This is a genomic window from Streptomyces sp. RG80 (genome assembly GCF_040446465.1).
GTDB lineage: Bacteria > Actinomycetota > Actinomycetes > Streptomycetales > Streptomycetaceae > Streptomyces.
Window position 1 is genome coordinate 1 of the sequence record NZ_JBEAAJ010000011.1, and the last position, 115,343, is coordinate 115,343.

At 70.3% G+C, this 115,343-nt stretch carries 89 protein-coding genes (1 of these 89 running past the window's edge); 39 read left to right on the plus strand and 50 right to left on the minus strand.

The annotated features are described in order from the left end of the window. The first annotated feature begins 179 nt into the window (after nt 1–179). Entirely contained in the window at nt 180–1,145 is a 966-nt protein-coding gene (locus ABKA17_RS34735; RefSeq protein ID WP_353696320.1) for a GNAT family N-acetyltransferase, read from the plus strand. A 249-nt stretch (nt 1,146–1,394) separates the two neighbouring features. On the opposite strand, the gene ABKA17_RS34740 is transcribed toward ABKA17_RS34735, so the two are convergent. After that, complete coding sequence (locus tag ABKA17_RS34740; protein ID WP_353696321.1) at nt 1,395–2,072, minus strand: DUF6308 family protein; 678 nt, start codon at nt 2,070–2,072, stop codon at nt 1,395–1,397. Nucleotides 2,073–2,215: 143 nt separating this feature from the next. Between ABKA17_RS34740 and ABKA17_RS34745 the strand changes: the two genes are divergently transcribed. From ABKA17_RS34745 to ABKA17_RS34755, 3 genes are all read left to right on the plus strand, one after another. After that, on the plus strand, nt 2,216–3,238 hold the full coding sequence (locus tag ABKA17_RS34745) for an LLM class flavin-dependent oxidoreductase (protein ID WP_353696322.1): 1,023 nt from the start codon (nt 2,216–2,218) through the stop codon (nt 3,236–3,238). A gap of 203 nt (nt 3,239–3,441) precedes the next feature. Next, nucleotides 3,442–4,086 (plus strand): hypothetical protein, encoded by a 645-nt coding sequence (locus tag ABKA17_RS34750; protein WP_353696323.1) that lies wholly within the window; start codon nt 3,442–3,444, stop codon nt 4,084–4,086. A gap of 432 nt (nt 4,087–4,518) precedes the next feature. Beyond that, complete coding sequence (locus ABKA17_RS34755) at nt 4,519–6,015, plus strand: HEAT repeat domain-containing protein (RefSeq protein WP_353696324.1); 1,497 nt, start codon at nt 4,519–4,521, stop codon at nt 6,013–6,015. A gap of 137 nt (nt 6,016–6,152) precedes the next feature. On the opposite strand, the gene ABKA17_RS34760 is transcribed toward ABKA17_RS34755, so the two are convergent. From ABKA17_RS34760 to ABKA17_RS34780, 5 genes are all read right to left on the minus strand, one after another. Continuing rightward, nucleotides 6,153–7,907: a DUF5605 domain-containing protein gene (locus ABKA17_RS34760; protein WP_353696325.1), complete on the minus strand. Its 1,755-nt coding sequence runs from the start codon at nt 7,905–7,907 to the stop codon at nt 6,153–6,155. A gap of 48 nt (nt 7,908–7,955) precedes the next feature. Beyond that, the gene (locus tag ABKA17_RS34765; protein WP_353696326.1) at nt 7,956–9,497 is read right to left on the minus strand and encodes a glycoside hydrolase family 43 protein; all 1,542 of its coding nucleotides are present in this window, start codon (nt 9,495–9,497) and stop codon (nt 7,956–7,958) included. Beyond that, a complete protein-coding gene (locus tag ABKA17_RS34770; protein WP_353696327.1) occupies nt 9,481–10,695 on the minus strand; it encodes an MFS transporter in 1,215 nt (404 codons plus the stop codon). Before ABKA17_RS34770 ends, ABKA17_RS34765 begins: the two co-directional genes overlap by 17 nt. Before the next feature lie 33 nt (nt 10,696–10,728). Beyond that, nucleotides 10,729–13,134 (minus strand): glycoside hydrolase family 3 N-terminal domain-containing protein, encoded by a 2,406-nt coding sequence (locus ABKA17_RS34775; RefSeq protein ID WP_353696328.1) that lies wholly within the window; start codon nt 13,132–13,134, stop codon nt 10,729–10,731. Nucleotides 13,135–13,238: 104 nt separating this feature from the next. Beyond that, nucleotides 13,239–16,061 carry a family 78 glycoside hydrolase catalytic domain gene (locus ABKA17_RS34780; protein ID WP_353696329.1) on the minus strand — a complete coding sequence of 941 codons (2,823 nt, stop codon included), beginning with the start codon at nt 16,059–16,061 and terminating at the stop codon, nt 13,239–13,241. Between the two features lie 169 nt (nt 16,062–16,230). On the opposite strand from ABKA17_RS34780, the gene ABKA17_RS34785 reads away from it, so the two are divergent. The 12 genes from ABKA17_RS34785 (at nt 16,231) to ABKA17_RS34840 (ending at nt 31,407) form a co-directional block, all read left to right on the plus strand. Next, nucleotides 16,231–17,313, plus strand: coding sequence for a LacI family DNA-binding transcriptional regulator (locus ABKA17_RS34785; RefSeq protein WP_353696330.1), 1,083 nt, complete (start codon nt 16,231–16,233; stop codon nt 17,311–17,313). A gap of 251 nt (nt 17,314–17,564) precedes the next feature. Then, the gene (locus ABKA17_RS34790; protein ID WP_353696331.1) at nt 17,565–19,106 is read left to right on the plus strand and encodes an ABC transporter substrate-binding protein; all 1,542 of its coding nucleotides are present in this window, start codon (nt 17,565–17,567) and stop codon (nt 19,104–19,106) included. Between the two features lie 45 nt (nt 19,107–19,151). Continuing rightward, complete coding sequence (locus ABKA17_RS34795) at nt 19,152–20,093, plus strand: ABC transporter permease (RefSeq protein WP_353696332.1); 942 nt, start codon at nt 19,152–19,154, stop codon at nt 20,091–20,093. Continuing rightward, complete coding sequence (locus ABKA17_RS34800) at nt 20,090–21,871, plus strand: dipeptide/oligopeptide/nickel ABC transporter permease/ATP-binding protein (RefSeq protein ID WP_353696333.1); 1,782 nt, start codon at nt 20,090–20,092, stop codon at nt 21,869–21,871. Before ABKA17_RS34795 ends, ABKA17_RS34800 begins: the two co-directional genes overlap by 4 nt. Before the next feature lie 19 nt (nt 21,872–21,890). After that, complete coding sequence (locus ABKA17_RS34805) at nt 21,891–22,766, plus strand: ABC transporter ATP-binding protein (RefSeq protein WP_502994487.1); 876 nt, start codon at nt 21,891–21,893, stop codon at nt 22,764–22,766. Then, nucleotides 22,763–24,835 (plus strand): PKD domain-containing protein, encoded by a 2,073-nt coding sequence (locus tag ABKA17_RS34810; protein ID WP_353696335.1) that lies wholly within the window; start codon nt 22,763–22,765, stop codon nt 24,833–24,835. Before ABKA17_RS34805 ends, ABKA17_RS34810 begins: the two co-directional genes overlap by 4 nt. Before the next feature lie 96 nt (nt 24,836–24,931). Next, a complete protein-coding gene (locus ABKA17_RS34815; RefSeq protein ID WP_353696336.1) occupies nt 24,932–25,951 on the plus strand; it encodes a LacI family DNA-binding transcriptional regulator in 1,020 nt (339 codons plus the stop codon). A 31-nt stretch (nt 25,952–25,982) separates the two neighbouring features. Beyond that, nucleotides 25,983–27,017 carry a TIM barrel protein gene (locus ABKA17_RS34820; protein WP_353696337.1) on the plus strand — a complete coding sequence of 345 codons (1,035 nt, stop codon included), beginning with the start codon at nt 25,983–25,985 and terminating at the stop codon, nt 27,015–27,017. Beyond that, on the plus strand, nt 27,014–27,922 hold the full coding sequence (locus ABKA17_RS34825) for a transketolase (protein WP_353696338.1): 909 nt from the start codon (nt 27,014–27,016) through the stop codon (nt 27,920–27,922). The genes ABKA17_RS34820 and ABKA17_RS34825 overlap by 4 nt, the downstream gene beginning before the upstream one ends. Beyond that, nucleotides 27,919–28,875, plus strand: a complete 957-nt coding sequence (locus tag ABKA17_RS34830; protein ID WP_353696339.1) for a transketolase family protein — start codon at nt 27,919–27,921, stop codon at nt 28,873–28,875. The genes ABKA17_RS34825 and ABKA17_RS34830 overlap by 4 nt, the downstream gene beginning before the upstream one ends. After that, nucleotides 28,872–30,347 carry an FGGY family carbohydrate kinase gene (locus ABKA17_RS34835; RefSeq protein WP_353696340.1) on the plus strand — a complete coding sequence of 492 codons (1,476 nt, stop codon included), beginning with the start codon at nt 28,872–28,874 and terminating at the stop codon, nt 30,345–30,347. Before ABKA17_RS34830 ends, ABKA17_RS34835 begins: the two co-directional genes overlap by 4 nt. Nucleotides 30,348–30,438: 91 nt before the next feature. Further along, nucleotides 30,439–31,407 carry a sugar-binding transcriptional regulator gene (locus tag ABKA17_RS34840; protein ID WP_353696341.1) on the plus strand — a complete coding sequence of 323 codons (969 nt, stop codon included), beginning with the start codon at nt 30,439–30,441 and terminating at the stop codon, nt 31,405–31,407. 166 nt (nt 31,408–31,573) lie between these two features. On the opposite strand, the gene ABKA17_RS34845 is transcribed toward ABKA17_RS34840, so the two are convergent. From ABKA17_RS34845 to ABKA17_RS34855, 3 genes are all read right to left on the minus strand, one after another. Beyond that, nucleotides 31,574–34,507 carry a hypothetical protein gene (locus tag ABKA17_RS34845; RefSeq protein ID WP_353696342.1) on the minus strand — a complete coding sequence of 978 codons (2,934 nt, stop codon included), beginning with the start codon at nt 34,505–34,507 and terminating at the stop codon, nt 31,574–31,576. 2 nt (nt 34,508–34,509) lie between these two features. Then, complete coding sequence (locus tag ABKA17_RS34850; protein WP_353696343.1) at nt 34,510–36,348, minus strand: HSP90 family protein; 1,839 nt, start codon at nt 36,346–36,348, stop codon at nt 34,510–34,512. 105 nt (nt 36,349–36,453) lie between these two features. Further along, on the minus strand, nt 36,454–37,446 hold the full coding sequence (locus ABKA17_RS34855) for a hypothetical protein (RefSeq protein ID WP_353696344.1): 993 nt from the start codon (nt 37,444–37,446) through the stop codon (nt 36,454–36,456). A 317-nt stretch (nt 37,447–37,763) separates the two neighbouring features. On the opposite strand from ABKA17_RS34855, the gene ABKA17_RS34860 reads away from it, so the two are divergent. Next, nucleotides 37,764–38,756: a helix-turn-helix transcriptional regulator gene (locus tag ABKA17_RS34860; RefSeq protein WP_353696345.1), complete on the plus strand. Its 993-nt coding sequence runs from the start codon at nt 37,764–37,766 to the stop codon at nt 38,754–38,756. A 21-nt stretch (nt 38,757–38,777) separates the two neighbouring features. On the opposite strand, the gene ABKA17_RS34865 is transcribed toward ABKA17_RS34860, so the two are convergent. Then, nucleotides 38,778–39,038, minus strand: coding sequence for a hypothetical protein (locus tag ABKA17_RS34865; RefSeq protein WP_353696346.1), 261 nt, complete (start codon nt 39,036–39,038; stop codon nt 38,778–38,780). Beyond that, nucleotides 39,032–40,282 (minus strand): amidohydrolase, encoded by a 1,251-nt coding sequence (locus ABKA17_RS34870; RefSeq protein ID WP_353696347.1) that lies wholly within the window; start codon nt 40,280–40,282, stop codon nt 39,032–39,034. The genes ABKA17_RS34865 and ABKA17_RS34870 overlap by 7 nt, the downstream gene beginning before the upstream one ends. A gap of 234 nt (nt 40,283–40,516) precedes the next feature. Between ABKA17_RS34870 and ABKA17_RS34875 the strand changes: the two genes are divergently transcribed. Then, nucleotides 40,517–40,693, plus strand: coding sequence for a thiazolylpeptide-type bacteriocin (locus ABKA17_RS34875; RefSeq protein ID WP_018515646.1), 177 nt, complete (start codon nt 40,517–40,519; stop codon nt 40,691–40,693). Between the two features lie 148 nt (nt 40,694–40,841). Here ABKA17_RS34875 and ABKA17_RS34880 read toward each other — a convergent pair whose 3' ends face one another. The 14 genes from ABKA17_RS34880 to ABKA17_RS34945 form a co-directional block, all read right to left on the minus strand. Next, on the minus strand, nt 40,842–42,932 hold the full coding sequence (locus ABKA17_RS34880) for a TOMM precursor leader peptide-binding protein (protein WP_502994467.1): 2,091 nt from the start codon (nt 42,930–42,932) through the stop codon (nt 40,842–40,844). Further along, nucleotides 42,929–43,684, minus strand: coding sequence for an ABC transporter permease (locus ABKA17_RS34885; protein WP_353696348.1), 756 nt, complete (start codon nt 43,682–43,684; stop codon nt 42,929–42,931). Before ABKA17_RS34885 ends, ABKA17_RS34880 begins: the two co-directional genes overlap by 4 nt. A gap of 73 nt (nt 43,685–43,757) precedes the next feature. After that, nucleotides 43,758–44,687, minus strand: coding sequence for an ABC transporter ATP-binding protein (locus ABKA17_RS34890; RefSeq protein ID WP_353696349.1), 930 nt, complete (start codon nt 44,685–44,687; stop codon nt 43,758–43,760). A gap of 50 nt (nt 44,688–44,737) precedes the next feature. Next, complete coding sequence (locus ABKA17_RS34895) at nt 44,738–45,895, minus strand: site-2 protease family protein (protein ID WP_353696350.1); 1,158 nt, start codon at nt 45,893–45,895, stop codon at nt 44,738–44,740. Further along, nucleotides 45,892–46,941, minus strand: coding sequence for a lantibiotic dehydratase C-terminal domain-containing protein (locus tag ABKA17_RS34900; protein WP_353696351.1), 1,050 nt, complete (start codon nt 46,939–46,941; stop codon nt 45,892–45,894). The genes ABKA17_RS34895 and ABKA17_RS34900 overlap by 4 nt, the downstream gene beginning before the upstream one ends. Beyond that, a complete protein-coding gene (locus ABKA17_RS34905) occupies nt 46,938–49,634 on the minus strand; it encodes a lantibiotic dehydratase (protein WP_502994488.1) in 2,697 nt (898 codons plus the stop codon). Before ABKA17_RS34905 ends, ABKA17_RS34900 begins: the two co-directional genes overlap by 4 nt. A 39-nt stretch (nt 49,635–49,673) precedes the next feature. Next, nucleotides 49,674–51,254, minus strand: coding sequence for a SagB family peptide dehydrogenase (locus tag ABKA17_RS34910; protein WP_353696353.1), 1,581 nt, complete (start codon nt 51,252–51,254; stop codon nt 49,674–49,676). A 14-nt stretch (nt 51,255–51,268) separates the two neighbouring features. Next, entirely contained in the window at nt 51,269–53,215 is a 1,947-nt protein-coding gene (locus ABKA17_RS34915) for a TOMM precursor leader peptide-binding protein (protein ID WP_353696354.1), read from the minus strand. Further along, a complete protein-coding gene (locus ABKA17_RS34920) occupies nt 53,205–55,442 on the minus strand; it encodes a TOMM precursor leader peptide-binding protein (RefSeq protein WP_353696355.1) in 2,238 nt (745 codons plus the stop codon). The genes ABKA17_RS34915 and ABKA17_RS34920 overlap by 11 nt, the downstream gene beginning before the upstream one ends. A 6-nt stretch (nt 55,443–55,448) precedes the next feature. Beyond that, entirely contained in the window at nt 55,449–57,263 is a 1,815-nt protein-coding gene (locus tag ABKA17_RS34925) for an AfsR/SARP family transcriptional regulator (protein ID WP_353696356.1), read from the minus strand. A gap of 7 nt (nt 57,264–57,270) precedes the next feature. Beyond that, on the minus strand, nt 57,271–57,447 hold the full coding sequence (locus tag ABKA17_RS34930; protein ID WP_353696357.1) for a hypothetical protein: 177 nt from the start codon (nt 57,445–57,447) through the stop codon (nt 57,271–57,273). A 226-nt stretch (nt 57,448–57,673) separates the two neighbouring features. Then, nucleotides 57,674–59,911, minus strand: coding sequence for a protein translocase subunit SecD (secD, locus tag ABKA17_RS34935; RefSeq protein ID WP_353696358.1), 2,238 nt, complete (start codon nt 59,909–59,911; stop codon nt 57,674–57,676). Between the two features lie 527 nt (nt 59,912–60,438). Further along, the gene (locus ABKA17_RS34940; RefSeq protein ID WP_353696359.1) at nt 60,439–61,104 is read right to left on the minus strand and encodes a response regulator; all 666 of its coding nucleotides are present in this window, start codon (nt 61,102–61,104) and stop codon (nt 60,439–60,441) included. A gap of 124 nt (nt 61,105–61,228) precedes the next feature. Beyond that, nucleotides 61,229–62,182 (minus strand): HAMP domain-containing sensor histidine kinase, encoded by a 954-nt coding sequence (locus ABKA17_RS34945; RefSeq protein WP_353696360.1) that lies wholly within the window; start codon nt 62,180–62,182, stop codon nt 61,229–61,231. Between the two features lie 364 nt (nt 62,183–62,546). Here ABKA17_RS34945 and ABKA17_RS34950 point away from each other — a divergent pair, with 364 nt between their 5' ends. From ABKA17_RS34950 to ABKA17_RS34960, 3 genes are read left to right on the plus strand one after another with little or no spacing between them, the layout of a single operon-like run. Continuing rightward, on the plus strand, nt 62,547–62,873 hold the full coding sequence (locus ABKA17_RS34950) for a TraR/DksA family transcriptional regulator (RefSeq protein ID WP_353696361.1): 327 nt from the start codon (nt 62,547–62,549) through the stop codon (nt 62,871–62,873). 45 nt (nt 62,874–62,918) lie between these two features. After that, nucleotides 62,919–63,293, plus strand: a complete 375-nt coding sequence (locus ABKA17_RS34955; RefSeq protein WP_502994468.1) for a TraR/DksA family transcriptional regulator — start codon at nt 62,919–62,921, stop codon at nt 63,291–63,293. 26 nt (nt 63,294–63,319) lie between these two features. Then, nucleotides 63,320–64,102 (plus strand): rod shape-determining protein, encoded by a 783-nt coding sequence (locus ABKA17_RS34960; RefSeq protein ID WP_353696635.1) that lies wholly within the window; start codon nt 63,320–63,322, stop codon nt 64,100–64,102. Nucleotides 64,103–64,213: 111 nt separating this feature from the next. On the opposite strand, the gene xynC is transcribed toward ABKA17_RS34960, so the two are convergent. Beyond that, nucleotides 64,214–65,521 carry a glucuronoarabinoxylan endo-1,4-beta-xylanase XynC gene (xynC, locus tag ABKA17_RS34965; protein ID WP_353696363.1) on the minus strand — a complete coding sequence of 436 codons (1,308 nt, stop codon included), beginning with the start codon at nt 65,519–65,521 and terminating at the stop codon, nt 64,214–64,216. A gap of 549 nt (nt 65,522–66,070) precedes the next feature. Here xynC and ABKA17_RS34970 point away from each other — a divergent pair. The 3 genes from ABKA17_RS34970 (at nt 66,071) to ABKA17_RS34980 (ending at nt 71,057) form a co-directional block, all read left to right on the plus strand. Then, nucleotides 66,071–66,832 (plus strand): GNAT family N-acetyltransferase, encoded by a 762-nt coding sequence (locus ABKA17_RS34970; RefSeq protein ID WP_353696364.1) that lies wholly within the window; start codon nt 66,071–66,073, stop codon nt 66,830–66,832. Nucleotides 66,833–67,387: 555 nt separating this feature from the next. Then, nucleotides 67,388–68,854: a non-reducing end alpha-L-arabinofuranosidase family hydrolase gene (locus tag ABKA17_RS34975; RefSeq protein ID WP_353696365.1), complete on the plus strand. Its 1,467-nt coding sequence runs from the start codon at nt 67,388–67,390 to the stop codon at nt 68,852–68,854. A 205-nt stretch (nt 68,855–69,059) separates the two neighbouring features. Next, nucleotides 69,060–71,057 carry a GDSL-type esterase/lipase family protein gene (locus ABKA17_RS34980; RefSeq protein WP_353696366.1) on the plus strand — a complete coding sequence of 666 codons (1,998 nt, stop codon included), beginning with the start codon at nt 69,060–69,062 and terminating at the stop codon, nt 71,055–71,057. Between the two features lie 88 nt (nt 71,058–71,145). Here the strand turns inward: ABKA17_RS34980 and ABKA17_RS34985 are convergent, their stop codons facing one another. Both ABKA17_RS34985 and ABKA17_RS34990 read right to left on the minus strand, forming a co-directional pair. Further along, complete coding sequence (locus ABKA17_RS34985) at nt 71,146–71,652, minus strand: hypothetical protein (protein WP_353696367.1); 507 nt, start codon at nt 71,650–71,652, stop codon at nt 71,146–71,148. A 621-nt stretch (nt 71,653–72,273) separates the two neighbouring features. Continuing rightward, nucleotides 72,274–73,557 carry an ankyrin repeat domain-containing protein gene (locus ABKA17_RS34990; protein WP_353696368.1) on the minus strand — a complete coding sequence of 428 codons (1,284 nt, stop codon included), beginning with the start codon at nt 73,555–73,557 and terminating at the stop codon, nt 72,274–72,276. 628 nt (nt 73,558–74,185) lie between these two features. On the opposite strand from ABKA17_RS34990, the gene ABKA17_RS34995 reads away from it, so the two are divergent. Continuing rightward, nucleotides 74,186–74,638 carry a DUF5707 domain-containing protein gene (locus ABKA17_RS34995; protein WP_353696369.1) on the plus strand — a complete coding sequence of 151 codons (453 nt, stop codon included), beginning with the start codon at nt 74,186–74,188 and terminating at the stop codon, nt 74,636–74,638. 135 nt (nt 74,639–74,773) lie between these two features. On the opposite strand, the gene ABKA17_RS35000 is transcribed toward ABKA17_RS34995, so the two are convergent. After that, nucleotides 74,774–75,103: a GNAT family N-acetyltransferase gene (locus ABKA17_RS35000; protein WP_353696370.1), complete on the minus strand. Its 330-nt coding sequence runs from the start codon at nt 75,101–75,103 to the stop codon at nt 74,774–74,776. Nucleotides 75,104–75,231: 128 nt separating this feature from the next. On the opposite strand from ABKA17_RS35000, the gene ABKA17_RS35005 reads away from it, so the two are divergent. Further along, nucleotides 75,232–75,579: a PRC-barrel domain containing protein gene (locus ABKA17_RS35005; RefSeq protein ID WP_353696371.1), complete on the plus strand. Its 348-nt coding sequence runs from the start codon at nt 75,232–75,234 to the stop codon at nt 75,577–75,579. Nucleotides 75,580–75,737: 158 nt separating this feature from the next. Here the strand turns inward: ABKA17_RS35005 and ABKA17_RS35010 are convergent, their stop codons facing one another. Beyond that, entirely contained in the window at nt 75,738–76,337 is a 600-nt protein-coding gene (locus ABKA17_RS35010; protein ID WP_353696372.1) for a TetR/AcrR family transcriptional regulator, read from the minus strand. Between the two features lie 148 nt (nt 76,338–76,485). On the opposite strand from ABKA17_RS35010, the gene ABKA17_RS35015 reads away from it, so the two are divergent. Together ABKA17_RS35015 and ABKA17_RS35020 are read left to right on the plus strand one after the other, a co-directional pair. Then, nucleotides 76,486–77,058, plus strand: coding sequence for a hypothetical protein (locus ABKA17_RS35015; RefSeq protein WP_353696373.1), 573 nt, complete (start codon nt 76,486–76,488; stop codon nt 77,056–77,058). Between the two features lie 249 nt (nt 77,059–77,307). Further along, nucleotides 77,308–77,946 carry a LysE family translocator gene (locus ABKA17_RS35020; RefSeq protein ID WP_353696374.1) on the plus strand — a complete coding sequence of 213 codons (639 nt, stop codon included), beginning with the start codon at nt 77,308–77,310 and terminating at the stop codon, nt 77,944–77,946. A gap of 187 nt (nt 77,947–78,133) precedes the next feature. Here ABKA17_RS35020 and ABKA17_RS35025 read toward each other — a convergent pair whose 3' ends face one another. From ABKA17_RS35025 to ABKA17_RS35040, 4 genes are all read right to left on the minus strand, one after another. Beyond that, a complete protein-coding gene (locus tag ABKA17_RS35025; RefSeq protein WP_353696375.1) occupies nt 78,134–79,618 on the minus strand; it encodes a ricin-type beta-trefoil lectin domain protein in 1,485 nt (494 codons plus the stop codon). Nucleotides 79,619–79,988: 370 nt separating this feature from the next. Next, a complete protein-coding gene (locus tag ABKA17_RS35030; protein WP_353696376.1) occupies nt 79,989–81,458 on the minus strand; it encodes an FG-GAP-like repeat-containing protein in 1,470 nt (489 codons plus the stop codon). Between the two features lie 263 nt (nt 81,459–81,721). Further along, nucleotides 81,722–82,555 (minus strand): SDR family oxidoreductase, encoded by an 834-nt coding sequence (locus ABKA17_RS35035; RefSeq protein WP_353696377.1) that lies wholly within the window; start codon nt 82,553–82,555, stop codon nt 81,722–81,724. Nucleotides 82,556–82,749: 194 nt separating this feature from the next. Beyond that, the gene (locus ABKA17_RS35040; protein ID WP_353696378.1) at nt 82,750–83,568 is read right to left on the minus strand and encodes an NPP1 family protein; all 819 of its coding nucleotides are present in this window, start codon (nt 83,566–83,568) and stop codon (nt 82,750–82,752) included. Between the two features lie 268 nt (nt 83,569–83,836). Between ABKA17_RS35040 and ABKA17_RS35045 the strand changes: the two genes are divergently transcribed. Further along, nucleotides 83,837–87,682 (plus strand): nSTAND1 domain-containing NTPase, encoded by a 3,846-nt coding sequence (locus ABKA17_RS35045; RefSeq protein WP_353696379.1) that lies wholly within the window; start codon nt 83,837–83,839, stop codon nt 87,680–87,682. A 19-nt stretch (nt 87,683–87,701) separates the two neighbouring features. Here the strand turns inward: ABKA17_RS35045 and ABKA17_RS35050 are convergent, their stop codons facing one another. Further along, nucleotides 87,702–88,580, minus strand: coding sequence for a shikimate dehydrogenase (locus ABKA17_RS35050; RefSeq protein WP_353696380.1), 879 nt, complete (start codon nt 88,578–88,580; stop codon nt 87,702–87,704). 86 nt (nt 88,581–88,666) lie between these two features. Here ABKA17_RS35050 and ABKA17_RS35055 point away from each other — a divergent pair, with 86 nt between their 5' ends. Beyond that, nucleotides 88,667–89,329, plus strand: a complete 663-nt coding sequence (locus tag ABKA17_RS35055) for a TetR/AcrR family transcriptional regulator (protein ID WP_353696381.1) — start codon at nt 88,667–88,669, stop codon at nt 89,327–89,329. Here ABKA17_RS35055 and ABKA17_RS35060 read toward each other — a convergent pair. The 6 genes from ABKA17_RS35060 to ABKA17_RS35085 all read right to left on the minus strand — a co-directional run bounded on the left by ABKA17_RS35060 (nt 89,304) and on the right by ABKA17_RS35085 (nt 97,197). Beyond that, the gene (locus tag ABKA17_RS35060) at nt 89,304–90,038 is read right to left on the minus strand and encodes an ABC transporter ATP-binding protein (RefSeq protein ID WP_353696382.1); all 735 of its coding nucleotides are present in this window, start codon (nt 90,036–90,038) and stop codon (nt 89,304–89,306) included. The genes ABKA17_RS35055 and ABKA17_RS35060 overlap by 26 nt on opposite strands. Further along, the gene (locus ABKA17_RS35065; protein WP_353696383.1) at nt 90,035–91,861 is read right to left on the minus strand and encodes a branched-chain amino acid ABC transporter ATP-binding protein/permease; all 1,827 of its coding nucleotides are present in this window, start codon (nt 91,859–91,861) and stop codon (nt 90,035–90,037) included. Before ABKA17_RS35065 ends, ABKA17_RS35060 begins: the two co-directional genes overlap by 4 nt. Continuing rightward, on the minus strand, nt 91,858–92,727 hold the full coding sequence (locus ABKA17_RS35070) for a branched-chain amino acid ABC transporter permease (protein ID WP_353696384.1): 870 nt from the start codon (nt 92,725–92,727) through the stop codon (nt 91,858–91,860). Before ABKA17_RS35070 ends, ABKA17_RS35065 begins: the two co-directional genes overlap by 4 nt. 7 nt (nt 92,728–92,734) lie before the next feature. After that, a complete protein-coding gene (locus tag ABKA17_RS35075) occupies nt 92,735–93,880 on the minus strand; it encodes an ABC transporter substrate-binding protein (protein WP_353696385.1) in 1,146 nt (381 codons plus the stop codon). Between the two features lie 72 nt (nt 93,881–93,952). Next, the gene (locus ABKA17_RS35080; RefSeq protein ID WP_353696386.1) at nt 93,953–95,698 is read right to left on the minus strand and encodes a thiamine pyrophosphate-binding protein; all 1,746 of its coding nucleotides are present in this window, start codon (nt 95,696–95,698) and stop codon (nt 93,953–93,955) included. After that, nucleotides 95,695–97,197: an aldehyde dehydrogenase family protein gene (locus ABKA17_RS35085; protein WP_353696387.1), complete on the minus strand. Its 1,503-nt coding sequence runs from the start codon at nt 97,195–97,197 to the stop codon at nt 95,695–95,697. The genes ABKA17_RS35080 and ABKA17_RS35085 overlap by 4 nt, the downstream gene beginning before the upstream one ends. A gap of 220 nt (nt 97,198–97,417) precedes the next feature. On the opposite strand from ABKA17_RS35085, the gene ABKA17_RS35090 reads away from it, so the two are divergent. From ABKA17_RS35090 to ABKA17_RS35120, 7 genes are all read left to right on the plus strand, one after another. Continuing rightward, nucleotides 97,418–98,185 (plus strand): IclR family transcriptional regulator, encoded by a 768-nt coding sequence (locus tag ABKA17_RS35090; RefSeq protein ID WP_353696388.1) that lies wholly within the window; start codon nt 97,418–97,420, stop codon nt 98,183–98,185. Between the two features lie 45 nt (nt 98,186–98,230). Next, complete coding sequence (locus ABKA17_RS35095) at nt 98,231–99,433, plus strand: CaiB/BaiF CoA transferase family protein (protein ID WP_353696389.1); 1,203 nt, start codon at nt 98,231–98,233, stop codon at nt 99,431–99,433. Beyond that, the gene (locus ABKA17_RS35100; RefSeq protein ID WP_353696390.1) at nt 99,430–100,251 is read left to right on the plus strand and encodes a citryl-CoA lyase; all 822 of its coding nucleotides are present in this window, start codon (nt 99,430–99,432) and stop codon (nt 100,249–100,251) included. Before ABKA17_RS35095 ends, ABKA17_RS35100 begins: the two co-directional genes overlap by 4 nt. 228 nt (nt 100,252–100,479) lie before the next feature. Then, nucleotides 100,480–102,324 (plus strand): pyrroloquinoline quinone-dependent dehydrogenase, encoded by a 1,845-nt coding sequence (locus ABKA17_RS35105; protein WP_353696391.1) that lies wholly within the window; start codon nt 100,480–100,482, stop codon nt 102,322–102,324. Beyond that, a complete protein-coding gene (locus ABKA17_RS35110) occupies nt 102,321–102,620 on the plus strand; it encodes a cupredoxin domain-containing protein (protein WP_353696392.1) in 300 nt (99 codons plus the stop codon). The genes ABKA17_RS35105 and ABKA17_RS35110 overlap by 4 nt, the downstream gene beginning before the upstream one ends. Nucleotides 102,621–102,637: 17 nt before the next feature. Then, on the plus strand, nt 102,638–103,597 hold the full coding sequence (locus ABKA17_RS35115) for a ThuA domain-containing protein (RefSeq protein ID WP_353696393.1): 960 nt from the start codon (nt 102,638–102,640) through the stop codon (nt 103,595–103,597). Nucleotides 103,598–103,743: 146 nt separating this feature from the next. Then, nucleotides 103,744–105,243, plus strand: a complete 1,500-nt coding sequence (locus ABKA17_RS35120; protein ID WP_353696394.1) for an MFS transporter — start codon at nt 103,744–103,746, stop codon at nt 105,241–105,243. A 104-nt stretch (nt 105,244–105,347) separates the two neighbouring features. Here ABKA17_RS35120 and ABKA17_RS35125 read toward each other — a convergent pair whose 3' ends face one another. From ABKA17_RS35125 to ABKA17_RS35135, 3 genes are read right to left on the minus strand one after another with little or no spacing between them, the layout of a single operon-like run. Next, the gene (locus ABKA17_RS35125) at nt 105,348–105,995 is read right to left on the minus strand and encodes a 3-oxoacid CoA-transferase subunit B (RefSeq protein WP_353696395.1); all 648 of its coding nucleotides are present in this window, start codon (nt 105,993–105,995) and stop codon (nt 105,348–105,350) included. After that, on the minus strand, nt 105,992–106,687 hold the full coding sequence (locus tag ABKA17_RS35130; protein WP_353696396.1) for a 3-oxoacid CoA-transferase subunit A: 696 nt from the start codon (nt 106,685–106,687) through the stop codon (nt 105,992–105,994). The genes ABKA17_RS35125 and ABKA17_RS35130 overlap by 4 nt, the downstream gene beginning before the upstream one ends. After that, nucleotides 106,684–107,889: a thiolase family protein gene (locus ABKA17_RS35135; RefSeq protein WP_353696397.1), complete on the minus strand. Its 1,206-nt coding sequence runs from the start codon at nt 107,887–107,889 to the stop codon at nt 106,684–106,686. Before ABKA17_RS35135 ends, ABKA17_RS35130 begins: the two co-directional genes overlap by 4 nt. A 71-nt stretch (nt 107,890–107,960) precedes the next feature. On the opposite strand from ABKA17_RS35135, the gene ABKA17_RS35140 reads away from it, so the two are divergent. Then, nucleotides 107,961–108,842, plus strand: coding sequence for a LysR substrate-binding domain-containing protein (locus ABKA17_RS35140; protein ID WP_353696398.1), 882 nt, complete (start codon nt 107,961–107,963; stop codon nt 108,840–108,842). A gap of 124 nt (nt 108,843–108,966) precedes the next feature. Then, on the plus strand, nt 108,967–109,341 hold the full coding sequence (locus ABKA17_RS35145; protein WP_353696399.1) for a hypothetical protein: 375 nt from the start codon (nt 108,967–108,969) through the stop codon (nt 109,339–109,341). Between the two features lie 2 nt (nt 109,342–109,343). Here the strand turns inward: ABKA17_RS35145 and ABKA17_RS35150 are convergent, their stop codons facing one another. The 6 genes from ABKA17_RS35150 to ABKA17_RS35175 form a co-directional block, all read right to left on the minus strand. Next, entirely contained in the window at nt 109,344–110,630 is a 1,287-nt protein-coding gene (locus ABKA17_RS35150) for a glycoside hydrolase family 27 protein (RefSeq protein ID WP_353696400.1), read from the minus strand. 57 nt (nt 110,631–110,687) lie between these two features. Next, on the minus strand, nt 110,688–110,918 hold the full coding sequence (locus tag ABKA17_RS35155; protein ID WP_353696401.1) for a hypothetical protein: 231 nt from the start codon (nt 110,916–110,918) through the stop codon (nt 110,688–110,690). Nucleotides 110,919–110,979: 61 nt separating this feature from the next. Continuing rightward, nucleotides 110,980–111,933: a glycoside hydrolase family protein gene (locus ABKA17_RS35160; RefSeq protein ID WP_353696402.1), complete on the minus strand. Its 954-nt coding sequence runs from the start codon at nt 111,931–111,933 to the stop codon at nt 110,980–110,982. Nucleotides 111,934–111,980: 47 nt separating this feature from the next. Then, entirely contained in the window at nt 111,981–113,504 is a 1,524-nt protein-coding gene (gene arfA, locus ABKA17_RS35165; RefSeq protein WP_353696403.1) for an arabinosylfuranosidase ArfA, read from the minus strand. A 53-nt stretch (nt 113,505–113,557) separates the two neighbouring features. Then, entirely contained in the window at nt 113,558–114,379 is an 822-nt protein-coding gene (locus tag ABKA17_RS35170) for a carbohydrate ABC transporter permease (protein WP_353696404.1), read from the minus strand. After that, nucleotides 114,379–115,343: the 3' portion of a carbohydrate ABC transporter permease gene (locus ABKA17_RS35175; RefSeq protein WP_353696405.1), read on the minus strand. 70 nt of this gene lie beyond the right edge of the window; 965 of the gene's 1,035 nt are visible here — the last part of the coding sequence; its start codon lies off the right edge, out of view; its stop codon occupies nt 114,379–114,381. The genes ABKA17_RS35170 and ABKA17_RS35175 overlap by 1 nt, the downstream gene beginning before the upstream one ends.

Sequence of the window (115,343 nt, forward strand, 5' to 3'; positions counted from 1 at the left end):
CTGCGCTGCTCGGCGGTCAGCCCGCCGCCGTCCGGATACCGCATGCCTCCGGCGTAGCAACCCTGGCGGACCGTGTCACCGGTCCCGACATAAATCCAGACCCCGAAACGCAGAAGTCAGTAATCGCGTAAACGGAAAATGCGGTGCGTGCCGTCTCGGCACCCCCTAGCCTGCCGACCATGCCTACGACGCCGGCCTGGCGGCCGCTCACGCGTGAAGACGCCCCCGCCCTGGCCGAGTTGTTCGCCGTGGTGGAGGCGACCGACGCCACCGACGAGCACTACGACGTCGAGGACCTGGCCGAAGAGCTGTCCGCTCCGCATGTCGATCTGCCTCACGACACGGTGGGGGTGTGGTCCGACGGGAAGCTGATCGCCTACGCCAGAGCCACGGCACTGCCCGAAGCGACCTCTGTGCACCTCGTCTACGTGGAAGGGGCGGTGCGTCCCGCCGAACGCGGCCGAGGTGTGGGCGCGGAGTTGGTGAGCTGGCAGCTGACCCGGGCGGCACAGCAGCATCGGGAGCGGTTTCCCGACCTTGCGGGCGAGGCGCACGTCCAGTTGCATGCCTCGAACACCGCCAAGCACGCCCTGTACGAACGAGCCGGATTCCAGGCCCGGCGTTGGTTCTTCGACATGCGCCGACCGCTGAACGACGGCTCACTCCCGGTGCCCGCCCTCGCGGACGGACTGCGCGTCGTGCCCTTCAGCACGGCGTACGACGAGGCGACCCGGGCGGCCCACAACGAAGCCTTCCGCGACCATTGGGGTCATACCCCGGCGACCCCCGACCGATGGCGTCACGGCACGACCGGCGCTCGGTCGTTCCGGCCCGACGTGTCGTTTCTTGCCCTGAACGGTGACGAGGTCGTCGGCTACCTCATCAGCCACGAGTACGACGCCGAGACCGCGATGACCGGCCTCCGCGAGTGCTGGATCGCGAGGCTCGGCACCCTACCCGCCTGGCGCGGCCGCGGCGTGGCCACCGCGCTGCTCGCCACCTGCCTGCGGGCCGGCCAGGAGCAGGGCTACCGCAGGGCCGGCCTCAACGTCGACAGCGCCAACGCGACCGGCGCCCTGGGCCTGTACGAGCGGAACGGCTTCCGCACAGGGCAGACCTGGATCGAGTGCGTACGCCCGTTGTAGGACGACGTTCGACCAGCGACCCCTCGTTCACGGGGCGCAAAAGCACGTGGGGCCTGTCCGTACGGACAGGCCCCAGGTTGAGCGCCGGGCAGGCCTTGCACCTGCATTTCCCCGCAGGAAGCAGGGCGTCTTTCCTTGGACCACCAACGCAGAACCGGTTGTGGCGAGTTGCGGCGACCGGCTCGTGATCAACTCTATCGCACGTCCGTCCCGGCAGACCAACTCCCCTGCCCCACCTTGCTCCACAGCTCAGCGTGCGTCGCCTGGGCCGGACGGGCCTTGATGCATCCAAGCGATGACGTCGAACACGCGCAGGATGCCGATGTCCTCGCCGATACCGGCCTTGTCGCGGAGGCGGGTCAGCTGATCGCGGAAGGCACCGTCGTCCGCCCGTAGGGCCGCGGCCAGCGCGGCCCAGAAGGAGTGATCCGTCTTCGGCCGACCGAACAGTTGCTTGATGCGGATGTCGTAGATGGGGATGAGGTGAGGGCGCTTGCGGGCCAGCAGTTTGCCCGCGATCACCGGGCCGCTGCCGTCAGGCTTGCCGACACGCGCCCTGATGGCCAAGCGCTCCCACAACTCCCAGGCGGGGCCTCCCCGTTCTATGAGCGCGTCGCTTTCAGGGTTCTCCAGTCGCGCGTCACAAGGAATGAGCGACAGCAGGCGCGCCCAGTGCCCCTCGGGGTCGGTCAGCAGGTTGATCGCCCCGTGCGCCTCGACGGACACGCTGAGCATGGTGATGGCCACCAAGTCGTTGCTGTCGAAGCGGTCTGCGACGTGCTTGGTGTCGCCGCCGCCTCCGAGTCGCTCGAAGTGGGCGCCTGAGTAGTACAGATCACCGCTTGTGCGTCGCCGGGTGAAGTATTCGGCCAACAGGCGGACGGCCTTCTCGTCGTCCCAGTAGATCTCCGGGATCTTCAGTTCCACCACCGGGACGTCCCCCCACACCTTCGCGACCGATGACACGTCGGCGGACGCTACAGCGCCCATCCGGGCCTCGCCACTCCAGGCCAACGGTGCCGCAGCGGCTGCACAGGGAATGAACGGCCACCTTGATTGTTGAAAGTGGTATGAAAAAGATCGGGTTCCTGTCCTTCGGCCACTGGACGCCGTCGCCGCACTCGCAGACGCGCTCCGCGGCGGATTCCCTTCTCCAGGCCATCGACCTCGCGGTCGCCGCGGAGGAGCTGGGCGCCGACGGCGCGTACTTCCGGGTCCATCACTTCGCGCGGCAGTACGCCTCGCCGTTCCCGCTGCTCGCGGCCATCGGCGCGCGCACCAGCCGGATCGAGATCGGCACCGGTGTGATCGACATGCGTTACGAGAACCCGCTTTACATGGCCGAGGACGCAGGCGCTGCGGACCTGATCTCAGAAGGCCGGCTTCAGCTCGGCCTCAGCCGGGGATCCCCGGAGCAGGTCATCGACGGCTGGCGTCACTTCGGCCATCTGCCGGCCGAGGGAACCACCGACAGCGACATGGCTCGCGCCCACACCGAGCGGCTCCTCGACGTGCTGAGCGGTGAGGGCTTCGCGCAGCCCAATCCCAATCCGATGTTCTCCAACCCGCCGGGACTGCTCCGTATCGAGCCGCACTCCGAGGGCCTCAGAGACCGTATCTGGTGGGGATCCGGCTCGAACGCCACCGCGGCGTGGGCGGCCACGCTCGGCATGAACCTGCAGAGCTCGACCCTGAAGGACGACGAGAGCGGCGAACCCCTGCATGTGCAGCAGCGCAAGCAGATCGAGGCCTACCGTGAGGCCTGGCGGAAGGCGGGTCACACCCGTACGCCGCGCGTCTCGGTCAGCCGCAGCATCTTCGCACTGGTCGACGACCGTGACCGCGCCTACTTCGGCCGCGAGGCCAACTCGAAGGATCAGATCGGCTACATCGACGCCGACACCCGCGCCATCTTCGGTCGCTCCTACGCCGCCGAGCCCGACGTGCTGGTCAAGCAGCTCGCCGAGGACGAAGCCGTCGCCGCCGCGGACACCCTGCTCCTCACCGTGCCGAACCAGCTCGGCGTCGCCTACAACGCCCATGTGATCGAGAGCATCCTGACCCACGTCGCTCCAGAACTGGGCTGGCGCTGAGAACACAGAGGTAGAGCGGGCTCCGGGGCCCGGTCGTGCGGCACCGTCTCTCCAGCACGGGAGTCGCGCGCCGGTGGCGGTCGATCGGCTGCCACCGGCCCGTGGCTGTCCGGGTTCGGGCTCACTGTGCTGCGTGCCCCCGCTGCGGTGGCCTGTCACTGTCGCACGGTACGGTCGCTCCAGATCGACAACGGGGAGAGCGCATGACGATCCACAGGCCGGGGCTGCCGCAAGACCTTCCGGACCCCGAAGTGCTGTGGGCGCGATGGGCGCTCGCGGCCGTCGTGGAGGCGACCACCGAGGCGGAGGAAAGTTCGCGTTACCGCACCGGTACCTGGATCGACGACGAGGGGCTGCACCTCGACGACTGCGGCTGCACCTGGTGGACGTTCTCCTGCCTCGGCGAAGGCCGGTACGTGCTGTACGGCGAGGACGAGTCGAGCGACTGCAAGTGGCACGAGCCGCCGGTCGACATGCTGGCGGGCGGTCCTGACTGGCTCCCCTACGAGGAACTGCGCGACCGCCTCGCGGGCAACGAGCTGGGCTGCGTCTACTGGTACGACAACGGCGCCTGGGCCCGCGCCCCCTACCCCCAGGACCTCAAGGACGACGGCCTGGACTGCGGGATGAGCCGGTTCGTGGAGCGCGACGAGGCCCACTGGCTGCTGGACGAGTACGTCGGATACGGCGCGCCCGCCCGCGAGCTCCTCATGGAGCACGCCGAGAGCCGCCGACTCACACCGGAGCTCCTCCAGGAGCACGTCTCCTCGCTGGAGGGCGGCGCCCCGGACCTTCCGGCGATGACCAGAGCGCTCCGGCGCGCGGGGCTGGATGCTCAGCTGCAATAACGCTCAGTCAGGTCCGTACGCACGTGGGTATGTTGCGGCGGCAGGTGGGCCAGGTTCCACGGCTCCTCACCGATCTGCCGCCCCTGCGCAGGTTCTTCGCCTTCGCCGTCCCAGCCGACGCCGCGGGACTATGGCAGGCGCGAGGACACAACGCGGTCGAGTTCACTCTGTTTTGCACCGGCGTGAAGAACCTCGAGGTGGACGGCTGGTCCGGGTGGCCCAGGAATGTGCCGCCCTGTCAGGCAATACGGTCGTACTGGCCGACCAGGGCACAGGAGACGATCGCCACTCCGACCGCCACCCCCAACCAAGCCGAAGCGAAGCCCAGGCGCCACGCCCGCTCAGCGGATGCACGCTCAGGGCAGACGCCCGAGCAGGCGTCGGACGGGGCAACCTCCCGTCGGTTCGGCAGTCTTAGTTCCCGGGGTGCACATGACGAGAGAGCACCAGGTTGCCTTCTTTCTCAGGGAGTTGGAGGCGGGTGACACCTGGCGACGGGCAGCGGCGGCAAAAGGGCTCGGCAAGCTCGGTGACACCGAGCACGCGGCGGTGCTCGTCCGGGCAGCCGGTGACCGCGCGCCCGAGGTGCGGGAAGGCGCGGCGGTGGGCTTGGGCAGGCTGGGGGTTTCCGTGGCCGGGGCCGAGGCGCTGCCCGCGCTGATGGATGATGACGATCCGTGGGTGCGCAGGCAGGCCTCTTTGGCGTCGCTCCGGCTCGGGCTGCGTGATCGCGAGGTCGTGGCGGCCTATGCGCGGCTGCTCGGCGATCCGGACCATCACCTGCGGATCAACGCCTTGGAGGGGTTGCGAGAGCTGGGTGTGCCCGGTGATGTTCCCGCGCTCGTCCGACTGCTGGGTGATCCGGCATACGGCGTCTGGGGTCGGGCACACAGCATGGTCTGCATGTTCAGGAACGATCCGGACGTCGAGGCGGAGCTGGTCCGTACCGCTCAGTGGGGGGAAGATGCCGCCCGCGTACGCGCCCTGTCGATGCTGCCCAAGCAGCACATCCACCGGCTGCTGCCGTCGCTGCTCAGAGCTCTGACTGACGGCTCTTCCGTCGAAGTGCGCCGCACGGTGGCTTCCCGACTGGATCGCGTGGACCGCCCGGAGACTCAGGACGCGCTGTTCGCCGCCCTGGAGGCGGAGCAGCACCCGGAGATGGCAGCACACCTACTGCTGTTGCTCGGGGGATCGGGTGATGAACGGCTTCTGGGCCCGGCCTCGCGCTGGCTGAGCGACGAGCGGGCGGGGCCGTGGGCCGCCGCTGCCCTGGGGTCCGTCGGCGACAGGGCCGCCGCCAGGCTTCTACGGGCTCTTCTCACCGGTCCGACAACGGACGTTCCCACGCTCGCGGCGGCAGCAACGGCCTACGGCGAGATAGGCAGATGGGACGCGGTGTGGCTGCTGCTGCCCCTGTTGGACCATGCCGCGAACGAGGTGTACGAGGGCGCGCTGCGTGGCCTGGACGCCATGGCGGACACCGGGTTCCGACCGTGGGAACGCGCGGCGGTCGCCCAGGCGCTGGTGGCCCGTCTCGGCACCGGCCCCACCCTGGTCGGGGTGGCGGAGAGTGTCCTTTCGGGCCTGGCGGAGGCTCTGCCGGGGCTGCGGGAACTGGTGGACCGGACCACCTTTCCCCGGGTCCGGGCCGCCGCGCTGTCGCTCCTGGACCCGCGCAACGCGACGGACGCCGGTACTCCCCACGATCTGCCGTTCTTCGTGCGGCACTTGGACGACGTGGACAACTGGGTGCGCCGGGCCGCCGTGGAGGGAATCGCCCACTGGGTGGAGGAGACGGGCATGCTCCCTCCGGGCGAGGAGCGGCTGCGCGAGCGGCTCGCCGCCCTGGGCTCGGACCCGAGTGATGTCGTACGTGAGGCTGTGGCCGAGACGCTGCGGGTCCTGGACGACTGCCGGAACCACTGATCTGTCGGCCAGTCCGCCGATCAAGCGGACCACGGTCAAGCAGAACGGCGAGGTCAGGTCAGCGGCGCCGTCACGACCATCGCGCCCGGCGCGATGCATGGCGGTCCGGCTTCGGCCGGGTCCTGTTCAAGCCCTCATCACACGTCCCCCTCCAGCGCCACGAGCCGGACGGCGATATACGGGCGTCCCGGCAGCGTCAGGGTGAACGTGCCCTCGTAGCTGCCGGGCAGGTCGGTGACCGTCATGTTCCACGTGTCGATGACTTCCGCCCGGTAGTGGGTTCCTGGGCGGAGTGCGAACAAGCGCCTGCGGGGCTGTGACACCCCGAAGTAGGTGAGGTAGTAGCGGTCTTCGACACCTCCGACGGGGAAGTCGAAGTCTCCGGGCTGCGGGTCGATGCCAGGGGCGTCGAGCGGGGTCTGCTCAAGGATCGTCCGGAGGAACTCGATGCGGGGGGTGCTTTCTCCCTTGAGGACGCCTCCCTTGGCCCACCACAGAATGTCGTCGTCGGACAGGTGGCACTCTCCGTGGGTGACGTATCCGCCGCGCACGATGCCGTCCCAGCAGCGCCGGACCATCTCCTGGGGCGTGAGGTTGCCCCAGCCCCAGTCGATGTCGCCTTCGTAGCCCATCTCGTCGAGGGCGACCGGCTTGCCCCACTGTTCCCGCCATGCGCGGGTGTCCTCAGGGCCGCGCTGGATGCTGGAGTGGGTGACCCAGTCGGCGCTGTTGTCGTAGAGCTCCACCCAGTTGTGCACGCTCAGCAGGTGATCGTGGGGATCGTGCCCGCGGATCACGGCGGCCGAGCGGTGCCAGTGGGCCGCGTCCTTGGACCACACCAGGTCGTACTCGTTCGCCAACGACCACCAGACGTTGGGGTGGGCGGCGAGTCGGGCGACCACGTACCGCAGGTACCGGTCGTCCGCGGCCGGGCCCATGTCCGAGAAGCCCCAGCGATCGTAGGGGTGGAACAGGATGAGGTCGGCTTCGATACCCAGTTCGCCGAGCTGCTCGATGCGCTGTTCGAGATGACGGAAGTAGGCGGGGTCGGGACGCTCGAAGTCCCAGCCGGTCTCCGGGGAGCCGGCGAAGGGGTAGCGCGGCGGCTCGTTGGTGTTGTGGATGAACGACTTGGGGAAGACGCACATTCTGATCTTGTTGAACGGGCTGTCCGCGAGGGTCTGCAGCGTCTGCTTCTCCAGGTCGTCGCCCTGGTGCGTCCAGGCGTAGGCGGTGGTTCCCACGGGGAGGAACCGGGTGCCGTCTGCGTGTCGGAAGTGGAATCGCTCGTGGACCCGGACGGGACCGTGGCTGTCGGGACTCGCGGGCTCGCAGGTGAAACCGCCCTCGATCCCGTCCAGTGAGCGGGCGTTGCTCGAGGTCTGGAAGGACCAGGAACCCTCTCGGTCCGGCATGAACCGGATCCGGTACACCCCGTCGCCGTCGTAGAAGCCGTGCGCCGTCAGGGCGTGTTCACCGTGCCGGAACACGGCCCGCAGGTCGACGTCGGTGAAGGGGTTCCCGTGCGCCGGGCCGTGCAGTTCCAGCTCGAACGTGCTCCATCTCCGGACCGTCTCGCGCTGGACGGTCCGGGCGCTGCCGAGCGCGGTGTCCGCCGGTTCGTAGTCGGCAGAGGGTACGGGCACCTGCTGGGTGGGCGGCTCCTCGACCGTCGTCTCCTCCACCGCTGCCACCTCTGCGAAGAAGGCTTCACGGGCGACGGGATCGACCCGGATCGGCAGCATCATCACGGTCACCTGCTCCAGGGTTCCATGCATGAACGGAACCCGCGTCAGGTCCTCCTCGAGACCGGGCAGGTACTTGCGGACCACGGCTGCGGCCTGGGGATTGCGAAGAACATCGCGGAGGACGGACTGGGGGCCGTAGGACATCTCATGCTCCTAGAGGTACGGGGTGGGGTATCACCGGTAGCGCAGCGCTCACGAGCCGCCCGTACCGTGATAGCGAAAGTCCGTGAAGTGGACGGTGCCTGCCTCGGCGAACATGCCGGTGACACGGCCGGTGAAGGGCACTGCCGTCTCGACGGACCAGTAGCGGCCGTCGAGTTCGGCGAGCTGGGTTTGCAGGCCGGTGTCGTCCACGACGGTGAGACGGATACGGTCACCGCCTGCCGACCACGGTGTTCCAACTGGGCCCGGTGGTACATCCGTCTCGATCCGGAGAACCAGCGTGTCGCCCGACACCTCGGCACTCCACGACTGAGTGATGGTCGACATCGTTGCTCGCGCCGTGACGCGTACGACGCCCGCCTGTGACGACTTCTCCGCGATCAGGGCCACGGTGAACCGTTCGTCGTAGCGCAGGCCGAGACCGCCCCTGCCGTCGCGCGGGTCGATCCGAACCTCGAAGCGGCTCTCCAGATGGCGCTGACGACGACCGACGAAGTCGGGCCGGAACACGTCCAGGCCCCCGGCGTCGGCACGGATCGTGAGATGCCCGGCTGCTACGTCGACGGTCGCCACCTCGCCGGGTGTGCGTCCGACCGCCAGCCAGCCGGGATCCGCCAGCGCGCCGGCCTCGGCGAGGTCGAAATGCTCGTCGACGGGCTCCGGGCGGGGATGGAGAGGAACCGGTGACAGCTGAGGCCAGCCGTCGCTCCACTCCACAGTGGTGGCGAAGGTCTCCCGCCCCAGCGGAGCGAAGGCACCAGCGGTCCGCGTACCGAGAAGGACCACCAGGTCCCGTCCGTCCGGGCCGCGCACCAGGTCGGCGTGTCCGGTCCGTTGCACGGGGGCGTCCGTGCCGACGGCCCGCAGGAGCGGATTGCCGGGTGCTCCCTCGAACGGCCCCTTGATGGACGGCCCGCGGGCCACGCTCACGGCGTGCCCGAACTCCGTACCGCCTTCCGCGATGAGCAAGTACCAGTGGTCGCCGCGCCGGTAGAGATGCGGGCCTTCGGGTGCCACCAGGCCGGTGCCGGACCAGAGCAACCGGGGCTGTTCCAGGACCTGCCCGGTCGCGAGGTCCACCCGGGCCTGGAGGATCCCGTCGTGGCTCCAGGGCTCGGTGTCCGACATCCGCAGCCCGCTGTAGGTGACGTAGGCCGTGCCGCTGTCGTCCCAGGCGAGATCCGGGTCGATGCCGTCGATGCCGTCGATGCGCACACCGTCGTCCCAGGGGCCGGCCGGATCCGGCGCGGTGAACACGACACAGCCGCGCGGGCCGGCGGTGATGTTGACGATCACGTGGAAGCGCCCGTCGTGGTGGCGGAGGGTCGGTGCCCACACGCCCGCGCCCGAGGGTGTTGCGCCGAGTCCCACCTGTTCCGGGCGTGTCGCGACGTTGCCGATGTGCTCCCAGGTCACGAAGTCCGTGCTGCGGTACACGGGGAGGGCCGGCAGGTACTCGAACGACGAGGTGACGGCGTAGTACGTGCCGTCGACGAGGACGCAGCTCGGGTCGGGGTTGAACCCGGGGATCAGCGGGTTGGGAAGTGCTGTCGGCTCATTGGGTGGTGCCATGTGCGGTTTCTCTTTCCTCGGAGCGGTCGGCAGTGGGGTGGCGGACGAAGCCGGGCCGGGCCTCGCAGACCAGGGCCGCGAGCAGAGCGAGTCCGCATGCCACCACGATCGGAGCGCGGGCGCCGTACGCGGTGATCAAAACTCCGGCGATCGCGGAGCCGAGCATGTTGCCGACGGCGAACATGCTGCCCATCCAGCCGAATGCCTCGGCGGCGGAGCCGGTGGGTGCCCGCGACGACAGTCGCTCGAACAGCGCGGACATCACCGGAGCGACCGTCATCCCCCAGAAGAACAGAACGACGGTCAGCGCGATCGTCCCTGGTGCCAGCGACAGGACGGCCAGCCCGGCGGCCAGGAAGAGCATCAGGCGACGCAGGCTCGCCGGGTGGTGACTGCGCGCGCCGTGGATCAGTCCGCCGACGAGGGATCCGAGGCTGCCGACGGCCAGCACGAAACCCGACTCCGACGACGCGTGCCGGCCGCTGACGACGGCCACCACGCCGATGACCTGTCCGGCCAGCGCGGCGGTCAGGAGGACCGTGGTGAGGAAGAGCCTCGGCAGACCCGGCGCCCACAGCACGCGGCCTTTGAGGGCATCGGTCGTAGGGGCACGGCCCGCTTCCGCGTTGCGATCGCAGACGTAGGCCAAAGTGCCGGCGAGGACGAACCCGGCACAGCCACCCATGGCGAGGCGGGGTCCGCCGAAAGCGGCGAACATGGCCACGACCACCGGCCCGACGACGAAGATCACTTCCTGTGCCGTCGCTTCGAGCGCGAAGAACGTACGCCGTTGTTCCGGCCGCACGAGGGCCGGCAGCGCGACTCTGACCGCTGCCGTCATCGGCGGCGTGCACAGACCGGTGAGCAGGGACAGTGCGACGAGCAGAACCGGCCGCGGGGGCACCAGGATCAGTGCCCCCATCGCGGCAGTGTGCAGGAGGGCTGTGATCGCGAGCACCGGGCGGCGGCCGTGGGTGTCGGCCAGTCTGCTCGACAGCGGCCCGGCGACCAGGGCTCCGGCCACGGCGGCGGCCGACACCAGGCTGTACACCGCGTACGTCGAGTGCCGGGTCGTCAGCATCATCAGCGCGAGGCCGGTCATGCCCTGGTGGAATCGGCCGATGATCGACGTGGTGAGAAGCCACGGGACCGAGGAGGTACGCAGCAGGTCTCGATAGGCGTGGGTGGACACCGTCACACGCCCGGAGTCGTAAACGACTGGGCAGGCTCGTCAGACATGCTCGGCCACAGCCTCGGAAAGGAAGGACCGCTGCGCGCTCGTCAGCACCCGCTTCTCGCCGACGAGTTCGAAGGCCCCTTCGATACGACGGTCGTCGGCGTCGAAACCGAGGAAGAAGTCCACCTGCGCCGGTTCGACGGCGAACTCCCGTGCCAGGTTGGTGTACCCCAGCTGGGCGGCGGCCAGGTCGAACGTGACCCGGCGGGACTCCCCCGCCGCGAGGTCGACTCGGCAGAAGCCGGCCAACTGCTGGGCGGGGCGGGTGACTCCCGTGGTGTTCACCCGCACGTAGAGCTGGAGGACGGTGGCGCCATGGACCCTTCCGGTGTTGGTGACGACAGCGCTGATCCGGACGGACCCTTCGGTGTCGGTCTCTCGGCCGCACTCGAGGTCGCCCAGGCCGAAGTCGGTGTAGCTGAGGCCGTGTCCGAAGGTGTAGAGAGGCGTGCCCGGCGTGTCCAGGTAGAGGGTGTCGGTCCCCGGGGGGAGCGGATTGCGGTAGCCGGTGCCGGATTTCTGGTGGTGGTGGACCGGGATCTGTCCGGTGTGCCGCGGGATGCTGTAGGGCAGCCTGCCGCTCGGGTTGACGGCGCCGAAGAGGACCTCCGCGACCGATTTCGGCCCGAACGGGCCGCCGTAGGGTGCCACCACGATCGCGCGGGCCCGGTGTACCGCTTCCGGCAAGGTGTAGGCGCGCCCCTGGAACAGCACCACGACGAAGGGGGTGCCGGTCGCGGCGACCGCCTCGACGAGCCGGGTCTGTACCTCCGGAAGCGCGATGTCGGCGGAGTCGCTGCCCTCGCCCTCGGTGCGCTCGCCGTTGAACCACAGGCTCGCCCCGCCGAGGGCGAGAACGACGACACCGCAGCGCCGTGCGACGCCGACGGCCCGCTCGATCGCCTCGTCGTCCAGGGGCTGGGTCAGAGTGGTGCCCTGCTCTGTCAGCACCGTTCCGGCGAACTCGGCGATCTCCTCGTGCAGCGGGCGCGCGCCGTAGTTGCGGCGGGCGAAAGTGTCCGAGTCGTCGGTGGTGAAGAGGGAGTCGTTCCAGGCGGTCTTGGCGGGCTCCGCGCCCACCATGTTCATCATCCCGCCGCGTTCGGCCGCCCGCACCGCGTCCCGCCACGCCGGGTAGGCGTACGTGGGGAACTGCAGCCAGGCCGCGTCCGCGTGCGGCCCGATCACGGCGACGTCCAGTCCCCGGGCCAGCGGCAGGATGCCGTCGTTCTCGACGAGAACGACCGAACGGCGGGCCAGTTCGGCGGAGAGCTCCCTGCCCTCCTCCCCGACAGCGGTGATGTCGATGTGCTCCTGCGGATACGGATTCTCGAACAGGCCCAGCTCGAACTTGGCGCGCAGGACGCGCAGCACGCAGATGTCGACCGCCTGTTCGTCGAGGCGGCCGGAGCGCACTTCGCCGACGAGAGCCTCGCCGTAGGCGAACGGAACGGGCAGCTCGACATCCAGGCCCGCACTGATGGCCATCCGGGCCGCTTCCGCCGCGTCCGCCGCCACGCGCTGGCGGGTGACGATCTGCTTGATGGTGTCGTAGTCCGAGGAGACGAAGCCTTCGAAGCCGAGGGTGTCGCGCAGCAGCTCGGTGAGGACTTCCCGGGAGGCCCCGGCGGGGACGCCGTCGACGTCGCTGTAGGAGTTCATCACGGACTTCAGGCCGGCGAGCTGGATCGCCGCCTCGAAGGGGTAGGCGAACAGATCGCGGGTGCGCCGGCTGCCGCCCTCGTAGGCGGACAGGTTGACGCCACCGGAGGGCAGGCCGTAGCCGAGGAAGTGCTTGGCCGTCGCGATGACGCCTTCGGTCAGGCTGTCGCCCTGAAGACCTCGCGTGTACGCGACGGAGAACGCCGCACACAGGTAGGGATCCTCGCCGTATGTCTCGTGGACACGGCCCCAGCGTGGGTCGAGGGCGACATCCATCACGGGGGACAGCGCCTGGCCGTAGCCCAGGCGGCGCATCTGGCGCCGGATCAGGTCCGCCATGCCGCCGACCAGGTCGGGGCTGAACGTGGCGGCAAGGCCTGTGGCGGTGGGAAAGACCATGTGCCCGCCGGTCATGAGGCCGTTGAGTGCCTCCTGGTGGATCAGTGCCGGAATGCCCAGGCGGGTGCGGGTGACGTACTGCCGCTGGATGGCCCCCGTCATACGGGCTACCCGGACCGGATCGTCGGCCGCGACGGCCGCGACGTGTCCGGGAGGGCCCTTGAGGAACTCGTCGGCCCCCTCGGCGTCGGAACCGTCGGCGTCGATCAGCCGCCAGGGCCAGGCGCAGGTGAGCTGCGCGCACTTCTCCTCGATGGTCATCTCCCGCAACAGCGACTCGGCGCGTACGTCTGCTGAGAGGCGGGCGTCCCGGAATTCGGGGGTCGAATCGATCGACATGGTGGGTCCGTTCTGTACTGTTCAGGACTTCGTGGCTCGCCGGTGCGGACGCGACAGACGCGTCCGACGCCGGGCTTCGAAAGCACCGATTCGGTACGGACCGATCAGTTGCTGCGGCGCGCCAGGATCTCGGCGACCCGCTGCTCGAACTCGCGGGCGGCCGGGGACGAGAACTCCGGCTGTGCGACGGCATGCGACAGGTGTGCGGCCTCGTCGTCGAGTCGCGCGGCGCACAGCGCGGCTATCTGCGGTTCGCCGCCCGGAGCGACGCCCGTCTCGACGGCCGCCTGGATGACGGCGGCCCAGGTTTCCTGGTCGTCGAGGACGTCGCGGACGGTGACCGGCGCGGGTCGCCGGCCGCCCGTCGTGTGCGGGTCGGGCACGTCCCAGCTGTGGCTGCCGTGTGTGACGCTCTCGCTCGTGTCGGCGCCCGGGATGCGCACGTGGGCGACCGTTCCGACCGGCACCACGGCCTCCAGGCGGAACCTTCCGTCCACGCGCTGCCAGCTCACCCGTGCTTCTCCGAACGGGGTGAGATGGCGGGCCGAGGCGGAGTCGAGGTCGGCGGGTGGCTCGGGGGCGACGATGATCTCGCGATAGCCCGGGGCGCCGGGGGCAAGGCCGGCGACCTTGCGGTGCAGCCAGTCCGCGACGGCGCCGAGTGCGTAGTGGTTGAACGAGGTCATCTCGCCGACGTTGAGGCTGCCGTCCGCCAGCATGCTGTCCCAGCGCTCCCAGATCGTGGTCGCGCCCATGGTCACGGGGTACAGCCAGGACGGGCACGCGGTCTGCAGGAGCAGCCGGTGGGCGACGTCGGCGTGCCCGGTCGAAGTGAGCGCGTCGGTCACCAGCGGGGTGCCGACGAAGCCGGTGGCGATGCGGAATCCGGCGGTGCGGACGAGGTCGGCGAGGCGCCGCCCGGCTTCCTGACGCTGCTCGGCGCCGGGCAGCAGTGCCCATTCGATGGCCAGGGCGTACACGGTCTGCGCGTCGGAGTGGATCCGGCCCGCCGGGGTGACGTAGGCGTGGGCGAAGGCGGCGCGGATCTCCGCCGCGAGGGCGGTGTAGTGGGCGGCTTCCTCGTTGTGACCGAGCACGCGGGCGGCCTCGGCGACGATCTCGGCCGAGCGGGCGAAGTGGGCGGTGGCGACCACCTCGTTGTCGGCTTGGGCGCGGGCCGGGTCGTCCGGCGGTGCGGTCGGGTCGAGCCAGTCGCCGAACTGGAAACCCCCGCTCCACAGCCGGTTCGGGCCGGCCAGGCGGGCCAGGCGGTCGACCCAGCGGCGCATGCTGGGCAACTGCCGCTCCAGCAGGGCGCGGTCGACGTAGCGCTGGTACAGCACCCACGGCACGACGGTCGCGGCGTCGCCCCAGGCGGCGGCGGTCGGGGACGGGGTGCGCAGCACATCGGGCACCACGAACGGCACCGCTCCGTCCGATTCCTGCTCCGCCGCGAGGTCGGCGAGCCAGGAGTCGAGGAAGCCGGCACAGTCGTAGAGGAAGGACGCGGTCGGCGCGAAGACCTGGATGTCGCCGGTCCAGCCGAGGCGTTCGTCGCGTTGCGGGCAGTCGGTGGGCACCTCCAGGAAGTTGCCGCGCATGCTCCATACGACGTTCTCGTGGAACCGGTTGAGCAGCTCGTGCGAGGAGTCGAACCAGCCCGTACGGGTCAGGTCGGAGCCGAGAACGATCGCCTCGACGTCCTCGGCGCGCAGGCCGGCCGCTCCGGCGACCTCGGCGTAGCGGAACCCGTGGAAGGTGAGGGCGGGTTCGAGATGCTCCTCTCCCCCGCCGGCCACGAAGTATCGGTCGGTCGCCTCGGCGGAGCGCAGTGGCCGGGTGCCGAGCTCCCCGTTCTCCAGAACCTCCGCGTGGCGGACGATCACTTCGGTGCCGGGGGTGAGACCACGTACGCGCAGCCGCACCCAGCCGACCGCCACCTGGCCGAAGTCGACGAGGGTCCGGCCCGCCGGTGAGGTCCACACCCGCTGGGCCGGCAGCACGGACGTGACCCGGGCGGGCGGACCGGGGGGTGCGACCAGACCGGTGAGGTCGGTGTCGACGATCTCGGTCGTGCCGGTGGCGGGGCGCCAGTGCGGGCCTCGTCGGCGCAGGTCGGTGGACTGGCCGTCGTAGAGGTCGTCGGCGAGGACGTCGCTCTCGCGCGCGGTCCACGTGCCGTCCGAGCCCAGGGTGTGCACGGCGCCGTCGGCAGTGGTGACCTCCAGTTGCGCGAGCACCGCCAGCCGGTCGCCGTAGAAGGCGCGGGTGTCGTGGAATCCGATGCGGCCGCGGTACCAGCCGTTGCCGAGCAGGACGTCCAGCTCGTTGCGGCCGCTGCGGACGAGGTCGGTGACGTCGTAGGTCTGGTAGGCGAGCCGGTGCTGGTAGGAGGTCCAGCCCGGGGTCAGGTGGAGGTCGCCGACGCGGCGGCCGTTGAGTGTGGCGACGTACAGGCCGTGGGCGCTGGCGTAGAGCCGGGCCCGTACCACCTCGCCGGGTACCTCCAGGACCCCGCCGAGGATGGGTGCGGGCTGGTGGAGTCCTCCGATGCCCACCGGGGCGACGAAGGCGGCCGTCCAGTCGGCCGGGTCCAACAGACCGGTCTCGACGACAGCTTGGGCACTCCACTCGCTCCAGTCCTCTCCCGCGTCGCCCTTGTGCGCCACCCGCACCCGGACGCCGGCGGACTCGCGCGACGCGAGCGGCTCACAGGGCCAGGGGACCAGCACCTGATCGGGGCCGTCCGCGCGGTAGCGCTCCGCGGCACCGGCGCGGCTGATCTCGATCTCGTACGCGGACTGCTCGTATCCTTCGTCGGCGCGCGGTACCGACCAGCTCAGGCGGGGGGTGCCGGTGCCCACGCCGAGCGTGGTCGATGACTGATGCTCGAAGCGGGGGGCACTCGGGGCGGCTGCCACGACCATGCAAGTCTCCAGGATTCTCGGACTTGGTGACCGGGTCGATCCGGCCGTACCGTTCACTGTGCAACGTTCTACATCAGGGAGACTAGGAACACGCTTTTAGAGGTGTCAAGACCTCGACACCTCATCGAGGAGGCAAGGACATCGTGATGACCCAGCTTTGCGAGGCGGCATGAGCGCCACTCCGGCGTCCAGGCGTGTGACCATCCAGGACGTCGCGAACGAGGCGCAGGTCTCGGTCTCCGCGGTGTCCAAGGTGCTGCGCGACGCGTACGGCGTCAGCGCGGAGATGCGCGCCAAGGTGACCGCGGCCATCGACAAGCTCGGCTATCGACCGCAGACCGGCGCGCGGGCCATGCGCGGCAGTTCCTTCACCATCGGCGTGATGCTCACCGAGATCTCCTCGCCGTTCCAGCAGCAGATCGCCGAGGCGATCACCGACGAGCTGGAACCGGGCCCCTACCAGGAAATACTGATCAGCGGCGGTGTCACCGCCGAACGTCAGCAGCGCAGTATCGAGGCCTTGGTCGACCGCCAGGTCGACGGGCTGATCGTGATCGCCCCGATCATGAAGACGTCCTGGCTCGAGCGGCTCGCCGCCAGCCTGCCCACGGTGGTGGTCGCGCGGCATGGCGGAGGGGCCAACTTCGACACCGTCGTGGACGACGATCACGGCGGCGCGCGTCTCGTCGTGGACCACCTGGTCCGGCTGGGCCATGAGCGCATCACGCACACCAGTCACCCCTCCGGCGGCCTGAAACCGCCGACGGCGCTGTCCCACACCGCCCGTTGCGACGGCTATGTGGCCGCGATGGAGCGTCACGGCCTACGGCCCGACGTGGTCGAGACGGCGTACTCGGAGGAGGGCGGCCACCGGGCCGCGGTGCAGGCACTGGCCCGGCCCACCCGGCCGACGGCCGTCTTCGCCGGCGCCGACATCGCCGCGCTGGGAGTGCTGCGCGCGGCGGAGGAACACGGCCTGCGGGTACCGGAGGACCTGACGGTCGCCGGGTATGACAACATCCACATCTCGGCGCTCGGCAGGATCTCCCTCACGACGGTCGACCAGTCCGACGTGGTCACCGGCCACATGAGCGCACGGTTGCTCCTGGAGCGGCTCAAGGGACGCACGCAGCCGGTGCACTACGTCATCGCGCCCCGGCTCGTGCCGCGCGGTACGAGCGCGGCTCCGGCACCGACCCACGCGGAGCCGACGGCACGGATACCTTCCGAAGCTCACGGCGACCGGCACTGAAGACATCCCTGGCCGACGCCCACGCGCGGCCGGGATGAACGGGCACATTACGGAACCGTTACCGCGTAAGGCGCGCCGCGAGTCTTGACACGATCTGGAAGTACTCCGTACGTTCCCGGCGTAGAACGTTGCACATCGCTTTTGTCTAGCTCAGTCCGCAAATGCGCGCCTTCCATCGAGTGCGGGGGTTCTCACCTCCCACCGGCCGACGCAGTCCGGACCGCGATCACTCTCCTTCGAAGGAGCCCATGATGCGGCGCACCACTCCCTCCGCCCGCCTGGCACTGACGTTGACCACCTCCCTGACCTCCCTGGCCCTGCTGAGCGCCTGCACCAGCTCCGACACGACGGGCAGCGCGGCCGGGTCCGGGGGCGGGGCCAAGGGGACCCTCACGCTGGGGATGTCGCAGGACATCCAGGGCTGGGACCCGACCAACCAGCCCACCTACCAGGGGTGGGCGGCAGCGGCCGTCTACGACACCGCCGTCCGCTGCGACGCGGACGGCAAGCCCCACCCGGCCGCCGCCCGGTCCTTCACCTTCGAGCCGGGCAACACCGGCGTGACCCTTCGCCTGCGCCCGGGGATGAAGTTCTCCGACGGCACCCCGTTCGACGCGGCGGCGGTGAAGGCGAATGTCGAGTACACCCAGAAGAACGCCGCGGCCGCCGCACGCTTCGCCGGCTGGAAGGTGACCACGCCCGACAACCTGACCGCGGTCATCAGCCTCACCGCGCCGAACCCACTGCTCACCGACCGCGTCTGCGCCCTGCGGATCGGCAGCCCGAAGTATCTGGCCGCCGGCAAGACGAACAAGGCGCCGGTCGGCTCGGGCCCGTACACCCTGGACGCCAAGGCGACGACGAACGGCTCCACGTACTCCTTCGTCAAGAACGACGCGTACTGGGGCGCGAAGGACTTCCCGTACCAGAAGCTGGTCATCAAGGTCCTCACCAATGAGACCGCCGCGATCAACGCCCTCAAGACGGGGCAGATCGACGGCTCGCTGATCACACAGGCGACGTACGACCAGGCGAAGTCCTCGGGCCTGAAGATCTGGTCGAAGAAGAGCCAGGTGACCCGCCTGCTGATCACGGACCACCTCGGCAAGAAGGTCCCCGCCCTGGGCAACCTGGACGTGCGCCGGGCGATGAACATGGTCTTCGACAAGGACGCGATCGCGAAGAACCTGTACCGCGGCCTCGCCGAGCCGACGGCCCAGATCTTCCGCCCCGGCTCCGCGGCGTACATCGACGGCCTGAAGGACCCCTATCCCTACGACGTCCAGGCCGCCAAGGCGCTGATGAAGAAGGCCGGTTACGCGAACGGCTTCACGCTCGAGATCCCCTACCTCCAGGGCCAGAACCTCGAGGCGCTCATGCCTGTCATCAAGCAGCAGCTCGGCCTGCTGGACATCAAGGTCAAGCAGGTCACCCTGTCCGGCCCGAACGCGATCGGCGACCTGCTCAGCGGCAAGTACCCCGTTCCCGTCTGGCAGCTCGGCAACTACGCCAACTCCGAGCAGGACATCATCGACTACATCCTCTCGGACGGCATCTGGAACGTGATGCACCAGAAGGACGCGAAGGTCGACGCGCTCTGGAGCAAGATCCTCACCGAGGATGCCGCGCAGTCCGCCAAGGACCAGCAGGAGCTCAACCGGTACGTCGTCGACCAGGCCTGGTTCGTGCCGATGGCCGAGACAAGCACGTTCTACGCGTACAGCTCCAAGATCAGCGTCCCGGCGGCGACCGACCCGTCAGGCCTGCACCCCATGCTGTGGGACTTCAAGTAGGCCGAGGCCGACGGCACTGAGGAAACTCAGGGATTGGAGCCGCAGATGTTCATCTCCGCGGTCAAGAAGCTCGTCCGGTCGGTGGCCGTCCTGTTCCTGGTCACGTTCGCGACCTTCGTGCTCATGTACGGCAACGGGCCGGGTATCGCCCGCGCGGTCCTGGGCACGGAGGCCGACGCGGCCAGAGTCAGGGCGAAGGTCACCGAACTCGGTCTCGACCGGCCCCTGCTCGTCCAGTACGGCAGCTGGCTCAAGGGGGTCCTCACGGGCAACCTCGGCGATTCGTTCTTCACCGGACAGTCGGTCGGATCCGTACTCTCCGCACGTGTGCCGGTGACGATCGCCCTGGTCGTCCTGGCCCTCGTCCTCACCGCCGTGGTGAGCGTCCTGCTCGGGGTGACCGCCGCGGTCCGCGGCGGGTGGGTCGACCGGGTGGTGCAGTTCCTCGCCGTGCTCGGCGCGGCCGTCCCGCCGTTCGTCGTCGGCATCGTCCTGGTCTTCGCCTTCGCGATCTCGGTACGCGTCTTCCCGGCGACCGGGTACGTCTCCCCCGACCAGAGCCTTTCGGGCTGGGCGAAGTCGATCACGCTGCCCGTCCTCGCCCTCCTCGTCGGATCCGTCGCCAACGCGGCCTCCCAGTTCCGGGGCGCCGTGAAGGACACGCTGTCCAAGGACTTCGTACGCACACTCAGAGCCCGCGGTATCAGCGAGTCGCGGATCGTCTTCCGGCACGTGCTGCGCAACGCCGGAGGACCGGGACTCACCGCGCTGAATCTCCAGACCACCGCGCTGATCGGTGGCGCGATCTTCATCGAGCAGGTCTTCGCGTTGCCGGGGCTGGGCGATCTCGGCAACCTCTCCGCCCAACAGGGCGATGTCCCGGTGGTGATGGGGGCGGTGCTGGTCACGATCCTCGTCGTCCTCGTGGTCAACATCCTCGGAGATCTGGCGAATTCCGCACTCAACCCGAAAGCGAGGCTGCGATGACCGTCCCCGAGCCTGTCCAGGCCGCAGGGGCAGCGAAGCCAGAGCCCTCGCCGAAGTCCCGCTCCTTCCTTGGCCGTCTGCTGAGCAACCCGGTGGCCTCGTGCTGCCTGCTCTTCCTGCTGCTCGTCGTCGTGTGCGGGCCGGCCGCCTCCTGGCTGGCACCGGTGGGTCCCAACGTCACGGATCTGGCGGCGGTCAACGCACCGTCGTTCAGCTCCGGGCACCTCCTGGGCGGAGACGCCTCGGGCCGTGACATCCTGTCGCGGCTGCTGTTCGGCACCCGCCAGACACTGATCGCCTGCGTGGTCGTCCTGGGCGTGTCCGTGGTGCTGGGCGTTACGAGCGGCCTGGCCGCCGGCTTCTACCGGGGCCGCTTCGAAGCGGTGTCCAACTGGATCTCCGACGTGGTGATGTCGCTGCCCGGCATCGTGCTCCTCATCGCGCTCTACGCCCGGACCGGCCCCGACATCGTGGCGGCCATGGCCGTCTTCGGCCTGCTCGTCGCACCCACGTACTTCCGCCTGGTCAGGTCGGTGGTCGTGGGTGTGCGCGGGGAGTTGTACGTGGACGCGGCCAAGGTGGTCGGCCTGTCCGACCTGCGCATCGTCGGACGGCATGTGCTGTGGGCGGTCCGCGCTCCCGTGATCATCCAGAGCTCGTTCGTGCTGGCGGCCGGTATCGGCATCGAGGCCGGCGTCAGCTTCCTCGGGCTCGGCGACCCGGACACGCCGTCGTGGGGAGGTGTCCTCCAGGACTCCTTCCGCAACGTCTACAACAACAAGTCGGCCGTTCTGTGGCCCGCTCTCGTCATCAGCCTGACGATCCTCGCGCTGGTGCTGCTCGGCAACGCCCTGCGCGATGTGCTCCAGGCATCGGGCGGCGCGAAGGACCTCACCCCCCGGCAGCGACGCGAGGTCGTGCGCGCGGCTCGCGAGCAGTCGCCCGCGTCGGCCGCCGAGCCACCCGCTCCGCCCGCCGACGACGCGGTGCTGTCGATCCGGGGCCTGCGCATCGGCTACCCGGACGGCGCCGGCAACGTGCGTGAGGTCGTGCACGGCGTCGACCTGGACGTGCGCCGCGGTGAGATCCGTGGCCTGGTCGGCGAGTCGGGCTCCGGCAAGACACAGATCGCCTACGCCACCTTGGGCATCCTGCCCCGCGAGGCGGTGATCCTCGGCGGCAGCGTCGTCCTGGACGGAGCGGACCTGCTGGCGAGCGAGGAGCGGATGCGGGCCGCACGCGGCCGGCGTATCGCCTACGTACCGCAGGAACCGATGTCCAACCTCGACCCCTGTTTCACGATCGGCGCCCAACTCGTCCACGGGCTGCGCGCGGTGAAGCGGATCAGCAAGAGCCAGGCGAAGGAGGAACTCCTCGCCCTGCTCGCCCGGGTCGGCATCAAGGACCCGGACAAGGTGTTCCGTCTGTACCCGCACGAGATCTCCGGCGGCATGGCACAGCGCGTGCTGATCTGCGGCGCGGTGGCCGCGGGCCCGGATCTGATCGTCGCCGACGAACCGACGACCGCTCTCGATGTGACCGTCCAGGCCGAGGTCCTGGAACTGCTGCGGGAGCTGCGGGACGAACGCGGCCTCGCGATGATCCTGGTGACCCACAATCTCGGCGTCGTCGCGGACATCTGCGACACGGTCAGCGTGATGAAGGACGGCCGGATCGTCGAACTGAACGACGTGGACGCCCTCTTCGCCAGTCCGGTCGAGGAGTACACGCAAGAGCTGCTGGCGTCGTCCCGCCGTGTCGAGATCGTGGAGGCCTGACGTGCCCGACGTGCCCGAAGTGACAAACCCTGACCTGTCGCCGTCCGAGGAACCCATCCTCCGCATCGAGCATCTGGTCGTGCGCTACGGCAGCCGGGGGCGCGGCGGTACGACCGTCATCGACGACGTCTCCTTCGACCTGTCCGCCGGCGAGACCCTGAGCCTGGTCGGCGAGTCCGGCTCGGGCAAGACCACGATCGGCCGGGCGATCCTCGGCCTGGCCCCGGTGACGGAGGGCCGCGTCACCTTCCGCGGCGAGACGGTCAGCAACATCTCCCGCGCACGCCGACGCCGTATCGCCCACGACATCCAGGTCGTCTTCCAGGACCCGTACTCGTCGCTCAACCCGTCGATGACCGTCGAGTCGATCCTCGTCGAACCGCTGCTCGCGGCCGGCGAGACGGGCGGTCTGGCCCGGGTGCACCGGCTGCTGGACGCGGTCGGGCTGCCCTCGGACTCCGGCAGGCGCTACCCGCGGGAGTTCTCCGGCGGACAGCGCCAGCGCATCGCCATCGCCCGGGCCCTCGCTCTCGACCCGGCCGTCATCATCTGCGACGAGCCCACCAGCGCCCTCGATGTCACCACCCAGGCCAGGGTGCTCACCCTGCTGCAGGACCTGCAGCGTGAGCGCGGCGTGGCCTATCTGTTCATCAGCCACGACCTGGGGGTCGTGCACGAGGTCAGCGACCGGATCGCCGTCCTCAACCACGGCGGCATCGTCGAGATCGGCAAGGCCCACGACGTCGCCACCAACCCCCAGCACCCCTATACCCGCAAGCTTCAGATGGCAGCGCCCGTGGCGGACCCGCAGAGGCAGCGAGAGCGCCGTGCCAAGCGCATCGCGCTCGCCGCGTCGACTGCTCCGGCACCCGGCGCGCCCCGGAGGGATTCATGAACAGCGCAACCCCGTCGTCCGACCCGACGTCCCCGTCCTCGAAGTGGTCGCGGCGCCACTTCGTGCGCAACACCGCGGTGGGCGGTGCGGCCGTCCTCGGCACATCGGCACTGGCTCAGCACGAGGCTTTCGCCGCTCCCCCGGCAGGGCCCGCGGCAGCGGCGTGGGAGCCCGACCCCGCGTACCGCACCCCGGTGATCGACAGCACCGAGGACCGGACCTCGCCGGTGCCGCACCGCAGGGTGACGGGGCACTTCCAGGGCACCGACAAGCGGTTCGCGTTCTTCTTCCCGCCCAAGGGGCAGTGGCACGGCCGGTTCTTCCAGAAGGCGTATCCGACCTACGACGAGAACGCCTCGGACACCACCATCGCCTTCGGCGCGGACAGCGGCGCGTACACGGTGCAGTGCGCCAGTGGCGGCGGCTTCCAGGTCGACGCGGCGGCCGCCGTCTTCTCCCGCAAGGTCGCGGCCCAGTACTACGGCACCTCCCGTCGCATCTACGGATACGTCTACGGCGGCAGCGGCGGGTCGTTCCAGACCGTCGGCGCCATGGAGAACACGACCGGCGTCTGGGACGGCGCGGTGCCGTTCGTGCCGGGCTCGCCGATGGCGATCCCGAACTACTTCCTCGTGCGCGGCATGGCCTGGTTCGTGCTGCGGGGCAAGGCCGCGCAGATCGCCGACGCGGTGCGACCGGGCGGCAGCAAGGACCCGTACGCCGGCCTGAACAAGGTCGAACGCGCCGTGCTCAAGGAGGTGACGGAACTCGGCGTGCCGCTGCGGGCGTGGGACGACTACGCCTACGTCCTCGGCCTGAAGGACCCGGTCTTCCTGACCGGCATCGGCGGCATAGCCCGCGCCATGGATCCCACCTACGCGGACGACTTCTGGAACGCGCCGGGCTATCTGGGCACGGAGAAATCCGGACTGGGTGACCTGTTCCGTGCCGCGCTGGTCGACAGCACGGCCACGATCACCAAGGTCGCCCGTGACTCCGGCAACGTCCCGACGAGCTTCACCATCGACTCCGTGGCGTCGAAGGACCTGACCGGCACCGAGTTCACGCTCTCCGCCTCGGGCGGTACGAAGATCGGCACGCTGAAGGGTTCGCTGGACCGCGAGTCCCGCGTCTTCACTCTCGCCGGCGGCAACACCTCCGAGATACTCGACGGTGTTGTCGACGGCGCCCAACTGCGGACGGACAACCGCTGGTTCCTCGCGCTCCTGTCCTACCACCGCCACCAGGTCCCGACCCGGTCCGGCTTCTACGCCTGGCACCAGTTCCTCGGCGCGGACGGCAAGCCGATCCACCCTCAACGGTCCGTCCAGGTGGGCGCGGCCATCTCGCAGAGCGTCAGCGGCGGAGGCACGTGGAGCGGCCGGCTCAACGGCAAGGCCATCATGGTCGCGAACCTGCTCGACACCGACGCCTTCCCGTGGGACGCCGACTGGTACAGCGCGCAGGTCAGGGCGGCGCTGGGCGACCAGTACGACGACACCTTCCGGCTCTGGTACAACGACAACGCCGATCACCTCGACGACGCGGTCGTCACTCCTGCCCGCGAGGCCCGGCTCGTCGAGTACGTTCCCATGCTTCAGCAGGCGCTGCGTGATGTCAGCGCCTGGGTGGAGCGCGGGGTGGAACCGGCGCGCTCCACTCGATACGACGTGGTCGGCAGCCAGGTCAAGGTTCCGCCGGAGGCTGCGCGGCGGCGTGGTGTCCAGCCCGTGGTGAACCTGACCGTGGGCGGCGGCGCGAGGATCGAGGTGGAGGCGGGCCGGCGCGTCCTGTTCAGGGCGACGGTCCAGGTTCCGCCCGGGGCCGGGAAGGTCGTGGCGGCGGAGTGGGACACGACCGGGGACGGTACGTACACCGCTGTGCCGTTCGGTCCGGTGCGCGACACCCTCGAGCTCCATCACACGCACACCTACACCGAGCCCGGCACCTACTTCGCGACGCTGCGGGCGACCTCACAGCGTGAGGGGGACCGCAGGACTCCCTTCGCCCGGGTGCAGAACCTGGGACGGGTGCGGGTCGTCGTCCGCGCCCCTGGAGCGCCCTCGTAGCCACCAGTCAGTCCACGATCGACGTGCGCCCGCCACCGGTGTTCCCGGAAGCCGGCGGCGGCACGGCGCTTCGACTTCATCGACGGAGCTGAACGCATGAGGGGGAGACCGAACATCACGGACGTGGCACGCGAGGCCGGCGTGTCGCTCGGCACCGTCTCCAACGTGCTCAACCGCCCCGAGGTCGTCGCGGAAGCGACCCGCAGGCGCGTGCTGACGGTGATCGACTCCTTGGGTTACGTGCGCGCCGAGGGAGCCAGACAGATGCGCGGCTGGGCCGCCCGGGTCGTGGCCGTCATGGTCCTCGACCTGGCCAATCCGTTCTTCACCGCTCTGGCGTCCGGTGTGGAGCAGGCCGCACGCGAGGCCGATCTGGGCGTCATGGTGTGCACCGGCGCCCGGGATCCGGGCGAGGCCGCGCGTCACATGGCGCTCATGTCCTCGCATCAGATCCGTGGCGCCGTCCTGTCGTCCGGTGAGGGCATCGGCCGGACGGTGGCGGCCTTCCGCCGCAACGCGATCCCCTTCGTCATGGCCGACCAGAACGCCTCGCAGCCGTCGGCCTGTTCCGTCGGCATCGACGACGTGGCCGGTGGCCATGCCGCCGCACGGCACCTCATCGAGCAGGGCCACCGCTCGATCGTGTACGTCAGCGGCCCGGACCGCCTCCAGCAGATTCGGGACCGGCGCTCGGGCGTGGTCACAGCCATCGATCAAGCCGGACTGCCCCCGACCAGCCTCAAGGAACTCGCCTGCGCAGACCTCACTGTCGCTGCCGGCAGGGACGCGGGCGAGCGCATCCTGGGCCTGCCTCAGAGGCCGACCGCCGTGTTCTGCGCCAACGACCTGCTCGCTCTCGGAGTCATGCAGGCGCTGTACGAGGCCCATCTGAGGGTGCCCGACGACATCGCGATCGTGGGATACGACGACATCGAGTTCGCGGCCTCCGCTGTCGTGCCTCTGACCTCGGTACGCCGGCCGGCATCCGCGATGGGGCGCCGGGCGGGCCAACTCCTCATCGAGGACACGACACCTGGTGTGCGGCACGAGCACGAGCACGTGGTCCTGACGCCCGAACTGGTCGTACGCCGGTCTTCCACCCGCCCGACCGCTTGACGCATCGGGTCCGCCTTCCTACGGTGAATGCATGTCCAATCAGCACCGCATAGACATTCACAACCCAGCGAGTGAACCGGTATACGGCGCGGGGGTCTGGCACTTCGCCACCTACGTCGACCGTTACGCCACGGACGGCTACGGCGAGCCGCGTACCGTCCTCGACGCCATCAAGCTCGCCGGCTCGGTCGGTGAACTCTCCGTTCTCGATCTCAACTGGCCCTTCCCTCCCGGGGACATCGGCACAGCCGAGGTCCAGCAGGCGCTGACCGAGCAGAACCTGCGCGCCATCGCCCTGACCCCGGAGATCTACACGGGCAAGTTCGCCAAGGGCGGCTTCACCAACCCCGACCCCGGCATCCGCCGGCAGGCCATCGACCTGGTCGCCGCGTCCGCCGAAGTCGGCCGCGCGCTGGGGGTGGAGTACATCAAGCTCTGGCCCGGCCAGGACGGCTACGACTACTCCTTCCAGGCGGACTACACCGACCTGTGGGCCAAGTCGGTCGACGCCGTGCGTGACGTCGCGCAGGCCTTCCCCGACCTGAAGTTCGCGATCGAGTACAAGCCGCGAGAGCCCCGCAACCGCATGGTCTTCTCCTCCGTCGCGCGGACGCTCCTCGCCATCCAGGACATGGGCGTGGACAACGTCGGTGTCCTGCTCGACTTCGGGCACTCGCTCTACGGCGGCGAGACGCCGGCCGAGGCCGCGCGCATGGCGATCGCCCGCGACAAGCTCTTCGCCATCGACGTCAACGACAACTTCCGCGGCTGGGACGACGACATGGTCGTCGGCTCCGTCCACCTCCTGGAGACCTTCGAGTTCTTCTTCGCACTCCACGACGCGGGCTGGCGGGGAGTGTGGCAACTGGACCAGTTCCCGTTCCGCGAGGACCCGGTGGAGGCCGCACGCGCCGGCATCCGCACGATGCGCGCCTTCCACCACGCGCTCGGCTATCTGGACCGCGACGAACTCGCCGTCGCCCAGGCCGCGCAGGACGCTCTCGGCGCCCAACGCATCGCCAAGCGAGCGCTGTTCCGCGCGCTCGCGGAAAGCGAGTCCGTGTGACCGCCATCCTCGAGGCCCCGGCCCCGCTCACCACCGACCAGTCGGCCGCAGGGAGCTACCTCAAGCGCGCCGCGCGCCTGCGCGCCCTGCCTCCCGCCGAGGCGGCCGCCGAACTCGCGGCGCTCTCCACTCTCGTACGGCGCGACATCCTCACCACGATCCACACGGCGGGGATGGGACATGTCGGCGGCGACCTGTCCGTCACCGACCTGCTGGTCACCGCGTTCTGGGGCACCCTGCGGGCACACCCCCAGGAGCCGGATCACCCGCTGCGCGACCGGTTCGTGCTCAGCAAGGGGCACTGTGCCGCGGCGCTGTACTCGACGCTCGCGTCCTGCGGATTCTTCCCGCGAGCCAGGCTGAGCGAGTTCATGGCACCGCTGTCGCCGCTGAACGGGCATCCGGCCCGGCTCAAAGTGCCGGGAGTGGAGACCAACACCGGACCGCTGGGCCACGGCTTTCCCGTCGCCACCGGGTGCGCCCTCGGAGCCAGGCTGCGCGGGGAATCGTGGCGCACCCTGGTCGTCCTCGGGGACGGCGAACTGCAGGAGGGTTCCAACTGGGAGGCCGCCATGACGGCCGCCCACCATGAACTCGCGAACCTGACGGCCGTGGTGGACCGCAACCGGCTGCAACAAGGCGCCCGCACCGAGGACACCGCATCCCTGGAGCCCCTGGACAAGAAGTGGGCGAGCTTCGGATGGGAGGTCCGCGTCATCGACGGACACGACCATCAGGCGATCAAGGAGGCCTACGCGCCATCGACCACCGGGCGCCCCGTCGCAGTGATCGCGAACACCGTCAAGGGCAAGGGCGTCTCCTTCATCGAGGACCGCGTCGAATGGCACCACAAGGTGCCCACCGACGAACAAGTCACGCTTGCGCTAGAGGAGTTGGACCAGTGACCGCCCCTGCCCAGCAGGCCGCCCTGCACGACTGCCGCACGGACTTCGCCGACGAACTGGCCGCCCTCGCGCGCGCCGACGAGCGCATCGTGGCCGTGTGCAACGACTCGGTCGGCTCCAGCAACCTCGTCGAGTTCCGCGAGGAGTTCCCCTCCCGCCTCGTCAACGTCGGGATCGCCGAGCAGGACATGGTCGGCGTCGCGGCGGGGCTCGCCAACGCCGGATTCGTGCCCTTCGTCTCGGCCGCCGCGCCCTTCCTCACCGGCCGCGCTCTCGAACAGATCAAGGCCGACATCGCCTACACGCACCGGCACGTCGTCCTGTGCGGTCAGAGCCCGGGCATGGCCTACGGCGAGCTCGGCCCCACGCACCACTCCATCGAGGACCTGTCGTGGATGCGCGCGGTCCCCGGCCTGGAAATCATCGTGCCCGCGGATCCGTCCGAGACCCGCGAGGCGGTGCGCTACGCCGCGGCGTCGGGCAGACCGACGTATCTGCGGATACCCCGCTTCAAGGTGCCCGCGGTCACGCCACCCGGCACTCCGTTCCGGGCGGGCCGCGCCAGGTGCCTCCTCGACGGCACGGATGTCACCCTGATCGCCGCGGGCACGCTGGTGTCGCGTGCGCTGGAGGCCGCCCGCCTCCTTGCCGACGACGGTATTTCGGCTCGCGTGCTCAACATGACGTTCGTCGAGCCGCTGGACGAAGCCGCCGTGGTCGCCGCGGCCCAGGAGACCGGAGCCATCGTCACGGCGGAGGAAGGACTCCTCTCCGGTGGACTCGGAGCCGCGGTCGCGAAGGTGGTGGCCGAACAACACCCGATACCCGTGCGCATGCTGGGTGTTCCGAGCTTCGCCCCGACCGGGAGCGCGGCCTTCCTGCTCGACCACTTCGGGCTGAACGCCGAGGGCCTGCGCCAAGCCGCCCACCAGGTGCTGGGCCGAACGCGATGAAGCCGCATCTGCTGGCCGTCGACCAGGGAACCAGTTCCACCAAGGCGCTGCTGATCGACTCCGCCGGCGAGATCGCCGCCCGGGCCGAGGTGCCGCTGTCGCAGTCCCATCCGGGTCCTGGCCTGGTGGAGCAGGACGCCTCGGCGATACTGGCGAGCGTCCGTACGGCGGTCGCCGAGTGTGTACGGGACGTCGAACCCAGCGGCGTCGCCGGTCTGGCACTGAGTACCCAGCGCGAATCGGTGGTCCTGTGGGACGGGGTGACCGGTCAGCCCGTCGCTCCGCTGGTCAGCTGGCAGGACCAGCGCGGAGGCGAGCACGCCGCTCGGCTCGCCCGGGCGGGGCACGCGAAGGAGATACGGCGACGCACCGGTCTCCCGCTCGATCCCATGTTCTCCGCGCTCAAGATGGCCTCGCTCCTCGACCAGTACGACCCCGGCCGCCACGGCACACGGTCCGGCGCCCTGCGTCTGGGCACGGTGGACGCCTTCCTGGTGCAGGCACTCACGGGCCGACGGGTCACCGAGATCGGCAACGCGTCCCGCACCCAGCTCCTCGACATCGCCACCGGCGACTGGGACGACGAACTGCTCGACCTTTTCGGCGTACCACGGCAGGCCCTGGCCCAGGTCGTCCCCTCCACCGGACCGTTCGGGACGGTACGCGCACTGGCACCGCTGCTCGACGGCACCCCGGTTCTCGCGGTGCTGGGTGATTCGCACGCCGCGCTGTTCGCCCACGCCGGCTGGCGGACCGGCACGGTGAAGGTCACCTACGGCACCGGCTCGTCCGCCATGACGGTCACGGACACGCCCGAGGCCGCGGAGCACCTGTGCACCACCGTCGCCTGGTCGACCGGGCGCCCGACCTACGCCCACGAGGCCAACATCAGATCCGCCGGTCGCACCCTCACCTGGCTCGCGGAACTCCTCGGCGCCACACCGGACGAACTCGTGCACCTCGCCGCCGACGCCGACGCGCACGACGTGACGCTGGTGCCGGCCTTCGGGGGCATCGGCGCACCCTGGTGGGACCCGCAGGCCGTGCCCGTCCTCGCCGGATTCCAGCTGGGTACCGGGCGTGCCCAACTCGCGCGCGCCGCACTGGAGTCGGTCGCCTTCCAGGTCGCGGACGTGCTCACCGCACTGCCAGGAATGCGGCGGGTCGTCGCCGACGGCGGGCTGAGCCGAAGCGATGCCCTCGTACGCTTCCAGGCCGACCTGTCGGGCGTGACCGTGGCACGCACGGCACACCATGAGCTCTCCGCCGCGGGCACTGCCCACCTGGCGGGACTCGGCCTCGGACTGTGGACCACCGCCGAACTGGAGCAGCGCGCCGACACCGACCTGCGGATCACCACCCCCACCTGGGACGACGACAAACGCCGTACCGCGCTCGCCCGCTGGCACCGACGGCTCGGCGCCGCGCGCGACCTCGGCAGCCCCCGGCCGACGGCCGCTCGCCAGGCGTAGGTGACACAGGGCAGGACGATCAGGACTCGATCGGCCACCGGCGATACCTTGTCCTTCGACGCTGACATTTCGAACAGTGGAAGGAGGCCAGGTGGCGGCAACCCCGTCGACTCCCGACCCCGACCACATGCGCCTGCTCGTCAAAGTGGCCCGCATGTATCACGAGCGCGGAGTACGACAGCCGGAGATCGCGGCGCGGCTGAACCTCTCGCAGCCCCGCGTGTCCCGCCTCCTCAAGGAGGCGGTCGACCGTGGTGTCGTACGCACCGTGGTCGTCCCTCCGGAGGGCGTTCACGCCGAGCTCGAGGACGCGCTCGTGGAGCATTGCGGGCTACGGGACGCGCTCGTGGTCGAGGTGGACGGGCCCGGAGTCGACGTCATTCCGGCTCTCGCCGCGGCGACCGCCACCTACCTCGACGCCACGCTCAAGGGAGGAGACACGATCGGTGTCTCCTCCTGGAGCTCGACGCTGCTGGAGTCGGTGAAGGTCATGCGGGCCAAGACCACCTCCGTGGCCCACGAGGTCGTACAACTCCTCGGCGGCTCCGGCAGCCCGGAGGTGCAGTTGCACGCCACGCGCCTCACGAGCCGGCTCGCCGAACTCACCGGCGCCCAGCCGGTGTTCGCGCCGTCCGCGGCGCTCGTCGGCAGCCGGGAACTCCGTGACCTGCTGTCGCGGGAGCCCGCGATGGCGGAGGCCATGCAGGCATGGTCACGTCTGACGGTGGCCCTCCTGGGCATCGGCAGCCTCGACCCCTCGCCGTTGCTGCGCCGCTCCGGCAACGCCATCACGGCCGAAGACCAGCGCGACCTCAGGAAACTGGGGGCGGTCGGCGATGTATGCGCCCGCTACTTCGACGCCGACGGCGAACCTGTCGACGCGCCCTTCAACGACCGCATCATCGGCATCGAGCCCGACCGACTGCGCGCCGTGGACCGGCGGATCGGGGTGGCCGGCGGCATGGACAAGGTGGCCGCGATCCGAGGTGCGGCTCGCGGTGGCTGGATCAACATCCTGATCACCGATGTCGAGGTGGCCAGGGAGCTGCTTCGGCAGTGAGTTCCTGTGAGACCACTCGGCCGCGCCGAGGCCCGAGGCGCAACCCCCGGCACAGGGTCCGGTGGTTGGCCTCGGGCCGGCACACGAGGGGGCGGCTCCTGGTAGGTGGTGACGCTGCGGAGGTGGGCAGTTGACCGCACCAGCCTCCGCCCCGGCACCCACCCGTCTACTGGTCGTCGCGCAGCCGGGCCGCCAGGGAGGTCAGGGACTCGGTCTCCTCGGTGTGTCCCAGGGCGGTCAGGTGGGAGATCGCGGCGTCGACACGGGTGAGGGCCGGGGCGGGGCGTTCCAGGTAGATGCCCTCCACGGCGCCCGCGAGGCGGACGCACTCGGCCCACTCGCCGGCGGCGTCGTCCCGGCCCGGCTCGCCGAGCAGGCCGAGTGCCTTGTCCAGGGCGGTCAGGGCGTCCTCGTACTCGCCCGCGTAGGCGTTGACCCGGCCGTACTCGTAGGCCAGGGCCGGGTCCAGGGCGCGGCCGTGGGCCTCGTAGCCGGCGGCGCGGGCCTCGTCGGCGACGCGGCCCGCGTCGGCCAGGAAGGCGAGCGCGCCGGGCAGGCCGTCCGCACCCTGCTGCTGGGCCTGGAGGCGGGCGAGTTCGCGCAGTGAGCTGCTGAGGCGCTCGTAGCGCGCCTCCCGCGCGTGGGCGGCGAGTGCCTGGTCAGCGACGTCGCGGGCGCGGTCGAACTCGCCGGACTCGCCGAGGAGTACGGCGGTCTCGGCGGCGATCATGGCGTGGCTGCCGGGGTCGTCGTCCCAGGCGGCGGACTCGGCCGCCAGGGCGACGAACTCCGCCGTCGCCGCCTTGAGGTCCTCCCCCGCGTGCAGTGCGCGGGCGCGGGTCAGGCGAAGTTGGGCGATCAGTCGGTCGTCCAGCTCTCCGGAGGTGACGTCGGGTTCCGTCAGCAGGGAGTCGAGGAGCGCGATGCAGTCCTCGATCCGGCCGAGGTCGAGGCTGAGCTGGGCGGCGTTGTTGTAGGTGCAGAACGCGTCCACCCGGCTGCCGCGGCGAAGGGCCACCTCCGCCGAGCGCGTGAGGTGCCGCAGTGCCTCGTCGGGGCGGCCCAGGTGCATGCAGGCCTCGGCGAGGTCACTGTGCAGCCGGGAGGTGTCGACGGTGTCGGCCGGCCACTCGGCGGCCAGTCGCAGGCCCTCGGCGAGGTCGTCGTACGCGGCCTGCGCGTCCCGCAGCCCGAACTGGAACCGGCCGCGCAGGCCGAGGGTGCGGGGCAGGTGCCAGGCGGGGCCGTGTGCCCTGAGCCGGTCGAGCAGGGCGTCGATCTCGGCGACCGCGGTGGGCAGATCGCCGGAGAGGGCGTGGGTGCTGGCCCTCAGCAGCAGGGCCCCGGCGATCTGGCCGGCGATGTCGTGCCTGGTGGCGAACGCGTGCAGCAGGTCCACCTCGGCGAACACCGTCGCGACCTGCTCCTTGTCGCCCGAGGCTTGCAGGCGCAGGGCGAGTGCGGTCACCCGCAGCCGCAGCAGACGGGCTTCGAGGAACGGCGCCTGGCCGGGCGTCTCCTCGTGGAGACGGACCATGGCCGCGTGGACGGCGGCCAGCTCGGCATCCTTCGACTCGGCTTCATCGGCGTCCTGCGCAGCGGGGATCTCCGCGGTCGCGAGCAGGGCGCAGGCGCGGGAGACCGCCGCGTGGCCGGGCTCCCCCGCGTCGTCGTACAGGGCCGCGGCCTCCTCGTGGAGGGCGGCGGATTCCGCGTACTCGTCCTTGTTGCCCGCCCGGTTCGCCTCTTCGGCCAGCAGGTCCGCGCGCAGCCGTACGAGCGAGCCGACGGCCGGGTCGTCGGGGTGGGCGTAGTCGCGGGCGGCGACGAGCGTACGCAGCCGCTCCCAGCAGGCCTGTGCGTCCGGGTGCCCCTCCTCGTCCAACGCCCTTGCCCGCAGGATGAGTTCGGCCAGATCGTCGGGGACCGCTGTGGCCGCACGGACCGTGGGCGCGGCGACCTCGGCGGCCTGGGCCACGTCGTCGAGGGCGCGGGGGCGCAGCGTCAGTTCCAGCGAGTCCACGAGCGGGGCACGCTCCAGGCGAGCCCTGCGGCGGTCGGTGTGGAACGCGGTTCCGTTGCGGGCGTCGAAACGGGCGGCGAGGTCGTCGGCGCGGCCGCGCACCTCGGCGCGCAGCTCGGCCACCGTCCAGGTACGGCCCGTGTACCCGGCGGTGGGCAGTTCGCCGTGTCCGAGGAGTTCGACGCGCTGGAGCAGGACCTCCACGCCGGTGAGGAAGCCGTACTGGTCCAGCGGCGAGTCGACCTCGTCGAACAGGTTCCGGTTCTCGGCGAGCAGTTCCAGGCCGCGCGCCTCGTTGCCGGTGAGCGCGCAGAACTCCAGGTGCCGGCCGACCTCCTCGGCCATCGAGGGGTTGCGGCGGCAGGCGCGGTAGCCGGTGAGATGCAGTTCGCGGGCCCGGTCGGCGCGGCCGGTGCGCAGCAGGGGCAGCAGCGCGTACGAGGCGGAGCGCGCCGGTTCCTCCTTGCAGGACTCCTTCCCGGCCAGGACGGGCTCGAAGGCGCGCAGGGCCCCTTCGTCGTCGCCCGCCCTGAGGTGGTGCCGGGCGCGCTGGCAGGTCTCGCAGGCCTCGCAGTCGCTGAGCCGGGTACGGATGCGACCCGTCCACAACTCGTAGGCGAGGGCGGTGTCCTCACCGACGTGCGCGGCGAGCTGGTACGCCTGTCCGTAGTACGGCTGGAGGCCCAGGTCGGCCTTCTCGTACCGGTCACGCATTTCCTGCAGCCACTGGCGCAGGCTGGTCAGCGGTATCTCCGGCAGCTGGCGCAGGGCGTGGGCCACCCACTTGAACCGCCAGAACAGCTGGTGGCGCAGACGCTCGTCGAAGGCGTCGGGCTGCTCGTCGAAGAGAGTGAGAAGCCGGGCGAAGACGACCGGGGACTTCCGCGGTTCGGAGCCGTAGGTGTACGCGTCCTGGAGTTCGAGGAGCGCGTGGATGAGGGCGGCGGGGTCCTCGAACTGCTCGGCGGCGTCGACGAGTTCCTCGGCGGTGACGGTGCGGGTCCGGCCGTACGGGCGCCGGTCGTTCTCCTGGAGCGCCTGGAACAGCTCGTCGGTGTTTTGGGGGGCGATCGGCATCGTCAGCTGTCCTTGCGGAGGGCGTGGGCGAGGAGGTCGAGGAAGGAGCGGTTGATCAGGCTCGACTCGGCGGGCCTCAACGGGCGCCGGGAGAGCATCGCGGCCTGTCCGTAGAGGGCTTCGGCGCTGGTGCGGGCCAGTTCGGGCTCGTCGATGGCGACCGCGGTGCGGACCAGGGGGTTGAGCTGGTTGAGGATCAGCTGGGCCCGCGGGGCCTCCTGGCGCAGAGCGCCGAGGATGTCGCCCCACAGGCCGCCCTCCTGCTCACGGGCGAGCTGGGAGCGGGTGCGCTCGTGCCGGGCCTCGCGGCTGTCGACGAGGAGGGCCGGGGCGGAGGCGGGCTGGAAGGTGCGCAGGGCGACGTCGCAGTCGAAGACGGCGAGGGCGTCGCGGGCCTGGGCGAGGTAGGGCGCGGCGGCCAGTTCCGTCTCCCGGTCGACGGGGTCGAGATGGGCGGTGAGGGTCGCCGGGTCGAGGTCGGCGACGCTGACCTCGGGCCTGATCTCGGGCAGCCGGTGGACCAGCTGACGGTCGTAGGTGTAGCCGCCGTTGACGACACCGAGCCCGGCGGCCGAGGCGATCGCGGCGACCTGTCGAAACTCCTCCACGCTGGAGGTCACCAGCACGGTGCGGTGGGTGCGGGCGAACTCGTCGAGGGTGCAGTGCCCGTCGGTCGTCTCGAACGGCAGCCAGGGCAGCAGCATCCGCAGGATCTCGTCGTCGTGCACCGCGAGCGACTTCACGGCCAGGTGGTGGGCCTGGAGGAAGCGGCCGAGCAGGTCCGGGTCGCTGGCGGCGGCCCGGGCGATCCACTCGCGCAGCCGCTCGGCGAGGGCGTCGCGGACCGCGGCGAGGGTGTCGTCCTCGTACAGGGCCTCACGGGACGCCGTCGGGCGCAGGCTCTCGGCGTCGACGACACAGCGGACGAAGAACGCCCAGTCGGGCAGGATCTCCTCGGCCTGTTCGGACAGCAGCATGCCCTTGACGTGCACGCGGTGGCCGTGCCGGCGCCCGGCCGGTACCGCCTCGGGGAGCACGCAGGCGATGCCCTTCAGGCCGACGGCCGGGAGGTCCAGTTCGATGGTGTCCAGCGGGGTGAATCCGAAGACCTCTTCGCCGTAGGCGGCCAGCGCGCGGGAGCGGGCTCCCGGGGTGGGGTACGTGCGCGACCACGGCGCGGGCTCGGGGTTCACCGGTTTGCCCGTGCCGCCCGTGCCGCTGTCGAAGGTCACCGGGTGACGCAGCAGGGAGCCGAAGTGCCGGGCCAGCGCGTGCACTTGGTCCGGCCGGGTCCACTCGCCCGCGTCGGCACGCGGCGTCAGCGTGACGGTGGTGCCGGGTCGGGGACGCGCGGAGGCGGGCAGGGTGCGGACGGTGTAGCTGCCGTCGCCGCGCCCCCGCCACTCCACGGCGGGCGCGTCGGGGGTGCGGGCGGAGCGGCTGACGACGTGGATCTCGTCCGCGACCAGGAAGCACGACAGCAGTCCGATGCCGAACTGCCCGATGAAGTCGGCGCGTTGCTCGGCGACCTGCTCGGCGCGCTTGCTGCTGCGGCCGATCGTGGCGAGGAAGGTGTGCACATCGGCCTCGGTGAGACCGACACCGTCGTCCTCGACCCGGACGACCGAGCCGTCGGCGTACAGGCGGATACCGAAGTCGCCCTGGGGCTCGATGGCGTGCCGTGCGGTGAGGGCGTCAACCGCGTTCTGAAGGAGTTCGCGCAGATAGACGCGAGGGCTGGAGTAGAGGTGGTGGGAGAGGAGGTCCACCAGGCCACGCAGGTCGACCTGGAAGGTGCGGTCGGTGGCGGCGTGGCCGGCGGTGTTGTCACGCAAGGGCATGGGGAAGTCCGGGTCTGAAGGCGACGGCAGGAGTGGGCGGTGGTCCGCGGGACCGGCCGAAGACGGGCGGGACAGTGCAGGAGGCGGCTCAGTGCAGAAGGCGGCTCAGAAGGCCTTGCGGAAGCGCGCGTAGACTTTCTCCGGGTCCGCCATGAAGGTCCACGGCCACCGGGTGAACACACCTTCCAGCTCGCGGAAGACGTTGGACGCCGTGCTGCTGCCGGCCAGCGAGAGGGCCATGGCGAAGATGTTGTAGTCGCCCTGCCAGCCCAGGCGACGCTCGTAGGCATGGTGCAGGATGCTGCGCTCCGCGGCCTCTCTCAACTCGGTCCGGATGCGCGGCTGCTGGAGGCAGTCGCGGTTGTCGGACTCCACCCAGTCCTCGATGTGCGCCATGGCGACGGCACAGCCGAGCCGGTGTCCGTCGGGTGCGGAGGCGAAGGCCTTCCGGGCGAAGTCCAGGGCCTGGCCCGGCTCTCCGCCCCACCGGGGCTGGAGGTGCGACACCCACTCCAGGTGGATGTCGAGATTCAGCGGATCACGGCGCAGACCGGCCGCGAGCCGGGCTTCCTGGACGCTGTCGCCGACGGACATGCCGCGTCCCGAGGTGAGCAGATGGCGCCACGGGGTGACCCAGTCGGGCTGCAGCTCGGCGGCTTCGAGCAGGTGCTCCTCGGCGATGCGCAGCCGCTTGTAGAAGGTCTGCCACTGCTCGCGGCTGACGTCCACGGCGAGGGCGGACGTGCGCGCCTCCCAGCCCCAGGAGACATGGCGCGCCCCCGATATCAGCAGTGCGGTCGCCCGGAGCTCCTTGTCGTCCTTGTCCTCCTCGGCGGCCCGGACGATCCACTCCTCCAGACCGTCCACATCGGTCAGCTGCCCCAGAACCGCCTGGTCGTGGCCGAGGTCGAAGGGGGCCAGCGCCGCCTTGACCGCCGTCCAGTCACCCGCGTCGGCCGCTTCGACCAGCGCGAGCACCCGCGTGTCCCCCAGCGCGCGCAGCGCGTACGTCCCGTGCTTCTTCTTGCCCGGGACGGCAAGGGCATGCGGATGCGCCGCCGTTCTGTCCGCACCTCTCCCGAACAACCTGCCCAGCATGCCGCGCCCTCCCCTGGTACCGCGTGATCGTGAAGGGCAGCATAAACGGCACCACTGACACCGCTTCCACAGGGTTTTCACCCACGCTCCACAGTGCCCCAACGGGCCGTTCCGGTCCGCTCCTGCCGGGCGTCGACCGTTCCTCTACTCAGAGGCAAGTGACGATGCCCACAATTTCGTTCAAGGATTCGAACAAAGAAATGTTCGACCGTCTGGCTTCTGCTTGGTCTGCGAGCAACGCGTCAGCAGCCGCTGACCCACGGCTGGGTGACCTCCAACCGCCCGCGGACGAGGAGCACGACGCGATGGGGGACCACGTGGCTGAGAACGAGATGTTGGTGTTCGGCGTCTCCGCGGTCGAAGAGGACATCTACCGTCATTTTTTGCGGAACCCGGATACACCCGTGGACGACGTCCATCTGCGCCTGCACATAGAGCCGGACACCGCACGGCTCTGCCTGGGCCGGCTGTACGAACTGGGCCTGCTGCACCCCACCGTCACGGACGGGCGGATCTCTCCGGCGGATCCCGAAGTGGCGCTGGCCCGGCTGGTGGACGTACGACTGCACGAACTCCACCAGGAGTTGCAGCGCGTCACCAGGTCCCGGCACGTGGTGGACGGGCTCCGCGCGGAACTCGGTACACGCCGTCACTCACCGCAGGGCATCGAGCAGTTGGAGGGCCTCGCCGAGATCCGCGACCGCATCGACGACCTGGCGTTCTTCGCCCGCGACGAGATCCTGTCCGTGGAGCCGTACACCAGACTGTCGCCGGAGAACATCGAGCGGTCACGGCCGCTGGACCTACGCTGTCTGCGCCGTGGCGTACGCATCCGCAGTGTCGTGCCGCGCAAGGTGCTGGAGGACGGGCCGACCGCCGGCTACCTCTGGGAACTGGTCCTCCACGGCGCCATGATCCGGGTCGTCGAGGACACCACGGAACGCATCCTCGTCTACGACCGCGCGGCGGCACTGATGCCGTTGGATCCCCAGAACACCTCCCGCGGCGCACTGCTGGCTCACAAGAGCGGGATCGTCGCCAACATCGTCGCTCTCTTCGAGAGGATCTGGGACGAGGCCGAGGACCTGGTGGACGCGGCGGACGGCCAGGACCAGGCTTCCGGACTGTCGGAGACCGAGCAGCGGGTGCTCGGCCTGATGTGCTCGGTCGGCAAGGACGAGGCGGGCGCACGCGAGTTGGGGGTCTCGGTGCGCACCTACCGGCGGTACGTCGCCGACCTCATGGAGATGCTCGGCGCCGCCAGCAGGGCGCAGGCCGCGCTGCTGGCGCGCGAGCGGGGCTGGATCTGACCGGGACACCTCCGGGTCCTCTCAGCTCTCCTGGTCCCAGCCGTACAGTGCCGTGTCCGCCAGCACCTCCCGCAGGGCGTGACGCACCGTGCTCCGGTCCGTGCCGCCGGCCAGATCGATCCACAGCCGGACCCGGTCGGGGCCGACCTCACAGGTGCAGGACCAGGTCGCCGGGAGCAGTCCCAGGAGGCGTACCACCGTGGTCTCGCCGGAGGGGGCCGCGCTGTCGCGGCGGACGGTGACGACCTCCACCGTGTCGGAGGTGGAATCGGGTGTCAGCATGTCCGCTCTCCCCTGGACGGTTCGGCGTGCGACGGGTTCAGGGCGTGCAGGGCGGCGGCGGTCATCGCCGCTATGCCGGTCGGCAGGGCGGTGCGGATGTCGGGGGCGAATGCCGGCGAGTGGTTCGACTCCACCGGCGGGCCGCCGGCCAGGGCCGCCCGCCATTGCTGGACACCGGTCACGCCGAGCATCCAGTACGCCGTGCGCACTCCGTCGGCCTCGGCGGCGAACCAGGGGAAGTCCTCGGTGGCGGTCGAGGCCGGCCAGTCGACCACCCGGTGCGTGCCGAACAGATCCTCGTGCACCCGGCGTACGGCCGCCGTGGTGGCCTCGTCGGGCATCAGCACGGGCGAGCGGGCGGTGACGATGAACTCGGGGTCCTTCGGGCAGCCGGAGGCCGCGCACTCGGCCCGTACGATCCGTTCGACGGCCGCCGTCACCCGGTCCAGCGCCGCCGCGGAGAACGCCCGTACGCACAGGCTCAGTTCGGCGTCGTCCGGGATCACGTTGCCGCGCTGCCCCGCGTGGAGCGAACCGACCGACAGGACGACCTGCTCCCCCGGCGCGGTCTCCCGGGAGACGACCGTCTGCAGACGCAGCACCGTGGAGGCGGCGGCCGGCACCGGGTCGACCGTCAGCTGTGGGGTGCCGGCGTGGCCGCCGCGGCCGTGGATGACGACGTCCATCGCGATGCTGCCGGCCATCAGCGGCCCCCGGCCGTGGGCGACCGTACCCGCGGGCAGCGGGGCGGAGTGCTGCGCCAGGACCACCTGGGGCGTGCCGAAGCGCTCGTACAGGCCGTCCGCCAGCATCGCGCGGGCCCCGTCGAGCGTCTCCTCGGCGGGCTGGCCGACGACCACAAGGGTGCCGCCCCAGGTGTCACGGGCGCGGGAGAGCTGCATGAGCGCTCCCGCCGCCGCGGCCATGTGCAGGTCGTGGCCGCAGGCGTGCATGACGCCGGGCACGGTGCTCTCGTACGGCACGCCGGTGCGTTCCGAGACCGGCAGCGCGTCGAGTTCGGTGCGCAGCATCACCGTGGGGCCGGGGCCGTTGCGCAGGACGCCGACGACACCGTGGCCGCCGACGCCGCGGGTGACCGCGCAGCCCTGCTGCTCCAGCCACGCGGCGAAGCGCGCGGCCGTGCGGCTCTCGGCGCCCGAGAGCTCCGGGTGGGCGTGCAGATCGAGGTAGAGCTCGATGGCGGACCGCAGTACGTCCCGCGGGACTCCAGATGTTCCGGTCACTGCCCTCACCTCCTCATTCCCTCACTTGTCCATGGGTCGGTCGTCGCACATGTCCGTTGTTCGCGAGCGTGCGGTCCGGGTCCTCCAGACCTCTGTCGGGTCGCTGTCAGGGGGTGACAGCGATCTGAGAGCGGGAGCCGGGCCGATCTGACAGCGGCCGCCGTTGGAATGGAGTCATCGAAGGGGAACACCGCCGGAACAGCCGGCAGGCCCCGCCGGACGAAGGAGAACCCCATGGCCCCCAAGACCGAGCTCGCCACCCTTGCCGACGAGATCCTGGAGCTGGAGTCGGAGACCTTCGAGATCTCGGACTACTCGGACGCGGTCGAGGTCGTCCTCGCCGGTTCGACGTCCTCCTCCTCCACGTCGACCTGCTCCAGCACCACCAGCACCACCTCCTGCAGCGCCTGATCCGGCGCCTGCCTCCGATCGGCAGCCCCTTCCTCGACGGGATCCCCGTCCTGGAGGGGGCTGCCGGGCGTTGCGGCCCAGACAACACGCGCATGGCCGGCGGCACAGAGTGCCGCCGGCCCGGCGCCGGTAGGGGAAGCCCCCTTGGTCAGGGGAACGGGTGCGGTACGACCTTGATGTCCGACTCCGGCAGATCGTCCGTACGCCGGCCCGCCGCCCGCAGGGCGGTCCTCAGCCGGGGCATCAGCAGGGCCCTCTGCCTGGTCCAGCCGAAGTCGAGCGGGAGCAGACCCGGAACGATCGTGCTGACCGTGTGCAGCCCCATCCGGTGCTGCTCTGGGGTCGTCTGGTCGACGGCGATGACGTCGTGTCCGGTGCGGACCAGCTCGTCCCGCAACAGCGCCAGGTCGTCGAACAGGTCGCCGGTGCGCGGCCGCACGGCCTCCCAGTCGCGGTACACCTCACCCAGCGGCAGTACGGCCTCGGGCTCCAGGTACTCGCGGGCATGCTCCGCCATCCGCGGCAGGCCGTAGAGCTGGGCGTGGTCTTTCAGGTGCAGCACCTTGGTGAAGTCCCGTGCCATGTCCTCCAGTTCACCGTGCCGCTCGGCGACCTGGTAGGGCAGATGGGGGATGTACGTCAGCACCTCGGAGAGCGCCGAGTCGACGGTTCCCTCCGGGTCGAAGCCGGCCGCCGCGCTGAAGGAGAGCGTGCCGTAACCGCCGTCACGGCGGACGGCGAGGGCGGTGACGACCGGGACGGCGAGATCCATCCGGGTGTCGAAGGCGTGCACGTCGTAGCCGTGCAGCGCGGCCCGGTCGAGCATGGAGCGGACCGTGCCCCGGCAGGAGCCGAGGTCGATCTCGGTGAGACGGGCCCGGCCGTACCAGGCGAGCAGGAACGCGTCGCGCTCGATGAGTTCCAGCAGTCCGAAGAAGATGGCCTCCTCCAGACTGCCGCCGGTGGCACAGCCGTTGGAGCATTCGAAGACGAAGTTGTCGGCGTCCACGCCGGCGCTGTAGTGCGCGAGGCGGGACGGCACGAGGATCGGGCGGTCGTCGCGCAACGAGTGCCCCCACACCCAGGGGATCGGCCGGTCCGGGTCGAAGGGGCTGACGAGGTGGTCCCGCGCGTAGGTCTCGGGGGCGTAGAAGCCGCACTCCGCCGGGTTCAGCGCACGGTCCGCGAGGCGGTGGTACGAGTCGACGACCGGCTCGGTGCCCCGGCGCCGGTGCGTACCGGCGTACCGCTCGAGGCCTTCGAGGTAGGCGAGGGTGCGGCTGGTGCGGTAGCTGTTGGCCTGGCCGCTCCAGGTGACGTCGTTCAGGCCTGCGTATCCGCGGACGAAGTGCGTGCCGGCGACCGGAGCGGTGGTGGTCGACGCCGGGTTGATCCAGGTGTCCGAACCAAGGGCGCCACAGACCGGGTTGGCCAGGGCGGTGGTCGGCAGCGGATAGGTGTCCAGGGCCCGCAGCCGGTATCCGGCCGGGTCCGGCTTGGGCGCGGACCCCAGCCGCATCCGCGCCGACTCGGCGGTGTCGGGACGCGTCGCCACGCAGGAGGGACACAGGGGCTCCGGCAGTATCGGAAAGCCGGCGGTGGCGAGGGTGACGAGATCGACCCGGGTGACCTGCGGCAGCGTGCGGTCTGCGGCGGGACGCTGTGCGGCGGCAACTGCGTTGGGGCGTACGCCAGTTACGGTACGCGTCCCGGTCCCTGCGACGGCAGCGGACCCGACCGGAGCATCAACTCCGGTCCCCGCACCGCTCAGTACCGCGCGATACGCCGACCAGACCGCGTCGACGGCGTACTCCGTGAGCACCGGCCACTGCACCGCGCCCTTCGGCTCGTGGCCGAGTTCGAGGGCCTCGCGTTCGGAGCGGCTGCGCAGTCGTTGCCAGCGCATGGCGAGGCACTGGCCGCAGGCCGTGGTGCCCGGTTCACCTCCCCACGGTCCGATCAGCACGGCGCGGGAGGTGAGGTGGACGGTGGCCGTCGGCCGGGTCGCGGCGTACGGGTCGCGGTGGCCGAAGCCCAGGGTGTCGGCGGCGCCGAGCGGTACCACCAGCGGGGCGGGGAGAGCGTGCTCCCCGCCCGCCGGACCGTACTCCGCCTCGTGGCGCGCGCTCAGGGCCCGCTGGAGCATGGCGCGGCCGCCCTCCAGCGGGGTGTCCGAGGTCGACTCCGCCAAGGCTGCCAGGGCCTGGACGGCCCCCGTGGTCACGGTCGTCGGTGTCATGACTTGTCGCTCCAGCGGAAGGTCTTCAGCGCGACGGCGCAGAGGACGAGGGCGAACGCGGCGAGCACTGCGCAGGCGACGGCGATGTCGCCCGTCCCGTCGGTCCCGGTGAGGGCCGCGGAGACGCCGTCGTTGAAATAGCGCAACGGCAGCACCCGCGACAGGTTCTGCATCCAGCCCGGCATGGCGTCGAGCGGGAAGAACGATCCGGAGAGGAACGCCATGGGAATCATCAGGAAGTTCGCGACCGCGGCGACGGCCTCCGGAGTCCTGGCGTACGAGCCGACGACCACGCCGATGGCGAGGAACGCGGTGATGCCCAGAACGAGCACGGGCAGTGCCAGCGGCCAGCGGGCCGACAGGCTCAGCCCGAACGACGGCAGCACGGCGACGGCGACGAACAGCACCGCCTGGACCACCCCGATGGCGAGGGCCAGCACATAGCGGGAACCGAGCACACTCGACAGCCGGGTGGGCGTCATCCGCACCAGCCGCAGGATGTCGTCGCGGCGCCACTGCATGAGGGTGAAGCCGACGCCGAACACCGCGGCGTTGGCGACGCCCCAGGACAGCACGCCGGGGGCGATGTAGTTGATGTAGGGCTTCCCGCTCTGCTCGACCTCCTGGCCGTGGAAGATCAGCCCGAACACGATCAGGAAGAGCAGCGGGAAGGCGAAGGTGAAGAAGAGGGTGGTCTTGTCCCGGGTGTAGGCCCGGTACCCGGCCTGACTCAGCGCTGCGTATGCGCTCATGGTGGTGTCTCCGTATCCGGTGGCTGTTCGGTGCCGAGGTGCCCGGCCGGTGTGGGCGGCCGGTGCGCCGGGTCTACGACTGGGCGGTGCCGGTGAGTTCGAGGTAGACGTCCTCGAGGCTCGCCGTGCGGGTCTGTACGCCCTGGAGGCCGACGAGTTCGTCGATGGCGGCCAGGACGGGGCCGGACTGAAGGGTCTCCAGCACGATGTCGCCGGCCTCCTCGACGACCCGGTCCACGCCGGGAATCGCTCGCGCGGCCGCGAGGGTCAGCCGCTCGCCGGGAACCAGCAGCCGTGTCGTGGGACTGCCCGCCGCCACCAGCCGCCTGGGGGTGTCGAGAGCGGCGATCCGGCCGTGGATCATGATGGCGACGCGGTCGCAGAGCGCCTCGGCCTCGTCCAGGTGGTGGGTCGTGTAGACAATGGTGCGGCCCGCGCGCTTGAGGTCGCGCAGCACCTCCCACAGGGCGCGGCGCGCCTGCGGGTCGAGGGCGGCGGTGGGCTCGTCGAGGAAGATCAGCTCCGGGCCGTGGACCAGCGCGGAGGCGATGGCGAGCCGCTGGCGCTGCCCGCCGGACAGGTCGTCCACCCGGTGGTCGCCCTGCTCGGTCAGTCCGACGCTCGCCAGGGCCCGTTCGGCCGCCTCCCGGTCGGTGCGGTACAGCGCGGCCATGGTCCGCAGGTGCTCACGCGCGGTCAGCCGCACGAAGAACGCCGAGGACTGGGTCTGTACGCCGAGCCGCGGCAGCAGCGCGACATTGCGCGGCCAGGGCTGCTCACCGAGGACCGACACCGTGCCGGAGTCCGCCTGCCGCTGTCCCTCCATGATCTCGACCAGGGTGGTCTTGCCCGCGCCGTTGGGACCGAGCAGCCCGAAGAACTCGCCGCGTGCCACCGTCAGCGAGATGCCGTCGACGGCGTGGATGCTTCCGTAGCGCTTGTGGACGCCGTCGAGGACGACGGCCGGCCCGTCCCCGGCGGACTGGGCGAAGGCGGCGGTCATGGGACTCTCCTTGGGATGGGTGCTCGCGTCGGTCGAGGTGCTCACGGTGTTCACGACGTCGTCAGCAGGAAGTGGGTGAGGGACACCGCGCCCGCGACGAGCACGCCGAGGACGAGCAGGCACAGGAGGCCGTAGGCGGTGTACGCGATCCGGGCGCGGCGCGGGTAACCGGCCGCGAGGGCGTCCCGGCGCACGGCCAGGCGCAGATACGCGCCGCTGGACGCCGCCAGCTCGGTCGCGCCCAGCACCTGGCCGACGATCTTGTATCCGTCGAGCGGCGGGAGCGGGACCAGCATGGCGAACGCCTGGACGCTGCCGAGGAACAGCAGCCCCGCCAGGGCGTCGTGGGTGGCGTCGTCCAGGGGCGCCAGCAGCCAGAGCGCGAAGAACGGCAGCAGGAACAGCAGGTTCATCGCCGCACCGGCCAGGGCCGTCGCGACACGTGCCCAACGGGTGGGCAGATAAAGGTAGTTGTCCACCGTGCAGTACATGATCACCGAGGGCAGCCGCCAGCGCAGGCCTATCTCGGAGACGCGGCCTCCGTAGTGCTTGGCCACCACACCGTGGGCCAGCTCGTGCAGGGCGGTGCTCAGCCACAGCAGGGCGCCCGTCGCGGTCAGCAGGACCGGGTTCGTGAACGTCTCCCGGGTGGCCAGAACCAGTTCGTCCGCCCGCCAGACCAGGACGGCCTCCATGACGGCGACGAGGGTCAGCAGCGGCACCATCCACCAGCGGGACAGCAGGAACCCGGCCGCGCGGTGCAGCCGGCCCGCGGTCGCGTCCGCGTCGGCGACGAGCGGCAGCGTGCCACGCAGCAGCCCCCGTTCCTCCGCCGGCTCCTTCCCGGTCTCCGCTGCCTCTGATGCCGAGTCCGGTGCCGGGGCCGCCGCGGGTGCCCCGGCCAGCAGCCCGCGGGTGCCCAGCATCCGCAACACCTGCTGCCAGTTGGCGTCGGACAGGCGCCGCCCGTACCGCCCCGCGTACTCCGCGCCGATCTCCTCCAGGCTCCGCGAGCCGTCCATCCGCGAGATCAGGAAGTGCTCCCTGGTCCCGACCTTGAAGGACTGCCCGCTCTCCGTGTTCTTGATCAGATGCACGACCCCGTCGCCCAGCAGCAGCTCGTCGCTGACCCGCACCTCCGGCCGCAGCTCGGGGCGATACCGCTCCACGGAGGCGACCGAGGCGGCCGGAGGGAGCGGGGCGCTCATGACGCCGCCTCCGTGGGCCTCTCGCGCAGGCAGCGGCCCAGCACGTGGGAGAGGTAGGCCTCGTCCCGGATGGTGACGTGCAGCCGGTTGTTCGTCATGTGCATGTACGGGGACAGCAGGAGCGGCAGGGCAACGGCCGGATCGGTGACGGTCTCGTCCCGTTCGCCGTCCCAGGACCGGAACACCAGGTCACCGTCGGCCGCCAACACCCGGGCCCTGTCCCGCAGTTCGGCGCAGTGTTCGGCCCAGCCGGCCAGGAAGGCGGGCAGTCCGCCGGGCTCGCCCCGGGTGACGGCCGCGCGAATCCCGGCGAAGCGGGCGGTCAAGCCCGGTGCCATCGCCGCGTAGTTGCTGTCGTACTCGGCACTGCCGATGAAGCCGGTGCCGGGAAACGCCTTGTGCCAGAACTCGTAGTAACTGTCCAGGTAGTCGGCCAGCTCCTGGTCGCCCGGCAGGAAGGTGCCGGACATCACCATCATCAGCTGGGCCGCGGTGCCGAGCAGGACCGTCCGCAGATGGAGGTTCTTCGTCCGGAAGGCGTCGATGACCAGGTCACTGGAGTGCCGGAAGTGCCACTCGGCGAGCTCGATCCCGGCCGGGCCGCCGTACTTGCCGTACTCCGGCTCGTACGCCTCGGCGCTGCGGGAGTTGTTGGGGCGCAGGTTCATCCGCCCCTGGTCGTCCATGTAGTGGCCGCGCTCGGCGCCCGGGAACTCGATCTCGAAGAGCGTGTTGTAGAAATCGTTGAGGAAGCCCGAGTCCACCTCGTACAGCGCGGGGCGCGCGGCGAGGAAGGCGTCGATCGCCCGCTCGGTGCGGCGGCGCACCTCCGGCCCGGCCTCGGGTGTGGCGGGCTTGAGGCGCAGGCGGACGTGCGGGCCCTCCAGCCAGTAGTTGATGAAGAAGTAGCCCGCGATCAGTTTCTCCGCCTCCAGTTCGTCCACCAGCGGGCGGACGCACTCGAGGAGCAGGGGGCGCGGGTTGGCGGCGTAGAAGACGTGCGTGGCCTGCCACGCGCCGGCTCCCGCGACGGTGGTGACGGTCATGATGGGTTCCTCCGTCGGGTGGAGACGGCAGTGGAGTGGTCGGTGGCGGCGGTGGACGTGTCGGTGAACGCGGAGGTCTCCACCGCCAGTTCGGCGACATGGCGGCCCCGGTGGGAGACGGCGTGCAGGCCGTCCTCGTCGGGGAGCATTTCCCGGAACACCGCGCGCGCCTCCGGGCTCTTGAGCAGCGCCTCGAACGCGGTGAGCGACAGCGGGCTGTCGAAGTCGAGGTACTGCGGCTTGGCACCGGTGGCGCCGCGCGCCCCGCTGTCCGAGACGGTCACGAAGACCCGGTCGGGCAGCCGGTGCGCCCGCCGGAAGCGGTGCCAGCCGAGGAACCACTCCTCGTCCGGCATGCCCGGCGTGTGCAGTGGCAGTTCGGAGGCGGGCGCGCTCCAGCTGCGTCGGCTCAGTACGACGCTGCCGTGCCGCACGCGCGGACGCCGGGTCACTCCGGCCACGGGCTCGCTCTCCGGGACGCCGCCCCAGACGTTGAGCGGGGCCATCGAGGTCGGGGAGAGCAGCAGGAGGGTGCGAGGCAGTTCCGGCAGGGCGAGCGGCACCAGGTAGCCCAGATAGACGGGGATCACTTCACGGCCGAGCCGTGCCGAGCGCAGCACCAGCCGGTCCTCGGCCTCGTCGTGCTCGATGAAGAGGTCGTCGAGACGCAGGCCGAACTCCTCGGGCAGGGTGCCCGTCTCGCCGGGGCAGACGATCTCGTACTCGGTCAGCCGACCGTGCAGATTCAGGTTGCTGGTGACAGGGCCCCCGGTGACCTCGGCGAACACCGCGCCAGGCGGGCACAGGCCGTCCGCGTCCTGGCGCAGCCGGTCGTCGAGCCCTTCGAAGCAGTGTGTGAACCGGCTGAAGGGGAACGACAGCCCGCCGTAGGAGCGGTTGAGGACGACCAGCGGTTCACCGGCGCCGTGGGCGAGCTGGAGGTGGTGGCTCATGGGCGCGAACTTCGGTGCCACGTCGGCCAGTTCGCCTCCCACGTCGGTGAGGAAGGTTTCGTCGAGGACGAGTTCGTCGGAGCCGACCGCGCCGTCCGTCCCTGTCACCCCGTCCCACAGGGCCCGCATCCGCTCCACGAAGGTCTGGCGCGCGGTGTCGAGGGCCTTCAGCTGGGCCAGGCCCAGCCAGTTCTCTTCGGGCACGTACCGCCCCTCCGCGTCGAACGACGTGCGCCCGGCGGTGAACGACATGTACTGGTCGAAGAAGTCCTCGTGGAAGTCGTGCACGAGCTTGAGCAGGTCGTCGCAGCGCCCGCCGGCCCCGTAGCGGGCGAGGAAGAAGCCCTTGAACGTGATGCGCTGCGGCAGGGTCAGGTCGAAGGCGGGCAGGATCCGCTCCACCCTGCCGAGCGGTCCGGCGGCCAGCTTCGTCCAGGCGTCCAGGCCGAGCGTGACGTCCCGGCCGGCCGCGGCGTCCTCGTACAGCACGGTCTGCGGGACCCTGGCGCGTTCGGCGCCCAGCTCCTCCTGGACGGTCCGCAGTCCCTCGCGCAGCCGGCGCAGCAGCTCCCCGCGTTCGGCGGGGTCGGCCGCGGCGAAGCCGTCGACGCAGGCGATCGGCCCGTCGAGGCGGTCCGCCAACTGCCCGGCCCAGGGGCGGCCGAGGGCCCGCAGTGACGCCTGGAAGGCCCGCAGCGGATCGGTGTCGTGCACCTCCGTGCGCAGACAGGGCACCTGGACCATGCCGAGATCGAGGAGTGCCTCCAGGTACTGCTCGACCTCGTCCGCCGGGGCGTTCCGGTCGGCCGCGAGCCAGGCGGACAGCTCGCCGTAGCGGAGGGTCCCGCGCTCCTCGAAGAGCCCGAGCAGGCGTTCCAGGGTGCCGCTGCGGCGCAGGAAGAACAACCGGTCCTTGACGGCGTCGAAGGTGACGGCGGTGTCGTCGTCGCCCGCGGTCACCCAGCGCCGCACATAGCGCACCCGGTCGTCGTCACGCCCCCAGCCGGAGGCGAGCGTCACCGGCAGGTCGGCGCGGCGGGCGGGGTCGGCGACCACGGCCTCGGCCAGCCGCGCCACGGCGACCACGCTGAGCCTCGGGTGGCTGGTCCACTCGTCGTCGATCCGTACGTCCAGGCCGCCGTCGCCGAACTCGCCGAGGGCGACGCCGGTGAAGGTGCTGAACGGGCTGGTCTTGCACACCGTCCGGTACAGGTACGCCAGCAGCGAGCGCTCGATCTTGCGCTGCTTCTTGCCGGGGCGCTCCGGTGCCGTCCCCGCGAAGGCACCGAGCTGGGCGTCCAGCGAGGGCGAGGCCAGCAGCAGACCACCGCGCAGCCGCTCCTCCCCCACCAGGCGGCGCAGTTCGGCGCGGCTGCGCCCGGTCTCGGCGGCGAGCAGCGCGGCGCCCTCGGCCTCCAGGCCCGCCAGCCGCCGCCGACCCGCCAGCCAGTCGGCTAGGTGTTCACCCGCCGCTGAGTCGAGGGCGCGGACCAGAGTGAGAGCGGTGTCACCGTCCTGCGGCAGCCGGTTGTTGAAGACTTCGCGGCGCAGCTTCAGCAGCCTGCGCCGCACCGCGTCGTCCTCGTTCGCGCCGACGAGGGCGTGCAGCAGATCGCCCACTCGCTCGCCGGCGGCGCGCGACTCCTCGGTCATGGCCAGCACTTCGTCGGCCCAGCGGCGGCTGTCGGGGCAGCGCAGGCCCTGCACGGTCTCGATGGGCAGTCCGGCGACCCGGATCATGAACGGCATCGAGGATTCCCCCCTTCCGGTACTCATCGGCTAGGCGATCTCGTACCGGAAGTCGGCCGGAGCGGGCCGCTCGTTGCCGATCATCATGATCAGCAGCGGCGCCTCGCCCGTGTGCTCCAGGCCGAGTTCCTCGATGTACGAGATGTTGTCGAAGCCCAGCGCGACACCGCAGCCGAGCTCCAGGGCGGAGGCCGCGGTGTAGACGGCCTGGGACACGGCGCCCACGGTGGCGTTGACGAGCCGGTAGCCGCGGTCGCCCACGGTGTCGAGGACGGCGGTGGTACGGACCGTGGGCACGAGGACCGCGCCGGCCTGTTCCAGGTTGTAGTTGGACAGGAAGTAGTTCTTCTGGAGGAACTCGCCCGGCCTGCCCTCCCGGACCAGCCGCAGACCACGGGTTTCGGGGTCGTACTCGTACGAGCCGGGGGCGAGCCCCTCGACGTGGTTGACGAAGGCGTACAGCTTCGCCAACCGGGCATCCCCCGTGTCGCCGCCGAGCCGCGCCCCGGACGTCGCGGCGGCCAGGCAGGCGGCGAGCTGATCCGCGGTGACCGGGCGTTGTGCGTCGAAGCGGCCGAAGCTGCTGCGGCGCCGGCGCAGCGCGCTGCGTACGTCGGTGTCCAGCGGCCGGGCGTCGGGCAGCGCCACATGCGGCCGGGCCGGGTCCGCGGGCAGGGCGGCGGCCGGGGCGAGCGTTCCGGGGGTGGGCCGCCGGGTCGCGTGCCGGGAAGTGGCGGCCTGCATCTTCCGCAGGGCGTCGAAGGTGAGAACGGTCCGGGAACGCTCGACGTCCTGGTGCCGCACGGCCGCGGAAACGGGCGAAGTGTTCCGCGAACTCGCCGGTGCTCCCTGCCAGTTCAGGGGGACGACCGCGAAGATGCCCTCCTCCTCGGTGCGCACCCCGAGCAGCCGGGCGAGCCGCTCCTCGTCGAACCACAGCGCCGGTTCGATGCCGAGGCCCTGCGCTCGCGCCCACATGCGCCAGGTCGCCACGACGGTGCCGACGTCCATGCTCACGGCGTGGAAGGAGAAGCTGTTGTACTTGAAGGCGTTCTGCCAGTACTTGATACCGAGCACCAGGTACTGGTCGGTGTCCGCGCCGGGAGCGTCCTCACCCAGGGCCGCGCGCACCTCGCCGGAGACGTCGCCGGTGAGCAGCCGCCGCATGGCGTGGTGCCGGGTGGAGTAGTGGTGCACTCCGGGCGGCAGCGGGCCGCCCGGCCCGGAGACCCAGTAGACGCTGACGGGGTAGAGGCCGCCTCCGGAGGCCGTGCCCCGCGACCAGTTGGCGAGCGGGTAGGACGGCAGTGCGCTCAGGTCGGTGTTGGCCTGCACGCCGAGGCGGCGGCCGACGAGCCCGTAGGAGTCGCGCAGCATGCCGGAGAGCGAGTCGAGGTCGAACGGCCGCTCCCCGTCCGGGACTTCGGCCAGTCCGCGGTCCAGGGTCGCCTCGGCCGGGCAGTGGCCGTCGGGCAGCGGCACGATGTCCGTGCCGGGGTAGAACTTGGTCTTGCGCGGGCTGTCGGTCCAGTTCGGTACGAAGTCGGCCGGTGGCATCGGGACCCGGCCGCGCTGCAGGATGGCAGCGGCGTAGTCATGGGCGTACCCCATGGTGAACTCCTTGGTCACGGAAAGGGATGGGGCGCGGGGTTGAAGTCGGCCGGTACCAGGTCGCGGTCGCGCAGGCCGGCCTCCCGCAGTGCGGTGCGCAGCCGTGGCATGCCGAGCGCGCGCTGGCGCGTCCAGCCGAAGTCGATCGGCAGCAGACCGGGCACGATGACACCGACCGTCGTCAGCCCCAGGTCGCGCTGTTCCGGCATGGTCTGGTCGACCACGATCACGTCGAACCCGGCGTCCGTGACCGCCCCGACGCAGCGCGTCAGGTCGTCGCGGAGGTCGTCGGAGACGGGCGGCACGGAGCCGTTCCCGTACAGCTCGGTCATGGAGCGTCTGGGCGGGCGGGGTGCGCCCGGGGCGCCGATCAGGAAGTGGGCGTGGTCGCCCATCTCCGGTATGCCGTACGCGAGCGGATGGTCGTGCAGCGCCTCGACCTTGTCGAAGTCGGTGGCCATGGCGCGCAGCCGTGCCTCGTCGCGTTCGGTGCGGCCCTGGAGGTTGACGGCGTCGGTGCCGATCTCGCAGAGCGCCCCGGCCAGCGCGGACTCCGGGTCGAGTCCCGCGCCCGCGCCGAAGCACATGCGGCCGAGGCCGCCGTCGGGGCGTACGGCGACACCGGTGACGACGGGGATCGGGAAGGAGATCCGGGTGTCGAAGAAGCGGGCCTCGTAGCCGTACATCTCCAGCCGGTCGACCATTTGCCGGGTGGCGGGCCGGGTGCTGGTGCGCGGGTCGATCTCGGGGAGCGCCGCCTGCCCGTACCAGGTGAGGAGGAAGGCGTCGCGTTCGACGACCTCCATCAGGCCCCAGTAGACGGCTTCCTCCAGACAGCCGCCGGAGGCACAGCCGTTGGAGCTCTCCTGGACGAAGCGGTTCTCCAGGCCGGGTGCGTGGTAGTAGGTCAGCACCTCGGGGACCAGGATCGGTCGGCTGTCGCGCAGGGAGTACCCCCACACCCAGGGGATGTCGCGGTCGGGTGTGAAGGGGACGACGCGCGGGTTGGCCCGGTGGAACTCCGGCGAGTACAGCCCGCACTCCCGGGCGTCGAGGGCGGGTACGCCGCGCGCCCGCAGCCCGGTCAGGGAGTCCCGGACGCCGGCGGCCCTGGACCGGGCCCGCATGCCCGCGTACCGCTCCAGGCCCTCCAGTACGCCGATGCGCTCGCTCTGCCCGAAGGTGTCGGCGTGTCCGCCCCAGAACGTCTCGCGGAGGTACTCCCCCGACCGCATCGAGAAGCAGCCGATGGTGGCGGAGGTGGACAGCGACGACACGTCGTGGATGACGGAAGGGCCGAGGGATCCGCACACGGGGTTGGCGTACGGCTCGATGGGCAGTTCGTACGCGCTGATGTCACGTACCCGGAAGGTGCCGGGCTTGTGCTTGGGGGCGGGCTGGAGGGTGAGGACCGCGGCCTCGGCGGTGTCCTGCTCGCTGCGGCCGCAGCTCGGGCACTCCGGGTCGGGCACCAGCGGGTAGTGACGCGCCCTCAGGGTCGCCAGGTCCACGAGGTGGATGGCGGGGAACGTTCCGGTGCGCGGTCCGGCGCCCTCCAGCCGGGCGGCGATCAGCCCGGCCAGCGCACCCGCGGTGAACGGGGTGACGTACGGCGACTCGCCGGCGGCCCGGGTGCCGGAGCCGAGTTCGAGCGCCTCCCGCAGCGCGATGGACCGCACGGCCTGCCAGCGCCGCGCGAGACAGCGGGCGCAGGGGCGGGCGACTTCATCGTCCGCCCCGCCCTGCGCCGGGAAGGGCCCGACGACGGCGTGCCGTCCGTAGAACCGCACGGGTACGGAGCCGGGCGCGGCGTCCGGCGCCCCGGTGCCGAAGGCGTCGTGGACGCCCAGGGGCGCCACGTCGAGGGGTGCCCCCGTGCCGTGGGCGGCAAGAGCACGATGGAGCCGTTCTGCCAGGTCCCGGCAGGAGCTCTCCAGCGGATCGGTGGTCTCAGCGGGCATCGCTGCCGCCCGTGGCGCCTGTGGTGAGCAGGATCCGGGCCGTGCTGATGCCGCCCTCGAGGAGGTCGACCGGGGTGGTCGGTACGTACAGGACGTCCCGCCCCGCACCGCGCAGCCGGTCGAGCACCGCGTCGAACGTGGTGGCGGTGTCGTCCGCGGCAACAGAACCGGCCGTCACCGCGATCGTGCCGGGGGCGAGGTCCCGGAGCAGCGGGTCGCCGGTGTCGACAGCCTCCGTGTCGTCCTCCGTGGCGAGCTGGATCCGACCCAGCAGGTCGCGCAGCGCCGCACAGGCCGCCGCCCGGCGGGACAGGCCCGCGCCGACCGCCCAGCGCCCGCCGGTCTCGCGGGCCAGCACGACCTGGGCCGAGGAGTGCGCGCCCTCTCCCAGGTCGACGAGTTCGACCTCGATGTCCAGGTTGGCCGCCGACTTGAGCAGGAAGACCAGCTCGGGGTCGGCGTCGGCGGTCACGGTGTTGGTCTGGGCGGTGCCACGGACGGCGCGCAGCAGCGCGTCATGGGCCAGCGCCGACAGCAGTCCGCGTCCCGCCGCCTCTTCCGCCGTGCCGCCGGCCCCCGTGCCCGCGGCCGTCGCTTGGTGCAGCCGATGGCGGTTGTAGGCGCTGAAGGGGCGCACGGCGGCCGCGGGCACCGCCACCGGCTCCTTGGTGAGCAGCGAGGTCGCCGTGATCCAGGCGGTCACCTCCTCCCCGGTCCGGCCGGTGCCCGCGCCCGTCGTCAGGACGTCGGGACCGACAGCCGCGGCCGCACCGGCGCGGGTCCGCGTGGGCGCGAGGGGCACCACGTGCTCGACGTACGCCTCGGCCGCCGCGTACAGCGCCCGGGTGCGCGCACCGGCGAGATGGTGCACGTCGAAGGCGGCGATCCGGCGGCGTACGCCGTGTCCGAGTGCCACCTCGACCCGGCTGATCTTCAGCGGGGTCTGGGTCAGCCCCTCGTCGTCGTACCGGCTGAAGACCCCGGTGTACGGGCGGACCAGGGCGGTGCTGATCCGGTTCAGCTCGTCGACCAGTGACTGCGCCTCACGGGCCGTGTCCACGGTCGGGGTGACCGGCAGCGCGAGCCCGTCGGGCAGCTCGGCGGCGGGTTCCCCGGTGAGGGAGGCGCAGCGGCGGCAGCGCGGGTGGGGCTGGACCGGCTCGGCCATGACGTCGAGCGACTCGAGGTCCTGGACGAGGACCTGACGGTCCGTCTCCGCGGGCAGCGCGCCCGTCGCGATCCGGAAGACCTCGTAGCCGAGGAGGTTGCCCGACATCGCGGCGACCGGGCCCTGGAGCGGACCGCCGGCGTCCGGCGACAGGGCGGCGGTACCGGCCGCGATCCCGCTCCAGAGGTCGGCGGCAGCACCGGAGTCGACGTTGCCGCCGAGCCGCAGCACCGCGCAGCACAGGCAGCCGGTGGACGCGGCGGTGGAGAGCGGGCCGGTGACGGCCCGTTCGCCGAAGGTCCAGGCGGGGATCAGCGTGCTGCCCTCGGGCACCCCGTCGGCGAGCAGCCGCTGGGCGCGGGCGGCGGAGTCCGCACCGGTGACGACCACCACGCCGTACTCGGCGAGACCGTCCCAGCCGGTGCGGCCCTCGCCACCGGTGTCCGGGCCGATCCGGTCGAGCCGTACCGCGCAGCCGTCCGCGGTCGTCTCCCGCGCCTCGGTCTCGACATCGGGAAAGCCGGTCGTGACCCCGATGCGCGCGCAGCCGTTGCGGACCAGGCTCAGCGCGCACCAGCGCGCGACGTCGTCGTCACCGAGCACCGCGACCCGGGTGTTCCTGAAGCGCGCGAACCGCTCGAGGGCACCGTCGACGTAGTGGTCGACGTACGCGATCTGCGCGCCGAACCGCCGCTCCACGTCCGCGCCCAGCAGGTCGGAGTCGCCGTCCTCGGCCTCCGGTATGTCGCGGGCGAACCCCCGCTCGTACAGCGTCTTGACCAGTTCGGCCGCCATGGCCCGCTGGGCCGGGCCGAAGCCGTGGCAGACGTCGCCCAGCCGGTGGTGCCCGGCGAGGTGCGGGACGAGGAGGGAGGCGAAGCGGTAGGCGGTGCGGCCCGTGAGATGGAAGCCGCCGTCGGCGTTGTGGAAGAGAACCCCGCCCGGGGTCTCGGTGAACAGCACGTCCCGGCGGATGCGGGGCCGGGTGCCGGCGAGCGAGTCGAACGTGCCTGCCGTGTCGGTCGCGTCGGTCGTTTCTTCAGCGATGGCTTCAGCCATGGAGGATCACACCTTCTCTGTCCGGTCTGCCGTCCGGAGCTCTGTCCGGTCGAGTTCGTTCGGGGCGTGGCCGCGTGCGTACACGCGGAGCAGGTCGTGCACCCGGTACGGGCCGGGCGGCCCTTCCTCCAGAAATCCGGCGTCCGCGAGCCGCTCCAGGACGCTCTCGGTCTCGGGGGCCGACATCCCGAGCACCGGCGCGCAGTCCTGTGCCCGCAGCGCCTTCAGCGGCAGCCGCCCGATCCGTACGAAGGCGTCGGCCAGCCTGGGATCGAGCCGGGCGAACGCCCCACCGAGCACGTGCTCGACGGACATCCGCGGTGAGTCGGCCAACGACAGCCGGGCGAGCGGGTCCTCGGCCAGCCAGTCGACGCCGTCGGCGAGCCGCAGCCCGGGACGGGTCAGCAGCCGGGCGGCCATGATCCGCAGGGCGAGCGGATAGTGACCGCAGGCCGCCGCGAGCCGTCGGGCCGCCTCGGGCTCCGCCTCCACGCGCTCGGCGCCCAGCACGGCGAGCAGCAGCCGGTGGGCATCCGCGTCGTCGAAGGTGTCGAGCCGGTGCACCCAGCCGCCGTGGGTGGCGATCAGACTCGCGAGCCCCATCCGGCTGGTGATGATGGCGGCGCCGCCAGGACGGGCCGACAGCAGCGGTCTCACCTGGTCGGCGTCCACGACGTCGTCGAGGACGAGCAGCGCCCGGTCGCCGGGCCGGCGGCCGTGCAGAGCCGCCGCCACTTCCTCCGCCGCCTCGGCCGCACTGCGCGGCACCCCGTCCGGGTGGACCATCCGCACCAGCAGCCGGCCGGCGGGGAAGCTGTCCCGCACCAGGTGGGCGACATGGTGGGCGAGGGTCGACTTGCCGATGCCCGGAGCTCCGGACACCAGCACGGTGACGGGTTCGCCGTCGCTGTTCTCGGCCGCGCCGAGCCGGGCCACCATGGCCGCGACCTCGGCCGTCCGCCCGGTGAAGGACGGCACCCCGGGTACGGGGGCCACCACCGAGGGCCCCGGGCGCGCGACGCCCACCCACTGTTCCGGCGGCGGCGCCCACGACTTCGGCCGCAGTGCCTCGGCCGCGGTGCCCAGGTCCTCGCCGCGCAGGACGGCCAGTTCGAGTTTCTGGAGGGCCGGGGACGGGTCCACGCCCAGCTCGTCCTGCAAATACTCCTTGACGCGCCGGTACTCGGCCAGTGCCTCGGCCTGCCGGCCGGAACGGTAGAGGGCCTCGATCAGTTGCTCGCGGAACCGCTCGTGGCCGGGGTGCTCCCGGGTCAGGCCCCACAGGTCCACGAGCGCCTCGCCACAGCGGCCGAGACTCAACTGCAGGTGGCAGACGCGTTCCAGGGTCCTCAGCCGTTCCTCCGCGAGCCGGGGCACCTCGTCGCGGTGGAGCACGTCGGAGCGGACGTTGGCCAGCAGCGGCCCCTGCCACAGCGACAACGCGTCCTGGAGGAGCTGGAGTTCGCTCTCCGGGGTGGGGGACGACTCCGCCCGGGACACCCGGTCCCGGAATTCGATCAGGTCCAGGGCCCGCTGTCCGGCGGTGATCCGGTAGCCGCCGGGCACCGCTTCGACGGACGTCTCGACCACCCCGTGCCGGGTGAAGAGCTGCCGCAGCCGCAGGACGCAGGTCTGGAGCGCGGCCCGGGCCGTGACGGGCTGTTCCTCGCCCCAGATGGCCCGTTGCAGATACTCGGCGGACACGACGGTGTTGGCGTGCAGCAACAGCACGGCCAGCAGGACGGTGGGTTTGGAGGGCTGGAGTACGACGGTGTCGGAGCCGTCGGTGATGCTCAGCGGCCCGAGGATGCGAAACCGCATGGCGCCCCTAGTCCCAGCCGTTGACCAGTGTGCAGACCGGGACGACGGCCGACGCCGCGGATCCCTCGACGCCGGCCTCGCCCGCAGCCCCGGCCGAGAGCGCCACCACCACGAGGGCGAACGCCGGCGTGGTGACGACACGTGCAGAGACGGATGGCTTCCTACATGGCAGGGTCCTGGTCACGATTTCCCCCTTGGTCGAAGCTCCTCACCGGATCGCTTCCGGCCATTTCGACGATGCCAGTACGGAAGCCGCACAAGGGGAGAGATCGGTGTCAGCATGCTGACAAGGGGCCGCGACCGGGCTACAGCATCGTGACACCGCCTGACCGGAATTGGTCGCTCGGGCGAGTCACCCGCCCTTGATCAAGCGGGCGCCCGGTCGAAGCGGTGCTCCGCGGCGCGAGGGGCTATGACCGGCTGCGTCTGTGGAGCTCGATGGCGAGAGGCGTGGCGGTGAACATGGACGAGTAGGTGCCTACGGCCAGGCCGACCAGCAGGGCGAGGGCGAAGTCGGTGAGCGAGTCGCCGCCCAGCACGGCCAGGGCGGTCAGGATGAAGGCGGCGCCCATACCGGTGTTGACCGTGCGGGGAAGGGTCTGCACAAGTGCTCGATCGGCGACAGTCTCCAAGGGCGCTGTGCGGTCACGTCGGCTCAGGTCCCTGATGCGGTCGAAGACGACGACGGAGTCGTTGACCGAGTAGCCGATCACGGTCAGCAACGCGGCCAGGAAGACACCGTCGACGGGTTTGCCGAGCCAGGCGAAGACGCCGGTCAGAATGACCACGTCGTGGGCGAGGGCGGCGACCGCGGAGGCGCCGAACAGCCACCGGAAACGCGCTGCGAGATACAGCAGTTGAGCACCGAGGGCGACGGCGAGCGCGATGAGAGCGCCGTGGCGCAGTTCTTTGCCGAGGCTGGGGCCGATGGCCTCGTCACGGAGTTTGTCGACGTCGTCCGTCAGTGTGCCGATGGCGTCGGTGACAGTGGCCGCTTGCGTGTTCGTCAACTCGTCGGTGCGTACGGTGAGTCGGTGATCGCCCGAGGTCTGGACGACCGCGCGGGGGAACCCGGCGTCGGCCAGTGCGGCCCGGGCCCGTTCCGGGTCGACCGGGGTGGCGGTGGTGTACTCGACGAGGCGGCCACCGGTGAATTCGACACCGAGGTCCAGGCCCCGCACGGCGATCCCGGAACCGGCCAGGACCAGACCCGCGGCGGAGAGGGCCAGCCATCTCCGCGAGCGCCGCATCAACCGCGGGTTGCGGCGAGTCAGACGCTCACGGACGGTTCCGGGGTGGGCGATGCCCGTCAGTCGCGGGCGACTTCGCAGCCACCGCCGGGAGGCGGCGTAATCGGCGAGAACCCGGGTGATCACCAAGGCGCTGAACATCGAGACAAGGACGCCGATGCCCAGGGTGACACCGAAACCGCGCACGGGTCCGGAGGCCAAAAAGAACAGCAGGCCCGCGGCGATCAGGGTGGTGATGTTGGAGTCGGCGATCGCGCTGAAGGCGCCCCGGAAGCCGGCGGCCAGCGAGGAACGCGGGCTCGGCCGGTTGCGGCCGGCGTACTCCTCGCGAGCCCGTTCGAAGACAAGCACGTTGGCGTCGACGGCCATGCCGATGGCCAGGACGAAGCCCGCGAGCCCAGGAAGAGTCAGGGTGGCTCCGAGGGCTGCCAGGGCAGCGTAGGAAATCAGGCCGTAGCACGCCAGCGCCACGGTGGCCAAGGCTCCCATGAGGCGGTAGACGGCGATGATGAACAGGGCGGTCAGCGCGGTGCCGACGACGGCGGCCCAGGCGCTGGCTGTGATGGCCTGCGCGCCCAGGGTGGGACCGACGGTGCGCTGTTCGACCGTCTCGACGGGTACGGGCAGGGCGCCACCGTTGACGAGCAGAGCCAGTTTCTTGGCCTCGTCGGCGCTGAAGGATCCGGTGATCTGCGTGGAGCCACCGCTGATGCCCGTGCCGCAGCCGACCGAGGGGTCCACCTGTGGCGACGAGATGACCTTGCCGTCCAGGACGATGGCGACCCTTCGGGACGGGTCCCCCGCCGGGTGGCAGGCGGCCTGCCCGGTCAGACGCGCCCATCCGTCCTTGCCGGCCGCCCTGAAGTCGACGGTGACGTGCCATCCGGCCCCGCTCTGCTGATCGAACCGGGCAACGGCCTCGTCGACGTCTGCGCCGGTCAGGGACGCGGCCTCCAGACGCAGGAGTCGGCCGGACTCGTCGGGCAGCACCTGCTGGCGGGGCCGCTTGGCAAGCGGCTCGTCCGTGTCATCCCCGTCTGCGGCCTCGCCGAGGACGCGGTGGAAGGTGAGCTGAGCCGTACGGCCGAGGACCTCCGTGGCCGTGGCCGGGTCCTGTACGCCCGGCAGTTCCACGATGATGCGGTTGTCGCCGGAGCGCGCGAGCGTGGGTTCGGCGACGCCGAGCGCGTCGATACGTCCGCGCAGTACCTCCAAGGTGCGGTCGGTGGTCTCGCTGTCGGAGCCGGCGGCGCCGGTCGGGCGGGTTTCCAGAACAATCTGTGTGCCCCCGCTCAGGTCGAGTCCGAGGCGGACGGGCACGGTGAGAGCGGCGAACAGGGACAAGGCGACGACAGCGAGGGCGAGCAGCCCTCGCACGCGCAGGGCGCGGGTCAACATGGGCCTCCGGCAGGCACACCGCGGCCAGGGCACCCGGCTGCGGTCAACGGGAAGGAAGGGAGGGGTTCAGGTGCCGGGGAGTGGAGGCGGTGCCCGGTCCCGGTGTCGGCCCACCAGGTGCGGGTGGCGCGGCAGGTGCGCTGCCTGCGTGGGGCCGTACGCGGATCGTTGCGGGGCGGAGCGCAGGTGTTGGGAAACCGGAGCGGCGGTGAGAGGCGCTGCCGGCCGGTCGTCGGGTACATCCCGGCAGACGCGCGTCGAGGCTGGCAAGACGCAGGGGTCGTCGTCCGCCCTCGGCCCGTCAGCCTGTACCCCGGTGACCAACACGGCGCTTTCCGGCGCCGACTGGTGGGGGCCGCCGTACGAGAACGGGTGGAACCAGGCGGTGAGAAGGACGAGCAGGACCGCGATGACGAACGATGCCGGTCCCAGGTGCCCCGTGCGAGGGACGGCGTGCGAGGTGTGTGCCATGCGCCGTCCCCTTCGTGGTGTCGGTGGCGGCTGGTTGCGGGCCGGACGGGCGGAGTTCAGGCTTCGATCAGGCCCGCGCGGATGGCGTAGCGCGCGAGGTCCAGCCGGTCGCGCATACCGAGTTTGTGCAACAGGTTCGCCCGGTGCCGGTGGACGGTCTTGATGCTGATGAAGAGCATCTCGGCAATCTCCTTGGAGGAATAGCCCTCGGCGACAAGCTTGAGCACTTCCTCCTCCCTGGGAGTGAGGATCTGATCGGGCGGTTCGTCGCCACGGCGAACGCGGTCGAGGTAGCCGCGGATCAAAGCGCTCACCGCTCCCGGGTAGAGGAAGGGCTCGTCCCGCATGGCGGCACGGCAGGCAGCGACCAGGTCGCGGTCGACCACCGACTTCAGTACGTATCCGCTGGCGCCGGCTTTGAGCGCCTCGAAGAAGTACTGCTCGTTGTCGTGCATAGTCAGCATCAGCACACGCAGATCCGGCCGCAGCGCCAGCAGTTCGCGGGTCGCCTGCAGGCCGGTCATCCGGGGCATGGCGATGTCGAGGACCGCCAGGTCGAACTCGTGCGTGCGGGCCAGGACGATCGCCTCGGCCCCGTCGCCGGCCTCGGCGACGACGTGCAGGCCGGGCTCCCGGTCGAGGATGAGCCGGACACCGCGCCGCACCAGTGCGTGGTCGTCGGCGAGGAGGATACGGATCGCGGGCATGCCGGTCGTGGTCATCGTCTTCCCTTCGTGGATGCTCCGGCTTTCGAGCCGGGGAGTGCGCGAAGCTCCTGCGGAACAGGCAGGGAAAGCCGGTTCGCCGCCAGGAACCCACGGGTGAGCGGCGGGCGAGGAGGGGAGATCAGGACCGCTTCCTCGACGGGGCCGTATTCAGCCGCACCTGCGTGCCCGCCCTCGGCCGGGAGGTGACCTCCAGGGCGGCCCCGATGAGCAAGGCGCGCTCACGCATCCCCCGGATTCCCGCGCCTTCGCGCGCCATCCCGATCCCCCGGCCGTCGTCCGTGACCGCGAGCACCACCGTCCCCCCGGCGTGACGCAGGCTCACCTCCACCCGCGCGGCCTCGGCGTGGCGGGCCGCGTTGGTCAGGGCCTCCTGGGCGACGCGGTACAGCACCAGTTCGGTCTCCTGATCCAGTACGGGCAGGCCCGCGTCGAAGCAGCGCTCCAGGTCCAGCCCGGTATGGGTGGCGAACTCGGTGGTCAGTGAGGTGAGCGCGCTCACCAGGCCGAGGTCCTCCAGGACGCCCGGGCGCAGTCGGCGCACCAGGCGGCGCACCTCGTCCAGGCTGTCCCGGGTGATCTCCTGCGCCTGCAACAGCTCATCGCGCCACGGCCCTTCCGCCTCGTCCGCGGCCCTTTTCAGGCCCAGCAGGATGGCCGTCATGCTCTGGCCGACCTCGTCGTGGAGTTCCTGGGCGATACGGCGGCGTTCGGCCTCCTGCGCGAGGAGCGCGCGGGCGCTGCTGGCAGCCCGTTCGAGTTCGAGTCTGTCCAGCATGGCGTTGAAGGTGCGGATCAGCTCGGCGATCCCGTCGCGGCCGCGGTCCGGCAGCCGGTGCCCCGGGCGCAGCAGGTCGACCGTGGTCATCAGCCGTGTGAGGCGGTCCAGGGGCGCCAGTCCGATCCTCAGCAAGACCGCGTTGGCGACCAGCATGACCGCCAGGCCCGCTACGAGGATGACCGCCTCGGTCAGGAGGACCGGCACCGACACCGTCACCGGAGCCCACAGCAGCAATGCGGTCGCGGCACCCAGTACCACGGCATTGAAAGCGAAGATCCGCCAGAACAGCGACACCGCGATGACGCCTTCCTTCCCGGGACACGGCCTGGTCTCTCGTGTCGGTCGTCGCGTACCCGGCATGCTCACGTTGCAGCCACTGCTCTGGACCGGCTTCCAGCCAGCTTGCCCGGGCTCGGCCGGCTTCGTCGATGGGCTCTGATACCCATTTCCCGTCCTCCGTTCCGAGCACCCCGTGATGGTCCCCGGCCGGCCACAGATGGGTATCGCGCCCGATGGGTTTCGGGCGGCGCATCGGCCACGGTGAAGGTGTGGCCCATCCCCCGTGACCGCCGGGCCACCCACCCAGGAACCGGGCCTGCCCCAGGGCTGGCCCGGTTCGGTACGCCACTCGCCTGCCCGGGCGAAGGAAGGACGCGACATGCCGCTAGATACCCGCCGGAGCGAACCCTGGCTGGAGCGTCTGACAGCTCACGAGGCGCGCCAGCGCCTCGAGCACGAGCGCAGCAGCCGACTGACACAGCTCCAGGCCATCGACGAGGCCGACGAGTCCACGTCGCAACCGTTGCTGTCGGCGCAGAAGGACACCGTCCACCGGGTGCTCAAGGAGATCGAGGCCGCTTTCACTCGGATCCAGGACGGCACCTTCGGCATCTGCCGGGGCTGCGCCACAGCCATACCGGTCGAACGCCTGGAAATCCTCCCGTACACGCGCTACTGCGTCCCCTGCCAACGCGACGCCACCTGACCACCGACCGTCCAAACCCCTCTCCGACCCGACCCAAGGGGTGAAGTGGTGAACCAACGGATCACCGGCGGTCGCGACACGAAACCGCCCATCGATGACCTGGCCGCCCTGCGGGCACACCTGCTGGAGCAGCGCCAGTTCCGCACGGCACAGCTCCGGCAGCTCGCAGGTGCCATGGCGCCCCGCACCGGGACGACCCACGGTCGGCAGGCCGCGTCCCACAGCGAGATCCGCACCAAGCTCGCCGACGCCGCCCGCATGGTGCTCGCCGACGTGGAGGCAGCCCTGACGCGTATGGACCAAGGTACGTACGGCTCCTGCCACCTGTGCCGCGAGCCCATCGACCACGCGCGCCTGACGATCGTGCCGCAAGCCCGCTTCTGCGCCCGCTGCCAGTACGTCAGGGAGGGAGGACGGTGACGACGACTCCCCTGGCCGCCTCGCACATGCCCTGGCCGCCGCTCCGCTGTCGCACGGGCATCGCCCTCGATCTCGGAAGCGCCCGCACCCGCGCCTGGCTGTCCGGGCACGGCACCATCCTCGACGTACCCACGGTGGGCCTTCCCGGCGACGGCGCCGTCCACCCCATCCGGCACGGCGTCATCGTCGACACACCGGCGACCGCGCGGATGATCGACCGGTTGCTGCGCCACCGACTGCCCCGTCACGGCAGCCGTCTGATCGTACTGACCACGCCCGTCCTCGGCGGCATCGACTTCCGCGCCGAAGCCCGCACCGCGCTGGAAACGCTACGGCCGCACACCGTGCTGACCGTCCCCTCCGCGCGCGCCGTGGCCGCGGCGATCGGGGCCGACCTGGCCCGGCCGCTGCTCGTGGTGGACATCGGCGCCCATGTCACCGAGGCCGTCCTGCTCACCGAAGGCGGCGTGACCGACGCCCGCCGCGCCATGATCGGCACGAGCGGCCCGGACCGGCCGACACCGGCCGCACAGGTCGCGGACGCGGTCACGGACATGGTGACCCTGATGCTCGAACAGGACCGGACCTCGCAGACGCTCGACGCCCTCGATCGAGGAGTTCTGCTCGCCGGCGGAGGCCCACTGCGGCCCGACATCACCCACCGCCTCACCCGGCAACTGCATCGCGGAGTCCAGCCCGTGCCCGCCCCGCACACCGCCGCCGTCCGCGGCGCCGCCGTACTCCTGGAATCCGCTCGCCGCCACCCCTCGACGGCCGCCGCCACCGCATCGCCGAAGCGGCGGCCGTGACCGCATCGCCGAAGCGGCGGCCGTGACCGCGGGCGTCTTGATGATCGTGGCCCCCTGCGCACTCCGACGCCGTGGTCGGCGCCGGAGTCGGCGTTCCGCCGGGAGTCCGGTTCAGCGGATCACGAACGTCATCACGCTTCGAGCGGGCAGCGCGACGGTGAAGGAGCCGTTGGACATGCCGGTCGTACCCTGGGACGCGACGTTCCTGCTCGCATCGGTCAGCCAGGAAGCGACACTGGACCCGGCGCCGTTCGACAGAGTGAACTGCTGACTCACCGCGGCGGTCGCCTTGTTCACCGCGACGACGACCGTGGAGCCGCCGCCCCGGTACGCGGAGACGTAGACGTTCGTCGCCGGATTCGCCGTCGCCCCGATCCGCGCATACCCGGGGCGTACAAACCTGGCGAAGTGGGCCATGGCGGCACCACGCTTGCTGATCTCGCCGTCCTCGCGCATAGGACCGTAGCTGCGCCGGATGTACCACCAGATGTAGGCCTGGAACTCGGCGTCCACCATGGCCCGGTGGATGTGCTCCCCCACATCGAGCGCCTGCGGCCAAAGGTCCGCCGAATCAGAGCTGTTGGGGTAGTACACCTCCGTCATCCACAGCTCCTTGCCCCCGCCCTTCTGCTTGAAGAGGGGATAGGGGAAGTTCGCGAAAGACGTGCCGTAGAGGTGCGCTCCGATCACATCCACGTTGGCGAGCGCGACCGGGTCGTTGAGGATCGGGTCGGACATGTTCTTCAGGTACTGGAAGGACTCCGGCGCGATGACCCTGGTGCCGATCGAGCCGGCGTTCTCCCGCAGGAACCGGACCATCTCGGCCGGGGTCCACCACGTCCAGTCGTGCGCGTAATCGGGCTCGTTCTGCACCGAAATGCCGTACAGATTCACGCCGTTGTTCCGGAGGTGGGAGTTGAAGTCGTTCAGGTGCTGGGCGTAGGCGCCGTACATGCTGTACTTGAGACGTCGCGCGTCGGTCTGGCTGCCGCGGACGAAGGTCTCCACCATGGAGGCGGGCGGATTCCAGGGCGACGCGATGACGGCGGCCCCGAGTTCCACCGCGCGCTTCGCCGTCGCCAGGTCCCGGCTCCAGGCCGCCCGGTCCTCGGGCACGGGGATCCGCAGCAGGGTGAACCCCAACTGGCCGTCACCGGTACCGAATGCCATGTCCCGCTGAGCCGCCGTGAGATCACCGATCCACGCCGCGTGCGCCATACCGCCGAAACCCCGGATCGTCTGCCGAGTTGCCGACGGATCGATGACCGCCGTGGCGGCTGCCGTCGTGGACCCTGCCTCGGCGGCCCTCGCGACCGACGCCGTGGCGGTGAGGAGGGGCAAGGCCCCCATCGTCGCCACGACGGCCCTCCGGCTCGGTAATCTCCGCCCCTCGAAGGCCTCGTTCTGACTCGGTGCCATGTCTCCTCCTCTTGGCCGCAGTTCCTGCTCCCGGACCTTCACGGCGGACACATGGGAGCGCTCCCACCGCCATGAACAGACACACGCGAGGTATTTCGACGGTACGTGCTGTCGATCATCACCCCGGGACCGCTCAGTGGTGCGCCGGGGGCCAATGGCGTTCGATATCGTGAACGTTGTCCAAGTGGCAGACCTGACGAAAGTTAACGACGCCAGTCACCAGGGTCAAGCCCCACGACACACGGTCCGGCGGCCACGCATCCCCGGCGGACCGGAAAACCCACTTGCCCGCTCCGGTCGGTCATGGAAGTGTGTGCCGCGCTCCACGACCTTGCAGACACACCCATGAAGAGGAACGAAGCCTATGTTCTCGGCGTCCCCCAGCGGTCGCCGTCGGCCCTGAGTGCCCGCTCCGCGGCAGCCTCAGCCGGCCACGCTGTTCCCTACGGCGGCCCCACGACGCGATGCCTGACGCATCGCCACTCTCGCGCCCCGAACCCCAGAGTTCGCCAGGCGTTCCTCCAGAGACTTCGTGAGGTCACACCCATCATGGACATCCAGGTCCAGAGTTTTGCCGTCACCAACCTCCGCCGCCGTCCCGTGGTCGTCGAGACCGGCGGCTTCGTCGCCGGCTTCACCCCCGACACCGACAACCCCTACATGAACTACGCGACCCCGCTGCCCGGCGCCGAGCCGACGGAACAGGACGTCGCCGCGCTGATCGGCATCTTCCGGGAACGGCACCTGCTGCCCCGACTGGAGTTCGCCCCGCAGGCCGCCCCCGCCGTGGCACCCGCCCTGCGGGCAGCCGGCTTCGCCACCGAGGCAGTGCACGAATACCTCATCTGCACACCCCGCACACTGCTGCTTCCCCCGTCCGGCGCCTCCCCGCACGTGGAAAACCCGGTCACCGACGAAGAGTTCACCGAACTCGACGCCGCCCTTGCCGAGGCATTCGGTGGCGTCTTCGACCCATCCCCACAGGGCGCGGCCCGACTCCGCCGCACCCAGCAGAGCGGCGGAGCGGTGCGCTTCGTCCGCGACCCGCGGGGCGGCGTCGCCGGCGGAGCGTCCTGCTCCCCTCCCGCCGAGAACACCGCGGAACTGACCGGCGTCGGCACCCGCCCAGCCCACCGCGGCCGCGGCATCGCCTCCGCGGTCACCGCGTCGCTGACCGAAGCGATGTTCGCCCAGGGAGCCGGATCAGTCTGGCTGGAGTACTCCGGGGAAGGATCCCGCCGCGTCTACGAACGTGTCGGCTACCGGCCGCAAGGCACTCGCCTCTACCTCTCCTTGCCGCCGACAAAGTAACCCCCTCACCGCGCCTCAGCAGGCCGGTCTGAGCACAGGCCGCTTACCCCTCTGACGTCGCCGTCGGCCGCGGCTTCACGCCCTCGATGATCCGCGGCAGAACGACGAAACAGAGGGGTAAGCGACTACGAGTCACGCCACGGGGATCTCCTGAACCCGCCAGCCCGGGTCGTCGCACAACCGGTCGGCCAGGGCTGGAAATGGACGGCCGGCCCACGCACCACCGCCGATGAACGTCCGGGCCGGCGCGCAGCCGTTCGGCGGACGGTCTCGACTCAGAGAAACTTTCCACCTGTTTCCCGCAACATTCGAGCCGCCCTCGCCCAACACGCCCTTCCGTACGCGAGCTTCAAGTCGCCGACCTCAGAGACCGAGAGCCGTTTATGGACAGATCGGCGAGAGACCTTGACCAATGCGCTCCGCATTCCTAGCTTGTGGCCTCAAAGATTCGGGAGTTCAAGCGAAAGTTTCGTAACCAGCCCAGCCCCCGATACGGCCACTCCGCGCCGCGGCCCATCGGCGTCACCTCAACTTCGCCCCCAAGGAGGCCTTCTGATGCGGTTTCGCCATCCCTCCCCGGTCCCTCTCAGACGCCTACTCGCCGTCCTCGCGCCCCTGTTCCTCGTGGCCACCTTCCTCGGTGCCCAGCCCGCCGGCGCGGCGACCGTAGACCCCAACGCCTCGTACGTGCTGATCAACCGCAACAGCGGCAAAGCGCTGGATGTCTACAACATGGCGACCAACGACGGCGCCCGCATCACCCAGTGGACCAGAAACGACCAGAGCCAGCAGCAGTGGCAGTTCGTCGATTCCGGGGACGGCTACTACCGCATCAAGTCCCGCCACTCGGGCAAGGTGCTGGACCTCTACAACTGGTCCACCGCCAACGGCGGTTCGATCGTCCAATGGGCCGACCTGAACGGCACCAACCAGCAGTGGCGGCTGGCCGACAGCTCGGACGGATACGTGCGGCTCATCTCGCGCCACAGCAACAAGGCGCTCGAGGTGCAAGGCGCTTCCACGGCTGACAGCGCGAACATCGTCCAGTACGACGACTGGGGCGGCACCAACCAGCAGTGGCAGTTCGTCAAGGTCGGCGCCACCACCCCCGGCCCGTGCGACCTTCCGTCGAGCTACCGCTGGACATCGACGGGCGCGCTGGCGCAGCCGAAGCAAGGGTGGGTCTCGCTCAAGGACTTCACCGTCGTCCCCTACAACGGCAGACAACTCGTCTACGCCACCACGCACGACACCGGGACGAAGTGGGGTTCGATGAACTTCGGCCTGTTCACCAACTGGTCGGACATGGCCTCGGCCGGCCAGAACACGATGTCGAACTCCACCGTCGCACCCACCCTCTTCTACTTCGCACCGAAGAACATCTGGGTGCTCGCCTACCAGTGGGGATCGACCGCCTTCTCCTACCGGACATCGAGCGACCCCACCAACCCGAACGGCTGGTCATCCCAGCAGGCGCTCTTCTCCGGAAGCATCTCCGGCTCCGGCACAGGGCCCATCGACCAGACGCTCATCGGCGACGGCACGAACATGTATCTGTTCTTCGCCGGCGACAACGGCAAGATCTACCGGGCCAGCATGCCGATCGGGAACTTCCCCGGCAGCTTCGGCTCGACCTCGACAGTGGTCATGAGCGACACGACGAACAACCTGTTCGAAGCCCCTCAGGTCTACAAGCTCCAGGGTCAGAACCGCTACCTCATGATCGTCGAGGCGATCGGCTCGCAAGGCCGCTACTTCCGCTCCTTCACGGCCACCAGTCTCAACGGCACCTGGACACCTCAGGCCGCAACCGAGAGCAACCCCTTCGCCGGCAAGGCCAACAGCGGAGCCACCTGGACCAACGACATCAGCCACGGCGAGCTGATCCGTACCAGCCCCGACCAGACCATGACCGTGGATCCCTGCAATCTGCAGTTGCTCTACCAGGGACGCAGCCCCGACTCCGGCGGCGACTACGGCCTCCTGCCCTACCGCCCGGGCCTGTTGACACTGCAACGCTGACGGCCTGACTCAGGCCCGGCTCCAGCAGAGAGCCGATGCGGGCGGGCTCACCGGAAGGCGAGCCCGCCCGCGTCGGACGAAATCCCGTGGCGCTGATTCAAGTGCGCCTCCTCCTCACGCGAACCCTTGACGCTGAACCGTTTCATTGCTTCTCTCGAGTGGCTGCCCCTGGGAGCGCTCCCACCCCACGCCGAAAGGGAACCCCATGCAGACCACCCCCCACACCACCCCCTTACGCCGCCTCGCCCGTACCCTCCCCGCGCTGGTGACGGCCGTTCTCGTCGCCTGCCTGCTGTCCTGGACGGGGAGCTCTCCCGCCCAGGCCGCGCCCGGTGACGGCTCGGTCTCCGACCCCAACATCGCCTACGTCGGACGCTGGGACACCAGTTCCGGCACGGCGGCGGTGCCCTCCTGGACCGGCGCCTATCTACAGACGGCCTTCACAGGCACCACGGTGAAGGTCAGGGCGAGAGACGCGGTCAACCTGTACGCCAGCATCGACGGCGGCCCCGACGTCTTCCACCCCGGCGTGCGCGGCACGGTGAACCTCACTCCCCAGCCGTTGTCCGCCGGCACCCACACGCTGCGCATCTCGTACCGCTCCGGCGACACCGTCTTCCAGGGCCTGGTGCTGGACCCCGGTGCGCGCACGGTCGCGCCCAACGCCCCCTCCCGGCTCATCGAGTTCGTCGGTGACTCCATCACCGCAGGTGCCCTCACGGACCGGCTCGCGCTGGACTCGTACGCCTGGAAGACCGGCGAGCAACTGGGGGCGCGCCACACCCAGATCGCCCGATCCGGCTACTGCCTCGTCGCCCAGTCCGGATGCACGGGCCTGAGCACACAGTTCTTCAGGACGGCGAGCACAGGCAGCCAGAACTGGGACTTCTCCCGCTACCGGGCGGACGCCGTCGTCATCAACCTGGGTACCAACGACATCGGCCACGGAGTGACCGGCGCCGACTTCCAGTCGGCGTACACCAAGTTCCTCGCCGACCTGCGCGCCACCTACCCAAACGCGCGTCTCTTCGCCGTGCAGACGCTCAAGAAGCGCTACGTCAACGAGACCAGGGCGGCCGTCTCCGCACGCGCCAACGCCGGTGACAGCAAGGTGCATTACGTCGACACCACGGGCTGGCTGACCGACAGCACCGACTACGAGGACGGCAACGGGCATCCCAACGAGGCGGGCCACACCAAGTTCGCGAACCGCCTCGCCCCTGTCATCGCCGCCCACCTCGGCAACCCCGCGTCCACCCTGGCCGCCGCTCCGGGCCAACCCGGCGACCCGAACATCAAGTTCGTGGGCCGCTGGGACACCAGCACCTCCACCGCCTACACCCCGTACTGGGCCGGCGCTTACTACAGGGTCGGCTTCACCGGCCGGACCGTCCAGCTCAAGCAGCGCGGGACGATCGACTTCTGGGCGCGGATCGACAACGGCCCCGTGAAGTTCTACGACGACGTCAAGGGAACGGTGAACCTGACGCCCACCCCGCTGTCCGCCGGCAACCACACCCTTCAGGTCAACTACCAGGTGGTCGCCGGTTCCTACCGGGGTGACGCCGTCTTCCAGGGCCTCGTCCTCGACAGCGGCGCCACGACGTTCACACCGTCGGCTCCCGGCAAACTGATCGAGTTCGTCGGCGACTCCATCACAGTGGGGACCACGTCGTCACAGAACGCCCGCACCGCGTACGGCTGGCTGATCGGGGAACGACTCGGCACCGAGCACACCCAGATCGCCCAGGGCGGCGCCTGTCTGGTCGCCGCGGCCGACGGATGCGTCGGCCTGGAGCGGCAGTTCACCAAGCTCAACCCGAACGCCGCCACCCCCGACTGGAACTTCTCCCGCTACCAGGCGAACGCGGTCGTCATCAACCTCGGCACCAACGACGTGGGCCACGCGGTCAGTTCCACGCAGTTCCAGACGGCGTACACCAGCCTGCTGCGCAAGGTCCGCGCGGCGTACCCACAGGCGTGGATCTTCGCATTGGAGACCTTCCGCGGCCGGTACGTCCCGCAGACCCAGGCGGCGGTCAAGGCGGCCGTCGACGGCGGCGACTCCCGGGTCTCCTTCGTCGACACCACCGGTTGGCTGGGCTCGGGCGACCTGACGGACTCGGTCCACCCCAACGACCAGGGCCACCGCGTCATCGCGGACCGACTGGCGCCGGTCATCGCGGCGCGGATCGGTATGTGACGGAAGGGCCGGGGCCACGGGACCGCAACCCGCGGGCGGGTGGTTCTCGCCCCGTTGCGGTCCCGGCAACCCTGTTCATCCGGCGAGGTCAGGTGAGCTTCTTCAGCTGGGCGTCGCGGATGTCCTCGGGGATGGTCGGCGGCTGGATGGGGTTGAGGGAGAAGAAGGTGGCGATGGTGGAGCCCTGACGTACGACCAGGACGGTGAGAGGTATCTCGGGTCCTGTCCCGCCGTCGACGACGACCTGGGTGGCGTCAAAGGCCAGGGCTTCGTCGCCGTAACGGGGAACCGAGCGGCTGCGGGGATTTGAATACCCCAACCCGCCGTCGGGGTGCGCAGCGGACGGGCGTATCTCAGCGGTGGTGCATTTTGTGAGCGCTGTCCGCAGTTCCGTCATCACTGCGCGGGCGTCGGCGCGAGTGTAGGACGCCAGGCCTACACTCGCGTGCTGCGCGAGGTCGTCGGTTTTGGACACCACGTCCTGGGTGACCTGGGCTGTGAAGGGGCGCAGGCTCCCCAGTTGGACGGCCGCGTAGACGGGCCGGCACGACGCGGGGGCGACGGCACGGTAGGCGGTGAGCCTGTCGTCGTCCACCGGGCTCCCCTTGCCCGAGACCGTGTTGACGCCATAGCCGGGCACGTCCTGAGCGCTCAGCGCCAGACGGTCGAGGGCCTTTTGGCCAACCCCCGTCGCACCTACGGGAGCCGGCGATCCGGAAGCCTGCTGCGACGCGGCACCCGCAGACACGTCATCCTTGGACTCCCCACCTGCGCCGCCACCGCCCCCACTGCCGGTGCCGCACGCACTGGCCAGCGCCAACACCCCGACCACTGCAACGACCCGTCTTCTAGCCGCACAACCACGCATCATCCGCCCCACCCCCGGTGCCCATTCTGGACGCCGCACATAAAAGCCCTGGCATATGCCCGGGCTGAAGTTCACAGGAGCCTAGCCGGACTTCACGGAACCCCTTCACCAGGCCTGACCAAGAGGTCGTTGCCTTTGGTTTGATTGCGGCTAGTACTCCAGTGTCACTTTGCGATCTTGTATTGTCCGCATCTGGCCGAGTGCTTCGGTGGTGGGTTCGAGGATTGAAGCGTTCGGTGCGTCAACGTCTGGACCAGGACGCAAGCCACATCGTGTGCCGGGTGGGCAGGACAGAGCCGGCCGTGATGACCACAGCCGGTGCACGGTAGATACAGAGGTGAGCGTTCGCTACTCGGTCGTGCCTGGCGCTTCCCGCTCTCTCTGGCGCTGCTCGTACCGTAAGGGCGCACCGAGTATCCAGGACCACGAGTCGTACTCGTCGACGGGTCCCACCCGGTCGGCGCCGTCGACGCAGCGCGGATCGTCCCGCTCGGCCAGTCCGTAGACGGCCCAGATCCGGGTCTGCTGGTCCGCGTCGCCGAACAGGCCGGCCAGGGTGTCCCCAATGGCTGGTTCCGGATTCAGGCTGTGTGCAAGCCGGTAGCCAGCACCCTGGCGGACGGAGGTGTGGGCGTCCCGGGCCAGTGCAAGCAGAGCGTTCAGCCCCTCGGAGGTGAACGTCTGCCGTCCCGACCTCTCCGAGTCCACGATTCTCAGGGTCGAAGGCACCGCACCCCGGACCTGCGGGGCAGCGTGGCCGAGGTATGAAAGCCCCAGCGGCTCAATCCTCGGGTCCTCATAGTGGCTCAGGCCGGCCAGGATCTCGGCCAGGACGTCCGGGTGTTCCTCCTCCTTCGCCCAGTCGAGGAGGAGCTCGAGCGTGCGCTGTTCGAACGGACTCGGGACGTTCGTCAGGTCAGCCTCGATTTCGAGGCAGACCAGGACCTCCGCGCCAAAGCGGCGGTATAGGGGATCGGGATGGCCCCGCAGTGCCGCCGCAGCCTCCCAGGTCTCGTCGTCCTGCCTCCGGCCAAGGGTTCTGACGATCTCCGACCAGACGGCGTGCTCCCAGTCCGGGTACTCAAGTGCACACGCTCGGGCCGCCAGTTCGTCAAAGGCCAGGTGCAGTCCGAAGTGCTTCTCGAGGAGAGTGAGGATCCCCGTGTGGCCGTCGCGGACGGTCATTCCGCCGGACCGGAACTCGTGGTAGTCGGTGAACCTTTCCCTGTCCCGGATCCGAACCCGCTCGACCTCCTCCGAGGCGCCGGTCCGCTGTCGCAGCATGGCGATCGGGCCCGTCTCGTGCCACTGCCGGGCGCGTGCCAGCAGTTCCACCCGGGTGGCCTCGCTGGTCAGCACCGCGTCACTGAGCACGGAGAAGACGAGACCGATCGAGCCGCTGTCGACAGCCCGCAAGAGGGGCGTGGTCCCGTCGGGCAATCGGCGGTCCGGATCCGCGCCGCCGCCCACCAGGTAGCCGGCGATCGTCGAGTGGAACGCCGAGATGGCCAGGCAGAGTGCGAAGGTGCCCCGCTCGTTGATGGCGTTGGGGTCCGCCCCGTCCTCCAGCAGCACTCTGACAGCGTCCTCGTCCCCGCTCCGCACCGCCGTGATGAGTGGATCCTCGCCCATGCCCCAACCCCCTGTTACATTCGATCACCCGCTCGCCAAGCAGCCGCAGGCCGGGAGAGACATCGTCGGGCAAGTCCGTGACGCCGTCCCCGGGTCGGAGCCACAGGCTGAACACGCGGGCGTTGGGCCGCTGACGGCATGTCGCCTCGGTGGTCGATCCCGAGTCTCGTCCTACGCGGATACCCCTGGCTGAAGCAGCCTGTCACACCCGGTAGATCTGGAGCGGCCACCGCGTGATCATCGGACGTTGTGTGGACTCTCGAAGATCGTGCGAGGAACAGTCCGAGCGGTACCGGCAGGCGGCGGAGCTGCTTGTCTGACAAGACCGTGGCCAGGAAGACACTTGGGCCTGGTCCCCCTGAGCCGACTTCCGGCTGAGGCGCCGCCGTGGACCACGATGACCGGCGTACCCCTGTCGAGCTGTCCGTGCCCTGTGCTGCCAGGACGGTTCCGGCTCCCGGTATCCCGTAGGTGCTCTACCGCCGCGCACGGCCCAATCACCCAGGCCCAGTTGAGTGTCCGTACTCACGTCCCGGATGCCTGCGGGTTGCGAGCATCGGTGCAGCGGCGCCGTCGAGTGCGCCGGCCCTTTCGATCGAGAACGTCCGAGACCCACGGAGCGATAGCCATGTCCCGTCGTATCACCCTGTCCGTCATCGCCGGCGCTCTCGTCCTCTCCGGTGCCGGGGCCTTCGCGCTCGCCCATGCGGGCGACCAGGCCCCGTCCCTGGCGCACAGCACAGCCCGTTACGTGGCTCCGGACAGCGGTGAGCGCGGTTCGTTCACCTTCACCACCGAGGTCTCCGCGGCATCGGGCGTCAAGAACCTGAAGGTGCTGGCCTGGCCGGAGAACTCCGCGCTCTCCACGCAGCAGCCGACCGTCAAGGAGATGGCCCAGGCGGAGTCGGCCCGTTGCCAGTCGGCCGGCGGCGACAACGCGCGGTGCGTGTACACGACCCCCGTGACCGACGCCGAGGCGGCCTCGTCTCCTCGCGGCACCTGGCATGTCGCCGTCCTGGCCACCGCCGAGGACGGCACCACCGCCCTGAACACCAAGGCAGTGGACTTCACCGTCGGCTGATCGGCTCGCGGGCTGACGGACCGGCATGCGGCAGGCCCCCTCACACCCCCTTGAGCAGCGGCGGCGGACGCTCTACAGCGGCGTGGGTTCGCCGCGTCAATCACCGGACGGCGACCGTGCGGTGCGGCGCACCCCTCAGTCGGCGACCTTGCTGCGGTTCTGGTAGGCGAGGTCGTGGTACTCCGGGTGTCGCGCGAGGTAGGCAGCGATGAAGGGGCAGGTCGCCAGCACCGCCAACCCCCGTTCGCGGGCGTCCTCCAGGACGGCACGCGCCAGGGCCGAGCCGAGACCCTGGCCGTTGTAGGCGGGGTCCACCTCCGTGTGCGGGTAGACGACCAGCTCGTTCGTGCGCAGGTATTCCGCGAAACCCACCCGCTGCCCGTCGATCCGCACCTCGAAGCGCGACGCCTCGGGAACGTCGACGACCTCCACCGTGCTGCCGTCCTGGTCGGTGTGCGGGGGCATGGGCATCTCCTGTGATCGTGCCGGGGAACACACCCGAGCGTAGTCGATCATGCGTGGAAACCGGCCGGCGGACGTCTGCCTCGGCGGATGGCGGGCAGACGCCGACCAGGACCACAGGGAGGACGATAGTGAGCGAGTTCCAGACCGACCAGGTACCGACAGCCGGCCACACCCCGGACGACTCTCTCACCGGATACCACGTGCACGCGGTGGACGGAGAGGTCGGCAAGATCGGCGCACATTCCGCGGACCTCGGGCCACACCACGCGGTGGTGCACACCGGTCTCCCGCTGCTGGGCAAGGACGTGGTGATCCCGTCCGAGGCCGTCTCCGGCATCGACCACGCGGCCCGGACCGTGCTCCTGAACTGGACCAAGGACCAGGTCAAGGCGGCGCCGGTATTCGACGAGGAGCAGTACCTCGGTGACCCCCGCTACCGCGACCAGCTCGGCGGCACTCAGGGCTCAAGCCACTGACCCTGGCATGACCAGCGGCCCTCTCGGCGAGCGGGCGGGCGGAGGCCCGGCGGTTTCGACGCGCCGGCAGTCATCTGAGTGAACGCCCGCCCGGACACCACAGGGCACACGGCTCCCCCCGCATGCGCACAGCGCATGGCCGCCCCCATCTGCCACGTTCAGACCGAGTCGGATACCGCGGTGCGAGCCTGCAAAATGCCCTCGATCCCTTCCAGGAAGGTCTCGCAGACCAGATCCGCGTCGAAGAGGCACCCGGCCGCCATGGCGCCGTCCCGGAGCATGACGAAGTGCCGACCGGCCACGTCGGCCGATGCCGTGCCGGTCTGCGAGAGAAGGTCTGTGACGGTGTCGAGGAACCACTGCCGGTGGGCGAGGACGGCCTGGTGGACCGGGTGCGCGGGATCGGGGTATTCGGCCACGGCGTTGAGGAAGGCGCAGCCGCGGAAGCCGGGCGATCGGATGCCCTCGGCGATGGAACGGGCGACGGCCCTGAGCTTGTCCACCGCCGAGTCGGCGTCGGCCTGCGCGGCGGCGACCTGTCCGCGAATACCCTGGTCGGCCTGCTCGAGGTACGCCAGGATGAGGTCCTCCTTGCCGGAGAAGTGCCGGTACAGCGTCGCGCGGGTGACCTGGGCCTCGGCCGTGAGCCGGTCGATGCCGACGGAGTGGATCCCTTCCCTGTAGAAGATCCTCGTCGCTGTGCCCAGCAGCCTCTTGCGTGCTTCGGACGTGCCGGCTGCCTCTGTCCTGCTGCTCATGCGCTCACCCTACCAAAGCGGTGAGGTAGAACGTTCGGTCTTGACATACCCTCCCCGCACCCCCTTGAATCCAAGCGAGACCGAACGTTCTGCCTCCTGACGGGATGGGGCACACCCTCCCGCCGCGTAGCCAGGAAAGGGCAACCCCATGGACACACTCGCCAGCAGCACACCCAGCACACCCCTCGACGCGCCCATACCCTTGCGCAAGCTCTATCTCGCACGTTTCACGTTCGCGGCCGTCTGGGCGGCCCTCCTCGCGACGACCGCCCACGACCTGGGCGCCCTGAGCGTGACCCTCCTGATCGTCTACCCCCTCGTCGACATGGCAGCTGCGGTCACAGATCTGCGAACCGCCCACGCCGAAGGACGAGCGGCAGCGGCCCTCTACGCCAATGTCTCCATCAGCGCGCTCGCCACTGTCGGCCTGGCACTCGCCGCCGCCGCAGACATCCCGGCCGTCCTGCGCGTCTGGGGCGCATGGGCCATCGCCTCGGGGATTCTCCAGCTCATCACGGGCGCGGTACGCAGGCACCTGGGAGGTCAGTGGCCGATGATCATCAGCGGCACCATCTCCACGCTCGCCGGCGCCTCCTTCATCGCCCAGGCGGGGAACGACGACGTAACGCTGAAGAACCTCGCCGGATACGCCTTCCTCGGCGGCGTCTTCTTCCTCATCTCGGCACTGCGACTCAACCGACCGGCGCGACGACGCACCTGACGGTCACCAGTGGCGTGTCCGCGACACTCCCGGCGAACGCCTCAGCACCGTCCGGGAACTGCGTGACCCGATACACCCACCTCGACGGCCGGGCTTCCGAAGCCCGGACAGCAGGGAGATGGCCGCAGCGCCGAAGAGGCAGGTTCGCGTGTGGCCGCACGATCGTGGCATCGCCCCGGCCTCCGGTGATGGTGCTCGGACGCAAAATACGACTGGAAGGGCGGTCCCTCCCCGTGCTTGCATGAGGTCATGATTTCTGCTGACCGTCTGCTCGCCTTCGCGGCCATGTCGTTCTTGCTGATCGTGATTCCCGGTCCCAGCGTGCTGTTCGTGATCGGGCGGGCGCTGGCGCAGGGGCGCCGCGCCGCATTGACCACGGTCGTGGGCAACACGCTCGGCGCCTATGCGCTGATCGTGGCCGTGGCATTCGGGGTCGGGACGGTGGTGGAGCGCTCGGTCCTCGTCTTCACGGTGCTCAAGCTCGCGGGTGCCGCCTACTTGGTGTTCCTCGGCGTCAAGGCGTGGCGTGAACGTGGGTCGTTGCATGCGGCGGTCACCGGGGCCGGAGCCACGCAGGGTGGTCGGCGAACGTTCTGGGAGGGGTTCGCGGTCGGCGTGACCAATCCCAAGACCATCGTGTTCTTCGCCGCCGTGCTTCCTCAGTTCGTTGACCGAGGCCAGGGGCATGTCGCGGCGCAGATGCTGCTGTTGGGCTTGGTCTTCAACCTCATTGCCGTTGCGTCCGACATGGTGTGGGGGCTGGTCGCGTCCACTGCCCGGGACTGGTTCGCGCGCTCACCGCAGCGGCTTTCCCTGGTCGGTGGGGTCGGCGGGCTCACCATGATCGGACTCGGTGTCACCGTCGCCGCGACGGGGCGCAAGGACTGATCCGCCTCTTCAGCCCGAGCAACGGTCAGTTGTTGCCTTCGGCAGATGGCGAGCAGGATCGGCCGGACTGGGACCGACCTGATCGACAAGCTCTTGGTCGCGAACTGCATGGGCCCGGCGAGGGTGCTCGCCGGGCCCATGCAGTTTGGATCACTGGTTCAGCAGTCGACGGGAACAGGTGCCGACGTCAGCTCCTGGTCCACTGCTGGTTGCTGCTCGCGTTGCAGTACCAGACGTCGACCGCCGTGCCGTTGCCGGTGCCGCCGCCGGCTGCGTCCAGGCAGAGCTCCGGGTTGGCAACGCTGGTCACGGTGAGGTCCGCGTTCACGTTCCACTGCTGTGCCGCCGCGCCGGTGCAGTCGGTGATGATCACGGGGTCGCCCGCCGTGGCTCCGGTGCCTCCGACCGTCATGCACTTGTTGCCGTAGACGGTGAGCTGCTTGTTCGCGTCCCAGTTCCAGGACTGGTTGCCGCCGTCGTTGCAGTCCCAGAGGTCGAGCTGGGTGCCGTTGGTCGTGCTGAAGCCGGGCACGTCGACGCAGCGGTTGGAGCCCACGCCGCGCAGGACCTCGCCGGGAGGCGCGGGCGGCAGGTCGTTGACGGGCGGGGTCTTGCCGAAGCCGTAGCCCCAGCGCAGCTGCGCGACTCCGCTGGCGTTGTTGTCCACCAGGTTGCCGTCGGCGTCCAGGGACTCGATCGAGTAGGCGTCGCCGAACCTGAGGCCCGGCCAGTACACCAGGCCCATCCCCTTGCTGCGGGCGGTGTTGGTGACGGCCGCGAGGTACGACGTGTAGATGTTGCCGTCCCACGCGCCGTAGTTCAGGCCGGTGGTCATCGGGGAGCCGGCCTCGTCGATGATGGTCCGGCCGGCGTAGTTGCCGATCCGGGACTCGAGGTCGGCGACCCAGTCCGCCTGCTTGGTGTGGCTGGCCCAGAAGCCGTAGAAGTGCAGCGACAGCAGCGTTCCCCGCAGTTCGCGCGCCGCGCCGACGCCGGTGACGTTGTCGTTGTAGCCGGTGCCGCTGATCACGACGCGGCCGCGCGGGACGTCCTTGTGCTGGGCGAGCCAGCCGCTGGTGACGGACACCCACTGATCCAGGGTGTAGCCGTGCGGCTCGTTCATGGGCTCGAAGTAGACCCGCGGGTTGTGCTTGTACTCCCGCACCACGGTGTTCCACATCTTCTTCCAGGCGGCCGTGTCGTCGACCAGCCCGTCCTTGCTGGTGTCGGCCTCCCAGTAGCTGACGATGACCTTGTCACCGTAGGCCGTGGCCGCGTCGATCGTCGCCCGGTACGACTTCCACCAGTTGGTGCCCACGGTTGCCGGGTTGATCGGCAGTCGCAGCGTGTTGGCGCCCAGGTTCTTCTTGAACCCGCGCACCATGTGGCCCGTGGTGCGGTACACGGTGCGGTAGTCGTCGGTGACCGACAGCCCGCTGGGCACCACCGCGTCACTGGCGTAGTTGTCCCGCGGGTCTGCCCAGTTCACCCCGCGGAAGTCACTGGTACCGCCCTTCACCACGGGCTTGACCGGCGCGTACGAGGCGGCTGACGTCGTGGCGGCCGGCTGGGCGAGGGCGGGATTCGGGGCAGTCAGCAACATGAGTGTCGCGCCGAGGCCGGCCATGAACACTTTGGCCAGTCTCCTCGACCCCGACGGGGTGTTGGTCATGTCGTCTCCAGTGACGGGTATCGCGAAGGGCGGAGTGCGGGTTCGTCACCTGAGCCGACCCACGGTTGAACCGGGATCCGGATACGGGTGTCCCAAATCCCCACAAACCACTCATGGTTACGTAACCATTGACCGGACATTGACACGACGCCCCCACTGATGACAAGTCCCGTGACGCTTCCGAAACACGGCAGACCTTTTCGACGGCCGGCTGCCGCGACCGGTCGGCAACACCGATCCGGCAGGGTCGTCGCTGGGGTGGGCGCGGGCGGGAGTGCGGCAGGCAGGCCGAAGTGGAGAGCTGACCGATGACGTCTGCCAGCGCTCCACGACGGCCTGCGACTGCCTGACTACTGAGGACGGATCCGGATTACTTGCCGAGGACAGATCCGAAGTAGGCGTTGTCCCCCGATGCGCCGAGCGCGGCGGCACCGAACGACCAGGAGCCGCTGGTCGTCACGCCCGACGCCGTGCCGTCGAGCACCCAGGCGAAGCCTGCGCCGTCGTTCTCGTAGGGAGCCGTGGTGACGAGTTCGGCGTGGCCGTCGCGGTCGGAGTCGATCAGCCGTGCCTGCGCACCGAAGCGGTCGTGCGTCTCGGCCGCACCCGGCACGCCGGCAGTGTTCTGGTTGAAGTTCTGCGAGCCGGCCGTCCCCAGGCCCCGTGCCGAACCACGCAGGACCCACACCGCGCCCGCGTCCCCCACCTCGCCGATGCTCTCGCCCGGGGAACCGATCGCCAGGTCGAGGTAGCCGTCGCCGTTGACGTCCCCGAGGCTCAGGTCGTTACCGAACTGGTCGCCGACCTCGGAGCTGCCGCCGAGGCCGTCCTTGCCCTGCTCGAAGATCTGATCCGGCGCCTGGGAGCCGGAGTCGAACAGCCCGTCCCGGCTTCCGTAGCGCACGGAGACGCTGCCCGCGGACAGGTCCCACTCGCCGTGCTCCAGGGTGCGGGGGGCGCCCAGCACGAGGTCGGGGTAGCCGTCCTTGTTGATGTCACCGGAGGCGCCCACCGAGCCTCCGCCGAAGGAGCGGTCCAGTTCGAGTCCGTCCGCGGAGCCGCGCAGCAGCACCGAGTGGCTGTTCACGATCTCCAGGCTCGGCTGGGTGCCGGTGACGACGAGATCGGCGTAACCGTCCTTGTCGTAGTCGGCGCCGGTCAGACCGCTCGGCCGGAAGCCGTCCTCAGTGGGCAGACCGTAGAGCTGCTCGGGGTTCTGCGGTGTGCGGGTGGCGCTGAAGTCGTGTACGTAGACGGAGTCCTCCGCGTTGACGTGGGCCAGTTCCGGGCGTCCGTCGGCGTCGACGTCGGCGGCGGTGAGCCCGCTGCCGTAGGACTCCCTCGCGCCGGGCGCGCCCGTGGTGTTGCTCTCCAGCCACGAACTCGTGCCGGTCAGCCCGCGGGCGGAGCCCCACAGGACCGTGATGCTGCCCGCGTCGACGGCGTCATCGATGTCCTCGCCGGGGATTCCGACGGCCAGGTCGGCATATCCGTCACCGTCGAGGTCCGCGGACGTGACGGCCGCGCCGAAGGCGTCGTGGGCCTCCGGGCTGCCGGGTACTCCTGCCGAACTCTGCGTGAGGACCACCTTCTTGGCAGTGTCGACGCCCTTGGACGAGCCGTACAGCACCGAGACGAATCCGGCTCCCGGCTTGCCGCCCACCGTGGCGGCGGGTGCCGCGGTCACCAGGTCCGCGTAACCGTCGCCGTTGAAGTCGTCGTGGGCCACCGTGGTGGCGCGCTGGGCGCCCTCCGCCGCCCAGGCGGGCCCGCCGACGATCGCGGTGCCGGTGATGCCGAGCAGGGCTACCGCCAGGAAGGCGGCGCGTGTGGAGCGCATGAAAATCCCCCTTGTGTCGCTGCGTCGATGCCGCAGCCTCATGAACCGGGCAGTGCACCGTGCCGGTCACGCACGGCTTTCCGCCCTTGCCGCAGATGAGACCGAGGAACCTCAACAGAAGTTGTACGCCCGGCAGTTGCCGCAGAGTCCTGTGGCACGGCTGTGACCATGGCCACGGATTCGTGACACTTCCTGCCCTGATGCCACCCGCGACAGCGGCAGCCCCTCCTTGTGACCACAACCGGCGCCGGCGGGCGGGTGTCTCAGCGGAAGATGTCGGCGTTCTCCGTGGCCCACTGGTGGAACGGTCTGGCCGGAGAGCCGGTGATGCGTGAAACCGTGGCACGCACCTTCAGCAGCTCGTCATTGACGTCGCCGCCCGTGACGTCGAGGACCGCCTCCGCAGCCTCGGCCCCGAAGACCGCGGCCATCTGGGCGTGCGCCTCCTGCCGGCTGATCTCCTTGAAGGGCACATCCCGACCGAGTGCCGCGGCGATGGCCTCGACCTGCTGCCGGGCCGTCACCGGCTCCGGGCCGGTCAGGGCATACGTCTGTCCCTGGTGACCGGGCTCGGTCAGTGCCGCCCGCGCCACCGAGGCGATGTCCGCGGGGTGGATCGTGGGCAGCCCGATGTCCGCATACGGCGCGCTCACGCCCTCACCGCCGCGGATCGACTCCGCCCACATCAGCGAGTTCGAGGCGAACTGTGTCGGCCGTAAGATCGTCCAGGCCATACCGCTGTCCTGCAACAGCCGCTCCACCGCCAGGTTCTCGCCGGCCTGACCCAGGCGCGGATGGGTCTGGACCGTGATGGAGGACACCAGCACCACATGCTCGACACCCGCCAACCTGGCGGCATCCAGGACGTCGGCATCCGGACCGAGACGCGACACGAGGAACAGTGAACGCACCCCGTCCAGCGCGGACTTGAGTGACCGCGGCTCCGCGAAATCACCCTCGACAGCCTCGACTCCAGCGGGGAACGCGGCTCGTGCGGTGTGGCGGGTGAATCCCCTCAGCGGTCCCGCACCGCCCCTACGCAACTCCCCCAGCAGCGCGCTTCCTATGTTCCCGGTGGCGCCGGTCACGAGGATCATCAGCGTGTTCTCCTGTCGTCAGGTGATCAACTGGAAGACACGCTAGAAACTCAACCGCCCTTCAGGTCAAGGAAGTGTGACCGGGGCGGACGGGCATGGTGCCGCCGGTGGGACGGGGCGGGGGGCTGGTCCCACCGGCGGCTGCTCGGACAGGCCTGCGCGACGGTGGCCGCGTCAGCCTGGGTGCCCGTGCGTCAGAACGCGGGGATGGCGGCCGCCGCCCGACTGTCGGCGTTCCGGGCCTTGTTGATGTTGCTCTGGAGGTTGCCGGTCAGCGGGAAGTTGGCTTTGCCCCACTTGGAGTTCCACAGCTGGTCGCGCGGCGTCTTGTCCATGTTCTCCATGGTGACCAGGGCCGGGCGGTCCCAGCCTCCGTCGCCCCACGCCTCCGGGGCCTCGCCCCACGCGGCGAAGCGGAACGCGTGCGTGCTCGCGCCGTCCTTGTGGTAGACGATCTGGACGCGGTTGTAGCTCGACTCGCCACTCAGCCGGCCCATCGGCACCTCGTTGATCGGGTGGGTGCTGTAGCCGCCGTGCCGCGAGGCGGACAGGAAGCGGGGGCTCTCCTCGCCCTGCTTCTGGAAGACCACGACGGACTCCCAGTCGTGACGGTGTCCGAAGGCGTCGGCGCCGTTCAGCGTCTGGTCCTTCTCGAAGTAGAGCGCGTAGACGTACGCGCACCAGCCGTCCTTGCACCAGCTCTGCGAGTACGTGTTGGCCTTGCCGAGGTGGTTGGTCCGGCAGCCGCCGGTGATCGACCCGGTGTTGTCCAGACCCCCGTTGAGCTTTCCGCTCGCGTCGACGGCCGCCGCGGGGAAGCAGCCGTCGGAGTCGTAGTCGAAGAGCGGCATGTACTTGTTCTGGTAAGTACTCGCGTTCCACGGCAGCGGGGTCAGGATGGCGGCGGACGCGCTCGTCGAGATGCTGACGGTCAGCGCGCCCGCGCTGAGCGCGACCAGTGCCGCCTGGCCGAGACGGGACGTTCTGCGGTGGTGCGTGGATGCCTTGAACATTGCGGGTGCTCTCCACTTGGTCGTGCCGGGAACACGGCTCGGTCGTGCCGTTCGTCCGGCGTGGCGGGACCGAGACTGGCAGCCGGAAAGTTGACTGGCACCCCTTTCATCAGGCCGTTCAATTCCGTCGTCGGGAGTTTCGTCTTCAGTGCTCCGACTGTTTTCGGTTGTTTTCGTTGTGAACGGACAGGGTGCGCGTCCCGTTTTTCCCTGTGATGTGGCGGTGATGCAACTCCTGTGCCGTACGGGGATGGGGAGGGTGGAGCTCATGGGGCGTCCCGAAAGACCTGTGGACCCGCAGGCCGGTCCGGTGCAGCGGTTCGCCCATGAGCTGCGGGAACTGCGGCGGACGACGGGCGGCCCCTCGTACCGGCGGATGGCCGAGGCGGCCGGGTTCTCCGCGGCGACCCTCTCCGAGGCGGCGCGCGGGGAGCGGCTGCCGTCCCTCGCGGTGGTCCAAGGGTATGTGCGGGCGTGCGGGGGCGACCCGGGTGAGTGGGAGCCGCGCTGGAAGGACGCCGAGGCGGAGGCCGCGTCCGCCGCCCGCGACGAGGACGGGGCAGTCGCGGCGCCCTACCGGGGGCTGGCGCCCTTCGATTCGGACGACCGGGAGTTGTTCTTCGGCCGGGACGGGCTGGTCGACGAGCTCCTGCGGCTGGTGCGGGAGCACAGGTTCGCGGTGGTGTTCGGGGCGTCGGGGAGCGGGAAGTCCTCGCTGCTGCGGGCCGGGCTGATACCCCGCCTCCAGCAGGAGAGCGCCGACCGGGGACGGCACTCCCACCCGGGCGCCCCTGTCGAGGCCGACTCCCCCGGTGCCCCTGACTCCCCCGGCTCGCCCGACACTCCGGACTCCTCAGTCGCGCCTGCCGAGGTGCGGGTGTTCACGCCCGGGGAGCGGCCGGCCGAGACGTACGGGCACCTGCTGGTCCCGAAGGAAGGGGGCCCGGAGAGCTGGGTGGTCGTCGACCAGTTCGAGGAGGTCTTCACCCTCTGCCACGACCGCGCCGAGCGGACCCGGTTCATCGACCTCCTGCTGACCGCCCGGAACCCGGACAGCCGGTTGCGTGTACTCGTGTCCGTACGGGCCGACTTCTACGCCCGCTGCGCCGAGCAGCCGGAACTCGCGGACGCGCTCGAGGGTGCCGGACTGCTGGTCGGGGCGATGACGGCGGACGAGCTGCGGGAGGCGGTGACCCGGCCGGCGGCGGCCGTCGGACTCCTGGTCGAGCGGGAACTCACCGCGCGGATCGTCGAGGAGGTCCTCGAACGGCCGGGCGCCCTGCCGATGCTGTCGCATGTGCTGCTGGAGACCTGGCGGCGGCGCCGGGGCCGGCTGCTGACGCTGGCCGCGTACGAGGCGGCGGGCGGGGTGCGCGGAGCGATCGCGGCAAGCGCGGAGCAGGTCTACGGGCAACTCAACCCCGAACAGGCCCGCAGCGCCCGCCAGTTGTTACTGCGGATGGTCGAACCGGGGCAGGGCGGCGCCGACACCCGGCGCCCGCTGACCCGGGCCGAGCTGGCCGAGTCGACCGACAGACATGTGCCCGTGGTGGTGGAACGCCTGGCCCGGGCCCGGCTCCTCACCGCCGACGAGGACGGCGTCCAGCTCGCCCACGAGGCGCTGATCACCTGCTGGCCGAGGCTGCGCGACTGGATCGAGGAGGACCGGGAGTGGCTGAGCCACCACCGGCGGCTGGCCGAGGAGACCCGGCTCTGGCTGGAGCACGACCGCGACCCGGGTGCGCTGATCCGGAGCAGTCGGCTGGCCCGCGCCGAGGCCCTGTTCGCCGGTGAGCCGACCGGGGAACAGGACCGTCTCGCCCCGCCCGAGCGGGAGTTCCTCGACGCGGCACTCGCGGCCCGCGCAGCGCAGGCCCAGGCCCTGACCCGTGCCGCCCGGCGCACCCGCGGCCTCGTCGGCGCGCTGTCCGCCCTGCTGACGATTGCTCTGGTGGGCGGGCTGGCCGCCTGGCACCTGGGCGTCGACAACACACGGCATCACACCGACAACGCCGCGCGCCGGGTCGCCGACCTCGCCGACGCGACGCGGACGACCGATCCGCGCACCGCGATGCTGCTGGGCGTCGCCTCCTGGCGCGTCTCGCCGCTGCCGGAGGCCCGCCGGGCGCTGCTCGGTTCCCTCGCCCAGGTGGAACACGCCGTCTTCACCGACCCGGCGCCGGGCAACGGCCCGAAGCGTTTCCTCGCCGACTCCGGCCGCACGCTGCTCAGCGTCGAGGGTCGTATCTGGCGCACCTGGGACGTGGTCACGGGCCGCCGTACCGCTTCCGGCCGACTCCCCGTCGGCGAGGTGCTCGCGGCCGGCCCCGACGCCCAAGTCCTCGCGGTCGCCGGGGCCGACGGCATCCGCCTGTGGGACACGGCCACCGGCCGCTGGACCGGCGGCGCGCACCCCCTGCCCGCCGCCTCCGTCATCGACATCGCGCAGGGCGGTTACGTCGTGAGCGGCACCGGCGACGGCCGGGTGAGCCTGCGGTCCGTCACCGGCGGTGGCGTGCTGTTCGGGGGCCGGGTGGCGGGCGGTTCGGTCACTCCGGCCGTGAGCGCGGACGGTCGCCTGGTCGCCGTCTGTCCGGTGGGCGGGTCCCCGCGGGTCTGGGACATCGCAGGCCGCCGCATCCGTCCCGGCCCCTGGGAACGGACCCGTGGTCTGTGCGCCGAGGCACATACGACGGCCCTCGTGTTCGGCGCCGACGGCGCCCGGCTCGCCGCGCTCTCGGCGTCCGGTGTGACGGTATGGGACACGGCGTCCGCCCGCGAGGTCGCCCATCTCGACGAACCGGGCGCGAAACAGGCCGCGTTCACCCCGGACGGCACCTTCCTGGCGACCGACGCCGGCGCGGAGATCCGGGTGTGGCGCCTGTCGGACCCGGCGGCTCCCGTGTTCCGACACCCCGTCAACAACCAGCACCTGTACGGACTTTCCTGGGACCCCACCCGCCGGACCGCACTGCGCTACCTCGAAGGCGGCGCAGTCCACTGCCTGGAACTGGGCGAGGCGGTCACATCGGCCTGGCACCCCCACCCGATGGCGGCCGTACGCATCAGCCCGGACGGCCGCACCTACGCGACCGCCCAACTCGTCGACGCCCGCTACCGTTTCGAGCTCCGGGCCACCTCCGACGGCCACCTCCTGCGCACGCTCCCCGCCCCGCCCCCACCCATGTCGACCGCCCGCTCCGACCCGCTGAACCCGGCGCACATGGTGGCCCTCCTCGCGTTCAGCCCCGACAGCAAGGCGCTCTCGTACGGGCTCTCGGCGCCCGGCCGCGAGGTGTCCCCGCAGCGCTTCACGGTCTGGGACCTGACCCGTGACCGGCTCCGGGCAACCCTGGACCTCGCGACGCCCGAGTCCGCCGCCCCGGTGGCCGCTCTGGCATTGGGACCGGGCGGCGGCACCCTCTACGCGGCCCGCCTGCCCCTCCGCGGCACACCGGTCCACGAGGCGTGGAACACCGAGACCGGCCGCCGGGCGACCGTCCTCACCGGCCTGACCAGCGTCCACCTGGCCGTCCACCCTGGCGGCAGCCTCCTCGTCAGCGACAGCCGCACCGCGGATCTCGACGCGGGGAAGGTCACCGGCAAGGGGCTTGTCCAGGGCGAACAGATCAGCGCCCTCGCCTTCGCAGCCGACGGTTCACGCCTCGCGGCGGGCGACCTGACCGGCCGGGTCGCCCTGTGGGACGGGGAGTTGAACGACCGTACGGGCATCCTGCGCAACGTCTTCCCCGCTCCCCTGGGCGAGGTACCGGAAGCGGTGAGCGCCCTGGCGGTCAGCCCGGACGGCGCGACCCTGGCCGTCGGGGGCACCACGGGCACACTCCAGCTCTGGGACATCGCCACCCAACAGCCCCTGGGCGGCCCGCTGACCACCCCGGGCGAGATGATCGACTCGCTCGCCTTCACCGCCGACAGCGGCACCCTGTACGCGGGCAGCGCCCATGTCCCCCTCCAGCGGTACGCGGTCGACTCCGAACGCGCGGCCACCCAGGTGTGCGCCCGCGCGGGCACGGGGGCGCAGCTCTCGCGGGAGCAGTGGCGGACGTATGTGCCGGAGGTGCCGTACAGGAGGGTGTGCGTCCCAGCCCCGTAGCGCCCGTTCGAGCGTTCGGCTATGTATGGGCCTGCGGCGCGGCCGTCAGGTCTGCGAAGTCGGCCAGCATGGCGGACGTGTTCGGCGTGATCCCGGTGAACTCACGGAAGGAGTGCGCCGCTTGATGCACGAGCATGCCGCCCCCATGCAGCACCCGGCACCCGTGGACGCGCGCGGCGTGCAGCAGGGGCGTTTCAAGGGGGCGGTACACCACGTCCACGACCCACAGCCCTCCGTGCAGCATGTCGGCCGGCAGCGGAAGACCCGGATGCGTGGTCATCCCGATCGGTGAGGCGTTCACCAGCCCGTCCGCGGCGGCAAGTTCCGGGCCGAGTGTCTCCAGGGGCACGGCTTCGGCGCGTTCCGCGCCGGACTCCTTGTTCAGCGCCTTGACCAGCGCCTGGGCGCGGTCCGTCACGGCGTCCACGACCGTCAGCCGGGCGACGCCCAGGTCGAACAGGGCGTGCGCGACGGCGGATCCGGCACCCCCGGCGCCGAGCTGCACCACGTGCCGCAGCGACACATCGGGCAGCCCCCGCGCGAACGCCGCGCGGAAACCGGTGATGTCGGTGTTGTGCCCGACGGCCCGCCCGTCGGAGGTGAACACGACCGTGTTGACCGCCCCCAACCGCAGCGCGGTCTGCGACAGTTCGTCGAGGTGGGGCACGATGAGCTGCTTGCACGGGTAGGTGACGTTCAGACCGTTGAAACCGCAGGAGCCGGCGGCACGGACCAGTCGCCAGGAGTCCTCGGGCCGCATGTCCAGATCGTTCAGGTCCACCAGCCGGTACAGGTGACGCACACCCTGGCGGTCCGCCTCGCGCTCGTGGAGCTCGGGGCTGAGCGAGTGACCGATGCCCGATCCGATGAGACCGACTAGGTACGAGTCCTGGGCCACGACAACTCCACGGGAGTAATGTACGAACCAGTTCGTTATAAATATCAGGGTAGGTGCGTCCCGGGGAACCCTGTGGGGGGACACAAGTGTCGGTTGCCGATCCGCCAGCGCCCCGCCGGGTCCGCGACGCGGCCCGCACCAGGGCGGACATCCTCGACGCGGCCACCGCGGAGTTCGTGCGGGCCGGGTTCACGGGAGCCCGCATGGACCACATCGCCGCCCGCACCCGGACCACCAAGCGGATGATCTACTACTACTTCGAGAGCAAGGAGCGGCTGTTCACGGAGGTCCTGAAGCGGGCGTACAGCGAGATCCGCCGATCCGAACAGGTTCTAAACCTCGGCAAGTCGGGCCCTGTAGGCGCGATCCGGTGCCTCGCGGAGCTGACCTTCGACCATCACGAGGCGCATCCGGACTTCATCAGGCTCGTCTGTATCGAGAACATCCACGAGGCGGAGCACCTGGCCGGCGCGGCCAAGGAGCTCTCCGCGCTCAACGCGCCTGTGCTGGCGGTCATCGAGCGGATCCTGCTCGCCGGCCGTGAGCGCGGACTGTTCCGCAGCGACGTGGACGCGGTGAGCCTGCACGCGCTGATCAGTTCGTTCTGCTTCTTCAGGGTCGCGAACCGGCACACCTTCGCCACCCTGTTCGGGGTCGACCTGCTCGATGCCGGCGGCCGTGAACGGCATCGCGCAATGCTCGGCGACATGGTCGTGGCCTACCTCACAGCCCCAGGTACACCTCCCTGACCCGGGGGTCGTGGCTGAGCTCGGCGGAGGTACCGTGCATGGCCACCTCGCCGTTCTCCATGACCAGGCAGTGGCTGGTGGCGCCGAAGGTGAGCTTGGCGTTCTGCTCGACCAGCAGCAGGCTCAGCCCCTCCTCGCGCAGCTTCAGCAGGACGTCGAGGATGCTCCCGACCAGCTTGGGCGACAGCCCCATGGAGGGTTCGTCGAGAACGAGCAGGCGGGGGCGGGCCATCAGTGCACGCCCGATGGCGAGCATCTGCTGCTGCCCGCCCGAGAGGGCCCCGGCGAGCCGGTCGCCCATCTCGCCGAGCACGGGGAACAACTCGTAGACCTCGTCGAGCTGTTGGTGGACCTCCTTGTCCCAGGCTCGTGAGTACGCCCCGAGCAGCAGGTTCTTCCGCACCGGCAGCCCGGGGAAGACGTGCCGCCCTTCAGGGACGTAGCCGATGCCCTGCCGCACCATGTCTCGGCCCTTGACCCGGGTCAGGTCCCGCTCCCCCAGGGCGATGCTCCCGCCGCTGCGGGGCACGAGCCCCATCAGTGCCTTGAGGGTGGAGGTCTTGCCGGCTCCGTTGGCGCCGATGATGCCCACGGACTCGCCGGGCGCGACGGTGAACCCGATGGAGCGCACCGCGCAGACACCGCCGTAGTGGACGCTCAGGTCCCGCACCGTGAGCTTCTCGGCGGTGCGGGTCTCGACGGTCTTCACGAGGTGGCCTCCTTCGGCCGGGTGGCCGACTCGGTTGGGCCGCGGCCGAGTTGGGAGAGCTCGGTATCGCCCAGATACGCCTCGATGACCTCCGGGGAGGCCACGACCTCGCTCGGTGTCCCCTCGGCGATGACCCTGCCGCTGGAGAGTACGGTCACCTTCTCGCACAGGGACATCACGAGCCCCATGTTGTGTTCGATGAGCACCACGGTCGTTCCGCTGTCGCGGATGGACCGCACGATGCGGATGAGCTGCTGGACCTCCTCACCGTTCAGGCCGGCCGCGGGTTCGTCCAGCAGGAGCAGCCGTGGCCCGGAAGCCATGGCGCGGGCGATCTCGATCCGCCGCTGGATGCCGTACGGGAGTGAGGCGGGGGCGGCGTCCGCGAAGTCGGCGAGGCCGTAGCGGTCGAGGATCTCCCCCGCCCGCTGCCGCAGTTGCCGTTCGCGGCGGATTACCCCGGGCTGCCACACCGCGTACTGCCAGATGGTGTGGGTGCGGGTGCGGTCCAGGGCGACGAGGATGTTCTCACGGACCGTCAACTGGCCGAACAGGCGCAGGTTCTGGAAGGTGCGGGCCATGCCCGCGAGGGAGAGCGCGTAGGTGCGGGCCGTCGTGATGCCCGCGCCCGCGAAACTCACCTCGCCCGCCGTGGCGCGGTAGAAGCCGCTGATGACGTTGAACAGGGTGGTCTTTCCCGAGCCGTTGGGCCCGACGACGCCGCGGATCTCGCACGCCTCCACGGTCAGTGAGACGTCGTCCAGTGCACGCAGGCCACGGAAGTCCTTGCTCACGGCGTCGATCGTCAACAAGGGTTCGGCTTGCGGAGGTTGGGGCGCGGGATCGTACGGGACGAAGGGCCGTAGCTCCGCTCGCGTCACGCTCCGGCCGCGTCGGCGTTCGTACAGTTCGCGCAGCCTGGCGGGAACGCCGGCCAGCCCTGTCGGCGCGAAGACGACCATGAGGACCACGACGACGCCGTAGCCGAGCTGCGCGTACGTGGAGAAGTCCGAGAGCCACTCCCGGATGAGGGTCAGGCCGATCGCGCCGACCACACAGCCGACCAGGGAACGCCGTCCGCCGATGATGACCATCGCCAGCAGGATGAACATGTTGGCGATGGAGAAGGTCTCGGGGGCGACGTAGCGGATGAGACCGGCGTAGAGGACTCCCGCTACCCCGCCGTAGAGGCTGGCCAGCAGGAATGCCGTCATCCTCAGCAGCGGGATCTCCGCGCCCATCGCCCCAGCGGCAAGGGCGTCGTCGCGCATGGCGCGCAGGCGGCGGCCGAGCGAGGTGTGCACGACGAAGAGGCCGAAGACGAGCCCGGCCCCGAACACGACGGCCTCCAGGTAGTAGTAGAGGTACTCGCTGGAGAGGTCGATGCCGGGCAGGGTCGGCACCGGGACTCCGGAGATGCCGTCCGCGCCGCCGCTGATGTCCGCGTTGGTGATCCAGTTGATGAAGCCGAGCGCCAGGCCGAGGGTGACGATGCCCAGGTAGTGGGACTGCATACGCAGGGCGGGGATGCCGACGAGCAGGCCGGCGGCGACCGTGGCGAGCACCGCGAGGACGGCGGCCGCCCAGAAGCCGTAGCCGCTGTGGGTGGTGAGGATCGCGACCACGTACGCGCCGACGCCGAAGAAGGCGACCTGGGCGAGGTTGATCTGCCCGGAGACGCCCATGGCCAGGCCCATGCCGATCGCGAGCAGGGCGTAGATGAGGGCGATGTCGACGACATGGATGCTGTAGCCGCCCAAGCCGTACGGCAGGGCCCAGGCAGCCACAAGTACCGCGCTCACTACGGCGGTTCGGGACTTCACGCGCGGCTCACCGTCCTCTCGCCGAAGATGCCCGTCGGGCGGATCATGATCGCCACGGTGAAGACGAGGAAGGTCACCAGGACCGAGTAGCCCTGGAAGTGACCCGCGGCGTAGGAGTCCAGGACGCCGATGGCGATGCCGCCGACCACGGCGCCGGGGATGGAGCCGAAGCCTCCGAGCATGGCCGCGGCGAAGCCCTTGATGCCCAGGGCGCCACCGAGCGAGGCGTCGACGTAGAGCATGGGGCCGACCAGACCGCCGGCGAGGGCGGCCAGGCCCGCTCCGATGGCGAAGGCCAGGGCGTTGCTGCGGCCGACGTCGATGCCGACGGCGGTGGCCGCTTCGTGGTCCATGGCCACCGCCTGCATGGCGGCCCCGCGTTTGGTGCGGGAGAGGAAGAAAGCGAGTGCGATGACCGCGACCACGGTGACGCCCATGACCAGGAGGTCGTATGTCCGCACGCGGACCCCGAAGATGTCCAGCGGGGCGGCCCGCAGCGGGGACGGCACGGCGCGGCCGGTGGTGCCCCAGATGAGGATGGCCACGGCCTGGAGGACGATGCCGAAGCCGATCGTGCCGATCAGCATCAGGTCGAAGTCCTTGTTCTCCAACGGTCGCAGGACACGTTCGATGACCAGGCCGATCGCCCCGGTGATAACGATGGCCACCGCCATGGCCACAGCGAAGGGGAGGTTGGCGGTGAGATAGAAGGTGGAGGCGGCGTACGCGCCGATCATCGCGATGTCCGCGTGGGCGAAGTTGACCAGTCCCATGGTCCGGTAGACGAGGGAGAAGCCCATCGCGACCAGGGCGTAGACGGCGCCGAGGCTGAGGCCGCCGACGAGTGTCTGGAAGGTTTCCTGCACGTCCGTCTCACTTCTGCGCGACGAGCTTGCCGTCTTGGATGACGCCAATGCTGGTCTTGGTGATGCCGACACCGTCGGCGCCGTAGGAGAACTGTCCGAGGAGTCCGTCGTACTTGGTGGCGCGGATCGCGTCCGCCAGTTCCTTGCCGGTGGCCACGCCGCTGCTCTTGAGCGCGGTGAGCAGGATGTTGGTGCCGTCGTAGGCCTTGGCTCCATGGAGTTCGGCGTCCTCGCCGTAGGCGGCCTTGTAGGCGGCGGCGAACTTCTGGGCGGCGGGGCTGGTGTCGTTGCCGAGGTAGGGCGAGCTGACGATGGTGCCCTCGACGGCCGCCTTGCCGGCGGTGTCGATGAAGACCGGGGTGCCCTGCGGGGCGGCGCCCGCGAACGGGGCGGTGATGCCGAGGTCACGGGCCTGCTTGACGATGAGGCCGGCCTCCACCTCCTCGGAGCCGATGAAGATCACCTCCGGCTTCTTGGAGCGGATGGTGCCGAGGGCGGCGCTGAAGTCCTTCTGGTCGGTGGTGACGACCTGGTCGGTGACCGCCGTGATGCCGAGGTCCTTCGCCGCCTTGGAGAACGCGTCGTGCTCCCCCTTGCCGAACGAACCGTTGTTCGTGATCATCGCGATCTTCTTGAAGCCCTTGTCCTGGATCAGGTATTTCGCCAGGGTCGTGTCGTAGGTGGTGCTGGTGGGGCCGTTGAGGAAGAGGAACTCGCTCTTCTGCTCGACGAGCGCGTCGGCCTGGCCCGAGGTGATGTTGGGGATCTTCGCCTGCTTCAGCGCCGGGGCCATGGCGATGGTGACCGCGCTCTCCGCGGTACCGATCATGGCGATGTACTTCTCGTCGGCGATCTTCCGGGCCAGGTTCGTCCCGATGGTCGGGTCGCCCTGGTCGTCGAAGGACTTGATCTGGATCTTGCGGCCGTCGATGCCGCCCTTCTCGTTCCACTCGTCGACGGCGAGCTTGGCGCCCTTCCACTCCCAGTCACCCAGCGAGGAGAGCTGGCCGCTGCGGGCGTCGACGACGGCGATCTTGATGGGGCCCGAGTCGGACTTGGTGTCGTCGCTGCCGGAGTCTCCGGGCGCGCTGCACGCGGCCAGTGCGACGAGTGTGACGAACAGGGGGGCCACAGGCCTGAGGGAGCGGTTCATGGTGGTCACCTCATGGAGGACGAGGAGTGGGTGAGGGCATGGCGGCCGTACCTCTGGCCCGGTGGGGGCGGATCAGGCGGTGTCGGCAGGGAAGGTGCCTGCGTAGATGTCCTTGATGTTCCAGTGACCCGGGGTGGGCACCGGCTCGTTCACCATCGGTACGTCGAGCACGGCGGGCCTGCGCCGGGCGATCGCATCCGCCAGGGCCTTACGCAGGTCGGCTGGTACGTCGATGACATAGCCGTCGGCGCCGCACGACTCGGCGTAGCGGGCGAAGTCCGGGCTGTACGGGCGTCCTTCGGGGTCGGTGAACTCGCAGCCGTACGACCGTCCGAACGCGCCCGCCTGGAGGTCGGCGATGGTGCCGTGGGCGCGGTTGTTCATCACCACGAAGATGACGGGAGCTCCCTGCTCCACCGCCATGGGCAGCGCGGGGAGTTGGGCACTCATACCGCCGTCGCCGATCAACGCCACGACGACACGGTCGGGTTGGGCGAGCTGAACGCCGACGGCAGCGGCCGGGCCGAAGCCCATCGTGGAGGCGCCGCCGGGGGTGATGAAGCGGCCCTGGTCGGGGAGTTCGTAGCACTGGGCGACGCCGTTCTTGTTCCAGCCGACGTCGGTCACGAGAACGGCGTCCTCGGGGAGGGCGTCCCGCAGGTCGGCCAGGATGCGCTGGGGGCGGAGCGGGAAGTCGTCGCTGCGCCCGGCCTCCCGCGCCGCGTCGAAGACCGTGCGGCGGGCGGCGGTGATGCTGTCGCGCAGTCCCGGACGGGTGAGCGGGGCGCTCCGCCGCTCGCGGACGGCGGCCGTGATCGCTTCGAGAGCGAGCCCCGCGTCCGCCACCACCCCTGTCTCCACCGGGTAGTTGCGGCCGATCTCGGCCGGATCGAGGTCGATCTGGATCAGGCGGCTGGGCGGGAAGTTCCAGGTGTACGCGCTCTCCCAGGAGCTGGCGTCGGTCTCGGCGAACCGGGTGCCCACCGCGAGGACGACGTCCGCACCCTTGGTGTGCTCGTGGGTGGACTCCACCCCCCAGAACCCCGGCATGCCCAGCAGCAGGGGGTGCCCGTCCGGCAGCACGCCCTTGCCCATGAGGGAGTGCGTGAGCGGGATGTCGAGGTGTTCGGCCAGGTCGAGGAGGGCGGTGCGGGCACGAAGGTCGCGGATGCCTCCGCCGAAGTAGATCAGGGGGCGCTGGGCGGTCAGGAGCGCTTCGGCGATGCGGACGGCGGTGGGTTCGTCCAGGCCGGGGCGGCCCAGGTGGACGGGCAACGGGTGGTCGTAGGGCTGCACTTGGCGGTTGAAGAGGTCCATGGGGACGTTGACCAGAACGGCGCCGGGCCGTCCGCTGGTCGCGGTCCAGAAGGCTCGCTCGGTGGCTCTGCCCAGGTCCTGGACGCGCTGGACGTGCCAGGTGCGCTTGGTGAAGGGGCGGTAGATGGCGCTCTGGTCGGCGTCGGCGTGGAGGTTGACCTCCTGGTGCGGATGGCGGCCGTGGTAATACGAGGGGATGTCGCCGCTGATCACGACGAGCGGGATGGAGTCGAGGGCGGCGGTGGCGACGCCGGTGACGGCGTTCATCATGCCGGGGCCGACGTGGGTGAGCAGGACTCCGGGGCGGCCGGTGGCGCGGGCGTAGCCGTCGGCCGCGTGGGCGGCGGTCTGTTCGTGGCGGGCGATGACGAACTCGATGGGGCTCGGGCCGAGGGCGTCGAGGAGGGCGATGTTGGTGTGTCCGCAGGTGCCGAAGACGTACTCGACGCCGTAGGACCGGAGTTGGGTGACGAGGGCCTCGGCCGCGGTCACGGTGGTCACGGGGCCTCCTTCGGCAGCTCGCGCAGGTCGCCCCAGGGGGACAGGCCGCGCAGCACTAGGGTCTTGACGACGGTGTAGTCGTCGATGAGCCAGCGGGGGGCTTCGCGGCCGAAGCCGGAGTCCTTCACGCCGCCGAACGGGACGTGGTCCAGACGGAAGTTGGAGGAGCCGTTCACGATCAGGCCGCCGACCTCCAGACACCGCCAGGCGGTCATGACGCGAGCGAGGTCGTGGGTGAACAGGCCCGCCTGGAGCCCGTACCGGCTGGCGTTGCACTCGTCGAGCACGGTGTCGAAGTCGTCGTAGGGCAGGACGGCGACGAGCGCGCCGAACACCTCGTGCACGACGACCGACGCGGTGCGCGGCGGGTCGGCGACGATGGTCGGGGCGGCGGTGGCGCCGTCCCTCGTGCCTCCGCGGATGACCGTCGCGCCCAGTCCGGCGGCCTCCTTGGACCACTCCACCACGCGCTCGGCTGCGGCCTCGTCGACCATGGAGCCGACGTCGGTGGTGTCGTCGAAGGGGTCGCCGACGACGAGCGCGTCGACCGCGGCGGTGAACGCGTCGAGAAACGCCGGGTAGTTGGCGCGGTGCACGTAGACGCGCTGGACGGAGACGCAGCTCTGGCCGGAGTTGCTGTAGCCGGTGCGGGCGCAGACGGCGGCCGCTTCCGATGGGTCGGCGTCCTCGCAGACGATCGTGGCCGCGTTGCCGCCGAGTTCGAGGGCGAGGCGTTTGGCTCCGGCGGCGTGGGCCACGGCGTTTCCGGTGGTGGCGCTGCCGGTGAAGCTGATGACGTCCACCTCGTCGGAACCGCAGAGCGCGGCGCCGATCTCGCCGCCGCCGTGCAGGAGTTGGACCGCCTGGTGGGGCAGTCCGCTGTCGAGAAGGAGGGCTACCACGGCGGCGGAGGCGGCCGGGGCCTGCGGCGGCGCTTTGACGAGGGTGGTGTTGCCGGCCGCGAAGGACGCGCCGAGTTTGTGGGCGAGGAGGTTGGCCGGGGCGTTGAACGGGGTGATGGCCAGCGCCACTCCGGCCGGGGCTCGGTAGGTGAGGGCGGTGGTGCCGATGCCGGTCGGCCAGCCGGCCGCCGGCAGGTTCTCGCCGTCGATACGGCGGGCCTCGGCCGCACAGACGGCAAACGTCGAGGCCACGCGGTCGATCTCGGTGCGGCTGTCCTTGAGGGGTTTGCCGAGTTCGAGGGCGAGGAGGCGGGCGAGTCGGTCGCGGTGGGTGGTGGCGGTCCGGGAGGCCGTCTCCAGGATCTCCGCGCGGGCGGCCGGTGCGAGTGAGTCGATCTGCGGGGCGTAGTCGCGGGCCCGGGTGAGGGCGTGGTCGATCTCGGCGGCGGTCGCCGTGGGTGCCCGGCTGACCGTGCGCCGCAGGTAGGGGCCGGTGCGGTCGAGGGGTGGGCCCTCGCCGCCCCAGGAACCCGAGACGTAGGAGGGCACGTCGACGGGGTCGCTTCCATCGGCGGCTTTGAGGAGGTCTTGCAGCATTACCCCTCCAGAGAAACCATCAGGTGGTTTTCATGGACTGCTGTGCGGGTTGGCGTGTAACGTACGGGCGGCCGGGAGGCCCTGACAAGAGGCCGGGCGCAAGGAAGTTGAAGCCGCCGGTTCTCCCCGGACCCTGGACTGGTGGAAGCTGTCGCCCCAGGTGCCGGTGCTCGTCCGTCGAGCGGTACCGGCTTGTTCGCCGACTCGCGAAGGAGACACCGTGGACGCGGACCAAGGCCAGGGCGGAGTGCGGAGTGTGCGCCGGGCTCTGGACATCCTGTCGCTGCTGACCGAGGATCAACCCGCCGTCCCGCTCCGGGACATGGTGGAGGCCACGGGCCTGCCCAAGACCACCGTGGTGCGCCTCGTGCAGACCCTGGAGCAGTACGGGCTGCTGTGGGCCACACCGGGCGGCTACACCGCCGGACCGGGTCTGTGGCGCTGGGCCCATCTGGCGCACACCAGTTGGGAGTTGCCCCCCGACACCCAGAAGCTGCTGCGCGAACTCGCCGAGCGGCGGGGCGAGACGGCGAACCTGATGATCCGCCGTGACATCCACCGGGTGTGCGTCGCCCAGCAGGAGAGCCCCCAGCCGCTGCGGCATGTGGTGCGGGTCGGTGACGAACTGCCCCTGTGGGCCGGTGCCTCGTCCAAGGTGCTCCTGGTGGGGGCGACCGACGGTCTGCTGCAACGGGTCGCCGCCGACTCCCCGCACGGGGTGGCGCACATCGAGCAGTTGCGGCAGTGGGCCGAGGAGGCCGCGACGCGCGGCTACGCCGTCAGCCACGGCGAGCGCGACGTCGGCCTCACCGCTGTCGCCGTACCCATCCGCACGCAGTCGGGCGTGGTGGTCGCCTCGCTCTCGCTCAGCGGCCCGAGCGCGCGCATCCCCGACCGGCTCACCGGGGAGTTCGCCGAGGACCTGGCCCAAGTGGCGGCACGCATCGCGTCACAGGGATTCGACCATCCCTTGGGGCCGCCCGCCTGACACAGTCGCCGGCGCCGCCCGCGCGGTGCCCCGGAAGGAGACGCCATGCACGCCCGCCCGCCCTCCAGGCCGCTCCACGGAATCCGCGTCCTCGACCTGACGAACGTCCTGGCCGGCCCCTACTGCAGTTACCAACTCATGCTGCTGGGCGCCGAAGTGGTCAAGATCGAACGCCCCGGCCAGGGCGATCTGGCCCGCAGCCTGGGCCCCGATCCCGCCCTCAACCGGGACGGGGTCGGGGCCTCCTTCCTCGCCCAGAACGCCGGCAAGAAATCCCTGGAGCTGGACCTCAAGGACACGGCCGACCGGGCCGTGCTCGAAGATCTACTCACCGGCGCCGACGTCCTGCTGGAGAACTTCCGGGCGGGCGTGCTGGCCCGGATGGGCTACGGCTCCGAGCGCCTCGCCACGCTCAACGAACGCCTCGTCTACTGCTCCATCTCCGGATTCGGCCACACCGGCCCGATGAGCGACGCACCGGCGTACGACCAGATCATCCAGGGCCTGACCGGCATGATGAGCGTCACCGGCACGCCGGAGACGGCGCCGCAGCGCGTCGGCTTCCCGGTCTGCGACACCACCGGCGGGCTGATGGCGGCGCTCGCCATCAGCGCCGCGCTGCTGCACCGCGAGCGCACCGGACGCGGCACCAGGCTGGACGTCTCCATGCTGGAGGCATCGTTGTCCGCCATGGGCTGGGCCGTGTCCAACTACCTGGTCAGCGGGGTGGAGCCGGAGCCGCTGGGCGACCAGAACGCGACGGCCGCGCCCTCGGGCACCTTCCACGCCCTCGACGGGCCGCTCAACATCGCAGCCAACCAGCAACGCCAGTTCGAGACGCTCTGCCGGCTGGTGGGCGCGGAGGAACTCGTCTCGGACCCCCGGTTCCGTGAGCGCGAGCAACGCAAGCTGCACCGCGCCGAGTTGAACGCCGCTCTCAACGACGCCCTCGCCACGCGTCCGGCCGCCGACTGGGAGCGCGAACTCAACGCCGCCGGGGTACCCGCCGCCCGTGTGCTCACGGTGCCGCAGGCCCTCGGGCAACCGCAGCTTGAACACCGGCGCTTCGTCACGGAGTTGGAGCACCCGGGGCGGACCGGACACAAGCTCAGGGTCATGGGCAACGGCGTGCTCCACGACGGCGAAGCCCTCACACCCCCGTCTCCCCCGCCCCTGCTCGGCCAGCACAACCACGAGCGGGAACAGCTCGCCCGCCGCTGGGCCACCGAGGAGGCGGCCGCGTCATGACCTCGCCCCAGCACGAGGCCGACGAGGTCGCCCTCTGGTGGGCCACCGCCGTCAGTCACATCGAGCCGGGGAGCATCGAACTGCGCGACCGGCCTGTCCAGGAGCTCATCGGCACCACGAGCCTGGTCGACGTCATCTGGCTCTTGCTGCGCGGCGATCTGCCGACGTCCCGTCAGTCCGCGCTGCTGGAGGCCGCGTTGGTCGCGGGCGTCGACCACGGCCCGCAGGCCCCCTCGATCGCCGCCGCCCGCATGGCGGCCACCTGCGGCGTCGGCCTCAACAACGCCGTCGCCACCGGCGTCAACCTCCTCGGCGACTCCCACGGCGGCGCCGGACAACAGTGCGTGGAGATGCTCGACGACATCCGGGCCCGGCACAGCGCGGGCGCGAACTGGCCCGACGCGGCCCGCGAGGTGATGGCCGACTGGCAGAGCCGCTCACGCCATCTGCCCGGTTTCGGACACCGCTTCCACCCCATGGACCCGCGCCGCGACCCGTTGTTGGAACTCGTTCACGAGGCGGTGGCCGACGGCGTGGTGGAGGGCGAGTATCTCGATGCCGCCCTCGCCGTGGAGGAGTTGCTACGGCTGCGCCGGGCCGGGGCGCGTCCCGTGCCGATGAACATCGACGGGGCCACCGCCGTCATCTACGCCGAACTGGGCTTTCCCGCGCCGCTCGCGCGTGGCCTGTTCGTCCTCAGCCGGAGCGTGGGAGTGCTCGCCCACGCCTGGGAGGAGACCGGTCAGGGCCGCCGCAACAAGGGCCCCATCCCCCGCGGCATCATGCCCGCGCGACTGCCGGTTCCCGAAGACATCTGAACTCAGGACATCTGAACTGAGGGCATCTGAACTATCGGCGTCCCGGCTCTTGTCACACCCGCGACGCGTACCTAACGTAGCTAACCGCCAATCGGCAACCATCCTACGGGTTTCGCAAACCGTACAGCGGACCAAGATCCGCAACAGACACTCCCTCCCCCTCTCCTCAGCCCACCGGCCCCCACGCCGCGCGGACTGGTCAGGTTTATGCCACGAAAGTGAGGGATCATGGATAGACGCAGCTTTCTCACCTCGACGGCCGCCGGAACGGCGACGACGATAGGCGTGCTCGCCGCTCCCCCGGCGCAGGCCACCGAAGCCCTGGCTCGCCCGGTACCGGCCCAGTCCCACCCGGCGACGGGCCGGAACTTCCCCAAAGCCGGCGGCAACCTCGGCAACCACAACTACTCGTCCCTCAAGCGGATCACCACCGACAACGTCCGCCGACTGGGCGGCACTTGGCACATCAACCTGGAGAACGGCTCCACCAGCGGCTCCCAGCAGTGCGCGGTCGTCGCGCAGGACGGCGTGCTCTACCTCGCCACCACCCAACAGAACGTCTTCGCCGTCGACGGCCGCACCGGCCAGGTCCGCTGGAAGACGAACGTCGGCACCGACACCACCAACATGCGCGGCATCGCCCTCGGCGAAGGCCTGGCCTTCACCATCTCCGGCTCCAACCTGGTGTACGCCCTCGACCAGAAGACCGGCGCCGTCGCCTGGACCCGCGAGCTCCTGGTCGAGGACCAGGGCGACCCGGGCTGCGACCCCGAAAGCGGTCAGTGCGGCGGCAGCAAGGGCGGTCTGGCAGGTGCCGTCGTGTACTGGGACGGGCTCATCTACGTCGGCACCGAGGGCAGTACGGCCGGCGCCCGAGGCCGCGGTTACGCGCTCAAGGCATCCACCGGCGAACTCGTCTGGACCTTCTGGGGCACCCCAGGCCCCGGCGAGTACGGCCATGACACCTGGGAGGGCGACACCTGGAAGACAGGCGGTGCCGTCTGCTGGATCCACCCCGCCGTCGACCCCGAACTCGGCCTGGTCTACTGGGCGTTCGGCAACCCTTATCCCCGCACCGACGGCTCCACCCGCGGCGGCGACAATCTCTTCGCCAACTGCCTCGTCGCCCTCGACGCCAAGACGGGCGAAAGGCGCTGGCACTTCCAGTCCGTCCACCACGACATCTGGGACTACGACAACGTCATGCCGCCCGTCCTCGCCGACCTGCTCATCAAGGGCAGGAAGCGCAAGGTCGTCGTCTACGGCAGCAAGACCTGCATGTACTACATCCTCGACCGCGCCACCGGCGAGCCCGTGCACGGCATGGAGGAACGCCCGGTCCCCCAGCACGCGGCGCAGAAGACCGCACCGACCCAGCCGTTCCCCGGCGGCGAGCCCTTCGTCGAGACCGAACCCCGCCTGGACAAGGCCACCCGCCCGGTGCCCTTCTACCCGACCGGCGGCATCTACGAGGTCCACTGGGACCGCGCCACCATCCTCTTCCCCGGCGCGGGCGGCGGCGCCGACTGGGCCTTCCCCTCCTTCAGCCACCGCACGGGCCTGGTCTACGTCGGCTACGGGCTGATCAACTCCGCCTACTCCAACACCCACGGCGGCCGCGTCAACACCGCCCGCCCGCTGGGCGAGTACTTCGCCGGCGGGCTCGCGGCCGTCGACCCGCGCACCAACACCGTGGCCTGGCGACAGGAGGGCGACTGGTCGCTCGCCCACGGCAACGGCATCCTGAGCACCGCGGGCGGCCTCCTCTTCCAGGGCCGCCCGGACGGGGTTCTCACCGCCCTCGACGACCGGGACGGACGGCAGCTGTGGAGTCGGCAGTGCGGGGCCGGGGTCAACACGAGCCCGCTGACGTACGAGATCGACGGTGAGCAGTACGTCGCCGTCCTGGCCGGCGGCAACGGACTGCCGTACCCGGACGTCCCAAGGGTGACCACCTTTGGGCGTTCAAGCTGGGCGGGACCCTCAGCCCGGCCACGGCTCCCACTCCCCCCTCCCGCCGCAACCAGATCCGCGCGGCCGCCGTCACCGGGGCCCTCGCGAACAACACCGTGACCCTGGGCCGTACTTGGGACAGCTCCAGAAACGCGCCAGGAGCGACGGAGAGCCTGGTCGCCCAGAACGCCATGGCCCCCCAGCATCTGACCATCGCGAAGGGCACCACGGTGACGTTCACCAACCCGCCGGACAACAAGTCCGCCCACGGTGCCGTCGCCTTCTTCGAGGCCGAGTTCGACACCGGCCTGCTCATGCCGGGCCAGTCGTACACGCACACCTTCGACACGGTCGGCGAGTTCTTCTACAACGACCCGATCGCCCCGCAGAGCACCGGAAAGATCGTGGTCCAGTGAGCCGGAGGACAGCAACCATGCGGCGCGTCACACCGATCCACGCGGCCCTCACCTGTGCTTCGGCCGCCCTCGCCCTGCTCCTGACCGGCACCCTCAGCACGGCCCAGGGCCGGGTCGGCGCAGGCGCCCAGGAACTCGGCGACCCCCACTACGGCGTATGCCGGGGAGCCGACCCGCGTTGCTACCACGACTGGGGCAACTTCGACGCCTCCAAGGGCTACCGCGTCCTCCTCTACACCCGTACCGCCGGCCCCCGGCACGCCAACCTCGGCCCCGCCCTGGCCGCAGGCCTCAACCCCTCCCTGACCGCCGCGAACGTGGTCCAGAACGCGGTCGTCAAGCTCGGCGCGGACAACGGATTCCAGGTCGACTACACCGAGGACGTCACCCAACTCGCCTCCCCCGCCACCCTGTTCCGGTACAACGCGGTCGTCTTCTTCTCCACCAGCCGCGACACCCTGGACGACGCCGCCCAGACCTCGTTGCGCCAGTACATCCGCGGCGGCGGAGGCTTCGTCGGCATCCACAACGCCTTCGGCACCGAGTACAACTGGCCCTGGTACGAGGGCCTGCTGGGCGGCGCCAACTTCTACGACCACGGCCCCGAGCAGCCCGGCACGGTGCTCACCGTGAACCGCAAGGACATCTCCACCAAGGATCTGCCGCGCGCCTGGACCTTCACCGACGAGTGGTACAACCTCGTCCCCGCGCCCAGCCGGGTGCGGGTGCTCGCCGAGGTCGACGAGAGCACCCTGGGCAAGGGGGTGGCCGGCAACTACCACCACCCCGGCCACGGAGCCGACCATCCCGTCGCCTGGTGCCAGTACTACGACGGCGGGCGGGCCTGGCTCACCACGCTGGGCCACGACGCCAAGGCCTTCACCACCGACGGCTCCTACCCCGGCGCCACCGAGTTCCAGAAGCTCATCCTCGGCGGCATCGAGTCCGCCATGGGCAAGAAGCCGTTCTGCAGGTGACCCCCGCCAGATAGCTCACGTTTCCGGGCAATCACGGATCATGCGGCACCCTCCACTTGCATCGAGGAAACCGATCTGTTTCCCTAGCTGGAAACCGATCGGTTTCCAGCCGATGTCCAGCCCATGATCAGTAAGCAAGGGGAAACATGAGCACCACCATCGACCGCGGGGCGCCCGCCTCCGGCAAGAAAGACTCGGGCCGCCGCGGTTCACACGCCATGCGCTGGTGGGTGCTGGTCGTGCTGGGCACGGCACAGCTCATGGTCACGCTCGATGCGACCGTCGTGAACATCGCGCTGCCCGCGGCCCAGCACGACCTCGGTTTCAGTGACGGCAGCCGGCAGTGGGTCATCACGGGTTACGCCCTGGCGTTCGGCAGCCTGCTGCTGCTCGGCGGCCGACTCGGTGACCTGTTCGGCCGGCGCACCACCTTCGTGTCCGGACTGATCGGTTTCGCGGCCGCCTCCGTCGTCGGCGGCGCGGCCGGCAACTTCGAAGTCCTTGTCGGGGCACGTGTGGCACAGGGCCTCTTCGCCGCGCTGCTGGCCCCCGCGGCCCTCTCACTGCTCAGCGTGACCTTCACCAACCCGTCCGAGCGACCGAAGGCCTTCGGCATCTTCAGCGCACTGGCCGGTGCGGGGGCCGCGGTCGGCCTGCTGCTCGGCGGCATGCTCACCGAATGGACGTCGTGGCGCTGGGTGATGTACGTGAACGTCATCTTCGCGGGCGTCGCGCTCCTCGGCGCGCTCCTGCTGCTGGCCAAGCCCGCGGTCACCGAACGGCCCCGGATCGACATCCCGGGCACCATCACGGTCAGCGCCGCGCTCTTCGCCATCGTCTACGGTTTCGCGCACGTCGAGTCCACCAGCTGGACCGACCCGGTCAGCCTCGGGTCCCTGGCCGGCGGCGTGGTGCTGCTCGCGGTGTTCGTGTGGCTGGAGTCCCGGGTCGCGCATCCGCTGCTGCCCCTGCGACTCGTGCTGGACCGGACCCGCGGTGGTGCGTTCCTCGCGGTGTTCGTCCTGGGCATGGGGATGTTCTCGATCTTCCTGTTCCTGACCTACTACCTGGAGGCCAGCATCGGCTACTCGCCGATCGAGGCCGGTCTGGCGTTCCTGCCGATGGTCGCGGGCATCGTCGCCTCGTCGACCACCGTGCCGTCGCTGGTGCTGCCCAGGGTCGGACCGAAGATCGTGATCACCGCCGGGTTCCTGGTCTCCGCCTCCGGCATGGCCCTGCTGACCCGCCTCGCCCTGGACAGCACCTACGTCGCCCACATCATGCCCGGGATGATCCTGCTGGGCCTCGGCATCGGCGCGGTGATGACCACCGCGTTCCAGGGGGCGACCTCAGGCGTGCACCACGAGGACACGGGCGTCGCCTCGGCACTGATCAACACCAGCCAGCAGGTGGGCGGCTCGATCAGCACGGCGCTGCTGACCACCGTCGCCTCATCGGCCACGACCGACTACCTGACCTCGCACAAGCCCAGCGCGCTGGCCGCGGCGCAGGCCGGGGTCGAGGGCTACACGGCCACCCTGGCGTGGGGCGCCGGCATCTTCGTGATCGGCGCGGTGCTCTCGGCGTTCCTGATCCCGAACCGGGCTCTGGCGCCGTCGGAGGGTGAGCCCGTGATGGCCCACTGAGCCTGGAGCCGCCGGAAAGTCACGGCGATCATTCGACGGCCTCGGTACCGCCCCCTACGGGGTGGCTCCGAGGCCGTCGGCAGGTACGGGGCCGTACGGAAACGCTAAGGCGGCGTGATGCCGAGTCGCTCGGCGAGTTCCTCAGCGCCGACGCCGTACGTCTCGCGGATCCGTACGCCCTCGGTGCCCACGTCGAAGACGCCGTGGTCCGTGTAGACGCGGCTGACGCAGCCGACTCCGGTGAGCGGGTAGGTGCACCGCGGCACGAGCTTCGGCTCACCGGAGCGGGTGAAGAGCGTCATCATCACGTAGACGTCCTTGGCGCCGATGGCGAGGTCCATGGCGCCGCCGACAGCGGGGATGTCGTCGGGCCCGCCGGTGGTCCAGTTGGCGAGGTCGCCGTCGAAGGCGACCTGGTAGGCGCCGAGGACGCAGACGTCGAGGTGCCCGCCGCGCATCATGGCGAAGGAGTCGGCGTGGTGGAAGTACGCCGCACCCGGCAGCTCGGTCACCGGGACCTTGCCGGCGTTGGTCAGGTCGGGGTCGATCGCGTCGCCCTCGGCCTTGGGGCCCATGTTGAGCATGCCGTTCTCGGTGTGCAGCACCACCCCGGAGCCGGCCGGCAGATGGTCGGCGATCTTGGTGGGCTGCCCGATGCCGAGGTTGACGAAGGAGCCGGCCGGGATGTCGCGGGCGATGACAGCGGCCAGCTCGTCCATCGAGAGACGGTGGTCGGTGGACGTGACGGTCATCGTGCCCCCTGCACGGTGTAGTGACGGGCCTCGACCTGGACGACCCGGTCGACGTAGATGGACGGGGTGACAACGGCCTCGGGGTCGAGCTTGCCGGGCTCGACGACCTCGTCGACCTGGACGATCGTCGTCGTCGCGGCCGTGGCCATGACCGGTCCGAAGTTGCGGGCGGTCTTGCGGTAGACGAGGTTGCCCATGGTGTCCGCGACATTGGCGCCGATCAGCGCGTAGTCGCCCTTGATGGGGTACTCCAGCAGGTACCTCCGGCCGTCGATCTCCCGCTCTTCCTTGCCCTCGGCCAGCGGCGTGCCGACCGCGGTCGGACAGTAGAACGCGCCGATCCCGGCACCGGCCGCGCGCATCCGCTCGGCGAGGTTGCCCTGCGGCACCACCTCCAGCTCGATCTTCCCGGCGCGGTAGAGGTCGTCGAAGACCCAGGAGTCCGCCTGGCGCGGGAAGGAGCACAGCACCTTGCGCACCCGCCCCGCGGCCAGCAGCGCGGCCAGTCCGACGTCGCCGTTGCCGGCGTTGTTGGACACGATCGTGAGGTCCTTCGCGCCCTGCCGAATCAGCGCGTCGATCAGGTCGAACGGCATCCCTGCGAGCCCGAAGCCGCCGACGAGGATGGTGGACTCGTCCTCGATCCCGGCGACCGCCGCGTCGGTGCTCTCGAGGATCTCCGCGCGGCTCACTGGACCGCCCCCGTCGCGTCGCAGTTCTCGAGCACGACGGCCAGGCCCTGGCCGACGCCGATACAGATCGCGGCGACGCCGTAACGCTGCCGCGTCTCGCGCAGCACCTTGGCCAGCGTGGCGAGGATTCGGCCGCCCGAGGCACCCAGCGGGTGGCCGATGGCGATGGCGCCGCCCTTCTGGTTGACGATGGCGGGGTCGATCTTCCAGGCGTCCAGACAGGCGAGCGACTGCACGGCGAAGGCCTCGTTGAGTTCGACCGCACCGACCTGGTCCCAGCCGATCCCGGCCCGGGCCAGCGCACGGTTCGCCGCTTCGACGGGGGCGTAGCCGAAGGCCTGCGGCTCCAGCGCCATCACCCCGCGCCCTGCGATACGGGCGATCGGCTCGGCCCCGATCGCGGCCGCGGCCTTCTCACTGCCCAACAGCACGGCGGAGGCGCCGTCGTTGAGCGGGCTGGCGTTGCCCGCGGTGATGGTGCCGCCCTGCTCCGCCGTACGGAAGACCGGCTTGAGGCCCGCCAGGACCTCGGGGGTGGATCCGGGCCGGATGCCCTCGTCGCGGGTGAGGTCGATGCCGTCGACCGGCACCACCAGATCGTCGTAGAAGCCCGACTCCCAGGCGGCGTGGGCGAGTCGGTGGGAGCGGGCGGCCAACTCGTCCTGGCGCTCGCGGGAGATCCCGAAGCGGTCCCGGAGCTGCTCGTTGGACTCGCCGAGGCTGACCGTCCACTCCTTCGGCATCCGCGGGTTGACCAGCCGCCAGCCGAGGGTGGTGGAGACGGCGGTGACATCGCCGACCGGGAAGGGCTTCGCCGACTTGGGCAGTACCCACGGCGCACGCGTCATCGACTCGACGCCGCCGGTGAGCACCACCTCGGCGTCCCCGGACTCGATCGTCCGGCTGGCTGTCATCGCCGCGTCGAGGCTCGATCCGCACAGCCGGTTGACCGTGGTGCCGGGGACGCTCACCGGGAGCCCGGCGAGGAGTGCGGCCATGCGGCCGACGTTGCGGTTCTCCTCGCCTGCGCCGTTGGCGTTGCCCCACACCACGTCGTCGATGGCTGCGGGGTCGAAGCGGGGCACCCGGGCGAGCGTCGAGGTGATCGCGGCGGCGGCGAGGTCGTCGGGGCGGACGCCGGCCAGCGCGCCGTTGAAGCGGCCGACCGGCGTCCGGGTCGCGGCGTACAGGAAAGCACTCATGACAGGGACGCTAATCCCGGGCCGCGATATTCTGAAGTACACATATCCGATGCGATTGATATGGACGGCATATGGATCTGCGGCACCTGCGGTACTTCGTGGCGGTCGCCGAGGAGCGGCACTTCGGGCGTGCGGCCGAACGGCTCCACATGGCTCAGCCGCCGCTGTCCCAGCAGATCCGGCAGCTGGAGGCGGAGCTCAGCGTCGAGCTGCTGCACCGCACCACACGGCGCGTGGATCTGACCGAGGCCGGCCGGGCCTACCTGGCGCGGGCCCGCGCGATCCTCGCCGACGTCGACGAAGCCACCCACCACGCACGGCTCGTCGCCGCCGGCTCGGTCGGGCACCTCGCGATCGGGTGCGTGGGCTCGGCGACGTACAGCCTCCTGCCCGCGCTCTCGCGCCGGCTCACGGCGGAGCTTCCGGGCGTCGACTTCTCCTTCCGCGGCGAGATGCTCGCACCCGACCAGGTCGAGGCGCTGCGCACCGGCGCGATCGACGTCGCACTGCTCCGGCCACCGGCGGCCGACCTGTCCCTCACGGTGCACACCCTGCGCCGGGACCGACTCGTCGTCGCCGTACCGGTCGAGCATCCCCTCGCGCGCCGGAAGAGGCTCCGTGTCGCAGACCTCTCCGGTGAATTCCTGATCGTGCACTCCGCCGACCGCCGGTCCGTGATGTACGACGTCGTCCTGGGCCTACTCCGCGACGCGGGCGTGGAGCCGCACATCCGCCACGAGGTCGGCGAGACGTCGACCCTGGTGACGCTCGTGGCAGGCGGGCTGGGTGTCGCCGTCGTACCCGAGCCGGTGACCGCGCTGGCGCTCGACGGTGTCGCCTACCTGCCCCTGGCCGGGGCGGACGCACGCGTGGAGCTGGCCGTCGCCCACCGAGCCGACCGCGCCGAACCGCACCTGGCGCGCACCGTGGGGATCATCCGCGCGGCGATCTGAGCGACAGGGACCGTACCCCTCCCTGACGTGGCCCGCCGGATCTGGTCCGGCATCTGCCACATCAGGGCATCGAGGAGACACCGGCACCGGCACGGCGAGCGCCGGGATCGCAGCCCTGCGCGAGGTGCTCGGCGCGCCGAGGGCCCTGCGCGACTACGGCATGCCCGAGGGCGGCATCGCCAAGGCACTGGAGCCGATCATCAAGGCGCTGCCGGCCAACAACCCCGCTCCCGTCAACCCACGCCAACCTGACCCTGCTGCTGCGGGCGGCGTGGTCAGGCGAACCGATCCGCTGAAAGAGGCCGCCATGGCTACCCACGTCACCATCGACTCGGCCCGGACCGACGGCAAGCCGCTCGCCGGCGCGCGGATCGAGGTCTGGGAGGCCGACGAGGACGGCCTGCACGACGTGCGCACGGCGACGCCCGACGGCCCTCTCGTCGACGCCACTTGGAGCCGGGTGCGCTTCGACATCGTCCTCGCGCCGGCAGGCGTCTGACGTCATGGGGTGAGGCGGTACAGGGCGGCGCCGTGTGCGGGGAGGTCGAGGCGCAGAGTGCGGCCGTCGTGCGAGGCGTCGGTGTGGGTCCACAGCTCCCGGACACGGTCGTCGGGCTGGGCGCCTATGGAGCCCAGGGGCACGTCGACTCGCTGAGGGTTGTCGGCGAGGGAGAACACCGCGGCGTAGCGGGTGTGCCCGTCGGTGTCGCCGGCGGTCCACAGGACCAGGTCCTTCTCGCGGAGGACCTCGCGGTTGTCCTTGCTGTGCCAGAGGACCTCGAGCGCCTCGTCGTCGGTGAGCAGGTCGATCGTTGCCTGGGAGCTGGTGGGCAGGTCACCGCCCACCATCAGCGGGGAGCGGGAGATGAACCACAGGGTCAGCAGGCTGATCTGCTCGGCGTGGGTGAGCCGGGACTGGCGGTCCTCGCCGCGCTCGGCGCGGATACCGATGCGGCCGAGGGGCAGCATGTCGGCGTCCGCCCAGCCGCGCTCTCCCTGCCACGGGGCCCACCTGGCCATGCGCGAGAACTGCGCCTCGACGTCCTCCCACCGGTCCCACAGGTCGTCGCACACGCGCCACATGGTGGCGTTCTCCCGCAGGTGGTCGAGGTGCGCGAGGGAGACGTCGGTGCCCGGGGAGAGGCTCAGTTCGATGGGCCGACCGCTGCGGGTGATCGCCAGGGCGTAGGCGCTGATCTCCCGGTCGTGGTACGGGAAGAGCATGTCGTCGGCCTTGATGAAGTCGACGCCCCACTCGGCGAATTGGGCGACCTGGGAGTCGTAGTACGCCTGCGCGCCGGGGTGCTCGTGGTTCAAGCCGTAGTTGTCGGGGTTCCAGGGGCAGACGGAGGTGGTGTCGGCGATCTCGTCGGCGGTGAACTCGGTACCGGCGACCGGCAGTCGGTTGGCGACGGCACGGCGCGGGATGCCACGCATGATGTGCAGGCCGAACCGCAGGCCCATCCGGTGCACACGGTCGGCGAGCGGCTTGAAACCCGCGCCGTCCGCCGCGGAGGGGAACCGGTTCGGCGCAGGCAGCTGGCGGCCATGGCCGTCGAGGACCACTGGCGGGTCCTCGTTGTAGCCGTGCGAGCGGGCGGTGGGGTCGTACCACTGGATGTCCACGACGACCGTGTCCCAGCCGTGGGCCAGCAGGTGGTCGTGCATGAAGGCCGCGTTCGCGAGGACCTCGTCCTCGGTGACGGTGGTGCCGTAGCAGTCCCAGCTGTTCCAGCCCATCGGCGGACGCAGGTGTCGTTCGGGGATCGGGCGGGCGGATCGGGTCATGGCTGATCCTTTCCTGTACGGGTGTGCGGGACGTTGGACGGGTGTCGCCGGGATTCCCTAGGTCGCGGATGGCCGCATCAGGCGCACTTCGCGCAGCCGGACGGCAGTTGCGGATCCGGCCGCTTCGAATCGGACCTCGACGGGTCCGGCGGGCCGGTCCGGGTCCAGGGGAAACACCTGGCAGATCTCCTCACCTTCGCGATCCGGCGAGGGCGTGATCGTACCGAGTGTCACTCCGTCGACCAGCACGCGGGTCGGCCCCGCGTCGAGGTCCGAGAGCTGGACCACCTGAAGCCCGTTGACTGTGCCGTCGGGGTCCGACAGCCGAGGCGAGCGGCGGGGCCCCGTATCAAAGGCCAGGCCCTCCGGGAGGAAGGATGGGGGCCTCAAGAGTTTCGTCGCGGTCGCACACGAGGGTGTCTCCGCTCACCCGCAGGCGTGCGACATGGACCGAACTCCGGCGGTCCTCATGGCTGGTGTGGGGACCGGGGCGGTCGTCGGGTCGCGCGGGGTGGGAGAAGTAGAAGACGTACGCGCCGAGTTCGCTGGTGACGACATCGGCGTGGTAGCCGTACCCCCCGTCGTCCGGGCCCTGCCCGGGACAGTCGAGGACGAGTCCTCGCGGTTCCCATGTCTCGAGGTCCGTCGAGTGCAGAACGCGCTGGCCGTGCCATTCGTCGATGAGCATCCAGTAACCGCCGTCCAGTTCGAAGACGTTCGGTCCTTCGTGCTCCGAGATCTCGACGGCGGGTCCCCGTACGGTCCACCGGGCCAGGTCGTCGCTGTCGGCCGCGTAGGTGTGCCCGTGATCGGCCTCGTCCTTGTACCACATGCGGTAGCCACCTGTGGGGAGCCGCAGGACGCAGGCGTCGATCACTCTGTCCGACGAGAGCGACAGAGTGGAACGGTAGGTCCACGAGAAGAGGTCGTGGCTCGTGTAGTGGCGGATCACACGTGCGTGGCCCGGCCACTGGGTCGGAACACCCCGGATCACACTGACATACATGTGGTACTGGGTTCCGTCGTCGACGATCTCGGGGGCCCAGTAGGTGTGTCGCCCGGGCTCGGTGTCGAGTCCTTCGGCGATTCCCCGGTACAACCAGGTGGCCCCGCCGTCCGCGGAGGACGCGATCCCGATGTCGGTCCCGTGGATCCAGCTCACGTCGTCGATCGGCGGTGCGTCGGCGCGTCGGCTCGTGTAGAACATCCACCACTCGCCGGCCTGCCGGTTCCAGATGACGGTGGGGTCGGTCGCGCCGTCGTGCATGGGGTCTCGGAACAGGGGGCGAGCAACGGTTGTCATCGGTTCTTCCCTGGTGTGAGTGTGAGGGTGTCGATGGGTCGCAGGGGTCAGTCCTGCTTCGCCGTCAGCCGGATCATGTTCCAGGAGAGCGGTTCGAGTACGGCGTGCAAGGCGCCGTCGGTGACGGTGGTGCCGGTGGCGGGGTGCGGGACGACACGGTCGGGCCGGTCCGCGGTGTTGGTGGCCTCCGGGTCGCTGTCGGCCAGGACCAGGTGCTCCGCCAGGATGTGGGCGTCGACGCCGCGCAGGTCGATGTCCAGCGGCAGGGCGTCCGTCTGACTGCGGTTGACCGCGAACACGGTGACCTCGCCGGTCTCGTCGTCGATGACGGCGGTGGCGTGCAGCAGCGGTACGTCACCGAAGCGGGCGGTGGGGTACGTCGGGCTGTCCACGTCGACGCGGAGGACCCGGCCGCGGCCGTACGCCGACGCCTGGGCGAAGGGGAAGAAGGTGGTCTGCCGCCAGGCCTGGCCGCCCGGCTCGGTCATGATCGGCGCGATGACGTTGACGAGCTGGGCCAGGGAGGCCGCGGTCACCCGGTCGGCGTGCCGCAGCAGCGCGATGAGCAGCGAGCCGAACACCACGGCGTCGGTGACGGTGTAGACGTCCTCCAGCAGGCGCGGCGCCTGCTGCCACTCCTCTACGTGGTGCGGGTTGGGCCGCTGCTGGTACCAGACGTTCCACTCGTCGAAGGAGAGGTTGATGCGCTTGTCCGCCTTGAGGCGGGCACGGACGTGGTCGCAGGTGGCGATCACCGACTCGATGAAGTGCTCCATGTCCACGGCGGACGCCAGGAAGGAGTCGCGGTCACCGTCGATCTCCTCGTAGTAGGCGTGCAGGGAGACATGGTCCACGAGGTCGTACGTCTCCTGGAGGACGGTCGACTCCCAGGAGGCGAAGGTCGGCATGGCGGAGCTGGAGCTGCCGCAGGCGACCAGCTCCAGACCGGGATCGACCTGCCGCATGGCCCGGGCGGTCTCGGCGGCGAGGCGGCCGTACTCCTCGGGGGTCTTGTGCCCGGTCTGCCAGGGGCCGTCCATCTCGTTGCCCAGGCACCACATCCGGATGCCGTACGGCTCCTTGCCGCCGTGGGCGATACGCCGGTCGGAGAGTTCGGTGCCGCCGGGGTGGTTGGCGTACTCCAGCAGCCGTACCGCGTCCTCCACACCTCGTGTGCCGAGGTTGACGGCCATCATCGGCTCCATGCCGGTCCTGCCGCAGAACTCCATGAACTCGCCGAGGCCGAACTCGTTTGTCTCGGTGGACTTCCATGCCAGGTCCAGCCGGGCCGGCCGCTCCTCGCGCGGGCCCACGCTGTCCTCCCAGCGGTACCCCGAGACGAAGTTGCCGCCGGGGTAGCGGACGGTGGTGACGCCGAGTTCCCGGACCAGTTCCAGGACGTCCTGGCGCAGACCGTCGGCGTCGGCGGTGGGGTGGCCGGGCTCGTAGATGCCGGTGTAGACGCAGCGGCCCAGGTGCTCGACGAACGATCCGTACAGCCGGGGGTTGACGACACCGATGCCGAACGCCGAATCGAGGGTGAAGCGTGCGGGGGTGGTGCGGTGGGACATGAGTGCTCTGCTTTCTTGACCGTGGGTTCGAACTGGTCACTCGTGGAACGGCGTTACTTGAGTCCGGAGGTGGAGATGCCCGCGACGAAGCCGCGCTGGAGGATCAGGAAGAGCACCAGTACCGGCACGACGTATATCAAGGTGCCTGCCGCGACGAGGTTGTTGAGCTGGCCCCCGTGCGCGTTCTGGTAGCCGACGGTGAGCTGTACCGCGAGGGTCGTGCGGCCGGTGTCCAGCAGCAGGGCGGGCGCGATCCAGTCGCCCCATGTCCAGGAGAAGGACAGGATCAGGCTGGTGGCGATGACCGGCCACGACTGCGGTAGGAAGATCCGCCAGAAGATGCGGATCTGCCCGCAGCCGTCGACGATCGCGGCCTCCTCCAGTTCCTTGGGCATGTTGGTGAAGAACTGCCGGAAGAGGAAGATCAGATACGGTGCGCCGGCCAGACCCCACAGCACCCACGGCATGTAGGTGTTGAGCAGGCCGATCTTGCCGAACAGGAGGTAGGTCGGGATGAGGGTCATGACCTGCGGCAGCATCATCGTCGACAGGAGCACGCCGAAGATGACCCGCTTGCCCGGTGCGTCGAGGCGGGCGAAGCCGTACCCCGCCCAGGCCGAGGCGAGGGTTGCGAGGACCGAGTAGATGACGGCGATCGTCAGGGAGTTGCGGGCGTAGCCGAGGTAGTCCCACGTGGTCAGCGCATCCACGAAGTTCTCGGGCCGCGGGAGATGCGGCCACCAGTGGATGGGCACGGCACGCAGCTCCGACGGGTCCTTGAACGCGGTGATGGCGATCCAGGCGAAAGGGCTGAGCATGAGGACGAGGATGCTCACCAGGAGCATGTAGACGACACTGCGCCGGGAGAGCACCATCACGCGCCTCCGATCGTGCGGGTCTTGGTCTTGGCTCGCTCCGGCTCCACGGAGTAGAAGACCGCGCCCTTGCTGAGTTTGAAGACGACGAGCGTGACCGCGACGATGATCAGGAAGAGCACCCACAGCAGGGCGGAGGCGTACCCGTAACGGCCGTCGACGAGGTATTGGTTGAGCACGTGGATCATGAAGAGGGAGTTGCTCTCCGGGACGGCCGCGAGGCCCTTCGGGCTGGGGTCGAGCGAGATGAGCAGCGGTGCGAAGGTCTGGAGCGCGGCGATGATCCCGGTGACGACCTGGAAGAAGATGACGGGCGAGAGCAGCGGCAGGGTGATCCGGGTGAAGGACTGCCAGGGACTGGCGCCGTCCATCCGGGCCGCCTCGTGCATCTCCTTGGGAATGTCCTGTAGTCCCGCCAGCGAGATGATCATGACGTTGCCCACGCCCCACAGGGTCAGGATGATCAGCACCCAGCGGGCGTAGGGATCCGCCAGCCATGCGAGCCCGTTGACGTCGAAGAGGTCCAGAAGGCCGTTGGCCGCCCCCGAGTCACGGTCGAAGATCATCCTGAAGGTGAGGGCGGCGCCGACCGGCGGCACCACGGCGGGCAGGTAGAGCAGCGTGCGGAACACGCCGCGGCCCCGTATCGGCTGGTTCACCAGCACGGCCAGGAACAGCCCCGCCACGATCGTGAGCGGCACGGTCAGCACGGTGAACACTCCTGTGCGCGCCAGGGAGTTCAGCGTCTCCGCGTCGGAGAAGACGTCCTTGTAGTTGTCCAGGCCCACGAAGCGGGTGGTCGGGGAGAGTCCGTCGGAGTTGGTGAAGCTCAGCCACAGCGCGTACGCGAGCGGAAAGGCCGTCAGGGTCGCGAACCCCAGCACCCAGGGACCGACGAAGGCATAGAAGGCCCAGGCCCTGCGCGTCGTCAGCGAGCGGCGTCGGCGTGACGGCCCGGAGGCCG

Excerpts from the sequence above, each read along its gene's own strand:
- ABKA17_RS34735 (WP_353696320.1), top strand. The coding sequence starts at position 180 with ATGCCTACGACGCCGGCCTGGCGGCCGCTCACGCGTGAAGACGCCCCC.
- ABKA17_RS34745 (WP_353696322.1), top strand. The coding sequence starts at position 2,216 with ATGAAAAAGATCGGGTTCCTGTCCTTCGGCCACTGGACGCCGTCGCCG.
- ABKA17_RS34750 (WP_353696323.1), top strand. The coding sequence starts at position 3,442 with ATGACGATCCACAGGCCGGGGCTGCCGCAAGACCTTCCGGACCCCGAA.
- ABKA17_RS34755 (WP_353696324.1), top strand. The coding sequence starts at position 4,519 with ATGACGAGAGAGCACCAGGTTGCCTTCTTTCTCAGGGAGTTGGAGGCG.
- ABKA17_RS34760 (WP_353696325.1), bottom strand. The coding sequence starts at position 7,907 with ATGTCCTACGGCCCCCAGTCCGTCCTCCGCGATGTTCTTCGCAATCCC.
- ABKA17_RS34765 (WP_353696326.1), bottom strand. The coding sequence starts at position 9,497 with ATGGCACCACCCAATGAGCCGACAGCACTTCCCAACCCGCTGATCCCC.
- ABKA17_RS34775 (WP_353696328.1), bottom strand. The coding sequence starts at position 13,134 with ATGTCGATCGATTCGACCCCCGAATTCCGGGACGCCCGCCTCTCAGCA.
- ABKA17_RS34780 (WP_353696329.1), bottom strand. The coding sequence starts at position 16,061 with ATGGTCGTGGCAGCCGCCCCGAGTGCCCCCCGCTTCGAGCATCAGTCA.
- ABKA17_RS34785 (WP_353696330.1), top strand. The coding sequence starts at position 16,231 with ATGAGCGCCACTCCGGCGTCCAGGCGTGTGACCATCCAGGACGTCGCG.
- ABKA17_RS34790 (WP_353696331.1), top strand. The coding sequence starts at position 17,565 with ATGCGGCGCACCACTCCCTCCGCCCGCCTGGCACTGACGTTGACCACC.
- ABKA17_RS34795 (WP_353696332.1), top strand. The coding sequence starts at position 19,152 with ATGTTCATCTCCGCGGTCAAGAAGCTCGTCCGGTCGGTGGCCGTCCTG.
- ABKA17_RS34800 (WP_353696333.1), top strand. The coding sequence starts at position 20,090 with ATGACCGTCCCCGAGCCTGTCCAGGCCGCAGGGGCAGCGAAGCCAGAG.
- ABKA17_RS34810 (WP_353696335.1), top strand. The coding sequence starts at position 22,763 with ATGAACAGCGCAACCCCGTCGTCCGACCCGACGTCCCCGTCCTCGAAG.
- ABKA17_RS34815 (WP_353696336.1), top strand. The coding sequence starts at position 24,932 with ATGAGGGGGAGACCGAACATCACGGACGTGGCACGCGAGGCCGGCGTG.
- ABKA17_RS34820 (WP_353696337.1), top strand. The coding sequence starts at position 25,983 with ATGTCCAATCAGCACCGCATAGACATTCACAACCCAGCGAGTGAACCG.
- ABKA17_RS34835 (WP_353696340.1), top strand. The coding sequence starts at position 28,872 with ATGAAGCCGCATCTGCTGGCCGTCGACCAGGGAACCAGTTCCACCAAG.
- ABKA17_RS34845 (WP_353696342.1), bottom strand. The coding sequence starts at position 34,507 with ATGCCGATCGCCCCCCAAAACACCGACGAGCTGTTCCAGGCGCTCCAG.
- ABKA17_RS34850 (WP_353696343.1), bottom strand. The coding sequence starts at position 36,348 with ATGCCCTTGCGTGACAACACCGCCGGCCACGCCGCCACCGACCGCACC.
- ABKA17_RS34855 (WP_353696344.1), bottom strand. The coding sequence starts at position 37,446 with ATGCTGGGCAGGTTGTTCGGGAGAGGTGCGGACAGAACGGCGGCGCAT.
- ABKA17_RS34865 (WP_353696346.1), bottom strand. The coding sequence starts at position 39,038 with ATGCTGACACCCGATTCCACCTCCGACACGGTGGAGGTCGTCACCGTC.
- ABKA17_RS34875 (WP_018515646.1), top strand. The coding sequence starts at position 40,517 with ATGGCCCCCAAGACCGAGCTCGCCACCCTTGCCGACGAGATCCTGGAG.
- ABKA17_RS34880 (WP_502994467.1), bottom strand. The coding sequence starts at position 42,932 with ATGACACCGACGACCGTGACCACGGGGGCCGTCCAGGCCCTGGCAGCC.
- ABKA17_RS34885 (WP_353696348.1), bottom strand. The coding sequence starts at position 43,684 with ATGAGCGCATACGCAGCGCTGAGTCAGGCCGGGTACCGGGCCTACACC.
- ABKA17_RS34890 (WP_353696349.1), bottom strand. The coding sequence starts at position 44,687 with ATGACCGCCGCCTTCGCCCAGTCCGCCGGGGACGGGCCGGCCGTCGTC.
- ABKA17_RS34895 (WP_353696350.1), bottom strand. The coding sequence starts at position 45,895 with ATGAGCGCCCCGCTCCCTCCGGCCGCCTCGGTCGCCTCCGTGGAGCGG.
- ABKA17_RS34900 (WP_353696351.1), bottom strand. The coding sequence starts at position 46,941 with ATGACCGTCACCACCGTCGCGGGAGCCGGCGCGTGGCAGGCCACGCAC.
- ABKA17_RS34905 (WP_502994488.1), bottom strand. The coding sequence starts at position 49,634 with ATGATCCGGGTCGCCGGACTGCCCATCGAGACCGTGCAGGGCCTGCGC.
- ABKA17_RS34910 (WP_353696353.1), bottom strand. The coding sequence starts at position 51,254 with ATGGGGTACGCCCATGACTACGCCGCTGCCATCCTGCAGCGCGGCCGG.
- ABKA17_RS34915 (WP_353696354.1), bottom strand. The coding sequence starts at position 53,215 with ATGCCCGCTGAGACCACCGATCCGCTGGAGAGCTCCTGCCGGGACCTG.
- ABKA17_RS34920 (WP_353696355.1), bottom strand. The coding sequence starts at position 55,442 with ATGGCTGAAGCCATCGCTGAAGAAACGACCGACGCGACCGACACGGCA.
- ABKA17_RS34925 (WP_353696356.1), bottom strand. The coding sequence starts at position 57,263 with ATGCGGTTTCGCATCCTCGGGCCGCTGAGCATCACCGACGGCTCCGAC.
- secD (WP_353696358.1), bottom strand. The coding sequence starts at position 59,911 with ATGTTGACCCGCGCCCTGCGCGTGCGAGGGCTGCTCGCCCTCGCTGTC.
- ABKA17_RS34940 (WP_353696359.1), bottom strand. The coding sequence starts at position 61,104 with ATGACCACGACCGGCATGCCCGCGATCCGTATCCTCCTCGCCGACGAC.
- ABKA17_RS34950 (WP_353696361.1), top strand. The coding sequence starts at position 62,547 with ATGCCGCTAGATACCCGCCGGAGCGAACCCTGGCTGGAGCGTCTGACA.
- ABKA17_RS34960 (WP_353696635.1), top strand. The coding sequence starts at position 63,320 with ATGCCCTGGCCGCCGCTCCGCTGTCGCACGGGCATCGCCCTCGATCTC.
- xynC (WP_353696363.1), bottom strand. The coding sequence starts at position 65,521 with ATGGCACCGAGTCAGAACGAGGCCTTCGAGGGGCGGAGATTACCGAGC.
- ABKA17_RS34970 (WP_353696364.1), top strand. The coding sequence starts at position 66,071 with ATGGACATCCAGGTCCAGAGTTTTGCCGTCACCAACCTCCGCCGCCGT.
- ABKA17_RS34975 (WP_353696365.1), top strand. The coding sequence starts at position 67,388 with ATGCGGTTTCGCCATCCCTCCCCGGTCCCTCTCAGACGCCTACTCGCC.
- ABKA17_RS34980 (WP_353696366.1), top strand. The coding sequence starts at position 69,060 with ATGCAGACCACCCCCCACACCACCCCCTTACGCCGCCTCGCCCGTACC.
- ABKA17_RS34990 (WP_353696368.1), bottom strand. The coding sequence starts at position 73,557 with ATGGGCGAGGATCCACTCATCACGGCGGTGCGGAGCGGGGACGAGGAC.
- ABKA17_RS34995 (WP_353696369.1), top strand. The coding sequence starts at position 74,186 with ATGTCCCGTCGTATCACCCTGTCCGTCATCGCCGGCGCTCTCGTCCTC.
- ABKA17_RS35000 (WP_353696370.1), bottom strand. The coding sequence starts at position 75,103 with ATGCCCCCGCACACCGACCAGGACGGCAGCACGGTGGAGGTCGTCGAC.
- ABKA17_RS35010 (WP_353696372.1), bottom strand. The coding sequence starts at position 76,337 with ATGAGCAGCAGGACAGAGGCAGCCGGCACGTCCGAAGCACGCAAGAGG.
- ABKA17_RS35015 (WP_353696373.1), top strand. The coding sequence starts at position 76,486 with ATGGACACACTCGCCAGCAGCACACCCAGCACACCCCTCGACGCGCCC.
- ABKA17_RS35020 (WP_353696374.1), top strand. The coding sequence starts at position 77,308 with ATGATTTCTGCTGACCGTCTGCTCGCCTTCGCGGCCATGTCGTTCTTG.
- ABKA17_RS35025 (WP_353696375.1), bottom strand. The coding sequence starts at position 79,618 with ATGACCAACACCCCGTCGGGGTCGAGGAGACTGGCCAAAGTGTTCATG.
- ABKA17_RS35030 (WP_353696376.1), bottom strand. The coding sequence starts at position 81,458 with ATGCGCTCCACACGCGCCGCCTTCCTGGCGGTAGCCCTGCTCGGCATC.
- ABKA17_RS35035 (WP_353696377.1), bottom strand. The coding sequence starts at position 82,555 with ATGATCCTCGTGACCGGCGCCACCGGGAACATAGGAAGCGCGCTGCTG.
- ABKA17_RS35040 (WP_353696378.1), bottom strand. The coding sequence starts at position 83,568 with ATGTTCAAGGCATCCACGCACCACCGCAGAACGTCCCGTCTCGGCCAG.
- ABKA17_RS35045 (WP_353696379.1), top strand. The coding sequence starts at position 83,837 with ATGGGGCGTCCCGAAAGACCTGTGGACCCGCAGGCCGGTCCGGTGCAG.
- ABKA17_RS35075 (WP_353696385.1), bottom strand. The coding sequence starts at position 93,880 with ATGAACCGCTCCCTCAGGCCTGTGGCCCCCCTGTTCGTCACACTCGTC.
- ABKA17_RS35085 (WP_353696387.1), bottom strand. The coding sequence starts at position 97,197 with ATGCTGCAAGACCTCCTCAAAGCCGCCGATGGAAGCGACCCCGTCGAC.
- ABKA17_RS35095 (WP_353696389.1), top strand. The coding sequence starts at position 98,231 with ATGCACGCCCGCCCGCCCTCCAGGCCGCTCCACGGAATCCGCGTCCTC.
- ABKA17_RS35100 (WP_353696390.1), top strand. The coding sequence starts at position 99,430 with ATGACCTCGCCCCAGCACGAGGCCGACGAGGTCGCCCTCTGGTGGGCC.
- ABKA17_RS35105 (WP_353696391.1), top strand. The coding sequence starts at position 100,480 with ATGGATAGACGCAGCTTTCTCACCTCGACGGCCGCCGGAACGGCGACG.
- ABKA17_RS35115 (WP_353696393.1), top strand. The coding sequence starts at position 102,638 with ATGCGGCGCGTCACACCGATCCACGCGGCCCTCACCTGTGCTTCGGCC.
- ABKA17_RS35120 (WP_353696394.1), top strand. The coding sequence starts at position 103,744 with ATGAGCACCACCATCGACCGCGGGGCGCCCGCCTCCGGCAAGAAAGAC.
- ABKA17_RS35125 (WP_353696395.1), bottom strand. The coding sequence starts at position 105,995 with ATGACCGTCACGTCCACCGACCACCGTCTCTCGATGGACGAGCTGGCC.
- ABKA17_RS35135 (WP_353696397.1), bottom strand. The coding sequence starts at position 107,889 with ATGAGTGCTTTCCTGTACGCCGCGACCCGGACGCCGGTCGGCCGCTTC.
- ABKA17_RS35140 (WP_353696398.1), top strand. The coding sequence starts at position 107,961 with ATGGATCTGCGGCACCTGCGGTACTTCGTGGCGGTCGCCGAGGAGCGG.
- ABKA17_RS35150 (WP_353696400.1), bottom strand. The coding sequence starts at position 110,630 with ATGACCCGATCCGCCCGCCCGATCCCCGAACGACACCTGCGTCCGCCG.
- ABKA17_RS35160 (WP_353696402.1), bottom strand. The coding sequence starts at position 111,933 with ATGACAACCGTTGCTCGCCCCCTGTTCCGAGACCCCATGCACGACGGC.
- arfA (WP_353696403.1), bottom strand. The coding sequence starts at position 113,504 with ATGTCCCACCGCACCACCCCCGCACGCTTCACCCTCGATTCGGCGTTC.
- ABKA17_RS35170 (WP_353696404.1), bottom strand. The coding sequence starts at position 114,379 with ATGGTGCTCTCCCGGCGCAGTGTCGTCTACATGCTCCTGGTGAGCATC.